The organism is Paenibacillus sp. JCM 10914 (genome assembly GCF_001315105.1).
Lineage (GTDB): Bacteria > Bacillota > Bacilli > Paenibacillales > Paenibacillaceae > Paenibacillus_AQ.
Window position 1 is genome coordinate 115,344 of the sequence record NZ_BAZR01000005.1, and the last position, 115,343, is coordinate 230,686.

96 protein-coding genes and 11 pseudogenes (2 of these 107 cut by a window edge) are annotated in these 115,343 nt (G+C 50.3%); 71 read left to right on the forward strand and 36 right to left on the reverse strand.

The features are described 5' to 3' along the window. From JCM10914_RS09045 to JCM10914_RS09055, 3 genes and pseudogenes are all read right to left on the reverse strand, one after another. On the reverse strand, positions 1-884 hold the 5' portion of the coding sequence (locus JCM10914_RS09045) for an ABC transporter ATP-binding protein (RefSeq protein WP_023959846.1). 127 nt of this gene lie to the left of the window's left edge; 884 of the gene's 1,011 nt are visible here — the first part of the coding sequence; its start codon is at positions 882-884; its stop codon lies beyond the left edge, outside the window. Between the two features lie 51 nt (positions 885-935). Then, complete coding sequence (locus JCM10914_RS09050; RefSeq protein ID WP_023959848.1) at positions 936-1,859, reverse strand: ABC transporter permease; 924 nt, start codon at positions 1,857-1,859, stop codon at positions 936-938. 19 nt (positions 1,860-1,878) lie between these two features. Next, positions 1,879-2,756, reverse strand: a pseudogene (locus JCM10914_RS09055) (ABC transporter permease). 183 nt (positions 2,757-2,939) lie between these two features. Between JCM10914_RS09055 and JCM10914_RS09060 the strand changes: the two are divergent. From JCM10914_RS09060 to JCM10914_RS09095, 8 genes are all read left to right on the forward strand, one after another. Then, a complete protein-coding gene (locus JCM10914_RS09060) occupies positions 2,940-4,589 on the forward strand; it encodes a glutathione ABC transporter substrate-binding protein (RefSeq protein WP_023959854.1) in 1,650 nt (549 codons plus the stop codon). Positions 4,590-4,752: 163 nt separating this feature from the next. Beyond that, complete coding sequence (locus JCM10914_RS09065) at positions 4,753-5,712, forward strand: LacI family DNA-binding transcriptional regulator (RefSeq protein WP_023959856.1); 960 nt, start codon at positions 4,753-4,755, stop codon at positions 5,710-5,712. A gap of 159 nt (positions 5,713-5,871) precedes the next feature. Then, positions 5,872-7,134: an ABC transporter substrate-binding protein gene (locus tag JCM10914_RS09070; protein WP_023959859.1), complete on the forward strand. Its 1,263-nt coding sequence runs from the start codon at positions 5,872-5,874 to the stop codon at positions 7,132-7,134. A gap of 149 nt (positions 7,135-7,283) precedes the next feature. Next, the gene (locus JCM10914_RS09075; RefSeq protein WP_036717572.1) at positions 7,284-8,159 is read left to right on the forward strand and encodes a carbohydrate ABC transporter permease; all 876 of its coding nucleotides are present in this window, start codon (positions 7,284-7,286) and stop codon (positions 8,157-8,159) included. Continuing rightward, positions 8,159-8,995: a carbohydrate ABC transporter permease gene (locus JCM10914_RS09080; RefSeq protein WP_023959862.1), complete on the forward strand. Its 837-nt coding sequence runs from the start codon at positions 8,159-8,161 to the stop codon at positions 8,993-8,995. The genes JCM10914_RS09075 and JCM10914_RS09080 overlap by 1 nt, the downstream gene beginning before the upstream one ends. After that, the gene (locus JCM10914_RS09085) at positions 8,992-9,753 is read left to right on the forward strand and encodes a ChbG/HpnK family deacetylase (RefSeq protein ID WP_023959864.1); all 762 of its coding nucleotides are present in this window, start codon (positions 8,992-8,994) and stop codon (positions 9,751-9,753) included. Before JCM10914_RS09080 ends, JCM10914_RS09085 begins: the two co-directional genes overlap by 4 nt. A 48-nt stretch (positions 9,754-9,801) precedes the next feature. Further along, entirely contained in the window at positions 9,802-11,238 is a 1,437-nt protein-coding gene (locus tag JCM10914_RS09090) for a serine hydrolase (RefSeq protein ID WP_036717490.1), read from the forward strand. Between the two features lie 196 nt (positions 11,239-11,434). After that, entirely contained in the window at positions 11,435-12,355 is a 921-nt protein-coding gene (locus JCM10914_RS09095; protein WP_023959868.1) for a proline dehydrogenase family protein, read from the forward strand. A gap of 118 nt (positions 12,356-12,473) precedes the next feature. Here the strand turns inward: JCM10914_RS09095 and udk are convergent, their stop codons facing one another. Next, on the reverse strand, positions 12,474-13,109 hold the full coding sequence (gene udk / locus JCM10914_RS09100; protein ID WP_023959870.1) for a uridine kinase: 636 nt from the start codon (positions 13,107-13,109) through the stop codon (positions 12,474-12,476). Positions 13,110-13,273: 164 nt separating this feature from the next. On the opposite strand from udk, the gene JCM10914_RS09105 reads away from it, so the two are divergent. After that, the gene (locus JCM10914_RS09105; protein WP_023959872.1) at positions 13,274-13,999 is read left to right on the forward strand and encodes a carbohydrate-binding family 9-like protein; all 726 of its coding nucleotides are present in this window, start codon (positions 13,274-13,276) and stop codon (positions 13,997-13,999) included. Between the two features lie 26 nt (positions 14,000-14,025). Here the strand turns inward: JCM10914_RS09105 and JCM10914_RS09110 are convergent, their stop codons facing one another. The 4 genes and pseudogenes from JCM10914_RS09110 to fabF form a co-directional block, all read right to left on the reverse strand. Continuing rightward, entirely contained in the window at positions 14,026-14,832 is an 807-nt protein-coding gene (locus tag JCM10914_RS09110; protein ID WP_023959874.1) for an anti-sigma-V factor rsiV, read from the reverse strand. Between the two features lie 63 nt (positions 14,833-14,895). Next, the gene (locus JCM10914_RS09115) at positions 14,896-15,414 is read right to left on the reverse strand and encodes a sigma-70 family RNA polymerase sigma factor (protein ID WP_023959876.1); all 519 of its coding nucleotides are present in this window, start codon (positions 15,412-15,414) and stop codon (positions 14,896-14,898) included. A 224-nt stretch (positions 15,415-15,638) separates the two neighbouring features. Beyond that, complete coding sequence (locus JCM10914_RS09120) at positions 15,639-15,827, reverse strand: hypothetical protein (protein ID WP_023959878.1); 189 nt, start codon at positions 15,825-15,827, stop codon at positions 15,639-15,641. Between the two features lie 21 nt (positions 15,828-15,848). Then, a pseudogene (gene fabF, locus JCM10914_RS09125) lies at positions 15,849-17,098 on the reverse strand (beta-ketoacyl-ACP synthase II). Between the two features lie 144 nt (positions 17,099-17,242). Between fabF and JCM10914_RS09130 the strand changes: the two are divergent. Beyond that, positions 17,243-18,100 carry a helix-turn-helix transcriptional regulator gene (locus JCM10914_RS09130; RefSeq protein WP_023959884.1) on the forward strand — a complete coding sequence of 286 codons (858 nt, stop codon included), beginning with the start codon at positions 17,243-17,245 and terminating at the stop codon, positions 18,098-18,100. On the opposite strand, the gene JCM10914_RS09135 is transcribed toward JCM10914_RS09130, so the two are convergent. After that, positions 18,093-18,935: a phosphatidate cytidylyltransferase gene (locus JCM10914_RS09135; protein ID WP_370570229.1), complete on the reverse strand. Its 843-nt coding sequence runs from the start codon at positions 18,933-18,935 to the stop codon at positions 18,093-18,095. The genes JCM10914_RS09130 and JCM10914_RS09135 overlap by 8 nt on opposite strands. Positions 18,936-19,103: 168 nt before the next feature. On the opposite strand from JCM10914_RS09135, the gene JCM10914_RS09140 reads away from it, so the two are divergent. Further along, the gene (locus JCM10914_RS09140; RefSeq protein ID WP_023959888.1) at positions 19,104-19,646 is read left to right on the forward strand and encodes a hypothetical protein; all 543 of its coding nucleotides are present in this window, start codon (positions 19,104-19,106) and stop codon (positions 19,644-19,646) included. A gap of 29 nt (positions 19,647-19,675) precedes the next feature. Here the strand turns inward: JCM10914_RS09140 and JCM10914_RS09145 are convergent. The 7 genes and pseudogenes from JCM10914_RS09145 to JCM10914_RS09160 form a co-directional block, all read right to left on the reverse strand. Continuing rightward, a pseudogene (locus JCM10914_RS09145) lies at positions 19,676-22,640 on the reverse strand (DEAD/DEAH box helicase). Then, on the reverse strand, positions 22,637-23,179 hold the full coding sequence (locus JCM10914_RS29945) for a hypothetical protein (RefSeq protein ID WP_023959896.1): 543 nt from the start codon (positions 23,177-23,179) through the stop codon (positions 22,637-22,639). The pseudogene JCM10914_RS09145 and the gene JCM10914_RS29945 overlap by 4 nt, the downstream one beginning before the upstream one ends. Then, positions 23,089-23,418, reverse strand: coding sequence for a hypothetical protein (locus JCM10914_RS29950; protein WP_231638590.1), 330 nt, complete (start codon positions 23,416-23,418; stop codon positions 23,089-23,091). The genes JCM10914_RS29945 and JCM10914_RS29950 overlap by 91 nt, the downstream gene beginning before the upstream one ends. Beyond that, positions 23,409-24,278, reverse strand: coding sequence for an SWIM zinc finger domain-containing protein (locus tag JCM10914_RS29955; RefSeq protein ID WP_023959898.1), 870 nt, complete (start codon positions 24,276-24,278; stop codon positions 23,409-23,411). The genes JCM10914_RS29950 and JCM10914_RS29955 overlap by 10 nt, the downstream gene beginning before the upstream one ends. A 177-nt stretch (positions 24,279-24,455) precedes the next feature. Then, positions 24,456-24,626 (reverse strand): hypothetical protein, encoded by a 171-nt coding sequence (locus JCM10914_RS29225; RefSeq protein WP_023959900.1) that lies wholly within the window; start codon positions 24,624-24,626, stop codon positions 24,456-24,458. Positions 24,627-24,652: 26 nt separating this feature from the next. Beyond that, on the reverse strand, positions 24,653-24,937 hold the full coding sequence (locus JCM10914_RS09155; protein ID WP_036717494.1) for a hypothetical protein: 285 nt from the start codon (positions 24,935-24,937) through the stop codon (positions 24,653-24,655). A 158-nt stretch (positions 24,938-25,095) separates the two neighbouring features. Further along, positions 25,096-25,506 (reverse strand): hypothetical protein, encoded by a 411-nt coding sequence (locus JCM10914_RS09160; protein ID WP_023959902.1) that lies wholly within the window; start codon positions 25,504-25,506, stop codon positions 25,096-25,098. Between the two features lie 553 nt (positions 25,507-26,059). Here JCM10914_RS09160 and JCM10914_RS29960 point away from each other — a divergent pair. From JCM10914_RS29960 to JCM10914_RS09220, 13 genes and pseudogenes are all read left to right on the forward strand, one after another. Then, the gene (locus tag JCM10914_RS29960) at positions 26,060-26,749 is read left to right on the forward strand and encodes a hypothetical protein (protein ID WP_023959904.1); all 690 of its coding nucleotides are present in this window, start codon (positions 26,060-26,062) and stop codon (positions 26,747-26,749) included. Further along, positions 26,686-27,897 carry a histidine kinase gene (locus JCM10914_RS09165; RefSeq protein WP_231638591.1) on the forward strand — a complete coding sequence of 404 codons (1,212 nt, stop codon included), beginning with the start codon at positions 26,686-26,688 and terminating at the stop codon, positions 27,895-27,897. The genes JCM10914_RS29960 and JCM10914_RS09165 overlap by 64 nt, the downstream gene beginning before the upstream one ends. Continuing rightward, complete coding sequence (locus JCM10914_RS09170) at positions 27,875-29,446, forward strand: response regulator (RefSeq protein WP_036717496.1); 1,572 nt, start codon at positions 27,875-27,877, stop codon at positions 29,444-29,446. Before JCM10914_RS09165 ends, JCM10914_RS09170 begins: the two co-directional genes overlap by 23 nt. Positions 29,447-29,543: 97 nt before the next feature. Then, on the forward strand, positions 29,544-30,869 hold the full coding sequence (locus tag JCM10914_RS09175; RefSeq protein ID WP_023959910.1) for an extracellular solute-binding protein: 1,326 nt from the start codon (positions 29,544-29,546) through the stop codon (positions 30,867-30,869). Between the two features lie 49 nt (positions 30,870-30,918). Further along, positions 30,919-31,794 (forward strand): carbohydrate ABC transporter permease, encoded by an 876-nt coding sequence (locus JCM10914_RS09180; protein ID WP_023959913.1) that lies wholly within the window; start codon positions 30,919-30,921, stop codon positions 31,792-31,794. 18 nt (positions 31,795-31,812) lie between these two features. After that, positions 31,813-32,682 (forward strand): carbohydrate ABC transporter permease, encoded by an 870-nt coding sequence (locus JCM10914_RS09185; protein ID WP_023959915.1) that lies wholly within the window; start codon positions 31,813-31,815, stop codon positions 32,680-32,682. Positions 32,683-32,916: 234 nt separating this feature from the next. Then, positions 32,917-33,981, forward strand: coding sequence for a bifunctional transcriptional activator/DNA repair enzyme AdaA (locus JCM10914_RS09190; protein ID WP_023959917.1), 1,065 nt, complete (start codon positions 32,917-32,919; stop codon positions 33,979-33,981). A gap of 142 nt (positions 33,982-34,123) precedes the next feature. Further along, positions 34,124-34,993, forward strand: a complete 870-nt coding sequence (locus tag JCM10914_RS09195) for an arylamine N-acetyltransferase (RefSeq protein ID WP_023959918.1) — start codon at positions 34,124-34,126, stop codon at positions 34,991-34,993. 169 nt (positions 34,994-35,162) lie between these two features. After that, positions 35,163-35,864: a response regulator transcription factor gene (locus JCM10914_RS09200; protein WP_023959920.1), complete on the forward strand. Its 702-nt coding sequence runs from the start codon at positions 35,163-35,165 to the stop codon at positions 35,862-35,864. After that, entirely contained in the window at positions 35,861-37,123 is a 1,263-nt protein-coding gene (locus tag JCM10914_RS09205) for a HAMP domain-containing sensor histidine kinase (protein ID WP_036717499.1), read from the forward strand. The genes JCM10914_RS09200 and JCM10914_RS09205 overlap by 4 nt, the downstream gene beginning before the upstream one ends. Before the next feature lie 282 nt (positions 37,124-37,405). Then, positions 37,406-38,167 carry an ABC transporter ATP-binding protein gene (locus JCM10914_RS09210; RefSeq protein ID WP_023959924.1) on the forward strand — a complete coding sequence of 254 codons (762 nt, stop codon included), beginning with the start codon at positions 37,406-37,408 and terminating at the stop codon, positions 38,165-38,167. 2 nt (positions 38,168-38,169) lie between these two features. Then, positions 38,170-40,518 (forward strand): ABC transporter permease, encoded by a 2,349-nt coding sequence (locus JCM10914_RS09215; RefSeq protein ID WP_023959926.1) that lies wholly within the window; start codon positions 38,170-38,172, stop codon positions 40,516-40,518. A 110-nt stretch (positions 40,519-40,628) separates the two neighbouring features. Beyond that, a pseudogene (locus tag JCM10914_RS09220) lies at positions 40,629-41,644 on the forward strand (S66 peptidase family protein). Positions 41,645-41,695: 51 nt separating this feature from the next. Here JCM10914_RS09220 and JCM10914_RS09225 read toward each other — a convergent pair. Continuing rightward, positions 41,696-42,519 (reverse strand): annotated as a pseudogene (locus JCM10914_RS09225) (helix-turn-helix domain-containing protein). Between the two features lie 136 nt (positions 42,520-42,655). Between JCM10914_RS09225 and JCM10914_RS09230 the strand changes: the two are divergent. Together JCM10914_RS09230 and JCM10914_RS09235 are read left to right on the forward strand one after the other, a co-directional pair. Continuing rightward, on the forward strand, positions 42,656-43,429 hold the full coding sequence (locus tag JCM10914_RS09230; protein ID WP_023959936.1) for a sugar phosphate isomerase/epimerase: 774 nt from the start codon (positions 42,656-42,658) through the stop codon (positions 43,427-43,429). A 24-nt stretch (positions 43,430-43,453) separates the two neighbouring features. Continuing rightward, on the forward strand, positions 43,454-44,473 hold the full coding sequence (locus JCM10914_RS09235; protein WP_023959938.1) for a Gfo/Idh/MocA family protein: 1,020 nt from the start codon (positions 43,454-43,456) through the stop codon (positions 44,471-44,473). Positions 44,474-44,536: 63 nt separating this feature from the next. Here the strand turns inward: JCM10914_RS09235 and JCM10914_RS09240 are convergent. From JCM10914_RS09240 to JCM10914_RS09275, 11 genes and pseudogenes are all read right to left on the reverse strand, one after another. Continuing rightward, positions 44,537-45,421, reverse strand: a pseudogene (locus tag JCM10914_RS09240) (glycoside hydrolase family 43 protein). A gap of 23 nt (positions 45,422-45,444) precedes the next feature. Continuing rightward, positions 45,445-47,097: a glycoside hydrolase family 37 gene (locus JCM10914_RS09245; protein ID WP_023959942.1), complete on the reverse strand. Its 1,653-nt coding sequence runs from the start codon at positions 47,095-47,097 to the stop codon at positions 45,445-45,447. A 44-nt stretch (positions 47,098-47,141) separates the two neighbouring features. Next, positions 47,142-48,461, reverse strand: coding sequence for an ABC transporter substrate-binding protein (locus tag JCM10914_RS09250; RefSeq protein WP_023959944.1), 1,320 nt, complete (start codon positions 48,459-48,461; stop codon positions 47,142-47,144). 65 nt (positions 48,462-48,526) lie between these two features. Further along, complete coding sequence (locus tag JCM10914_RS09255; RefSeq protein WP_023959946.1) at positions 48,527-49,372, reverse strand: carbohydrate ABC transporter permease; 846 nt, start codon at positions 49,370-49,372, stop codon at positions 48,527-48,529. Positions 49,373-49,377: 5 nt separating this feature from the next. Continuing rightward, positions 49,378-50,292 (reverse strand): carbohydrate ABC transporter permease, encoded by a 915-nt coding sequence (locus tag JCM10914_RS09260; RefSeq protein ID WP_023959948.1) that lies wholly within the window; start codon positions 50,290-50,292, stop codon positions 49,378-49,380. A 125-nt stretch (positions 50,293-50,417) separates the two neighbouring features. Continuing rightward, positions 50,418-50,879, reverse strand: coding sequence for a helix-turn-helix transcriptional regulator (locus tag JCM10914_RS29965; RefSeq protein WP_023959950.1), 462 nt, complete (start codon positions 50,877-50,879; stop codon positions 50,418-50,420). Further along, the gene (locus JCM10914_RS29970; RefSeq protein WP_231638592.1) at positions 50,855-51,898 is read right to left on the reverse strand and encodes a response regulator; all 1,044 of its coding nucleotides are present in this window, start codon (positions 51,896-51,898) and stop codon (positions 50,855-50,857) included. Before JCM10914_RS29970 ends, JCM10914_RS29965 begins: the two co-directional genes overlap by 25 nt. Further along, positions 51,859-52,026 carry a response regulator gene (locus JCM10914_RS29975; protein ID WP_023959954.1) on the reverse strand — a complete coding sequence of 56 codons (168 nt, stop codon included), beginning with the start codon at positions 52,024-52,026 and terminating at the stop codon, positions 51,859-51,861. Before JCM10914_RS29975 ends, JCM10914_RS29970 begins: the two co-directional genes overlap by 40 nt. Next, positions 52,004-53,020 (reverse strand): sensor histidine kinase, encoded by a 1,017-nt coding sequence (locus JCM10914_RS29980; protein WP_023959956.1) that lies wholly within the window; start codon positions 53,018-53,020, stop codon positions 52,004-52,006. The genes JCM10914_RS29975 and JCM10914_RS29980 overlap by 23 nt, the downstream gene beginning before the upstream one ends. A gap of 50 nt (positions 53,021-53,070) precedes the next feature. After that, complete coding sequence (locus JCM10914_RS29985) at positions 53,071-53,817, reverse strand: cache domain-containing protein (protein ID WP_023959958.1); 747 nt, start codon at positions 53,815-53,817, stop codon at positions 53,071-53,073. Between the two features lie 114 nt (positions 53,818-53,931). Further along, positions 53,932-55,220: pseudogene (locus JCM10914_RS09275) on the reverse strand (Gfo/Idh/MocA family oxidoreductase). Between the two features lie 132 nt (positions 55,221-55,352). Between JCM10914_RS09275 and JCM10914_RS09280 the strand changes: the two are divergent. Next, the gene (locus JCM10914_RS09280) at positions 55,353-55,925 is read left to right on the forward strand and encodes an AraC family ligand binding domain-containing protein (protein ID WP_023959964.1); all 573 of its coding nucleotides are present in this window, start codon (positions 55,353-55,355) and stop codon (positions 55,923-55,925) included. Then, positions 55,922-56,212, forward strand: a complete 291-nt coding sequence (locus tag JCM10914_RS29990; protein WP_023959966.1) for a helix-turn-helix domain-containing protein — start codon at positions 55,922-55,924, stop codon at positions 56,210-56,212. The genes JCM10914_RS09280 and JCM10914_RS29990 overlap by 4 nt, the downstream gene beginning before the upstream one ends. 3 nt (positions 56,213-56,215) lie before the next feature. Here JCM10914_RS29990 and JCM10914_RS29995 read toward each other — a convergent pair whose 3' ends face one another. The 4 genes from JCM10914_RS29995 to JCM10914_RS09300 form a co-directional block, all read right to left on the reverse strand. Then, on the reverse strand, positions 56,216-56,539 hold the full coding sequence (locus JCM10914_RS29995) for a hypothetical protein (protein ID WP_023959968.1): 324 nt from the start codon (positions 56,537-56,539) through the stop codon (positions 56,216-56,218). A gap of 181 nt (positions 56,540-56,720) precedes the next feature. Beyond that, positions 56,721-57,677 (reverse strand): phosphotransferase enzyme family protein, encoded by a 957-nt coding sequence (locus tag JCM10914_RS09290; protein WP_023959970.1) that lies wholly within the window; start codon positions 57,675-57,677, stop codon positions 56,721-56,723. A 604-nt stretch (positions 57,678-58,281) separates the two neighbouring features. Continuing rightward, a complete protein-coding gene (gene pgmB, locus JCM10914_RS09295; RefSeq protein ID WP_036717503.1) occupies positions 58,282-58,959 on the reverse strand; it encodes a beta-phosphoglucomutase in 678 nt (225 codons plus the stop codon). A 55-nt stretch (positions 58,960-59,014) separates the two neighbouring features. Continuing rightward, positions 59,015-61,315 carry a glycoside hydrolase family 65 protein gene (locus JCM10914_RS09300; RefSeq protein ID WP_023959974.1) on the reverse strand — a complete coding sequence of 767 codons (2,301 nt, stop codon included), beginning with the start codon at positions 61,313-61,315 and terminating at the stop codon, positions 59,015-59,017. Between the two features lie 111 nt (positions 61,316-61,426). On the opposite strand from JCM10914_RS09300, the gene JCM10914_RS09305 reads away from it, so the two are divergent. The 22 genes and pseudogenes from JCM10914_RS09305 to JCM10914_RS09395 all read left to right on the forward strand — a co-directional run bounded on the left by JCM10914_RS09305 (position 61,427) and on the right by JCM10914_RS09395 (position 88,454). Beyond that, complete coding sequence (locus JCM10914_RS09305; protein WP_023959976.1) at positions 61,427-62,173, forward strand: AraC family transcriptional regulator; 747 nt, start codon at positions 61,427-61,429, stop codon at positions 62,171-62,173. Between the two features lie 21 nt (positions 62,174-62,194). After that, positions 62,195-63,997 carry a sensor histidine kinase gene (locus JCM10914_RS09310; protein WP_023959978.1) on the forward strand — a complete coding sequence of 601 codons (1,803 nt, stop codon included), beginning with the start codon at positions 62,195-62,197 and terminating at the stop codon, positions 63,995-63,997. Between the two features lie 22 nt (positions 63,998-64,019). Next, the gene (locus JCM10914_RS09315; RefSeq protein ID WP_023959980.1) at positions 64,020-65,570 is read left to right on the forward strand and encodes a response regulator; all 1,551 of its coding nucleotides are present in this window, start codon (positions 64,020-64,022) and stop codon (positions 65,568-65,570) included. A gap of 174 nt (positions 65,571-65,744) precedes the next feature. Beyond that, complete coding sequence (locus JCM10914_RS09320) at positions 65,745-66,992, forward strand: ABC transporter substrate-binding protein (RefSeq protein WP_023959982.1); 1,248 nt, start codon at positions 65,745-65,747, stop codon at positions 66,990-66,992. 103 nt (positions 66,993-67,095) lie between these two features. Next, on the forward strand, positions 67,096-68,031 hold the full coding sequence (locus JCM10914_RS09325) for a carbohydrate ABC transporter permease (protein WP_023959983.1): 936 nt from the start codon (positions 67,096-67,098) through the stop codon (positions 68,029-68,031). Between the two features lie 5 nt (positions 68,032-68,036). Next, a complete protein-coding gene (locus tag JCM10914_RS09330) occupies positions 68,037-68,708 on the forward strand; it encodes a carbohydrate ABC transporter permease (protein WP_023959985.1) in 672 nt (223 codons plus the stop codon). Further along, positions 68,693-68,860, forward strand: coding sequence for a hypothetical protein (locus JCM10914_RS30000; RefSeq protein ID WP_023959987.1), 168 nt, complete (start codon positions 68,693-68,695; stop codon positions 68,858-68,860). The genes JCM10914_RS09330 and JCM10914_RS30000 overlap by 16 nt, the downstream gene beginning before the upstream one ends. A 26-nt stretch (positions 68,861-68,886) precedes the next feature. Continuing rightward, the gene (locus JCM10914_RS31310; protein WP_023959989.1) at positions 68,887-69,405 is read left to right on the forward strand and encodes a glycoside hydrolase family 3 N-terminal domain-containing protein; all 519 of its coding nucleotides are present in this window, start codon (positions 68,887-68,889) and stop codon (positions 69,403-69,405) included. Positions 69,406-69,487: 82 nt separating this feature from the next. Further along, entirely contained in the window at positions 69,488-71,014 is a 1,527-nt protein-coding gene (locus JCM10914_RS31315; RefSeq protein ID WP_023959991.1) for a glycoside hydrolase family 3 C-terminal domain-containing protein, read from the forward strand. A gap of 25 nt (positions 71,015-71,039) precedes the next feature. Further along, positions 71,040-73,121, forward strand: a complete 2,082-nt coding sequence (locus tag JCM10914_RS09340) for an amylo-alpha-1,6-glucosidase (RefSeq protein ID WP_023959992.1) — start codon at positions 71,040-71,042, stop codon at positions 73,119-73,121. 140 nt (positions 73,122-73,261) lie between these two features. Continuing rightward, positions 73,262-73,732: a DinB family protein gene (locus JCM10914_RS09345; RefSeq protein WP_023959994.1), complete on the forward strand. Its 471-nt coding sequence runs from the start codon at positions 73,262-73,264 to the stop codon at positions 73,730-73,732. A 400-nt stretch (positions 73,733-74,132) separates the two neighbouring features. Further along, positions 74,133-74,534 carry a discoidin domain-containing protein gene (locus JCM10914_RS31750; RefSeq protein ID WP_023959996.1) on the forward strand — a complete coding sequence of 134 codons (402 nt, stop codon included), beginning with the start codon at positions 74,133-74,135 and terminating at the stop codon, positions 74,532-74,534. Next, positions 74,531-77,872, forward strand: coding sequence for a CARDB domain-containing protein (locus tag JCM10914_RS09350; RefSeq protein ID WP_023959998.1), 3,342 nt, complete (start codon positions 74,531-74,533; stop codon positions 77,870-77,872). The genes JCM10914_RS31750 and JCM10914_RS09350 overlap by 4 nt, the downstream gene beginning before the upstream one ends. 435 nt (positions 77,873-78,307) lie before the next feature. Then, positions 78,308-79,291, forward strand: coding sequence for a sigma-70 family RNA polymerase sigma factor (locus tag JCM10914_RS09355; protein ID WP_023959999.1), 984 nt, complete (start codon positions 78,308-78,310; stop codon positions 79,289-79,291). 21 nt (positions 79,292-79,312) lie between these two features. Next, positions 79,313-80,860 carry an MFS transporter gene (locus JCM10914_RS09360; protein WP_023960001.1) on the forward strand — a complete coding sequence of 516 codons (1,548 nt, stop codon included), beginning with the start codon at positions 79,313-79,315 and terminating at the stop codon, positions 80,858-80,860. Between the two features lie 100 nt (positions 80,861-80,960). Then, entirely contained in the window at positions 80,961-81,251 is a 291-nt protein-coding gene (locus JCM10914_RS09365; protein WP_023960002.1) for a putative quinol monooxygenase, read from the forward strand. Between the two features lie 986 nt (positions 81,252-82,237). Then, positions 82,238-83,596 carry an ABC transporter substrate-binding protein gene (locus JCM10914_RS09370; RefSeq protein WP_023960003.1) on the forward strand — a complete coding sequence of 453 codons (1,359 nt, stop codon included), beginning with the start codon at positions 82,238-82,240 and terminating at the stop codon, positions 83,594-83,596. Further along, the gene (locus JCM10914_RS09375) at positions 83,583-84,533 is read left to right on the forward strand and encodes a carbohydrate ABC transporter permease (protein WP_023960004.1); all 951 of its coding nucleotides are present in this window, start codon (positions 83,583-83,585) and stop codon (positions 84,531-84,533) included. Before JCM10914_RS09370 ends, JCM10914_RS09375 begins: the two co-directional genes overlap by 14 nt. Before the next feature lie 286 nt (positions 84,534-84,819). Beyond that, positions 84,820-85,385: pseudogene (locus JCM10914_RS09380) on the forward strand (carbohydrate ABC transporter permease). 56 nt (positions 85,386-85,441) lie between these two features. Further along, on the forward strand, positions 85,442-86,095 hold the full coding sequence (locus JCM10914_RS09385; RefSeq protein ID WP_023960007.1) for a glycerophosphodiester phosphodiesterase family protein: 654 nt from the start codon (positions 85,442-85,444) through the stop codon (positions 86,093-86,095). 268 nt (positions 86,096-86,363) lie between these two features. Further along, positions 86,364-87,812: an MDR family MFS transporter gene (locus JCM10914_RS09390; RefSeq protein ID WP_370570230.1), complete on the forward strand. Its 1,449-nt coding sequence runs from the start codon at positions 86,364-86,366 to the stop codon at positions 87,810-87,812. A gap of 36 nt (positions 87,813-87,848) precedes the next feature. Beyond that, entirely contained in the window at positions 87,849-88,454 is a 606-nt protein-coding gene (locus tag JCM10914_RS09395; RefSeq protein ID WP_023960010.1) for a TetR/AcrR family transcriptional regulator, read from the forward strand. Positions 88,455-88,551: 97 nt separating this feature from the next. On the opposite strand, the gene JCM10914_RS09400 is transcribed toward JCM10914_RS09395, so the two are convergent. After that, on the reverse strand, positions 88,552-89,268 hold the full coding sequence (locus JCM10914_RS09400; protein WP_023960011.1) for a DUF421 domain-containing protein: 717 nt from the start codon (positions 89,266-89,268) through the stop codon (positions 88,552-88,554). Positions 89,269-89,431: 163 nt separating this feature from the next. Between JCM10914_RS09400 and JCM10914_RS09405 the strand changes: the two genes are divergently transcribed. Both JCM10914_RS09405 and JCM10914_RS09410 read left to right on the forward strand, forming a co-directional pair. Beyond that, positions 89,432-90,754, forward strand: a complete 1,323-nt coding sequence (locus tag JCM10914_RS09405; protein WP_023960012.1) for an MFS transporter — start codon at positions 89,432-89,434, stop codon at positions 90,752-90,754. Next, entirely contained in the window at positions 90,726-91,643 is a 918-nt protein-coding gene (locus tag JCM10914_RS09410; protein WP_052019695.1) for a polysaccharide deacetylase family protein, read from the forward strand. The genes JCM10914_RS09405 and JCM10914_RS09410 overlap by 29 nt, the downstream gene beginning before the upstream one ends. Positions 91,644-91,741: 98 nt before the next feature. On the opposite strand, the gene JCM10914_RS09415 is transcribed toward JCM10914_RS09410, so the two are convergent. Then, a complete protein-coding gene (locus tag JCM10914_RS09415) occupies positions 91,742-92,479 on the reverse strand; it encodes a hypothetical protein (protein WP_023960014.1) in 738 nt (245 codons plus the stop codon). Between the two features lie 159 nt (positions 92,480-92,638). Here JCM10914_RS09415 and JCM10914_RS09420 point away from each other — a divergent pair, with 159 nt between their 5' ends. The 19 genes and pseudogenes from JCM10914_RS09420 (at position 92,639) to JCM10914_RS09500 (ending at position 114,707) form a co-directional block, all read left to right on the forward strand. Then, complete coding sequence (locus tag JCM10914_RS09420) at positions 92,639-93,349, forward strand: response regulator transcription factor (RefSeq protein WP_023960015.1); 711 nt, start codon at positions 92,639-92,641, stop codon at positions 93,347-93,349. Positions 93,350-93,355: 6 nt separating this feature from the next. Next, entirely contained in the window at positions 93,356-94,732 is a 1,377-nt protein-coding gene (locus JCM10914_RS09425; RefSeq protein ID WP_023960017.1) for a cell wall metabolism sensor histidine kinase WalK, read from the forward strand. 147 nt (positions 94,733-94,879) lie between these two features. Beyond that, positions 94,880-96,309 (forward strand): annotated as a pseudogene (aspA, locus tag JCM10914_RS09430) (aspartate ammonia-lyase). A 203-nt stretch (positions 96,310-96,512) separates the two neighbouring features. After that, a complete protein-coding gene (locus JCM10914_RS09435; protein ID WP_023960023.1) occupies positions 96,513-98,135 on the forward strand; it encodes a Na/Pi cotransporter family protein in 1,623 nt (540 codons plus the stop codon). Positions 98,136-98,351: 216 nt separating this feature from the next. After that, positions 98,352-99,685, forward strand: a pseudogene (locus JCM10914_RS09440) (hypothetical protein). 170 nt (positions 99,686-99,855) lie between these two features. Next, a pseudogene (locus tag JCM10914_RS09445) lies at positions 99,856-100,871 on the forward strand (NAD-dependent epimerase/dehydratase family protein). Further along, entirely contained in the window at positions 100,871-101,953 is a 1,083-nt protein-coding gene (locus tag JCM10914_RS09450; protein WP_023960031.1) for a dihydrodipicolinate synthase family protein, read from the forward strand. Before JCM10914_RS09445 ends, JCM10914_RS09450 begins: the two are co-directional and overlap by 1 nt. Positions 101,954-101,992: 39 nt before the next feature. Beyond that, a complete protein-coding gene (gene sdaAB, locus JCM10914_RS09455; protein WP_036717507.1) occupies positions 101,993-102,676 on the forward strand; it encodes an L-serine ammonia-lyase, iron-sulfur-dependent subunit beta in 684 nt (227 codons plus the stop codon). Further along, the gene (sdaAA, locus tag JCM10914_RS09460) at positions 102,673-103,602 is read left to right on the forward strand and encodes an L-serine ammonia-lyase, iron-sulfur-dependent, subunit alpha (protein WP_023960035.1); all 930 of its coding nucleotides are present in this window, start codon (positions 102,673-102,675) and stop codon (positions 103,600-103,602) included. The genes sdaAB and sdaAA overlap by 4 nt, the downstream gene beginning before the upstream one ends. 251 nt (positions 103,603-103,853) lie before the next feature. After that, positions 103,854-104,054, forward strand: coding sequence for a hypothetical protein (locus JCM10914_RS09465; protein ID WP_023960037.1), 201 nt, complete (start codon positions 103,854-103,856; stop codon positions 104,052-104,054). Positions 104,055-104,212: 158 nt separating this feature from the next. Then, the gene (locus tag JCM10914_RS09470) at positions 104,213-105,817 is read left to right on the forward strand and encodes an extracellular solute-binding protein (protein ID WP_023960039.1); all 1,605 of its coding nucleotides are present in this window, start codon (positions 104,213-104,215) and stop codon (positions 105,815-105,817) included. Positions 105,818-105,892: 75 nt separating this feature from the next. Next, on the forward strand, positions 105,893-106,858 hold the full coding sequence (locus tag JCM10914_RS09475) for a sugar ABC transporter permease (RefSeq protein ID WP_023960040.1): 966 nt from the start codon (positions 105,893-105,895) through the stop codon (positions 106,856-106,858). Then, the gene (locus JCM10914_RS09480) at positions 106,852-107,730 is read left to right on the forward strand and encodes a carbohydrate ABC transporter permease (protein ID WP_023960041.1); all 879 of its coding nucleotides are present in this window, start codon (positions 106,852-106,854) and stop codon (positions 107,728-107,730) included. Before JCM10914_RS09475 ends, JCM10914_RS09480 begins: the two co-directional genes overlap by 7 nt. 66 nt (positions 107,731-107,796) lie before the next feature. Beyond that, positions 107,797-110,043: an AraC family transcriptional regulator gene (locus JCM10914_RS09485; RefSeq protein ID WP_023960042.1), complete on the forward strand. Its 2,247-nt coding sequence runs from the start codon at positions 107,797-107,799 to the stop codon at positions 110,041-110,043. A gap of 21 nt (positions 110,044-110,064) precedes the next feature. Beyond that, entirely contained in the window at positions 110,065-111,063 is a 999-nt protein-coding gene (locus JCM10914_RS09490; protein WP_023960043.1) for a zinc-binding alcohol dehydrogenase, read from the forward strand. Positions 111,064-111,314: 251 nt separating this feature from the next. Next, the gene (locus tag JCM10914_RS09495) at positions 111,315-112,538 is read left to right on the forward strand and encodes a glycosyl hydrolase family 8 (RefSeq protein WP_023960044.1); all 1,224 of its coding nucleotides are present in this window, start codon (positions 111,315-111,317) and stop codon (positions 112,536-112,538) included. 469 nt (positions 112,539-113,007) lie between these two features. Next, a complete protein-coding gene (locus JCM10914_RS28300) occupies positions 113,008-113,148 on the forward strand; it encodes a hypothetical protein (protein WP_197286835.1) in 141 nt (46 codons plus the stop codon). Between the two features lie 264 nt (positions 113,149-113,412). Then, on the forward strand, positions 113,413-113,577 hold the full coding sequence (locus JCM10914_RS28825; protein ID WP_023960045.1) for a hypothetical protein: 165 nt from the start codon (positions 113,413-113,415) through the stop codon (positions 113,575-113,577). Between the two features lie 2 nt (positions 113,578-113,579). Next, entirely contained in the window at positions 113,580-114,707 is a 1,128-nt protein-coding gene (locus JCM10914_RS09500; RefSeq protein WP_023960047.1) for a hypothetical protein, read from the forward strand. On the opposite strand, the gene JCM10914_RS09505 is transcribed toward JCM10914_RS09500, so the two are convergent. Beyond that, complete coding sequence (locus tag JCM10914_RS09505) at positions 114,639-115,070, reverse strand: DUF6376 family protein (protein WP_036717510.1); 432 nt, start codon at positions 115,068-115,070, stop codon at positions 114,639-114,641. The genes JCM10914_RS09500 and JCM10914_RS09505 overlap by 69 nt on opposite strands. Positions 115,071-115,211: 141 nt before the next feature. Then, positions 115,212-115,343, reverse strand: partial view of a hypothetical protein gene (locus tag JCM10914_RS09510; RefSeq protein WP_023960049.1) — the final stretch only. 402 nt of this gene lie beyond the right edge of the window; only the last 132 of its 534 coding nucleotides appear in the window; its start codon lies off the right edge, out of view — the gene reads right to left on this strand; it ends in the stop codon at positions 115,212-115,214.

Below are 115,343 nucleotides of genomic sequence, written 5' to 3' on the forward strand. Positions count from 1 at the left end.
GGACAACGTGGTGCGAAGGAACATCCCATAAGCGTATCGAACGGGCTTGGGACAGAACCTTGTATCGGTTCCAGCACTTCTTTGTCCAGATCATGACGCGGCAGCGAGTTCAATAGGCCGATGGTATAGGGGTGCTTCGGATGCTTGAACAAAGTTCGGACATCGGTATATTCTACAAGCTTCCCATAGTACATAACGGCTACATCATCACAGGTCTCTGCCACGATACCCAGATCATGCGTGATGAAGATAATCGACATTTGCAGCTTCTGCTGCAATTCCTTCATCAGCTCCAGAATTTGCGCCTGGATCGTGACATCGAGGGCGGTGGTGGGCTCATCCGCGATCAGTAGATCGGGATTGCAGGCGAGCGCCATGGCGATCATCACCCGCTGCCGCATTCCTCCGGACAACTGGAACGGGTATTGCCGGATTCGTTTCTCCGGGGAAGGGATACCAACCAGCTTCAGCATCTGCACTGCTTTGTTCAAAGCTTCTTTTCTGCCGACCTGCTCATGAATTTGGTAGGCTTCCGCGATTTGATCGCCAACAGTGAAGACCGGATTGAGCGAGGTCATGGGCTCTTGGAAGATCATCGAGATATGATTACCGCGTAGCTTGCGCATCTGTCCATCGGATTTATCGAGTAGATTCTCACCGTTATAAAGGATCTTGCCACGCTTGATCCGTCCGGGTTTCTGTATGAGTCGAAGAATGGAGAGCGACAGTATGCTTTTGCCGGAACCGGATTCGCCTACGATGCCAAGCGTCCTTCCTTTGTGTACGGTTAAACTGATCCCGTCTACTGCCTTGATTTCTCCTTGCGCCGTAAAAAATGAAGTGTGCAAATCCTGAATCTCCAGCACGGTGGACACGTGATCCATCTTAGCTTTCACACCCTTTCTATGTGTAATCGATCTGCCTGGCCTGATTCGTCAATCGAAGTCGATACGCTTATTAAAATAGCGGTAGGAAATGTCGACGAGCAGGTTCACGAGCACGAACATGATCGAGAGTACAAGCACCGTAGCCTGCACGACCGGGAAGTCCCTGGCTCGAATCGAGTCGATGACATAGCGGCCCATCCCGTTCACGGCGAATACGGACTCGGTCAGCACCGCCCCTCCAAGCAAACCGCCGAATTCAAGGCCGATGACGGTCATGACCGGAATCATGGCATTCTTAAGCGCATGCCGGTAGATGATCACCCGTTCGCGTACGCCTTTGGCGTGTGCGGTACGGATATAATCCTGGCTGATAACCTCGAGCATGCTGGAGCGGGTCATGCGCGCAATAATGGCAGCACCACCTGTGCCGAGTGTAAGCACAGGCAGGACGGTCTGTGACCATGTGCCCCAGCCTGATGGTCGGAACCATCCCAAATCGACGGCGAAATACTGGATGAGCATGAGGCCAAGCCAGAAGTTGGGCATCGATAGGCCGAACAAGGCCACGAACATGACACCTATATCGGCGGGTGAATGCTGCTTCACGGCTGAGATGATGCCCGCCAGAATGCCGAGGAAGACGGCGAGGATCGTGCTGTAAATCGCCAGTTCCAGGGTAATCCAGAAGCGGCTTGTGAAGATTTCTTCCGCAATCGGTCGATTGCTGCGGATGGAATCACCCAGATCGCCCTGGAGCAAGCCGCTGACGTAATTCCAATATTGCAGCAGCAGCGGATCGTTTAAACCGAGGCTCTCGCGGATCATCTCGACCTGCTCGATCGGTGCTCCTTCTCCGATGATGATCTGGGCTGCGTCGCCTGGAATCAGATGCATCAACAGAAACACAACAACGGTCACGCCGATGATAACGGGGATCGTGTGAATCAGTCTTCGGACGGCATAGATGAACATGTTCGAAGCAGCTCCCTTCCTATTTTTTCAGTTTCGGGTCAAGGATGTCCCGCAGACCATCACCGAGCAGGTTGAACGCAATGACAACCACAACAATGGACAAGCCGGGGAACAAGGCGACGTGGGGAAACTCCATGATGTAATTGCGTCCATCGTTGAGCATTGCGCCCCATTCCGGAGTGGGGGGCTGAGCACCAAGACCAAGGAAGGAAAGGCCGCTGGCTGTCAGTATAGCTACGGCAATCCGCATCGTGGCTTGGACGATAATCGGAGACGTAATATTCGGCAGGATATGCTGGAATATAATTCGTGCGTCGCTTGCGCCGAGTGATCGCATGGCATCGACGTATTCGAGCTTGCGAACCGCGAGCGTGGAACCGCGCACTACCCTGGCAAAGGTAGGGATACAGAAGATACTGACGGCGATGATGACATTGAACAGGTTTTTTCCGAGGACGCTTACGATTGCCAGTGCCAGCAGGATACCCGGGAAAGCAAGCATAATATCGGTGATTCTCATAATAATGGCATCCCATTTGCTCCGTAATAGCCGGATATGACCCCGAGTAAGATGCCGAACGTAGCCCCGATCATGACCGATATAAATCCGACGGAGAGTGTTAACCGCATGCCATGAATAATTCTTGTAAATATATCTCTACCGTTGTGATCCGTTCCAAACCAGTGAGCAGCCGAGGGCTGCAGCAGTTTCATAGAATAATCCACCTTGGTGGGATCGTACTGGGTGAGGAGGGGGCCGATAATAGCGACAAGGATCATAAATAGTAGGAAATAGCCTCCGAACAGGGCGGTTTTATGTTTCCTTAGACGGAGATAAAAAGATTTCCAACGAACCAGGTGAGTGCCATTTTGGGTATGGGAAGCCGGGGTATCCAAGCAAGATCATCCTCTCTTAAGTTTAATATATGTCATGTTTTATATATGTAAATGTTAGGTTATCTCAGAAAATAGTGAGGATATATGTGTTTTTAGCTGGTATAAATATCAGATAGTAAAATATATGTTAACTGTGTAAGAAATATTTTCCTATTTTAAGTGAGAAGGGGGAGTTTGTATCACATGTCAGGTAATAGGCGAGTGAAGTTACTTATTGGCATCTTGGTTATAATGACTTTACTGGTGTCGGCGTGTAGCGGTGGTAAGAGCAACAACTCTGATCCTGCGCCTAACAATGGAAAGACACCTGCGAACGAAACGGGGCAAAAAGAAGCGGGAGGGGAGAAAGCAGCGGAGACTGCGCCGAATGAGCTTGTCATTGCCTGGCTTTCTGATCCGCCGTCCATGGACCCTCATATGTCCACGGATCAGCAAACGAGTATAGTGACAACGCATCTCTATGACACGCTTGTGATTCATGATAAAGACCTCAGTATCCAGCCAGGGCTTGCGGAAAGCTGGACCCCAATCGATGATTTGACGTGGGAGTTCAAGCTGAGACAAGGCGTGAAGTATACCGATGGTTCCGCATTTAACGCCGAGGTAGTGAAGGCCAATCTCGATCGTATGCAGGATCCGAAGACGAGCTCGCCACGTGCTTCACTGGTAGGGATGATTAAAGAAATCAAAGTCGTAGATGAGTACACCGTGCAGCTCGTGACCGAATATGCATTCTCCCCGCTGCTGGCGCATCTTGCTCATCCAGCGGTAGGGATGATCAGCGCGGAGGCAATCAAACTCGACTATGAGAAGATCGATGCGGGAGAGAAGGCAGGGGCTTATCTGTCACAGAATCCTGTAGGTACGGGCACGTTCAAATTGGAGAGCTGGAATCCGGGACAGGAAGTGAAATTGGCGGCCAATCCGGATTATTGGGGCAACCCGGCCAAGGTGGATAAAGTGACGTTCAAGGTCGTCAGCGAGGAAGGCACACGGCTGGCAGAGTTGGAAACCGGGTATGCGCATATCATCGATCCGGTTTCTCCAAGCAGTATCAATCGGGCGGAAAGCACAGAGGGAGTATCTTTAAACCGTCAGGCATCGCTCAGTCTGTCTTATATCGGGTTTAATACGGAGAAGAAGCCGTTTGACGATGTTCGTGTGCGCCAGGCCTTATCGATGGCAATCAACAAAGACGAGATTATTCAAGGTATCTATGAAGGGACGGGAATACCTGCCGTTGGACCATTGGCCCCTGACGTGTTCGGGTTTGACGAGACGGTAAAGCCAATTGAACATAATATAGAGAATGCAAAGGCATTGTTGAAGGAAGCAGGTCTTGAAGGGGGATTCTCAACAACCCTTTGGACCAATGATAATCCGGAGCGAGTCAAAATTGCGGAGTATGCACAATCGAAGCTGAAGGAAATCGGAGTCGATGTAAAGATTGAAGTTGTAGAGTGGGGAGCGTACCTCGCCCAAACCGCAGAGGGCAAGCACGACATGTTCATTCTGGGATGGTCTACGGTCACGGCTGATGCGGATTATGGATTATACGAGCTGTTCCACTCTAAGAACGTGGGGCTGCCGGGCAATCGGACGTTTACCAAGAACCCTGACCTCGACAAGCTGCTGGAAGCCGGTCGTCAAGAGAATGACCCGGACCAGCGGAAAGCCATCTACAAAGAAGCACAAGAGAAGTTGGTCGATATTGCACCCATGCTCTATATTCACCATCAGGAGTATTTAAACGGGGTAAGCGATAAGGTGGAGGGCTTCTGGAGACATCCGAACGGTATTATGCAGTTGAAGGAAGTGTCCATTAAACCGTAAGGATAGAACGGTATTAGCCTATCGTTTGCATTATATGTGAATTATGATAAAAGAGGCTGCCTTGGGCAGCTTCTTTTTTTGCACAAGTACATAAGTAAATTTTATTAAAAATAAATAAGTGTTATACTAAATTTACTAACGCCTTAGAAAGGGGATTGGATGAATGAGTAATCTAAAGGAGATCGCTAAACTTGCGGGAGTCTCGGTATCCACCGTGTCCAATGTTCTGAACGGGCGCAAAAATGTCGGCCAAGAGACAAGAGAGCGAGTACTGCGCATTAGCTCCGAGCACGGATATTATCCACATAAATCAACGAAGTCGGATAAGAGCAATACAATCATTTTTGTGTTCAGCGACTTTGACCGCGATTATTATTTAAAGATTATCAAGGGCATTAGCCACTGTCTGAATGAGAACGGTTACGACCTGATCATCTGTACGAATAAATCGAGCATTAATTTTATGCGCAGCAAATTTGCAAGCGGTACCATTAGCTTGGATCGGAATATGACGGATGAATATCTGATATCTGTGGCGACACCGCAATTTCCGGTCGTGCTGATGGATCGGATAATTGATAACGAATACGCTTATACTAAGAGCGTGATCATTGACAATTACCCCGTGATGTGTGAAATGGTACAGACTTTGGTTAATAAGAACTACAAGAGCTACGGATTTATCGGAGGGCTGGAGTTCACGCTGGATCACAAAGAGCGGTATGCGGGTTTTACCGACACGCTCGAGAAGAATGGCATCGCATTTGACCGGCGTCACTACTTCCACGGGGACTATAGCGAAGAAAGCGGCTATCAAGCAGCGAAAATCATGATACTAAGCAACTCACTGCCGGAGGTGCTGGTGTGCGCGAACGATAATATGGCGCTTGGCGCAATCAAGGCTTTCGAGGAGGGGGGGCTCAGTATTCCGGAAGATATCTCAGTTACCGGGTTCGATAATACCGAAGCAGCAGCGATGGCCGGCCTCACCACAATCGCGATTCCTCGCTATGAGAGCGGTTATTTAGCGGCTAAAGAGCTGCTTGAGATGATCAATGGCACGACGGGAAAAGAACCCTTCAAACTTAATGCTACGATTCAATGGCGCAAAACAGTAAAATAGGACGAGTTGTATTAGTAAAACAATTAATATTTTACTTAATTTTTTACTGAGTACTTTATGAAAACGCGTACAAATTTTATTGACATTCGCTGTGAATCACCATATGATGGGTTTGTAAACGTTTTACTTTAAAGAGTCCTTAAAGGGGAGGCATGCAACATGGGTAAAGTAAAAAAAGTGTTAAGTATACTAACGGCAACCACTTTGGTTGCGGCACTGGCTGCATGTGGTGGTACATCGAATAATAATGCCGGAGCAGGGTCTGGCGAGGAGCAGCTCAAGAAAATTACGCTGTTCCAGTCAAAGGTAGAAATCACGGAACCTCTGGAAGCATTGGTTAAGACGTATAAAGAAGAGACCGGCAACGAGGTTGAAATCTGGGGCGCAGCCGGCGATGCTTACAGTCAACAGCTAGTCTCCAAGTTGGGGAGCAATCAAGGCCCTACCATCTTTAGCGTTGCTCAAGGACCCGAATCGGAAAGATTGAAGTCCTATTTCGCGGATCTGAGTAATGAAGAGTATGTTAAGAATATCGCGCCGGACATGGACTTGAAGGTTGACGATAAAGTTGTCGGCGTTCCATACGGGGTTGAGGGCTTTGGCTTGGTGTACAACAAGGAGTTGGTTGACCCTGCGAATGTGAAGGACCTCAATTCCTTCACCAGCACAATGGAGCAATTAAAGGCGGACGGTATTAATGGTCTAAGCCTGTCCCAGGAAGCCTATTTCCTGATTGGTCATATCATCAATACACCGTTTGCCCTTCAGGAGGATCCGCTTGCTTACATTGAGCAGTTGAACAAAGGCGAAGTGAAGATGGCAGACACGAAGGCGTTCCAGGAATGGGCGAAGTTCATGGAAGTCATCAGAGCTAATGCCAAGAACCCGATGGAAGTGAAGTACGATACTCAGATGGGTGACTTTGCAACAGGCAAAACCGCGATGGTGCATCAAGGGAACTGGAGCTATTCCATGCTTGAGGATTTCGGGGATTTTGCTTCCAACGTTGGCATGATGCCATTCCCGCTCGAAGGTAATGACAAGATTGCCGTCGGGGTTGCAAGTTATTGGGTCGTTAACAACCAGGCTGACGAAGCGGAAGTTAAGGCAGCGAACGCATTCTTGAACTGGTTGTTTACAAGCGACACCGGTAAAAAAGCCATCGTGGACGATTTCAAATTCATCCCTGCGATGACGAATATTGAAGCAGGCGACCTGGATCCATTGTCGCAGGCCGTCCATGAAGCAACCGTGAACGGAGAGACGATCACATGGCCGCTCAACTTCTTCCCGTCCGGCATTATCACGAATGACCTGGCACCTGCAGCTCAGGAGTTCTTCATGAATGCAGGCATGACGGGTGAGCAATTCCTGCAGAAGCTGGATGAAGTGTGGGCGAAAGCTCGAAGTAAGTGGTTCTAAGCTTACCAATGGGTACAAATAATTTATGATGCAAAAGCCTAGCCTCTGACGCTAAATTTCATGAGCGTTAGGCTTTTGTTTTTTCAAATCAGAGGCGTTGATCTTGTTTCATGGCTGTAGGATCACCCGGACGGAAAGAAGGTATGGATGTGAGCAGAAGAAAGGACAAAGCCTGGTTTGCTTTATTTACGGGGCCGCTGCTATTCATTTTTACAACGGTTGTCATCATCCCGTTCATTATCGGCATCGTGTACTCCTTCGTAAAATGGGATGGCATTCCTGCTAACGAGAAAGTGTTTGTCGGATTCGACAATTACGTTGCGTTATTCCAGGACGACCGATTTATGTCATCTGCGTGGCATACGGTACAATTTACGCTGCTAGCCCTCGTATGTGTCAACATACTTGGACTTGCGTTTGCCCTGCTTGTGACGACGAAACTCCGTTCGCGCAATGCGGCGCGCACCATGTTCTTTATGCCGAATCTGATCGGCGGTTTGATCCTCGGTTATATCTGGCAGTTTATTTTTACGGATGCTTTTAGTTTTATCGGCGAGAAGACGGGCTTCGATAGCGTGTTCTTCAATTGGCTGCTGCATCCTCAGTTTGCATTGTATGCGATTGTCGCGGTATTTACCTGGCAGCTTGCCGGTTACACGATGATTATCTATATCGCGGGAATTCAAGGAATACCCGACGATCTGATGGAGGCGGCGAAGGTGGATGGAGCGAATATGTGGCAGCGTCTGCGGCGTATCGTGTTCCCGCTGCTAATGCCTTCCTTTACGATCTGTTTGTTCCTGACCCTGTCAGGTGCTTTCAAAATATACGACGTGAACCTCTCCTTGACGAAGGGCGGCCCGAGCAATGCAACGGAAATGTTCGCTATGAATATTTTCAATGAAATCTTTGCATACGGAAATTACGGATTAGGTCAAGCGAAAGCGATCATTTTCTTTATCATTGTAGCGGGATTGACCTTGACTCAAGTCATCATTACGAAGAGAAGAGAGGTGCAGATGTAATGAAGAAAACAGGGAAGTGGCTGCTCGACATCCTGCTGTTCCTCTTTGCGCTTGTCTTCTTGTCCCCTGTGTTTATCATGCTGATCAACTCGTTCAAGAATCGGGCGGAGCTGTACGAGAATGCACTCGCGCTGCCTTCCTCATTCAGCTTCGAGTACTACAAATCAGCGATGGAGAAGATGAATTACTTCACGGCACTAGGCAACTCACTGTATGTTACCATTCTGTCCGTGCTCTTCGTGATTGTGCTGGCTTCCATGACGGCATGGATGCTGGTCCGGACGGATAACAAGCTGAGTAAATTTATCTTCTTGTTATTCGTGGCGACGATGCTTATTCCATTCCAGACGCTGATGATGCCGTTGATGCAGGTGATGGATTGGATTCGCAGCAATCTGCACATCCCGATGCTGAATACGCATGAGGGCCTAATCTACATGAATATCGGCTTTACGTCGAGTATGGCGGTATTCCTGTACCATGGATTCATCAAATCGGTACCGATTGCGCTGGAAGAAGCGGCGACACTGGATGGCTGCTCGAAGATGGGCGTGTTCTGGCGAATCGTCTTCCCACTCCTGACGAATATTACCGTGACGATCGCCATTCTGAATGTGATGGCCCTGTGGAATGACTACCTTCTCCCGTCCCTTGCCTTATCGGACAAAGGGCTGCGTACGATTCCACTCTCGACCTTCTATTTCTTCGGTGAGTTTACGATTGTGTGGAACCAGGCGATGGCGGGTCTCACGCTGACCATTATTCCGGTCGTTATCTTCTACATCTTTGCACAGAAATACATCATCAAGGGCATTGCGGCAGGCGCGGTTAAATGAGAAGTATCATTACGCGGGCTGATGATCTGGCCTCGAGCCGCTCGGCCAACGAAGCGATTGCGAAGGTGGTAGATGCCGGCTTTATCCGAAATGTCTCGATCATGGCGCCCGGGCCATATCTGGAAGAGGCCGCGAAGCTGTTATCGCACCGGGAGGATATCTGTTTCGGATTCCACATGACGCTGAATGCCGAATGGGATCAAATGCGCTGGGGACCTGTAACCGCGAAGGAGCAGGTCCCTTCGCTTATCGATCGGGAAGGTTTTTTCCATCAGGATCCTAGCTGGTTCGTTCAGCATCCACCTTCGGTGGATGAGATTATTAAAGAATGCGAAGCGCAGTTGAATCGACTGATGAGGGTTGGATTCACGATAACGTATGCCGATTCTCACATGCTGCCGGAACGATTCATGCCGGGGCTCCAAGCGGAATTGGATCGCTGGATAGTCGCGAAGGGGCTGATCAACCATCGGTATTTTTATAAGATGTTCCCTGGGGACATGCCGGAAGATCATGAGCAATTCGAGCGCGTGCTAGCTAAACTGCAAGACGGTCAGTATTTCCTCTTGTCCCATCCATCACTGTATTCCGCCGAGATGAGGCTATGCGGCAACGCTCAGGTGGACGGTGAGGAATTGGCGCGTGGCCGTGCCAAGGAAACCGCGTTTCTGGCGCAAGAAGGTCTGATCCGGATAAGTGAACATTATGACTGCCGTGTGATACGATACGATGAAGCGGTTCCATTAAATGGTGTATAATGGAGGCGTAATGATCATCTTCTATTCCGGAGGGAGCGGGTGTCGCACATGAATATGAACACGATTCAATCATTGCCAAGAAGTACCCCCGAACAACAAGGAATTTCATCAGAAGCCATTGAGCATTTCATTCGGGCTATACAGGACAAGGAAATGGAATTGCACAGTTTTATGCTGCTTCGTCATGGTCAGGTTGTGGCAGAAGCATGGTGGGATCCATACCAGGCGGCTCGACCTCATATGTTGTTCTCGCTAAGCAAGAGCTTCACCTCGACCGCCATCGGCCAGTTGGCAGAGGAAGGCCGAATTTCCGTTGACGATCATGTCATCGCTTTCTTTCCGGAAGAGGCGCCGCAGGAGCCGTGTGTGAATCTGGCCGCCATGACCATCCGGGATCTGCTTATGATGGGAACCGGGCATGCGGTAGAGCCGCCGCTGCAGACGGAGAATTGGGTGTCCGATTTCCTGAATCACCCTGTGGAGCATGAGCCTGGAACGCATTTTGTATACAACAGTGCAGCTACATATATGTTATCCGCTATTTTGCAGAAAGTAACGGGCGAGACCCTGCTGGATTATTTGCAGCCCCGCTTGTTAGAGCCGCTTGGTATTGACGGAGCAACCTGGGAAAGTTGTCCGAAGGGGATTCATGCCGGAGGCTGGGGACTCAGCATACGTACCGAAGATATCGCCAAATTCGGCCAGTTATACTTGCAATTGGGAGAGTGGGGTGGCCGCCAGCTTGTACCGGCTGCCTGGATCAAGGAAGCAACCTCCATTCAGATAGCCAACGGACCGGCGGATTCGACTTCGGACTGGACCGAGGGCTACGGTTACCAGTTCTGGATGTGCCGTCACGGTGCTTATCGTGGAGACGGGGCGTTCGGCCAGTATTGCATCGTTCATCCTGAGCTTGATGCCGTGATTGCGATCACTTCGGGTCTTGGAGATATGCAGGAACCGCTGAATCAGGTGTGGCGGCATCTATTGCCCGCGATGGGTCCGGAAGAACGGCCGGCGAATGACGAAGCGCAAGCGTCGCTTGCAAGGCTGCTCGAGGGTCTTCAGCTTACCCCGCCGCAGCATAGCCTTAGCTCGCCGCTCGAATCCGAGGTCGCTGGTATTATCTACGATCTGGAAGAGAACGAGGATGGACTGCACACGTTCTCGGTTCGATTCACGGAAGAAGGGGCGGTGCTGAATGTTAGCGGCAAGCATACCAACTTCGACGATGTATCGATGGGCCGGAATGAATGGGTCCACGGAGCGGTAAGGTTTGATACGCCGGAAGATAATGCGGCCTGCTCCTCCATGACCTGGCGAGATGAGCAGACGTTGATATTGACGATCCGGTTAATTGAAACACCGTTCTATCAGACAGCGGAGTGCACTTTCGGTGAGAATAGCGTTCATCTGTCGGTCTGGATGAACGAATCCTTTCAGGGCAGGGTCACGAAGGAAATTCAAGGTAAAGCCAGAGTGTAAATAGCATAAGACGTAAATTAGAAGACGTAAGCCCCTCCAAGCTCCTACAGGAGGGGCTTTTTGGCATGTGCTATTTTAGATTCAGTTTCGTAATCGCTTTACGAGAAAGGTTTGTCTCCCAGCATGCCGATCCAATTTTTGCATATGAGTTAAGGTAGGGGTTTATTCCGTATATCATTCGGAAGGGGGCGCACGCATGGACGGAACCGAGCTTTACCGTAAAGTGATCCTGACGGTGTCGGGCAATATATTCGTGAAATGGCTGTCGATCAAGTATGGAAAGAAGCTGGCAAGCCGATTTATCGCCGGCGATACGTTGGATGAAGCGCTTGATGAGATCGAGAGGCTGAACGCCAAAGGCATTCTCGTGACGTTGGATCATCTGGGCGAGGGTATTCGCTCGCTGGATGAAGCGGCAGGGTATCGGGAGGAATACTTACGGCTTGTAGAGGGAATCGCGAACCGAGGCGTGCAATCGAACATATCGCTTAAGCCGACGCAGATGGGCATGGCACTCGATGCGGACACGGCGTACCAGAACATTAAATCGGTTGTGCGAAAGGCACAGGAGCACGGGAACTTTGTGCGGCTGGATATGGAGGATTCGCCGTATACGCAGGCGACGATCGACATGACGCTTCGGCTTCATAAGGAGGGTTTCACCAATGTTGGAACCGTGATGCAGGCATATCTATTCCGTACCGAGGCCGACGTGCAAGATCTGATGGGCGCGGGCGTGAATCTGCGGCTCGTCAAGGGAGCATACAAGGAGGCGGGGACGATCGCCTACCAGAAGAAAGAGGACGTGATTGATAACTATAAGAGGATCATTAAGCTGCATTTCGATCAAGGCGCGTATACGGCGGTGGCCTCTCACGATGATCGTATTATCGACTGGGTCAAGGTATTTGCTGAGCAAGCACGAATCGATAAACAAGGCTTCGAATTCCAGATGCTGTACGGATTGCGGATGAATGATCAAGCAGCGCTTGCGAAGGATGGTTATCGTATTCGTTGCTATATGCCCTATGGAACGATGTGGTATCCGTACTTTACGCGACGGCTGGCGGAGAAGCCGGCAAACTTGATGATGGTGCTGAAAAATATGTTCAAGTGAGTAATAGCAAGGCTGGCAAGACCGCTTCCACTAAAGCGATATGCCTGAATAACGGCATAACGAACAACAAACCCGCCGACCTGTGCCCAGGACTGCGGGTTTGTACGCACTTAACGATTTATGAATCGAATGATGAAGGGTCGCCGCTCAAGTATTTCTCGGTTAACACCGAGAGCAACTGAATCCCGACTTCATTCTGCCCGCCTTCGGGTATAATGAGGTCGGCGTATTTCTTGGAAGGCTCAATGAAGGCTTCGTGCATCGGTTTCACCGTGGTCAGATACTGGTGATGGATCGACTGGATGGTGCGGCCCCGGTCCTCGATGTCGCGAATGACCCTGCGCAGAACGCGCACATCCGGGTCCGTGTCCACAAATACTTTGATGTTAAGCAGCTTGCGCAAGTTCTCATCCGACAGTACGTGCAGTCCTTCGATAATGACAATGCTGCTCGGCTTCAGCTCCACTGTCTGGTCGGAATATCGGGCGTGCTTCGTAAAGTCGTACACGGGGGCGTACGCGGTTTGCCCCGCCTTCAGTAGGCCAAGATGCTCGACCAACAACTCATTGTCAAAGGCAAAGGGGTGATCGTAGTTGATCTTCTCGCGTTCTGCGAAACTGCGATCCTTATGATCCTTGTAATAATTATCTTGCGAAATGAAAGTTACTTTATCTGAACCCAGACGATCAATGACAGAGCGGGCAACCGTGGTTTTACCCGATCCGGTGCCGCCGGCGATACCTATAATGAGCATGCGAATCCATAATCCTCCCTAGCGTTGGCAATTTTATTATTGTAACACAGCGTGTTTGATATTTCATTATGCGACCATTTCCATTCTATTCAAGTGTACCATGACAAACATATAGCTAACACCTTCTTCATGCATTAAGATGAGGGGTATAGAAAGTTATAAGCATGGGGGTGATTACGATTCAACCTGGACAAGCTGTTCCCGTATATGAATGTAGGCCGGTCGTGTTCAGAACGCCTGCGGAAATGGGAGAAGGTGACATACGACATATCGACTGGGAGCGCTATGAAGCGGCTGCGCTTACGGATACGGTCACCGGACTTACTGTGAGAGAAGCAACGGAAGTACGGGCATGCTGGAGCTCCGAGTGGGTCTACGTGCTGTTTACATGCCGGGACGCCCATGTTGTATCAAACTTTCAACACCGGGACGATCCTTTGTATGAGCAGGATGTCGTCGAATTATTCATTGATGAGGTGAAGGCGGGCACCGAGTATATTGAACTTGAGGTCAGCCCGCACAATGTGGTGTTTGACGCGCGGATCTGGAATGACGGCCATAGATCCATTACGGCCAGTGATGTGTCATGGGATATGGAAGGACTCGAGACTGCTGTGAAGCATGATGCCGACGGGGGTTGGACATGTGAAATTCGCATTCCCACTCATCATTTCCTGGCGTTGCCTTGTTCGGGGCGCAGTTGGAACGTGAACTTCTACCGGATCGATGAGGACCCGCAAGGTCCCGTGAATTCCAGGCATGGAGTCCGACGGGAGAGGTCAATTACCACATTCCGTCCCGATTCGGCAAACTGGTGTTCGTCGATTAGCTGTGGACGGGCCGGCGGCGACAACACCCCGATCCAGTACGGATCGGGGTGTTGTTTTTGATTCAGCTAAGAAGACGATGACGCGAACTATTTAATGTATTCATGGCTAACCAATAGATCGGCAATAGCCTCGGTTGGAATGGTGAATTCCACCACGCCCATATAACCAGGTGCTACGTCATATTCGTTGAAGCTGATGACCAGCTTGCCTTCGGGATTAATGTAGAAGCTCTGCTCCATGGTGATGGACTTGAATTGATCTTCCGGCATTTCCGGCTGAGCGTCGGGCTGCTCTACCCAGTAGATTTTGTCCGGATTGGCGGACATCTGCTCGCGCATTTGTTGTTTGATATGATCGCTGATGGCGCTAATATAGCTCTCGTCCTTAAACAAGCTCGGTAGCGTGATCACGATATGATTTACTTTATCGATCGTATCATACTGCCGGGACTCAGCCGAGCCGCCTGCGAATTCAACCACGTAGCGCCGAAGGGTTAGCAGTTGTTCGTTATCCGTCACCACTTCATAGCCGCTATCGAGTCCCAGGTGACCGCCGCCTTCCTTCAACGCGGCCACCTCATCCTTGAAAGTTTCATACAGCTGCTTGTTCTCAGTCAGATACTTACTGTTTAATGCCTGCTCCAGCTCTTCATCGCCCAGATTCACAATTCCCGGCGTTTCCATATGAATCTCGGTCTGTTCATCGCGCTCAGCGTAATCGCGGACGGTCACGACTTTGAATAGATTACCGAGAACGGGTACATCGGACATGGCCTGCGCGAAGGCAGGACTTGTATTTACGCCGGCAATTAGCAGAATGCAGGCGGCTGTGACACTTGCCAGCCATGACAGGGACTTATTTTTCCGCCGTCTGGCCGCAATCGTCTTATTCACGACCGAGCTTAGCTCGTCAGGGATGGGGGGTGTTCGTATTCGTCCTTGAATTTCTTCAATTTGTCATCCAAGTTGGTGCTCCTCCTCTTGTTCATGTTCGCCTAGATTCACTCGTAACCGCTGTAGCCCCTGATATAACCTCGTCTTCACCGTACTGAGATTTTCCTGCAGAACATCCGCGATTTCTTCTATTTTCATATCCTCAAAATAACGGAGAATGATCACGACCCGGTATTTCTCCGGCAGTTCCTCAAGGGAACGGGCCAGGTCCAGGTTCGGATACCGATCTTGACTGCTGGGCAGCACAAGCTCCAAATGCTCGTCGTCCATAACATGGACTCTCCTCTGCTTTCGAAGGTAATCCAGGGAAGTGGTCACCACAATTCGGAAAAACCAGCTGCGCAGCGAACCCGTCTGCTTCAGCTTCTCCATCGAGAGGAACGCCTTGTGGATGGCATCCTGCACGATATCGAGTGCATCCTCTTTGTTGCGGACATAACTGTAGGCCAGCCGGTAGGCGTTCTCTTGGTTATCGGTTATGCATTGAATCAGAAGCTTCTCCAGCCTCTTTGTACCTCTCATTTGAATAGGACACTCCTTATGGACCGCGCGGGTAACCCTCAATTGCAATTGCCTTTCAGATGCAGGACGTGCGAGCCTGCCAAAAAGTTTGAACGAACGTAAAAAGTATTAGCTTGCGTATATTCTCATAATCCGCGCCACACTACCATTTGGCAACAAGTAAAAGACCCCAGCCGTAACGGCGGGGTTCCTTAGATCTAAATCGGATGTAGTTGTAATCGCCCTTAGTGTCCCGGCTTAGGGGTTACGCTGTCCATGTATTCCATCGCACTGAAGGCGATCAGGAACAGCGTCATGATAATTAAAGCGATCCCGATCCAGAGCAGGAATCGATCGGTGGGACCAGTTCTTCTGGATCTCCCGACGAATAGGATGCCGAGGAGCAGGAATACAATAGAAAATACAATGATCATCGGTGGTGGGTCCTTTCATCTTCAAACAGAATGAGTGTTGATATATTTCTGGATGATGATGGCTGAATTATGACCGCCGAAGCCGAATGAATTGGACATGCCAATGTTAAGCGTTGCGGTTCTGGCCACGTTCGGTACATAATCCAGATCACATCCAGGATCAGGTTGATCCAAGTTTATGGTAGGCGGAATGACGCCATTTTGCAAGGCCTTCACAAGCGCAATCGCCTGCACGCCGCCGGAGGCGCCCAGCATATGACCTGTCATGGACTTGTTGGCCGTAACCGGAATGCGGTAGGCGGTATCGCCGAACACCTGTTTAATCGCCGTTGTCTCCGAGCGGTCGCCGATGACGGTGCTCGTCGCATGCGCGCTGATCACGTCGATATCGGACGGGGAGAGATCTGCCTCCTGCAGGGCGAGTCTCATCGCCCGCGCTGCGCCATTGCCGTCCTCTGGCGTAGCAACCATATGATAGGCGTCCGAGCTGGCGCCATACCCGATCACTTCAGCCAGGATGGTGGCACCTCGGCTTTGGGCATGGGAGAGCGATTCCAGTATCAGGATGCCGGCTCCTTCAGCCATGACAAAGCGTCGCGCGCCGAATCGAACGGACGGCTGGCCCGGGTCGGTTCCTCGTTGCGGGTAGAGAGCGCGGTCGCGTTAGCGAAGCTGGCCAGTGAGATGTCGGTCAGGGCTGCTTCCGCTCCCCCGGCGATGATAATATCCGAGCGACCCGCCTGAATATGATAGAACGCCTCGCCAATCGCGGTGTTGCCGATGGAGCATGCCGTAACCGGAGCGAGAGTGGGACCGAGCGCTCCGTAATGGATACTGATCATGGCGGCCGCCATATTCGGAATCATCATCGGTACCAGCGTTGGGCTTATGCGTTCCGGACCGCGGGAAGCGAGCGTCTCGCTCTGATTCATCAACGTTTGGATTCCCCCGATGCCGGAGCCGACGTATACCCCCATACGTTCCCGGTTGATCTGTGCCAGGTCAAGCCCGGAACTGGTCATGGCTTGTTCTGCAGCGGCCAGCGCGAACTGACAGAAGCGATCCATTCGGCGCGCCTCTTTGGCACCGAACAGGGCAGACGAATCGAATTCCTTGACGCTGCCCGCAATTCTCACCTTTTGCCTGGATGTATCAAAAGCATCTATAAAGGTAATACCGGATTCGCCTCGGTGAAGTCTTGTCCAGAATGTATCTACATCATGGCCCAGCGGCGAAATGACGCCCATACCTGTGATAACGACTCGTTCCATGGGAATTAGCCTCCTCTAGACTTTATAATTTGTTGATCTTATGGTTATAATGTCACTTATTATATCCTATTACAAGATATCGTTTATCCTAGTATAATTACTGCTATTCTAAATTTAGATCAACGAAAGAGGGGGAGCTCCGAGGTGAATTCTCAAGTCAGGCTACAGGCATTGTCAGCATTTCTGAAGGGGCAACGTGCGAAGATCTCGCCAGAGTCCGTGGGCTTGCCTGCCGGGACCAGGCGCAGAACACCCGGCCTGCGCCGGGAAGAAGTAGCCCAGCTTGCCGGCGTTAGCACGACCTGGTATACGTGGCTGGAGCAAGGGCGAGACATTCAAGTATCGCCATCCGTGCTGGATTGCGTCGCTACTGCGCTGCAACTCAACGCGGATGAGCGCAGATACTTGTTCTCCCTAGCGTCGGAGAGCAGTATGGAGTCTTATCCGGTTAGGCAGGAGACGGTGCAGATCAGCCCCTCCTTACAGAAGATCATCACCGAGCTTAAGCATTGCCCGGTGATGATCTCAGACCGTATGTGCAACATTGTAGGCTGGAACCGAGCAGCGGCTTGCGTCTTTCTGGATTTTGACCGGATTCCACCAGAAGAGCGCAATATGATCCGGCTGCTGTTCACGCGCAGGGAATTCCAGCGGCTGGCGGTCAATTGGGAGCAGTTCGCCAGCTCATTCCTGTCCATGTTCCGAAGCTATTACGGCCAGTACGTCGAAGATGAATGGTATGATCATTTTCTGGAGGAGATGAAGCAGGGGCATCCAGACTTCAACCGAATGTGGGAGCAGAGCCAGGTCAGCTATGCTCCGGAGGTGCATTTGGAGTTCAGGCATGCGAAGGCGGGCAAGATGGTGTATGAGCTTACCTCGCTCAAGGCATATGGCGCGGATGATTTGCGTTTAAGCATCTATACGCCTGCACCTGACACGAATACGGAGGCCAAGTTACGGCAGCTGATGGAAGACAAACAGACGGGTAGCCCTACATGAAATCGTAGAAATATCGAATGAAGTGGAAGAAGACAGGTGAGGTATAGGTCAAGCTGTCCACGATGCTGATATAGCCTTTCTTCATCGCACGAGACTTGTCCCCGTCACCGATCAGCAGATCCCTTTTCAAAACCGAGATGGTCAAGCTGCCAAAGAAACCGCTCAAGCTGATGAGCATCCCGGAATATAATCCGAATGCTGGGTCAAGCGGGGTTAGATACGGATAGATCATATACGATACGGCTGTCGTCATGAGAAAGGCACAGACGAACCCTTCCCAGGTCAGGTACGGATTGGCCGTCGGTACGATTTTGCGTTTCCCGAAATAACGGGAGGTTACGTGGTGAATCATATCTCCAAGCGTAGTCAAGATCACTAGGTAGAGGACAATACCGGCGCCGTAAGCAGGGGTTGCAAATTGGAAAAAGGCGAGGTGACTAAGTCCGAACACCATGAGCATGAGCCCCCACTGGGTTGAGCTGACGCTTCTGAGAAAACCGTTGGTCCCTTTATTGATCAGTCGCGGAAGCGGCAGGAAGAGGAACACGTAGACGGGAATGAACACGATGAACATTCCGTACCATTCGATAAAGATCCAGTAGAACTGAACGGGAATCGATAAATACGCCCACAGATACAGTCTGCGGTCATGCTTGCGCGATTTGATCATGGAGAAGTATTCCTTCAAGGCGAAGAAGGCGAGTACCATGATCGAGAGCAGGGCCACGACCTTGTTGAACAAGGTAGCCATACTCACAATGAAGAACATGCCCCACCAGGCACGGATTCGCGCCTGCGTCATGCCGTCGCCTTGATCCGGGCGGTTGCGCTTCATCCAGCGGTAGGTAAAGTGAATCATCGATAGGAAGAGACATATCAAGATCAAAGTTATGATTGTGCTGTTCATGGCATCACCAACTTATCGTGAGGGTAGGATTCGGTAAAAAGCATCATATGATATTATGAAGGAAGAGTCTAAATATGATAAGGGGAAATTTCGTGGATGGCAGAGAAGCAATCGGTGTATATCCTGCTTACGAATACGGGAACGCTGTTTACCAAGATGATTCAGACCTATACCAGGGCACCTTACAACCATGCCTCGATCTCATTTAAGCGCGACTTATCCGAGATGTACAGCTTCGGGAGGAAGAATCCGAACAATCCGCTGAACGGCGGGTTTGTGCGTGAAGATATACAGACCGGCACTTTCAGCAAGTACCCGGATACGACCTGCGTCATTTACGAGCTTCAAGTTACCCCTCGCGAGGCGGAGAAGATGAAGCGGGTATTGCAGATCTTTATCCAGCGGCGCAACAAGTATCTTTATAATATTTTGGGCGTCATCGGAGTTGCGATCAAGGAACCGGTCGAATTCAGCAACTCCTACTTCTGCTCTCAATTTGTAGCGGAGATTCTGGAGAGATCAGGCATCAAGCTTTGGAACAAGCTGCCGGCACTGGTAACACCTGATGATTTCCGGCAAAGTGATCAGCTGGAGCTGATCTATGAAGGGAAATTAAATGAATATAAGCCCGGCCCCTAAGGGGCTCGGGCTTATACTTTTATGTCTCGCTATCCCCAGTCTCGACGCAGCGTGAAGAGATCCTTCAGCTCATCGGTGGACATCTCGGTAATCCAGCCTTCGCTGCTGGAAATCACCTGATCGCTAAGCTGCTGCTTGTTCTCCAGCATCTCATCGATCCGCTCCTCCAGCGTTCCCAAAGAGATGAATTTGTACACTTGTACATCTTTCGTCTGGCCCATCCGGTAAGCCCGGTCGGTGGCTTGGTTCTCGACGGCGGGATTCCACCAGCGGTCATAGTGGAAGACATGATTCGCCGCTGTCAGATTAAGTCCGACTCCGCCGGCCTTAATGGATAAGATCATCACATTCGGTTGTTCCTCCGGCGGCAGCGTCTGGGATTGGAACTGCTCAATCATCCGGTCACGGGTCTTCTTCGGCGTACTGCCGTTCAAGTAGAGCACCGGCTCCTTCAACTCTTGGTGCAGCACCCGCTGCATCATCTCGCCCATCCCGATATATTGCGTGAAGATCAGACAGCGTTCCCCTTCATCCCGCAACTCCTTCACCATGGAGAGGAGGCGTTCAAGCTTGGCAGAGCGGTTAACAATGAGCTCCGTATCGAGCAGATCAGCGGATTCCATGGAAGCAGGCAGGGCTTCCTTCGTCAGCAGGGCAGGATGATCGCATAGCTGTTTGAACTGGGTAAGGGCAGCCAGAATAGCGCCTTTGCGTTCGATGCCCTCCAGTTTTTTCATCCGCTCCAGAAGTTGATTGACGGTCTGATCATAAAGCGCCCCTTGCTCGGCTGTAAGGTGGATATAGGTCTTCATTTCGTTCTTCTCCGGCAGATCGAGTTGGATCGCGGGATCCTTCTTCTTGCGCCGGAGCATGAACGGTTTGATCAGCTTTTGCAGGTCGGCGGTGCGCTGTTCGTTTCGATCCTTCTCGATCGCTTGAATAAATCGTACGTTAAAAGCTCGCAAGCTGCCGAGGTAACCCGGGTTTATGAAATCATAGATCGACCACAGCTCGGAGAGCCGATTCTCGATCGGCGTACCGGTCAGTGCGACGCGGTGCTTGGCGGGGAAGCTGCGTACTGCAGCCGATTGCTTCGTATCCGCGTTCTTGATGTTCTGTGCTTCGTCGATCCCGATGGATTCCCACTTCATATCCCGCAGCAAGTCTTGGTCCAGCGTAGCTGTTGCATAGGACGTCAGGACAATATCGGCTTGAGCGGCTTCTTGTGCAAATTGTTCGCTGCTGCTGCGCTTGCCTCCATAATGGAGCATGACATCAAGCGATGGTGCAAAGCGCGCAAGCTCCTTCTGCCAATTACCCAGCACGGAGGTGGGGCAGATCAGGAGGGAGGGACGTCTGGATTCCCGACGTTCCATATTCTCTTCCTTCATATGGAGCAAGTACGCAATGAATTGCACGGTCTTCCCGAGACCCATGTCGTCGGCAAGGCACGCACCAAGGCCGTATCGTCTGAGGAAGGAGAGCCAGGCGAATCCATCCTGTTGATACGTCCGCAGTTCGGCCTTCAGCCACGTGGTACGGGAAGGCTTGGCCATTCGCTGTGACTTCCGAGTTGCCGGATGAGCTTCATGAAATGCTCGTTCAACTCAACTTCCAGTTGCACCCGTTCAGGATCATCCGACGGCGGTTCAGAATCTGAGCGTTGTGCTTGCTCTGATTCATCGCCACCCGCAAGCAGGTGCAAATGAAGGATGTCCTGAAAGGATAACCCTTCCTCCCGGTCGATGCCGGCCATCATCTGCCGAATTTGGGCGACGAGTCCGGGGTCGAGCGGAATCCATTGGCCACGGAAGCGGACCAGCCGCTCGTTCCGGGCGATCAGCTCAGCGAATTCGGCCTCGGTCAAGGTCGTGTCTCCGATGCTATACGCCAATCGAAGTTAATGAGTGCGTCCAGTCCGAACAGGGACCCGCCGCTACTGCGCTCCCGGTTATCTCCTTCGCCGGCGTGCACCTTGGCCCGCAGCTTGGGTTTCTTCCGACTTGCGGCTTCCCACCAGGCCGGGAGCAATACGAGCCAGCCTGAATCAAGCAGACGCTGGCTGTCCATCGTCAAGAATTGCCATGCCGCTTCGTCGGATAGCGGCTTGTTGAGCACTTGTTCACCCGTGTCATACAAATATCGATCTGGCAGAATGGCCCGCAGACTTTGGAGCCATCCCGGTGACCGTTCCAGAATGTGAGGAGTCCATGCTTCTTGCCAAGTTCCCAAAGCTTCCCCGTCCGCGCTAAGGCGTACGGCCGCAAGATCAGCAGCATCTTCTTTGTTCTGCAGCACGAGCCTAAGGCGCCAGTCTTCAGCTTCATCATCAGGTTCCAGCAGTTGAAGCAGCGGACGGAAGGGCGCGGTATCTGCTCGCCAACCGATAGCAATTAACCAGGAACGGGCATCCATGCCCTCGACGCCCGTTCGGTTTCCTGAGAAGAGCAGTGGGAATTCCCGGCGCAGATCGGCAGCAGCTTCCTCACTTCCGTAACAAGAGTTGTGTACTGCCGCGGAGTAGGTTGCGTGCAAGCCTTCATGCCAGATTTCATCGGAGCAGAGAGCGTCGAGCAGTACTTGTTCTTCAGAATGGAAGCATTGCGTATCCCATTCCCACTGAAGCTTGCCGGCTCGAAAAGCGCTGAAGCTCGGCATGAATTGCTTGTCTTTGATTGATGCTGCCAATGAGGGGGCGATCTGAATGAAAGGAAGGCAATCGGCATCCCAGACCCATTCGATATGCTCCAATAAACGGCCTTCTGCGAAGAAGCCAAGCACTTGCTCAGCCGGCAGGATGATGACCTCCATGTCGGAGACGGTCTGGACCGTTAGTTCGGTTCCGAAGAACGATTCTTCATGCCAGGCGAACAAACGGTGTTTGAGATATTGTCCGGACACATAGCCGTTCATGACGGTCGAGCCGTAGATGACGGCATCACCGTATTCACTTAATGCCATGTGCACGGTAATGGTTGTGGTATGTCTGCTCATGTTATCAGCTTTCCTCTCCGGAGCTCTTCCTGTAATGCGCGCAGGCGGCTGTTACGTACCGATAACGACAGGATGAACCCTTCCCAGCGCTCCTGCTGCTTCAGCTTCTTGTACAGCTTGGCGAGGCGTTTGAGCAGCTTCACGGCTGCTTTGTAGCCAGCCCGATTCTTATGCAGAATGTAGCGTTCCACCGCCTGATGATAGAAGGGGAGCAGCAGCTCCGGCGCATGCTTCTCGATCGGAGCCAGCTCACTAACCCGTAGTTCTAACGGCTCCACGCCAGTGCTAAGCTGATAATCCATCCATTCCCGCCATTTGCCGTGATCGATTAAAGCTTCCTGATAGATATCCTTGGATGATGGGAGCATCGTAACCAAGCTGTCCCACATCATATCCGCTGCTTCCGGCAGATGGTTCACGACCTCGTTCCAGTAGTGCTGGTAACCGGCTAGCGCCGCGTTTCGTTGATTGCCAAGCAGCGGGCTGATCTCCGATAACCATCTGGCGAGCCGATTCCATTGGTTCGCGTCATACAGCATTTGAAACCAATTGATGAGAAAGCCTGCGGGAGCGGGGCGGATTGTTCGGCTTGCCGCAGTAAATCCAAAGCTTCCCGGTCCTCTTCTAAAAAGAGATGCATCATGCTCCGGGCAATCATCAAGCTCGATGGGGAAAGGGACTGAGCCAGCTCCGCTTCTGCCGATTCCAATTGATTTAACTCTGTCTGGAAGGCATGGCGCTCATGTTGAACATTCGGATAGATCCAGTTCATCCACATCCCAGCGTACACTTGGTATAGAATTTGCGGTTTTTCTGTTCAAGCAGCATGTTACGTCTCACATATTCGATCGTTTCAGCGAGTAGCTGTCCCCACGAAGGGTCAGCCGACTCATATTTGATCGCTTCCTTGAACAACTCCTCCAGCTTGGCCACCACGTGATCGGCTGCAATCTGCGTATGGTAACCGATATATGACCCGGATGAATTCCATACATTGCCCGGAGGCTTTACCAGCTTGCCGAGCACAAAGAGCAGCGCATGGAAGTCGAACAAGGTATCCAAGTTGGCTGTTAATGGCGGCTTGATATGATGGAGGGAGGCGAGTGCATTTTTGGCATAAAAAGAATTCTGGGTGTTGCTTCCAAGTGACGCCGTGCAGATCTCAAACAGATCGTGCCACTCTGAAACAGGCATCTCAGGCAACCTGTCCGCTTTTTCTTTCCACTTCATCGCACCGGCTGGCAGCGGCTTATCTTCAGTCTGGCTTAGCCCATCCCTTGAGTAGGACGTGGCAGTGTATAGAGTAGAATGTGCGTTGACCAGAGCGTGAATGGATCGACCTTGCCGGTTGGCATAATCGAGCAATACCGCCACCATATGCTTGCAGCCGCTTTGAACCGGGCAACTGCAATGACTATCGTCCAAGGCATGAACATAAAGCTCAACCCGGTACGTTTCAGATCCATCTACGGTCGCATTAACAATTCCGTCAGCCGTGTGGTCTATCTCGCTCTCGGCGATACGGCCCTGTTTGTAGTATTGAAAGCCCCGTTTGATTGTAACGTCACTGAACGTGGCCGCCGTCTGTTGAATCAGAGTTTGCCATTGTATATCGTCTAGGATTGTATTTGAATTCATAATTGAACCAGTCTCCTAAGAGAGAATGAAATTAGTATCCATTAAATCTATCACATTCCTATAGATGAAGAAACCAGCTGACACGAGCTCGCGTGGAAAAGCCCGAATAGGTACGCGGGCTTTGCGCTTGGACTAGATAATAAAAATGGTAGTTGTAAATCCCACTGCGAGCAAATTTTACAAACGACGATTTTTCTTCTCGTCAATATAAAGCTCTACGGCTGTGATTGCTCGAATGAGCAGTTTAATTAGCAGGTAGAGGGCATATAACCCAAGCAGCATAAACAGTCCGTTGATAATGAAGTAAAATGCAGACCAGATCGTCATCATCGAAGATGTTGAACTCATTTCGTGTTCCCCCCTTTTGTCATAAGTTACTCTTCTCTAATGTCGAACATGCGGGTCACCTCATCCCTAAGCTCAAGGGATAACATCAGTTCCCGCAACAGTACTGAGAGAGGAGAGGGGTGGTATCGGTCGAGAACGTACCAATAGTTGGCGTCGCGTATAAAGGCCAGCTTGGCGTCCATGTTGCCAACAGTATCAAGATAGTTGCGCATGCGGTTGAGTTCGTCGTCATCTTCGGAGCGGCGTGGATCGAATGCGTATGGCTCATGTGCAGTGGCTACCCCGTAAACCCCTAACCCATCGAAGGTCATTAGATTCGGTACCGTCTCATGCTCTCTCAATAGTTCGTTTATATAGGGAAGGACGGGCTTGGGATTAGCCCCGAAATCATGGCGCAGTCGCGCGAAAATTTCATTTCGAGTGCGAAGGAACTCGAATGACAGATCTGCATCGTAAGCCTCCTCTTCTCTTAGCTTGTACTCCTCTTGGTCACGGTCACATGACCACCAGGATTCAAGATGCTCCACATGCGGAACCGAGATGGATAAACCAGAAACTCGACCAAATTACGGGCAATTAGTCGAATAGGGGGATCGTTCGTTGGTGTTACACATACGATGGGGGCGTTCTCCAGATTCGGCACCTTACCGAAATTTGTCAAGAACCCGAAATGAATCCCGTCTCCGCCGGTGTCGGCAAAGGGGATTAGATCAGGAGGCGTAATGGAATAGGGAGTATAGGAATCCAACATTCGAAAACCGATTGTGCTCATGTCAAAACCTTGATCCGTGTAGTAGCGATGGAGTTGGTGCAGACGATGAATAACATCAGGAATGGCATACTTGCCATAAGCGGATTTTAAGGAAGGTTTGATACTCATTATAAAACAACCCCCAGTTGGAAAATAATGAACATCATTTAATGTAACATACGGTCTGGAGGAATTGTATAGTTCTCCCAGAATTTTTGGTTCATTAGATAAATGCCCTTGTTGCAAACCTCTTGGAACAGCAGAACAGTAAAAATGCGAATGAATATAGTTCTTAATACCTATTCATTTAATGTATTTCGATTCATATGGTTTGAATCTCGTATAAGGAATAAGCACGCGTGCATAAGTCGCTTAACTTCGTTTATGCGCGGGTTATATTCAATAACTCAACCGGCCTAAGGCTACCTTCTCGTAGGCACATACAGTATGGATTGGACAGAAATACGCTGTCATCGTCGGAATTCTCTCTTCCGCGATGGTCGTCACCTCGCGCGATATGTAGGTCTTTATTACCATTTACTTGAGTCTTTGGATTCCTCTAAGATAGTTAATAAACCTTACACCCGATAAACATTTGAGCATTTGATTTTTCAAGTAAACGCATTCAATGTTAAGTTACTTAACAAGCCCATTCCATATGGTCTTTAAATGAGGTGTTATCATGCAGCAATGGCTTGGGAAATCGTTAAAGCATAAATTATCTTTGCTTATTATCATTGCCACGTTGGTGCCGCTCTTGTTCCTTGGATTCTTCGCCTTCAACATGGCCGAGAGTCTGACGGAGGAGAAGGCAAAGATCACCGGTATGAATACCCTGCGTCAATTGGAAGCATATCTGGACACGATGGTGAAGGATGTTGAGAATATCTCGCTTTTTCTAATTGGACATACAGGAGTGCAGTCCTATCTCAAAACTTCGGAGAGTAATTACATTCAGCAGACCACGATTATCAACTTTCTCACCAACCTGGCATTCTCCAAGGATTATATTGCCAACATTATCGTGGAGCCGCTCGGGAGCAAGGATCCGATCTCGCATAAGTCGCTTGTCCGGTCGGAGTTTCGTAATATCACAGAAGACAATCCGAATTACTACGAGGAGCATGCGAAGTGGTGGTCTTACGTGCACAGGCAATGGACCTTTGAAGGCGTGAGAAAAGTGATCACGTTAGCCCGGCCGATTCGAAGCACGGATAAGTACAGGCCTATTGGCAATCTGCAGATTAATTTGGATCAGGCATTATCGCCAATCAGATCAGACAAGCCGTGCTGGAGAAGAGTGGGTACGTGCTATTGCTGGATGAGAATAACCGTATTATTGCCGGACCGCCTGACATGGAGACGAATCTAACCTTATCGGACTATTATCCGTCTATCGGTGAGTTTGAAGGACTGAGCGGTAACCTGGATTACGGCGAGGGAAGCAACAAAAAGACGATTCTATATAAAAATATGTCCAGCGTGAATTGGAAGCTTGTCGGTATCATTCCTTCACAGGAATACCGCTCGCAGAACCAATATTTTCTCAAGCTGACGGCTGTCGCGGTGACGGTCGCCATTCTGCTTGTTATTATCCTTGTTCTGTTCCTCATCCAGAAGATTACGAATCCGTTATCGATCCTGACCCGTTTCCTTAAGAACTCGAGTCCGGAGGAGCCGCTGCCCGCGCTTCCTGTCAAGTCGATCGACGAAGTCGGACAACTGATCATCAGTTATAACAAGCTTAGCTCACGGATCGTCAAATTGACCGATGAAGTGAAGCTTAATGAGTCACTGAAGAAGGAAGCGGACATGCATGCGCTTCAGGTGCAGATCAACCCGCATTTTCTCTATAATACGCTCTCGTCCATTCACTGGCTGGCTCTCATGAACCAGGACGTCAAGATTGCCGAAATGGTGGGCTCGCTCAGCGATTTCTTGCGGTTCAGCCTTAACAATGGTCAAGAATATTGTTCCGTGCAGCAAGAGATTATGCATGTTCAGCATTATGTTAATATCCAGGCGATTCGCTATCCGGATAAATTCTTGTTCGAGGTTCAATTGGAAGAAGGACTACAGCATCATATGATGTTGAAGCTGCTGCTGCAGCCGCTGGTCGAGAACTCGATGCAGCATGGTATCTTGAACAGGGATGGCAAGGGCAATATTACCATTCACGGATATCAGGATCAGCAAGGAATCCATTTTATCGTGGAGGACAACGGAATCGGGATGACGCCAGAGCGTCTGGCCTGGCTCCAGGATCAATTGTTAGATCATATGACGCAGTATGGTGGTGAATCGACGGAGAAGGGTAGTTACGGCCTGCGGAACGTTCACAAGCGGTTGCTGCTTCATTACGGTAAGGATGCGGGATTGCATGTAGATAGTACAGAAGGACTCGGGACGCAAGTAATGTTTACCATACCTGTGATCGAGCCGGTGGCAGAGCAGCAATCGGACAAAAACCACTTGACTAAGGAAGGGGATGAGAACAATGAAGGTCATGATCGTAGATGATGAGGTGATTATACGTAATGGTTTGAGCACAGTAATCAATTGGACGGATAACGGCTTTACGATGCTCGCGCCTGCAGCGTCTGGAGAAGAGGCTCTTCAGCGTATTCCCCTTGAATTGCCGGAAATCGTCTTTACGGATATTCGAATGACCGGAATTAGCGGACTGGAGATGGCACGTCGTGTGAAGGAGCAGTTTGCCGAGATTGAGATCATCGTTATATCGGGTTTCGATGAGTTTGCCTATGCCCAGCAAGCGATGCGGGAGGGGGTAAGCGATTATCTGCTTAAGACGAGTCGGCCCGGGGAGATCATCGAAGCTGCCGTACAGGCGAGAGAGCGACTGCTGCAGCGCAGACAGAATCAGGCCAAGGGCAAAGCACAGGAAATGGTGGTTAACCGCGGATTTCTAAGAAGACTGCTGGTCTCCGGCTCTCCACTGGATGGACAAGCGGAAGCAGAACTATGGGAACGGTTCCCCGAACTGAGCCTGAATGAGCAGCATTCCTGTCTCCAGATCTGGATACTCTTCATCTACACCCAGAATCCGACGGACTCGGAGCAAACGGTGTCCACAGAAAGACACAGCACTATGGGGGCTGAACTTGCGGAAGAATTGCAGGGGGCATGGCTGGAGTGGAACGGTTCACTTCTGTTGCTGATTCGCACACATCAGGATAGCGGATGGGGGAGAATCGATTCGGTTCTCCGCAGGTTGGAGGAGCAGTATGAATGTCGAATCTTCGCGGCCGGTGGCCATCCAGTTAGGAATGCCCGTGAGTTGAACCTGGCATTGAATACGGCGGTGGAAGCAAGTTCTTATGAGTGGCTGTTAGGCCAGGAGTTACGTATTCGATACGAGGATATCGAGGGCCGCAAAGGGATTCGGACCGTCTGTTCCATGGAGGAAGAGGCAGAGCTATCCTCACTATTGCGTGCTGGACATACGGACCATTTGAAGTCCTGGATCCAGGAACTGCTGGGCCGCATTCGGCTTCAGGATCAAGCCACACCAGGAAGCGTGCAGGCTTACTTGCACTCCCTGCTCGTCTCCGCGCAGCGCTGGCTGGAAAGAGCAGCGATTTCCATCGGCTATTCGGTCCCCGTGAACGTAGAGGAGACCTATGATATTCGTCAGTTGACCAAGACGCCGGCCAAGGTACTCTATGATTCCCTTGAGCTGATCATGAAGCAGTACAGCGATATGGTATCCACAACAAGTCCTGCTCAAAGAGCTATTACTTATATCCATGAGCATCTTGGCCAAAGTCTATCACTACAGCAAGTGGCTAAGCATGTCCACATGAATCCCAATTATTTCAGCGAAATGTTCAAGAAGGAAACCGGCCAGAACTACATTGAATTTGTTACGCATGCTAAGCTGCGTAAATCCATGACGCTGTTGAAGGAGACACCCGCCAAGATCAGCGAGATTGCCAATGAGATCGGTTACGAGGATATCAAGTATTTCAACCGCTTGTTCAAGAAATTTACGGGTTTGACCCCATCCGAGTATCGGGCAAATCCTGAATTTTGTCCCTCTACGGACTGAATTATATCCCCTATGTAAGCGTTACATCCTCTTTTATACTTGGACTAATCATCTGAAGATGCTTCAACACGACTGTATTTCTAAAGGGGGATTGACCATGAGACCAAAACGTAAAATAGGTCTTGTACTGCTAATGATGACACTGATTCTTGCCGCTTGCGGTGGAGGGCAAAGCAGTGAACAAGGTGGAGGTAACGAAGGTAAGCAGGACAAGGTTAAATTGACGATCTGGCATAACTTTGCCGGGGACGATCTGCGTGCGAAGTCTGTAAGAAGCTTTATCGATCAATTTGCTCAGGACCATCCGGAAGTAACGCTGGATGCACAAGCGATCCCACCAGATGGTTATCGCCAACGTTTGAGCACCGTAGCTGCTGCGAACGAAATGCCGGATGTATTCTTCGTATATGCAGGCAGCCAGTCGGCCGAACTGCATCAGGCTAATTTGCTTCAACCTATTACAGAAGTTCTGGATAAGAATTCGGAGTGGAGAGACAATTTCTTGCCGGGAGCATTCGATCCGTATGAGTTCGAAGACGGTCAAATCTATTCAGCTCCGCTCGGCATGTCGGCAACCTCCATTTTTTTCTATAACAAAGCATTGTTTGAACAGCATAACGTCAAAGTTCCAACAACATGGGATGAAATGATGACCGCTGTAAATACGTTTAACGATAATGGCATTACGCCAATCGCCCTGGGCAACAAAGCACCATGGGTTGCGCAATCCACCATCATCGGTTCGATCGCGGATCGCGTGACTGGAACAGACTGGTTTATGAATGCGGCAGCACAAGACGGTGCTAAGTTCACGGATCCTGAATTTATCGACGCACTCGGATACTTCAAAGAGCTCGTAGACAATAAGGCATTCCAAGAGGGTGCGAACAGTATCGATAACACCCAAGCAGAGCAATATTTCATCCAAGGTAATGCGGCGATGATGATTAGCGGAGCTTGGACACTGACTAACCTTGCAGCATCTTCCACTGAGGAGCAGATGCAGGATATTGAAGTAGGCGTTCTGCCCGAAATTCCAGGCGGCAAGGGTGAAGGTAACACCATTACCGGCGGCGCAGGCGGCGGATTGGCACTGAGCAGCAGAACCGAAGGGAAAGCTAAGGAATTGGCGCTGGAATTAATCTATGCGGTTAGCGGACCTGAGGCACAGAAAGCGATCGCGGAGAGCAACTCCATGGTAATGTACAATACGGATATTGATGAAGCAAAAGTAACACCGTTGTATTACAAAGCCTTTAATCTGGTAAAAGAAACACCAGTTACACCTGTATACGACGCCTATCTGTCCGCAGAAGCGGCAGAAGTGATCAACAATGGTCTGCAAGAAATCATGATGGGCGGTGCGGTTGAAGGCGTGGCTCAGAAGCTGCAGGACGCGCAAGCCAGATCCAAAACTCCATAAAGACATATAACTTCAAGGTAATAGGATTAGGAGGGAGGAGGAGGCTGCCATGCCTACAGCAATGCGAAGCAAAGGATTTATAGCCATAGCGCTTCTTCCTGCGCTGCTGCTGTTTCTAATATTCGTCATCATTCCGGTCTTCTGGTCGGCATACTATGGATTTTTCAGCTGGAAGGGCTTCGGGGATGCCACCTTTATCGGATTTAATAACTATGTTGAAATGTTCAAGGACCCGATCTTCTGGCGGGCGCTAAGGAACAACCTGATTCTGGTCGTCTCATCCATTATCGGTCAGGTTCCCATTGCACTGATCCTGGCGATCGTGCTGTTCAAAAATTCATTCTTCTCCCGGTTCATCAGATCTGCGGTGTTCATGCCGATGGTACTGTCGACGGTCGTCGTAGGTCTGATCTGGGGCTATATCTATCATCCACAGTTCGGAATAGCCAACTATGTGCTGGAGATGCTGGGCCTCGAATCCTGGACTCGGGCTTGGTTGTCCGATCCGAAGGTGAACATGCTGGCGATTTCCATCCCGATTAACTGGGCGAATATTGGTCCGTATCTCGTCATCTTTATTGCGGCGTTGCAAAATATTTCGCCGGAAATTCATGATGCGGCCAAGATCGACGGTTCTACCGGGTGGAACAAACTCAAGAACATCACATTACCGATGGTATGGAATACGGTTGTGGTTACGATCGTGCTGTGTATCTCCGGAAGCTTGAAGGCGTTCGACCATGTCATCGTCATGACAGGCGGCGGTCCGGCGCAATCGACAGAGCTGCTTGCCACGTACATGTATAACAGCACGTTCAGCGTGTATCGATACGGATACGGCTCCGCCGTCTCCACGATGATTATGGTGGTCAGTGCCATTCTTATCGCCATCAATTATTTCGCAACGCGCAGAAAGTCAAGTTAACATGAAGGAGGGAGCGATGTGAACTCACAGACGACCGGAACCGCCAACGCATCAAACAAGAGAGTAATACAGAAGGGTTTGACCGGGCTCGTAAAATTGCTGCTGATCGTGTATGCGATTGTTACGCTCTATCCCTTGTACTGGCTGTTTACAAGCGCGTTTAAATCGAATCAGGACTTCTTCAACAACCCTTACGGATTGCCGACCGAATGGATGACAGAGAATTTATTCCGGGCATGGGAACTCGGGAATATGGGTAGAGCGATGCTGAACTCAACCGTTGTTACGATTACGGCTGTCATTCTGACCATTCTGCTCAGTGTTCTTGCCGCGTATGTACTGTCCCGGTTCCAGTTCCGGTTCAAGAAGGTTGTCGTGGTGATGTTTACGATGGGACTGTTGATTCCGATCCACAGCACACTGGTTCCATTGTTCATCATGATGAAGAATATTGGATTGCTTGATACGTACGGTGCGCTTATCCTGCCGTATACGGCGTTTGAACTGCCGATCGCAATCTTCCTGGCCATGGCTTACATGTCATCGATACCGAGAGAAATCGAAGAGGCAGCGATGATTGACGGCAGCGGTTATTGGGGAATATTCGGCCGAATGATTCTGCCGCTCTGCACACCAATTATTGCGACGATCTCCATTCTCGCGTTCCTGCGATTCTGGAATGACTTCTCCTTTGCCCTCGTATTTATCAATACACAGGCATTGAAGACATTGCCGCTGAGTTTGTCCTTGTTCTCGGATGGCTTCGGTACAGATTACGCACTAACGATGGGAGCCATGGCGATCGCGGTTATCCCTACCATCGTAGCGTATCTGATCTTGCAGGAGCAGATAATGAAGGGCATGGTAGCAGGGTCCATTAAAGGTTAAACGTAAAGGAATAGACTTGGAACAATATTTGTTTATGACCCCCCCGTCCGATTCATCGGACGGGGGGGTTTTGCTCGCTGACAACACCCAATGTCGGTGAATTCAATGTTTTCTTTGATTGGAAAAATTCGTGCACGATTTTCGGCTACGTCATGTGTGACAAAGCAATATAATAAGTATACAAAAGACAAGGTACATGTTCTTAATAAAAACGAAACGGGAAGGAGTGCAAATATGATATCAGCCGTGAATCAAGAGGAATATTACCAGGCGCTGCTGGATAAAAAAACCGAATACGAAGGCGTTTTTTACGTAGGTGTGAAGACAACCGGCGTATTCTGCCGCCCGACTTGCCCGGCGAGGAAGCCCAAGATCGAGAACTGCGAATTTTATGAGACGGCAGAAGAAGCGCTGCTTGCTTCCTTCCGCCCCTGTAAACGATGCCGTCCGCTTTCGCATCCCAATCAGGTGTCCGATCTGGTCCGATTGCTTGTAGATGCGGTAGAGGAGAATCCGGAGAAGAGATGGACCAACCAGGACTTTCAGAAGCTGTCCGTGGATGCTTCAACGGCAAGACGCCAATTTAAAAAACGGTTCGGGATGACCTTTGTAGAGTATGCACGAGCCCGGAGGATGGGACTTGCCTTGAAGCAAATCCGAGAGGGGCATGCTGTCATCGATGCGCAGCTGTCGACAGGATACGAATCCAGCAGCGGCTTCAGGGACGCTTTTTCGCGGATTATGGGCGCAGCGCCCACCCGATCCGGGCATCACCATGTGCTAAGAGCAACCTGGCTTGATACGCGTCTGGGACCGATGATTGCCATCGCAGATGAAGAAGCGCTGCATTTGCTGGAATTCGTAGACCGAAGGGGCTTGGAGCGTGAGGTTGAACGTCTTAGGCTGAGAACCAAGTCGGCGATCATTCCGGGCTACACGGCCCCTATTCGCTCGATTGAGCGTGAATTGGCTGAGTATTTTGACGGGAAATTGACGGAATTTAAGACCCCCTTGTTTCTGTTAGGATCGCCATTTCAAAAAGAGGTCTGGGCCCACTTGCTACGAATTTCACCCGGTCAAACGTCTTCATATGGCAAGATTGCAGCAGCGATGGGGAAACCTACTGCTTATCGTGCCGTTGCCCAAGCGAATGGTGCCAATCAACTGGCGATTGTCATTCCATGTCATCGTGTGATCAATACGAGTGGCGAGTTAGGCGGTTACGGAGGAGGACTGTCTCGCAAACAATGGCTCTTAAATCACGAGAAATCAGTGGATGCCGCAAGAAGCAATGCATAGTAGACTTTAGTCGTAGAAGATCTACCCAGGAGTAAGACCATTTGTGTATTCATTATGTAGTCTTACGTATGACGCGTTCATTTGAAATTATCTTTAGAATAAAAGGCATACCATGCAATATCGCAGAAGGAGTGTGAACATAATGACGGATCAAGAACAATTACCTCAATGGGCCAGCGATTACCTGCAATACATTCAAATTACGTTAAAGGAACCATCGTATGCGTATTTGACCGAAATATGCACCGCACATCATAATCGGATTCCCTTTGAGAACATTAGTACGCTGCTTCAATTTCATGAGTATCATCAAAGGGGGAGTCTTAGGCAAGATGAGAAGAGGTTTGTAGATCAGCTATTGCGGTTTAACATGGGAGGAACATGTTATATGATCAACAGCAGTCTCCATCAGTTGTTGAACCAGCTGGGGTTCCAAACCCGTTATACGTTTCTGGGCGGAGGGCATGTTGGATTGCTTGTTCGTCTGCCGAGCGAAAGCGAGGAGGTTTACGTGGATTGCGGGAACGCTGCGCCTTTTTTCGAACCCGTTTGCTTGGAGACCGATCCGAATCAAGTGTCGGAGTATGCAGGTATTCAGGTAAGATTGCGTCCAGCCGATGAGCCTGGAACCTATACGTACTATCGTTATGTAGATGGCGAATTGCTGACAGATTTGATCTGGTCCTTCGACACAAGGGAAGAATACAGCTTTGACGATTTCCAACCTGCGATCCGGCAATATTTCAAGCCCAATGATTTGTTCACTTCGGGTTTGCGTTGCCAGTTGTGGCAGTTGGATCAGAAGCGCTCTTTGTCACTGGTCAATAATGTATTAAGTATCCGCCATATTGATGGAACGGTCGAAAAGCGCGTGTTGTCGGATCTTGCGGAGATTCGCGAGGTCATCGATCATGAGTTTAAACTCCCTAAGCTACCAGTCGAAGAGGCGGTTAGCGTTCTCGGCGAGATGGGCATTGATATTTGGAAGGACAGCAAGAATGCAATCTCATGAACATGAATAGCATAAGCGGCGCGTTGAGAAGCCTCCTCCTGTTGTAGACTAGGAGGGGGCTTTATATATACCGCATAATTATTGCAAAGAAATCCTCCGACTTTCCTTCCTTTCTATTGTAGAATATAGGAAATGGAAGCGAATGCCGTGGAATGGAGTTAGCGAACACATGAAGTATGATTGTCTTATTATTGATGATGAGCTGGAACTGGCCGAAACCACAAGTGAATATTTCAATATGTTTGATGTTAGATCAGCTTATGTTACTAACGCGGAGGCGTGTTTGACTTTTCTAGAAGAGCATGAAGTTTCATTGATTTTATTGGATATTAATCTGGGGACGGACTCAGGCTTTGCGCTGTGCAAGCAGCTGCGGATAACGACGCAGGTGCCGATTCTGTTCATCAGTGCGCGTTCAAGTGATGACGACATTCTCATTGCCCTGAACATTGGCGGCGATGATTACATACATAAGCCATATACGTTAAGTGTGCTGCTGGCCAAGGTAAAGGCTGTGCTGAGAAGGTATGAAACCCATTCGGTAACGGAGGGGACGTCAGGGCAGGCACCACTGCAACCAGAGACCTTTATCATCGATCAAGATTTGTGCCGCGTGCGCGTCCACGGGGAGGAGATCCGATTAAAGCCACTTGAATTCAAGCTGCTCTCTTATTTGCTAGAGCACAAGAATCGGGTCGTAACCAAGGAAGAGTTGTTCCGGAAAGTATGGGGCGATGTCATTACCGGTGACGGCACGCTGAATGTACATATCCGTCATTTGCGGGAGAAGATTGAGGATAATCCCAACCATCCGCAATATATCAAAACCGTTTGGGGTATCGGTTATGTGTTTGAGGACCGAGATCTATGAGAATAAAGCTTATGGTAGTGATCATGATGGTGATCCTTGCTGGCGGGGGATTATTGTCCTGGTGGTTCATGGAACGCACGGAATGGGACACAGGGGTCGATATGATTGCCGTTAACGAAATCGTGAAGGAAGCCGAGCTGCACTGGGGCAGTCTGGATCGAGCTGATTTCAGCGGTCGTACACTGGACTTTACCGTGCTCAGCTTGGATGAACAAACATTATTTAGCACCCGAGAGGGCCTGACTTCATCCGTGCACGAGGCCATCCGCCACCGGGACACCGTGGTTGATGTGATGCAGGGCGATACGCCGATCGGCAAGGTCATCATCCCGAATAATAGTGGACATGCAGCAGAGGAAGCAGCGAAGCAGCTATTCACAACGGCCATGATCATTTACTTGCTGCTTGCCGCACTCTGTGTTCTATATCTTATCTATATTAATCGTACGGTGGTCCGTCCGTTCCGGAAGCTGCAGCATTTTGCGCACCAGGTAGCAAAGGGTCAACTGGAAGTTCCGCTGGAGATGGATCGTAACAATTGGTTCGGCGCATTTAGCGAAAGCTTTGACCTGATGCGGGAGGAGCTTGCCGCTGCACGGCAGAGTGAATATGAAGCGAACCGCAGTAAGAAGGAGCTCGTGGCGAGCCTTAGCCATGACATCAAGACGCCGTTGTCTTCCATTAAAGCGGTGAGTGAGCTGATGCTTGTATTAGCGGAGGATGGCAAACAGCAGAAGCAGCTGAGGACCATACATAACAAGGCTGAACAGATCGACCTGCTCGTGACCGACATGTTCCATGCCACCTTGGAAGAACTTGAGGAGCTGAGTGTGACACTATCCGAGGAATACAGCGCTGTCATTACCGACATGGTGGAGAACGTGAATTATTACGATAAAATCACCTGCAGCTCCATTCCGGATGTCATGATCTTAACCGACACGAGAAGATTGCAGCAGGTCTTCGATAATGTCATTAGCAACTCCTATAAATATGCGGGCACGCCGGTGCGCATCGATTGTCAATTGAAGGACGGCTATTTGGACGTCGAGATTCTGGATGACGGTCCGGGTGTACATAAGGAAGAGATTCCGCTCCTGTTCAATAAGTTCAAGAGGGGAAGCAATGCGGACGGACAAGCGGGTTCCGGGCTAGGACTTTATATAGCCCAGCATCTTATGAATCAGATGCAGGGTGACATCTCCTGTCATAACCGTGAGGATGGTTTTACCGTTACCCTCAAGATCCGGTTGGCTTAAGGTGCGATTTTGATCGCTATTCAGTGCTTCAACGGAGCAGGCGGAATTGTTCCGGAAAAGCGAAGCGGTCTCCTTTGACCTCTAATTTCAGCCTTGCTAAATTTCATTCAAGAAATTAGAGGTCAACAGAGATTGCAGGAATAATCCGCATGCGGAGTGATGAATAAAAGACAAATTAAGAAACCGTTAAGAAACAGACAAAGCTCCATTAAGAACTGTTTTTGTATGATAAGGCTGTAATTATTCGTTACAGTCTTATTTCACGTATAGGAGTGGGTCCTTATGTCAGAGATCATCATATCAACGCAAAAGCTATGTAAAACATTTTCCCGGGGAGGGCACCAGCAGCATGTACTGAAAAACCTTGATCTACAGATCATAGAAGGGGATTTCACCGTTATTATGGGCAGCTCCGGATCGGGAAAATCCACCTTATTATACGCGCTATCCGGCATGGATAAGCCCACGCTCGGGGAGATCCATTTCGAGAAGCGTAATATATCGAAGCTGAGCAACGATCAACTGGCGGTGTTCCGCCGGGACCACTGCGGTTTCGTGTTTCAGCATATTTATCTGCTGGACAATATGAGTGTGCTGGATAATGTGCTGGCGAGTGGCATGCTGCTTAATCGTAACAAGAAATCCGTCATCGAAAAAGCCCAGCAACTGCTTAACCGCGTCGGCTTGGACGAAGGCGCGTGGGGGAAATTTCCTTCCCAGCTGTCCGGTGGTGAGGCGCAGCGTGCAGGTATTGTGCGGGCATTGATTAACGATCCAAGAATCGTATTTGCGGATGAACCGACTGGTGCCTTAAACTCCGCTTCCAGCAGCAGCGTCTTGGATATCTTGACGGAAGTGAACAGCAGCGGGCAGAGCATCGTTATGGTGACCCATGATATCAAAACAGCCATGCGGGGCAGCCGCGTCCTGTATTTGCGTGACGGCGTCGTATGCGGCGAATTGAGACTCGCTGCGTATGGCACGGATGATGAGACGGAGAGACAGGTACAACTGAATGCGTTCCTGTCTGGGATGGGGTGGTGAGCATGAACATTCTGAATCTGGCTGCTGCCAATATCCGTAAGGGCAAAGGATCTGCTATATCCCTCGTTGTGCTGATCCTGCTGGCAACGATGCTGCTTAACGTAGGACTTGGCATATTTATGAAAGTAAAACCGTTCTTCTTGGATAAGGTTGAAGAAATGCAGGGCCCGCATGCGGTTGTGATTATGCAGAGCGAGAAATATAAACCGGCGTATGCGGAATTTATCAAGAATGAAGCTGGCGTGCTGGACGTCGAAGCGGAAAGCATGATTTACATGGGGCAGGCCAACTTCCAGATGGGCAAGGGTGAATTTGGACTGGGTGCCGCTGTTCTCAATATGGATCAATCGCGGGGTATTGCGCCACTGGCGTTGGTAGAGTCATGGCCGACTCCTTCCGAGCGGTCGATCTATATCCCTCTTCCCTTGAAGGAAGGGGGATATGCGCTCGGTGATACCTTGACGATTCGCTATATGAATATGGAGCACAGCTATGTGGTTTCCGGGTATTTTGAATCTACGGTATATGGGATGGTGAACGCCGGTACGTTGAAATTTTTCTTGCCCGGCGCTGCTTACGGAGAGCTTGAGGAGCAGATTGGTACCGTTGCAGGCAGTACGATGCTATCGGTAAGAATGGAGGAGCCTGAGCAATCCTCGCAGCTGCTGCGTGATTTTGAAAATCAGACGGATGTGGAGCTGTCTGGCGGGAATGCCATCTTTCATACGAACGTGACGGATTATGCCGGAATGTCGATGACAAGCACGATGATGATCAGCATCTTCGCGATGCTGCTTGGCGCTTTTGCCTGGATTATCGTGATCGTGGCGCTCATTGTCATCCGATTCCGCGTTGTGAACAGTATAGAGGACCAGATGGTGAACATCGGGGCTCTGGGAGCACTCGGCTATACGAGCAGGCAGATTACCGCCTCGATGCAGGTTCAATTTATGATGATCGGTGTTGTGGGCGCCCTGCTCGGAACGGGATTTTCTTATGCGGTCTCCCCTTTGATCAACAGCCTCTTGTCGAGTTTGGCAGGCCTTGGTTGGAAGAGAGGATTCCAGCCTGGCCTCGATATCGTCAGCCTGCTGCTGGTATTGGCCTTGGTGCTGCTCGTGACTTGGCTTGCAAGCCGCGGGATCAAGAACTTGCCTCCGGTTGTTGCGCTGCGGGGCGGAATCCGTACCCATAGTTTTCGCAAGAACCATGTCCCGCTCGACAAGTCGAGGGGAGGATTGCAGGTCCTGCTTGCCCTCAAGTCGCTTGCTTCCAATATGAAGCAAAACGTGATTGTGGCTGTGATTATGGCAGGCGTTACTTTTGCCTCTGTGTTCTCGGTCATTATGTACTACAACCTGTCCGTGGATAAAAATGCACTGTACAACATGTTCGGCAGCGAGATGTCCGATGTGATCGTGCATGCACATCCGGATACGGATACGGAAGCCTTGTTTGCGGATTTAGCCCTTCTGCCGGATGTCCAAAAGACGAACAAATTGGATATTGCCGTCCTTAATCTGGAGGGGGAGGAGATGGCGGTCTTTTTTTCAGATGACTATCGTGCGATGGAGAACCTGGCTGCGTATAAGGGAAGAATGCCGCAGTATGAGAATGAGGTGGTCATTACGGGCGTGATGTCTGACCTGTTAAATCGAGGGATTGGGGATACGGTAGAGGTTAAGATGGCAGGGAAATCGGGAAAATACCTGGTAACCGGTCTGACGCAGACGATGAACAACGGCGGGCGTGTGGCCTTTACGACATTGGCTGGCATGCAGCAATTGAGTCCTGATTACGAGATTGGGAGTCTCCATTTGTATTTGGACGGAAGCGTTGCGGTGGATGACTTCATTGCGCAGTTGCGTCGGGATTTTGCAGGGAGAATCTCGTTGCTGGAGAATTACCGGGAGCTCGGCGATGCCCAAATGTCGACTTACAGCTCGGCCATCACATCGCTGATGACGGTCGTTCTGCTGGTGACGATGATTGTGGTGAGTCTTATCCTGTACCTCGTTATACAGACGGTGATCCTCAAGCGGAAGCGTGACTTTGGAATTTATAAAGCGATGGGCTATACGTCGTTTCAGTTGATGACGCAGATTGCGTTAAGCTTTGTGCCTGTTGTTGCCCTTGGCGTCTTTCTGGGTGGTGTACTCGGAAGTTTCGGAACGAATCCGCTTCTGTCGATGCTGCTCTATAATGTGGGAGTTTCGAATGCAATCTTTAAAGTTCATATTCCCTCGATGATGCTGTTGTGCGTGGCGATTGTACTATTTGCCTATGTGATCTCGATATTCGCTGCACGACGGATCCGGAAGATTTCGGCGTATGGCTTGATTGTGGAATAGGAGTTGTAATCATAGCAGAAGTTGATCACGACATGTATGTTGGATCTGCTTCTGATCCTCATGATGGTATAATCATGTCATTACCATAATAGGCGAGGAGGAGTGAATGGATGAGATACCCGGTATTGCAAGCAGGAGCCACCATTGGCATAACTGCCCCTTCGTCAGGGGTACAGACGGAATTGCATGATCTGCTTGAACGTTCGATCGAACGTATGAAGCTGGAAGGATTCAACGTCATCTGCGGAGAGACGATTTGGACGCAAGACAAAGCCAAGTCTGCACCTGCAAGGGTCCGTGCTGCCGAATTGAACGACATGATGAGAGATGCTGAGATTAGCCTAGTTATCCCGCCTTGGGGCGGTGAGCTTCTGATCGAGATTTTGGAACATCTGGATTTCGAATATTTTCAGAGCAAGTGGCTTCTGGGTTACTCCGATCTGAGCGTGCTGCTGTTGGCGTTCACCTTAAAGACTGGTATTGCCACGGCTCATGGCACCAATCTCATCGAGTTAAGGGGAGAGTCTTCCGACGCGACGTCAGCGAAGTGGCACGCCGTCTTATCGACCGGAGCAGGCGAATCCATCATCCAATATTCATCGCCCGAGTATCAGAAGGCTTGGGATCACGATAATCCGTCGCCCTACGTATATCACCTGACAGAGCCGACCTATTGGCGGACGGTTCAAGACACGCGCGTCGAACTTCAGGGGCGCTTGCTTGGCGGTTGCATCGATGTGATCCGGCATCTCATCGGCACGCCGTTCGGCGATGTACAACAATTCCAGCAGCATCATATCCATAACGAACCGATTCTGTGGTACTTAGAGAATTGCGAGCTATCAACCACGGATTTACGCAGATCGCTTCGCTGGTGCAGATGAAGCTGGCGGGTTGGTTTGATCATTGTACGGGCGTGCTATTCGGAAGAAGCGGTGCCAACCAACCGATAAACGATTATACTGCGGAGGACATATATCGTGAATTATATGAAGAATTGCAGGTTCCGATTGTCTACGATATGGATTGTGGTCATGTTCCGCCGCAGATCACCTTTGTTAACGGTGCGTACGCGGAAATTGAGGTTGAAGACGGCAAGGGCGTCGTCAAACAAATCTTCAAATAACAACGGTTGCTTCAAGAGGGGGTATGATAGCAGAGCCCCTCTTGATTATGTTTAGTCAAACGTGCGTTCTCCCGGGTTAGCTGGGACGGTAGCCTTTTCCCGGAATTTAACGGGGGACATCCCGTAATTGGCACGGAATACTCGGTGAAAATACGAATAGCTCGCAAAGCCGCAGGTCTCTGCGATTTCCTCCAGCGTCATGGTGCTATACTTGATTCGCTCGACGGCTGCATTCAGCCTGATTTCCAGCGCATACTGGATCATCGTCTTGCCGTAATACTCCTTGAATAGCTTTACCGCTCGGGACAAGCTGAGTCCAACATGTGAGGCCGCTTCCTCCAGTTTGAATGTCAAGGTGGCATGTTCCTCCACGAAGCGCTTGAGGCGCAGGGCGGTGAAGGCGAGTCGATCCGTCGGCTTGATCTCACTGATCGCACGATCCAGATAAAGGCAGAGGCTTCGCAGCAGGTAGTCGGTCAACTCCCCGTGCTTTTCTTCCAGGCTGCGGCGTTTCTCCAGCAGCATCTGTCGCCATAATCCGAGCAGTTGGTCGTCGACCCCGGTATGGCTGACTACGGGACGAGCCTGGCGTGTCCACCATTCATCAATCCAGGCGCCGTCGCAAAATATGTAGTAATCTCCACTGGACACGCGCCCATCCTGGCCTTCATCCTTTACGCGCAGTTCGTATTCGTCACCGGGCTTGAGCAGAAGCAGATCGCCTGTCTGCACGAGATGTTCGACACCGTTGCAGTAAACTTCGCAGGAGCCTTCCGTCTGCAAACGGAAAAGATAGGTTGTTAATCCCCCGCGGTGCTGGTGCTGAATTGTTGAAAGTGATAGGAGTAATCGCAGATCAGCAGTCTAGCGTCCATATTGGTGATAACCTCCAGTAAAAATATAAGCAGATAGTTCATGTTGCAGCCATATTGTTTATGTTCATTTTAGCCCATTTCCATGTATGATAGTAGCAGATTGAGCAATCATTTTTTGAATAGAGGTGCGCTAACAATGAGAAGAATGAATATCGGTTTGCAGTTGTATACCCTGCGTGATGAGACGGCACAGGATTTCCGCGGAACGCTCCGCAAAGTCGCTGAACTTGGGTATGAAGGCGTTGAGTTTGCGGGTTATGGCGACATTCCGGCTGAAGAAATGAAAACGCTTCTAGATGAGCTCGGTTTGAAGGCTATCGGCAGTCATGTTGGATTGCATCTTCTTCGCGAAGATTTACAGAAGGAAATCGATTATCTGAAGACGATTGGCGCTAAATATATGATGTGTCCTTATGTTGCTGAAGAGGACCGCAAGGATGCCGAGGATTGGAAGAACCTGTTCTCCTTCCTGGCGGAAGTTGGTGCGGAGGCACGCAAGCAAGGTCTGGTCTTCGGTTACCACAATCATGATTTCGAGTTTACAGCCTCGGTTGACGGTGAATTCGTGTTTGACGCGATGTACAACGCGACCAAGCCTGAAGACGTTCAAGTCGAGATGGACGTGTGTTGGGTTCAGTTCGCGGGACAGGATCCGCTGAAGTACATTCCGAAGTACGCTGGACGTTTGCCGCTGCTTCATCTGAAGGATTTCAGCAAGGATGCCGAAGGCAACATGAAGACGCTGGAACTTAGCCAAGGTTCCGTAGATCTGAAGGGCGTTATTCAAGCCGCATCCGATGCTGGCACGGAATGGCTGATCGTCGAGCAGGACGTATGTCAGAATCCACCGCTGCAAAGCGTAGAGAACAGCATAAACTGGGTCAAACAAAACTATCTAAACCAATTCTAATTTATTGATAAAAGGAGACTTTCCATGAGCAAAATTAGAGTAGCTGTCTTCGGCTGCGGCGCGATCGCCCAGCGTAGACATATCCCGGAGTACGCAAATAATGAGAATGTGGAACTGGTAGCTTTCGCCGATCCGGTTAAGGAACGCGCTGAAGAAATGGCCGCGCAATATGGCGGGAATGCTTATACCGACTATCAAGAGCTTCTGAAGAACGAGAAGCTTGACGCCGTTAGCGTATGTACGCCTAACTACCTGCACGCACCCATGAGTATTGCCGCAGCCAACGCAGGACTGCATGTATTGGTTGAGAAGCCAATGGCAGCATCGACTGAAGAAGGAGAGCGTATGATTGAGGCTGCCCGTAAGAACGGGGTATACCTGATGGTGGGTCACAATCAGCGTCTGATGCCTCCACATGTGAAGGCGAAGGAGATTTTGGATTCCGGCAAGCTTGGTAAAGTTCTGACTTTCCGCACGTCTTTCGGACATGGTGGTCCAGAAGGCTGGAGTCTCGATGGACGTGACAGCTGGTTCTTCCGTAAAGAAGAAGCGGTTATGGGTGCTATGGGTGATCTCGGCGTGCACAAATCCGATTTCATCCGCTATTTGCTGAATGATGAAATCGTGGAGGTTGCCGGTTTCATCGGAACGGTTCATAAAGAAGGAACGGATGTGGACGACAACGCAACGTGTATCGTTCGCATGAAGAGCGGTGCGGTTGGCACGTTGATGGCGAGCTGGACTCACTACAGAGCCGGTGACAACGGTACAGTCTTGTGGTGTGAGAAGGGTGCTTTGAAGATCGGTACAGATAACGGTGACGAGGTTATAGTGGAATTGACCGACGGTACGGTGGAAACTTACAAGGTGGGCGCGATGGCCACCAACGAGAAGCAAGTACCGAGCGGCGTGATCGACGCGTTTGTGGAATCGATTCTGACAAACACGCCTCCTAGCATTTCTGGTGAGGAAGGACTGCGTTCCCTGAATGTAATCTTGGGTGCGTTCGAATCGCAAGATACAGGTAAAATTGTGAAGCTGTAATTTGAAGATATGAGAGGGGCTGGACCGACGATTATTGTCGGACCAGCCCCTCTGTTTGTTTATTCACTTGATGTTCACCTGAACGCTATCACCCGTCTCTTCAACTTCGATAAAGATCGGACGTTCATCCGGCGTCTGGTTAGGAGTATGCACGGTTAGGACAAGCTGCCCATCCCATTTCCTGAACAACATACCGTGCCCTCCGTCGCTCGAATAGAGCGGTTCAGCATCCTGCTCCCACGGCCCCTCGATGTCGCCGGATTGTGATTGGGCAATGCTAGAGCGTAACTACCGTTCACGAAGCTCGCCCACAGCAATAAGAGCGTGCCTGCCGAAGTCCGGTGCAGGAAAGGGCCGTCGGTCACATAATTCCCCGATCCGGGAAAGCGGGGGGAATGGAATGGCGTCGTCCATGGCGCTTCCGATGCCCGGAACAGCGTGACCGGCTCGGATACGGCTTCCTTCAAGTCCTGACTGAGTCGCATCGCACAAATCTCGCCGTCGCCGACCTGCTGCCATTCGTGGCAGAAGACCATCCAGGGCTGGCGCTGATCGTCGATATACAGCGTGCCGTCCAGCGAACTCCACTCCTTCGGTGTCAAAGGACCGTCACTGTGAAGCGTAAACGGACCCGTTGGCTGCGCTGCTGTTAAAACCGCGGTTCCGAGCAGATCATTGTCTTTTCTGCGGAAAGTGGCAAACATCATGTAGCGGCCATCATATGCGTAGACCTCGGGCGCCCAGAAGTTGACGTCGGAGAAGAATCCCTCCGGTTTACGGAATACGTTGATCGGACCTTCCCAATCCACGAGATCCCGGCTCGTATAAACGTTAAAGCCATTGCCTTCCTTCCAGATATTCTTGTCCGTGCTGCCGTACATATAGTATGTCTGCTGCTCGGGAATCGGAAGAATGTAGATCCCGAAGCTGAATGTCTTGCGTTTTCATAAGAGCGGATACCTCCTGCGTGATTAGCGGTAGGCGGGATAGATGATGCCGATATCCCGTTCGGTCGTCAGTTGTCCGTCCGTGTATCGCTGCATCTCGTTGCCTTTGATACGGAACGGAATAGCATTCCCTTGATAGTGGAGTTCGCCTTCGACATCCCGGACACTCATACCGATCAGTCCGGTCAGATGGCCCGCCATGTCGGTAACGATTCGAATGCCGGCCGGTCCTTGAAGATAGAGCTCGCCGTCACGATAGATGGAGACAAGATCCGGGGTATTGACCAGTTCGAACGTAACGCCTGCAACGGTTCTGCTGTAGGCTGTATTGTGAGCGACCTCTTCGCCGTGATCCATGTCGATGGGAAGCAAACCGGTGAACCATAACGCTTCTCCGTCTACCGGCATAATGCCGCATAAGCGTTCCACGTAGTCCAGCAGGCAGAGAATGGATGGTGAATACGTCTCCGTGAAGCCTTCTTCGCCCGTCCACGGACTGATTGCTTGAGAGAAACGCTCTGCCTTCGAAAGTGAAGAGAGGATCGAGTACAGCACCCACGTCAATTCCACATAGCGATGATGGTGTTCGAATGCATGCGGCGCCCTGATCAAGCTCAAGAAGTTGGAGGCTCCGCCCCAGCTGTTATACGTCGAGAACGGATCGAATCTCGGGTCGTCCATGGATAGCGACGTGAACGGGAATCTGGCAAAAAATTTGCTCGTATTCAGCAAATACTTGCGCAGCATCTGATCGAACAGCTCCCGGTCACCGACCTCGCAAGCCAGCACGCGCAGTAGGACATCGGATTGTACCCGTACGAATTCATCGTTTCGGTCGCGGTCATAGAAGAACATGTCCTCTTCATCGTAACAGTATTGAAGCAGGCTATTCAGGCTGTCTGCGGCTTTATCTTCCCATGCCTTAGCGGAAGCGGAGTCGTCGAGTTCTTCAGCCATACGTGCCAGATAAGTTCGTTGACAGTAGATGTTGGCGGTCAGATCCGGGGCCAGAAACGGCAGAATCGGAGAGTCCGGATGGTAAGCCGAAGAATCACCCATATAAGGGGTGTCTGGAACGTGCCAGAATCTTGGTGACAGATCATGCCCCGTATCAAACGTGCTGAATGCCTCCACACAGCCTGTACCGCGCGTATTGCGATTTGCAGCGATCCATTCATCATATTGCGTCATGGCGTCATACATCGTCTTCAGGAACTCGGTGTCTTTGCCATGAAGCTGATAATGATGCCATACGCTTCGCGCAAGCGGCGTAACGAGCTGAATCTGTCGGTAGGAAGGACCGTTTGCCGTCAGTTTATAGGGCAGCAGCCCGTCTTCTCTCTGATGCTTCGCGAAGGCCAGATACGTCGTTTGGGAGACGGAGGGAATGAAGCGTGATAACAGCTCCGCGTTGATGGTGCCCGTACTCTCTAACCAGCAGCCAAGATAAATACCGCCCTCTTGAAGAATAGGAGCGCTGCCGTTCATAGGAACGATGCAGCGCATCAGCTTTTCAATTGCGTGATAATAGGTGTCCTGGAGTCGTCCACCGGAAGCGGCAAAACGAATGTCAGCTCGCTGCCATTCGCTTAGCAAGTTATGGTCTTCCGGTTTCACCGGCTGCACCCGATGTCCGGCAGGCATCTGGCGCAGCTGGTTCAACAAGGAATCGTTCATGGGATCCTCCTTCATGGACGAGGATGATGATTCATGTCGCCCTGTTATTGTTGATTGGTCTCAAAGATACGAATCGTGCCATTATAGAAGTCGTTAACGGCTTGCTCAACATTCTTGCGGCCGAAGCCGATTTCTTGCGTGGTTGTCTGCGCCAGCTTGGAGAATTCCGCGAATCCTGGCGGGTTGTAACTTACATCGAAAGGCTCGGTCTTGGTCGCCTCAGATACGAGACTTGTGTAATTGTACACAATCTCCTCAACTGGACTTGCATCTTCCTGCAGGATCGTGCGGTTGGCTTCGGTAACCGGAACCCCGCGATCATTGCCCAGAATCCGGGCAGCATCCGGGTCATTGATCCAGAAGTCCATCAGAATGGCAGCTTCTTTCGGATGCTTGGTATTGGCATAAGCGGACAAGCCTTGACTGGATTCAAACACGACGCCGGTGCCCTTAGGTCCGCGAGGTACAGGATGCAGAATCAACGGATCTTCCGTCAGGCTCTGGAATGCAGCCAGTTGATTGGAAGGAAGCAGGCTCATAGCCGCCTTGCCCGTGATCAGAAGAGATTTGCTTGTATCGTCATGTGGTGCGGATACCTGCAGCTCAGGCGTAACGACTCCACCTGTTTCGGTAGCCTCTTCCCAGTATTCGAACCATTCCAGGATGTCGGCTTGCTCGAATCCAAGCGTACCGTTCTCCATGTCATAGAGCTGCTTGCCACGCTGTTTCAGATAGATGTCCATGCCGTCAACCGTGAAGTTATACGTACCGAACATTCCACTGCCGAGCTTATCGGACAGCTCTTTGCTGACGGCGGCGAATTCATCCCAATCCCAGTCTTGTTCAGGCAACGGGACGCCGGCTTGCTCGAATAGTGCCGTATTAATAACGATGCCTCTAGCGTTGGCACCAGCAGAGATATGCTGCATCTTTCCGTCGATCCGGCCGTAATCCACCATGGTTGTATCCATATCGTCCAGGTTTAGCTCAGTGCCGACATAAGGCTCCAAGTCCAGCAATACGTTCTTCTTGGCGTAATCGACGACGTTACCGCCGAGGAAAAAGACATCCGCTGCCGTGCCGGAAGCAAGCTGCGTATTCAGTTTGTCGAAATATCCCGAGGAAGGCGAGAATTCGCCAACGATTTTAATATTCGGATGCTTCTCTTGAAATACCTGTATAGCTTCATTCGTAATATCTGCGCGTTTTTGGTCACCCCACCACATCATGCGCAACTCGACTTGGCCGCCAGCATCGGTTCCTTGCTCTGCATCTCCGGTAGCGCCGGTATGATCTGTTCCAGAACAGGCTGTAACGAACAACATGAGTGTAGCGAGCGTTCCAACCATCAATCGTTTTAACATGTTAAGATTCCCCCCGGTTCTAAGAATGTATTGTATTCATGTTTTTCTATCCATTAATGCTTGCCCTATTTCAAGCCTGTGGTTGCAATACCTTCAAGGAAGTACCGCTGGAACACGAGGAAGATGATAGTGACAGGCAGCAATGACAAGGTAGACATCGCGAGCAGTGCACCCCAATCCGATTGACCTGAAGGGTCGAACAAGGAGCGAATGCCGAGTTGAACGGTAAATAGATCAATGTTGCTCAGGTAGATCATCTGGCTGAAGAAGTCATCCCAGCTCCAGATGAAGGTGAAGATCGCCGTTGTGATCAGCGCAGGTACCAAGAGCGGCACCACGATCCGAAAAAAGATTTGCCGCTGACCGCAGCCGTCGATGGTGGCACTCTCATCCAGCTCCCGCGGAATCCCGCGGATGAACTGTACCATCAGTAGAATGAAGAAAGAGTCTTGAGCCAGCCACTTAGGCAGAATGAGCGGAAAATACGTATTGATCCACTGCAGTTCGTTATAGAGAATGTACTGAGGTACCAAGGTCACGTGGTACGGCAGCATGATCGTGACCAGCATGATGCTGAACAGAATACCTTTAAATTTGAACTTAAGCCTGGAGAAGGCATAAGCCGCAAGGGAACATGAGATCACGTTTCCGATTACGCTAAGCACGGAGATCAGCAACGAGTTGCTGAAGAATCGGCCGAACGATATACCTTGCAGCCCTTTCCAGCCGTTCACATAATGATCAAGCGTGAAGGCTGTCGGAATCAGACTTGTATTGGTAAAGATGAGATGATTCGGTTTAAATGAGCTGACAACCAGCCATAGGACCGGATAGAGCATCAACAACCCGAGGAGGATAATGGCTGCGTGTCTGCCGGCTTGAACCAGTCGTCGCTTGAGTGGTGTGTCCATTATCTCTACCTCCCTTCCTGGTTATCCCCGTAGAATACCCAGTATTTCGATGTGATGAAGACGATGGCCGTAAATACGCCAAGGATAAGCAGCATAATCCATGCCAGGGCTGAAGCGTAACCCATATCGAAGAATGAGAATCCTTTCAGGTATAAATACAGCGTATAGAACATCGTGGCATCGAGCGGTCCGCCGCGGCCATCCCCGATGACGTAGGCTGGGGTAAAGGCTTGGAAAGAGTTAATCATGCTCATGATCAGGTTGAAGAAGATGACAGGCGAGAGCATGGGCAGCGTAATGCTGAAGAACTGCTTCACCTTGCCAGCTCCATCCACGCCCGAAGCCTCGTACAAGTCCGCAGGAATCTGCTTGAGACCCGCGAGGAATATGACCATTGCGGAGCCGAACTGCCAGATGGACAATGTGATAATGGTGTAGACAACGTAATCCGGATGGGCGATCCAGGAAGGACCTACAATGCCGAACCAATTCAGGAATTGGTTAACTAATCCGTCTCCGTCAAAAATTTGACGCCATACGATCGCAATCGCTACACTTCCGCCTAGCAGGGATGGAATATAGTACACGGTCCGGTAAATGCCGAGTCCGCGGATGCCCCGATTAAGTGCCATGGCGACGAGCAGGGCGAACGCAAGCCGGAGCGGAACAGACAGGAACACATAATAGAATGTAAGCCATAACGATCTGCGGAACGTATCGTCTTCCGTAAAGATCGTGACGTAATTGCTAAGTCCCGTCCAAGTTGGCGATGACAGCAGATTGAATTTGGTCATGGATAAGTATAGCGACGCAATCATCGGCCCGAGCGTCAGACAGAATAAGCCGATCAGCCAAGGTAAGAGAAATAGATAGGCCGTCTTATTCTGCTGTCCGTACAAGGGCTTGGACAACTTCTTCATAGTGTGCCTCCCTCCAAAATGATGACAGAGGACATATCCACCACTAGCGCTATTGTAGCCGCTTACAATTGTGGGTTATCGTCCCGGTAAATTCATCATACCGGGACGGGGAGGAAGGAGGAATCTCATTTCTTCGGATCATGACCATCAATTTCTTCGGATTGCTTGCTGCGGTAGTCGGTTGGACTCATATGGAACATCTTTTTGAATTTGGAGCTGAAGTAGCTGGGTGATGAGAACCCGGCCAGTTCGGCGATATCCCACACGGTTAATTGGGTCTCCGTAAGCAGACGAACCGCCTGCTTCATGCGGACTTCGGTTACATATTGGATAAAGGACACACCCGCCTCCTCTTTGAACATTTCCGAGAAATAGGTCGGGTGGTAGTTATACTGCTCTGCGAGTGAGGTCAGTGTTAACTCCTGCATGTAATTCTCCTCGATGTAGCGCTTGGCCGCATCAATCCGGGTTATTTCAGGATGGGATGGGGCCTGCTGCCGGGATACGAGGTCCGCGGCCATCTGCATAAGAAATCCTTCGGCTTGATCGGGGGTTTCCAGTATCAGTGCCATTCGGGAGATGACCATATAGGCGCTCGCTCCGGTGTATAACCAATGAATTCGGCAGCCGCCGTTTCCATCAACAGCGAGATTTGAAAGATGCTTCGCACTAAGCGCGAAGGCGATATTCGGGCTGCCTCGCGAAGTTCTTGCCGGATCATCAGCCGGAACGTCACCAGATCGCCCTTACTTAGGCATTTCTGTAATATGCGGCTTGTCTCCTCCGGTAATAGCGGGCTACGGTCTGCCACGGCAGTGCGGCCGCCGACTGCTCCCGGACCGCTATGGCGTATCTCCACATTCCAGGCCAGTAAGGCGTACATATAACCTTCCTTCCAGGCGGAAAATCCCTTGACTGGTTGACCGATGCTGATCTGAACATCGATATTTAGATAGGAGTTGGCCTGTTGCTTAAGTCTCTCCGCAAACACGCGTTGTGTACCGCCTATGGCGACGAAGTGCATGAAGCCCGGATATGCGGGATCGTGAAAAATCTGAATCGTCTGGTGATAGGTCTGCGCAATTTCGTGGCAGACCATCTGGAACGGCAGGCGCAGCTGAACGGGTGTGCGCCCTAACTCGCTTGGTTCTTGCTTGGCATCTTGCATGCCAGCCGTAACGAAGCAGACCTCTTGCTCCTGCCAGGCATCCAGATCGAACAGTCGCACACGTTCCGGGATGGAGGAGATGGGAAGCTGTTTGCCTTTGACCAGGTCAAGCAGGAATCGCTCTTTCATCTCCTTGTAATATTGAGACAATTGCCACTGCATCGTCTCGGATTCATCTCGGACCACACGCTCCTTATCCAGTGCATGCTTAATCTTGATCAGCGCCGATTTCAGATCGTCCCTCGTGACCGGCTTTAGCAGATAATCCATTGCCTGATTGCGGACACCGGCTCTTGCGTATTGAAAATCTTCATAACCCGTGATGATGATAACTTGAAGGGACGGGCTGTTATGGCGGCAGATATCCAGCAGACCGACACCATCCATGACAGGCATGTTCATATCCGTAACGAGCAGATCATACCGCCGTGAAGCCAATAGACTCTTGCTTCGAGACCGTTGCTCGCCTCGCCCGTAATCCGAAATCCGATCTCTTCCCAATCTACCTTGAGTTTCAGTCCTTCACGAACTTCTATTTCGTCATCAGCAATCAATACGTTGTACATGACTCTCCTCCTGTACCGGTAGGATCAGTTCCATGCAGGTTCCTCCTGCCTCGCTCGTCCGGATTTGAACGGTGAACAAATCGCCGTAGTGCAGCCTGCAGCGTGCAATGACATTTCCGAGTCCGATATGCCAGCTGCGATTGTTCAGAATGGGATCGAGTTGAGAAGGGGACTCGGGATTCTGTACGCGCTCGATTACATCCGGCGGCATGCCCGGACCGTTGTCCGACACGAGAAGACGCAGCTGTCCGCCATTTCTCACGACGCGAACATCGACCCAAGCCGCAGGCTGATGGCGGAAACTGTATTTGACAGCATTCTCAATCAGCGGCTGAAGAATGAATTTGATCATCACCAGCGAATCAAGCTTACCCTCTTCCGAGACGGCTATCTCCAGCTTTTGTCCAAAACGGGTTTGTAATATAGCAATGTAATGGCGGACAAAGGCAAGTTCTTCACTTACCGCCACGCGGTCATCGTTGGTGTTCATGGAGAAGCGCATCATTTTGCCCAGATCCTCGACCACCTGCACGGTGTCATCGGTCCGGCGCTGCATGGCCAGACTGCTGACGAGTTCCAGCGTATTGAACATGAAATGCGGGTTGATCTGCATGAGCAGCGCTTTGTACTCGGCTTGCTGGCGCAGCAGCTTGAGTTCGAATTCGTTCTGAATATGCTGTCTTAGTCGATCAATCATATAGCGGAAGGTCGAGATGACGTAACTGATCTCACTCTTCACGTTCTTGTCGGGCGGTAGCAGGGTTTCAGCCTGATCGAAGCCGCCGCGCTGAACCTGCCTCATGGCAAGCACGAGTTGGGTCAACGGCTTCGTAACTCCGTAAGATAACCAGGCGGCTGCTAATAGTGCCAGCGCAATCAGCACGATGGTGACGATGATGATCGTGCTTTGCAGTCGATGCAGAGAAGAATACAGTTCCTTCTCGGGAGCCAGCCCGGCCAGCATCCAGCCGGTGCGACCCAGTTTTTTGTACACCAGGATATCCCGTTCGCCCGAATCATTCGTCAGATAGGATACACCCGATTTCAGCGGCTGATGCGAATGCGGTCGATTTCTTCGGTCGCTCCTGATCCAAGCTCCTGGGTCTGCTGGGAGAGGATAGGGTCTCCTTGCTCATTGAACAGGAAGATCGTGCTGCTCTTGGCCAAGTGAATACGGCTTAGCGGTTCAAGGAAGTAAGATTCACTCACGTTGATCTTCATGACACTCCGAGCGGTGGCATGATGGAAGGTCCCGATGGGCATCAGCATGCTGACCACCGGATTCCCGTGGTCCCGTACCCGTTCGTGCTGATCCATGTGAGCGGCCAGCCAGCGTTCACCGGAGGTGAAGAAGTTCTGATACCAGGACTCTTCCAGAAAGGCCGGTTCATATTCGACCTGATTCTCGCCACCCACCCGCAGCCCGTCCCTACGGTAGATGGATACGTCGGATATACTGGTATAACTGTTGGTGGCTTGCGTCAGAAATCGGCTCATGGTCAAGTTGGAGAGCATTTTCTCTCCATCGGGCAGGAGGGGATCCTGAATATGGCTTTCCCAGTTCTTCGTCATATCACTATTGAATACAAGCGAGGCTACATCATAGATTTGCATCTGTACCATATCTACATACGCGCCGTATTCCTCCATCTTCTCCAGGGCAGAGGATTCGATGTACGATCGAATAACCGCCCGCGCTTCGCTATAGAGCAAGTAGGAGAGCGTTCCGAAAGAGAGGATGAACAGGACGACGATCAGGGCAATGAGCCGGCTTTTTAATGAGAAAAACATAGATTCCCTCCTTCACCTTGAGCTGGATTCTGGGTGGTAAGAGCAGAAAAAGGCTGCGTGAAATCACGCAGCCTTTTTCTGCAATGCTACATTATAACCCTGCCTGTACGGTGATCAGAACCGAACCAGATTTTGAATTTGTACAGGCAGACCGGTTGCGATGGCACGGTTGGCTGCAATTCCTGTTAGTATGGATCTCGCACCGTCGATATGATTAGCGGCACGGGCGTACGGATCTTCGGCTGGTTCGCCGAACAGATCGTTCAAGAGGACCGGATCGCCTCCGCCATGACCGCCTGCTTGCTCTTCAACTTCAACCTCGTAAGGCTCATCGAACATCGGAAGTACGCGCAGCGTCTTGCCGACGAGCGCACCTTCAAGCTTCTTGTCGCCTAGTGAATTTACATAAGATTGTTCTACGATGGACATCTCGATTCGGCCCTTGGTACCGTTAATCGCGATCCGGTAGCCTTCCCAAGGCTGGTAAGCGACGAGGGAATACGTCAGAATCGCTTTGTTCCGATAACGGACCAGAACACCCATCGTGTCCTCGATGTTGATGCCGTCCCCGAATACGCTTTGGTCGCGCTGGTAACCATCCTCTTGCTCCGCATCCAGATACATCGCTTTAAGATGGGCGTCTGAGTCCAGATGAAGCGCGAATGGATCGTCTTTAGCCAATTCATTGCCGGTGGCACGATTGTAGAACTGGGTTACGCCGCGTTCTTCGGCGTTCTCCTTACCATAATACATCAGATCGCCAAATGCGAAAACGGTTTCAGGTTGGGATCCGATCCAAAAATTAACAAGATCGAAGTGATGGGTGGACTTATGGACAAGCAGTCCGCCGCTGTTTCGCTTGTCCCGATGCCAACGACGGAAGTAATCGGCGCCATGGCGTGTGTTCAGCAGCCACTCGAAATGGACGGATGTTACTTGTCCAATCGTATCATTCATGATCAGCTCGCGCACCTTCGTATGATGCGGGGCATACCGGTAGTTGAAGGTCACCCGGATATTGCGTCCGGTACGCTTGGCGGCATCCAGGATATGTTGGCATTTCTCTTCATCAATCGTCATCGGCTTCTCGGTGAGACATCGCAGCCGAGCTCCATCGCGCGGATAATGTATTTATGATGGGTGCGGTCGATGCTGGTTACAATGACGAAGTCGGGTTTATGGGTTTCAATCATCTCGTCGAACCGGTCGGATGTATAGGTAGGCACTTCGGGATACTGGTATTTGTCCCGCAGCAGCTGATTGGCGTAATTCATGCGTGTCTGGTTGATATCGCAAAATGCGGTCAGCTCGGACTTATCCCGGAAATTCTCGGCTAACGCGCCATAGAAAAATTCGGCCCGGCCACCGGTACCGACTAGCACATAGCGTTTCTTGTCAGTCATTGATATCGCCTCCTTGAATATAGCTCTAGACTATAACAGGAGCGCATTGTTTTCTCCGCATTTTATGCGTAATCGCTTTCAAAAGCCGCTTATTTTGCTATAATTCAGGAAAAGGGGAAGGGGGCTGAGAGGATGGCGAAGCCGTTCAAGGCGGAATATCATGATGCGGCCGGGTATTTGGATATTGAATATGACCGCCGATTGGGCTATTTCTCGATGACGACTGATCATCTTCACGATCATTACGAGCTGTACTACCTCATGTCAGGCGAACGGATCTATTTCATTAATGACCGTTCCTACCGAGTGAGAGCCGGAGACCTGGTCTTTGTCGACCGGAATGCGGTGCATAAGACGCTGGATAGCGGCAGGCCGGATCATGATCGGATGGTATTTTACATGGGAACGCAACTATTGCGTGAATTGGCCGTCCCGCCAGCGCTCGAATCAGAGTTAATGCGTCCGTTTCGCTGGGAGCTTCCGATCTTAAGGCTTCCTTCGTCCGAGAGCGAGACGGTAGCACGAATTATGGAGCAACTGATCGAAGAGATGATGAATCCGCAAGAGGGGAGCGAGCTGCTACTCCGTCATCGAACGTTCGAGCTGCTGCTGCATGCGAAGCGGCATCATCACAAAGGATGGTACGCTCAGCGGATACGGAGCCGGTCCTTCACCCGAAGACGCAGGCGATCGTACGGTATTTGAACGAGCATTATGCGCGGGCACTGCCCTTGACCGAGGTCGCGGCGACTTTTCGGATCAGCCCCCATTACCTGAGCAGGCTGTTTAAGCAGACGACCGGTTTCGCCTATAGCGATTACCTGAACTTGCTGCGGATCAAGGAAGCGCAGCGGCTGCTGCGGGAGAGCGATCATTCCATTACCGAGATTGCGCTGCAATCGGGCTTCGGGAACTTCTCGCACTTCGGCAAGGTGTTCAAGCGGACGGTGAATATGTCGCCGAGACAGTATCGTCAGCGGTACAGAGGGTAACGTTTATTGAAAAAATCGGCCCATTGGCAGCTCGCGCTTAAAAGTGAAACCGAAGTAGCGATACTCCAATTCAATCCGGCGTATCGGGACCTCGCTCAAGATCCGGACACCATAATTAAGCGGCGTGAGGGCTGTATCTTGGAGTGCGGAACGCTTCTGATCGGCTGTTAACCCAGGTTGTATCGGCATGGCTTGCATATCCATGAACTGAATGTCCGAATTTCCGTCCAGTTCGGTACCGCCGACCAGATGAAGCGAATAACTGACGCCTAGTTCTGCCTTGGCAGGCTGCTCGCCGCCATTGATCCGAACATCTATCAATTCCACATCGTGAACGCCACGGTTGATCGCTTCGAATATAAGGGTATGCTCACCCTCGAATGAGGTGAATCCCCCAACCTGGATGGGTGTCGGTCGGAGGAGGAGCAGGTAAATAAGGGGTACAGCAAGAATAACTCCTATCGTTAGGAAACCCAGCACTCTGTATGGTTTAGCCATTGTCTTCATATCAGATGGATAGCTGGACAACCGATTTCCCGGTCTCGATATCCGCCTTCATCTTGGATAGATAAGTTCGTGTGCGTTCATCCATGTCAGACCAATCGACGAACTTGCTGAAGTAAACGAAAGAATACAGATGGCGATAATTGATGAAAAAAGGGATTTCCTGAATCCATTGCTCGCTCAGCTCGTTTTCCTTTAAGTAACCGGTCATGAACGAGTTGAAGAATCTGGCCGTAAATTCGGCGCGGCGTTGTTCAGGAACGGTCTGAACCGAATGATAGATCGAGATGGCAATATCATAGGCGAACCAGTGGTAGCACGTATCGCCAAAGTCAAAGTAGATTCGTTCATCGTTATGTACGTGAAAATTGTGATGGTGCAGGTCATGGTGAACGATACCGTACCCATCCTCGTCTTGTGGCAGTTCGTCGAGCTTGTCCATATATTGCTTCCATTTCGTCAATACGGCTTCACCCGCAGCGCTTGGGAATTCGTCTGTAACAATCACATGCTGATTCCACTGCGGGAAAGCCATGCGATGAATGAGTTCCGCCGAATCTTGCTTGCCCAGCTTATGCATTCTGCCCAAATCACGCCCCCATTGCTCGACCACGGCATAATTCGATTCCAGATTTGTAAGCGGCGCGCCTGGAGCTTTGGCGAAGGCGATGGCATAATACGTCTTTCCTTCATGGGCAATCTCTTCGATCAGCAGCCCCTCCAGAGAACGAATAGAGGCGGTTACATTCACACCGTGTTCAGCCAGATATGCCATCCAGGTGAGCTCTCGAATGATAGAAGCTTTACGGTATTTGGTCGCATCCAGAAATTTAAGGATGAAGCTGTGGCCGTCCTCTTGCCTGCATTCGTACACATTCTGATCAAATCCTCCGAGTAACTTCATCGTCACAGCTCCATGCGTGAATCTCTGAGCGCCTACATCCAGCACCGTTTGTTCCATCGTGAACTCCCCTTTGTTATGTATTGTTCGTGCGTATGTGTTGCATGACTTTAGTTCATTACAAGTAACTACAGTTACAAGTCTACCCAAGTTACGGACGGGTTGCAAAAAAGGGAGGGGCCGAGTTACTCGCCGCCCGTGGAGCACATAAGTCCCCGAGAGGGACTTGCAGCGACGAAAACGCCGCTCGCAGAGCACACAAGTCCCTGAGAGGGACTTGCAGCAGCGAAAACGCCGCCTGCAGAGCGCACAAGTCCCCGAGAGGGACTTGCAGCAGCGAAAACGCCGCTCGCGGAGCGCACAAGTCCCCGAGAGGGACTTGCAGCGACGAAAACGCCGCTCGCGGAGAGCACAGTCCCGAGAGGGACTTGTGGCGACGAAAACGCCGCTCGCGGAGCACACAAGTCCCTGAGAGGGACATGCGTCCGCGAAAACGCCGCTCGCGGAGCGCATAAGTCCCCGAGAGGGACTAGCAGCGTCAAAATCGCCGCTCGCGGAGCGCACAAGTCCCTGAGAGGGACTTGCAGCTCAGCGTACGAACTCGGAGCTCCACGAGCCTCTAAACAAAAAAGGAGTGCTCCATAAATGGAACACTCCACAAACGTTACTTCTCTGCGAACCGCTGCGCGAGTTCACGGAAATCCAGCTCCGCTGTGCTGGGCAGCACGATGTCCGCATGCGGGAAGTGCACGGCATCGCCCACGGCGACGGCATACATGCCGGCTGCCTTGATGGCGTCCACACCGGATGCCGCATCTTCCACCCCGATGCATTCGCTTGGCTCTGCGCCAAGCTGCTCGGCCGCGGTCAGGAAGATTTCCGGATCCGGTTTGTTGTTCGTCAGCTTCGTCACGTCGACGATGATGTCGAACTGGTCCATGACATCCAGTCGCGTCAAGACGGCAATCGCATTCTTGCTGGCCGATGCAATGCCGGTCGCAAGACCTGCGGCCCGAATGTCGGCCACGAAAGTCATTACGCCGGGCAGCAGATCTGCTGGTGTAATCGTCTCGATCAGCTCGACGTACAGCTTGTTCTTACGGTCAGCGAGCTGTTCCAATTCCGCTGTGGAATAGTCCAGCGGCGTCGCCGCTTGGCTTAGCAGCAGCTTCAAGGAGTCCATGCGAGATACGCCCTTGAGATGCTCGTTGAATTCGCGGGTGAAGGGAATGCCAAGCTCGATGGCAATCGCGTTCCATGCCCGGTAGTGATACTCGGCGGTATCCGTAATGACGCCGTCCAAGTCGAAGATCACGGCCTTCAGTGTTTTTGCTTCACTCATGTTCATTGCAGCTCCTTTATGAAGAAGGGAGGGCTATAATAGCCCGTCCCTATTATTAATTGGCAGGTGAAAGGGAATGTTTCACCGGTTGATCGGCTTCCACGCGAACGATCTCGTTATACAGCTTAATCTCAACGGCCTCACCTTCGACAAGCTCTAACGTAACGCTGTCTTTGTCGATGGATACGCCGATCAGGCGGCCACGGAAATTCAGGCGGAAAGCGTACTGCTCCCAATCCTTCGGAATGGCCGGCGAGAGGGAGAGGCCGCTTTCCTTGATCCGCATCCCGGCAAAACCGTATACGATGGACATCCAGGTGCCGCCCATGTTCGCCATGTGCAGGCCGTCCTTGGTGTTCCCGTGCGTGTTGTCGAGATCCAAGCGTGCGGTCTCGATGAAATATTCGTAAGCTTTGTCCGTGTTTCCGATCTTCGATGCCATGATGCTGAAGATACAGGAAGACAGGGAAGAGTCGTGTGTTGTGATGCCTTCATAGTAGTCATACGAACGCTGAATGGTTTCGAAACTCTGCTCATCCTCCAGCAGGAAGTGTGCCAGTACCGTATCCGCTTGCTTGCACACCTGGTAGCGGTAGATGGTAAGCGGATGGTAATGCAGCAACAGCGGATATTTGTCCTCCGGCGTATTGTCGAAATCCCATACGGCTTTGCGCAAGAAGGTGTCGTCCTGCGGGTTGATGCCGAGCGCTTCATCGTATGGTAGCAGCATCGCATCCGCCGCTTTCGCCCAAGCGGCAACCTCCTCTTCTGATACGCCCAGACGCTTGCAGAGTGCTTCGTAACCGGCAGCATCATAAGATTTCAGGATGGAACAGCTCTTGGCAGCCCACTTCAAGTTATGCTTGGCCATCGCGTTCGTGTAATAGTTATTGTTCACACAGCAGGTATATTCATCTGGCCCGGTTACTTCGTCAATATGGAAGGCACCGTTATAATAATGGCCGATGTCCGCCCATAAGCGGGCAGTCTCGATTAATACCTCCGCACCGTAAGACAGGAGGAAATCCTTATCCTGCTCAGCAAGATAATATTGAATATAGCTGTAGGCAATGTCCGCACTGATGTGGTATTGTGCCGTTCCGGACGGGAAGAAGGAGGAACACTCCGTACCCGAAATCGTACGCCATGGATATAGCGCTCCTTGCCGATGTCCCATCTCGCGTGCCCGCTCTCGGGCCTGTTCCAGCGCAGCATACCGATACAGCAGCAGCTGGCGAGCCAGCTTCGGATCGGTCATCAGGAATACCGGGAACATGTAAATCTCCGTGTCCCAGAAATAATGGCCTTCATAACCTTCTCCACTAAGTCCCTTGGCGGAAATATTGCTGTGCTCATCGCGTCCAGCCGATTGCAACAGTTGGAACAGATTGAACCGAATGCCTTCTTGAAGCTGATCATCGTTCTGGATGGTCACGTCGGCGGATTTCCAGTAGTTGCTCATATACCGGGCCTGCTCTTCGAGCAAATCCTCGAATGTCCATCCGCTCAGTTCCTCTTGCAGTTTCAAGCCGTGCTCTACCAGATCAGCTCCGTGCCGCAAACTGTCGGTATACACGCTAAGCTTCGTAATCGAGATCGACTGCGCTAATGATACCGTTGCAGAATACGTTATTTCTGTTTCGCCCGGCTCGATCTTGGCTGCAGTATCATTCTCGCTTCCGTTGAAGCGATGACGGGTCACGCAACCGGCCCGCAATTTGGAAGCCGTCGTCTCGTCCACGACGTAACCGTCGCTACCCCGCACGCCGATATCAACCACCGACATTCGCTCGGCATGTCCCGCTGCAACCCGGGGATCATTGGCATTCGTATAGTTCTTCACTTTACCGTTAAGAGTTGAGACGATTCGAACATCGCCATGATAGTTCACGGGTTCGATGCGTACGTCGATGGCAAACAATTCGCGGTGGATGAAGGACACCAAACGACGGAACGTCAGGCGAACCTCTTTGCCCTCGGGCGACTTCCAGTGCACGATCCGCTCCGAATACCCCTTGTCCATGTGCAGGTGGCGTTCATGAGAGATAATCGTACCGTGATCCAGCCGGAAAGGTTCCGCTTCTTCGCCGAAATAGATTTGAATCGTTTGGGCATCAATATTGTTAACGAGTTTCTGCTGTGTATCGGGAAAGGCGAACAGTTTCTCGCCATACGGGATATCGATGACATCGTGAAAGGCATTCAGGTAGGTGCCTCGGATGGAGTTCGTCTTCTCGCCGTAACCTTCTTCAAAGTTGCCGCGCACCCCCAGGTAACCGTTTCCGAGAGCAAAAATACTTTCCATATTAAGCAGCGCTTGCTGTGATAATTCAGGATTTGATATCATCCAAGTCATGGTCTACACGTCCTCCCTAGCATGGTTATGCTTGAATTTTAGAGCCAAATCGGGTTATGTTATACTAAAATATTAAGGTTTTTATCAATATTTTTAGGTGGTGTGGAAATAATGACGAAGCCTTCCCGGATTGGGAATCAACCCTATTATTTGTCGTCGCGCATGGATTATTTGCGCGAGAATTTCATACATCCTCCTTTCGATTATGAGCATGAGCTCCTGGAGGCGATCCGTTTGGGCGATGAGCATCGAGCGATGGCGATGTTGCGCACAATTAATGAACTGGAAGCAGCGGTACTTGCCTCCTATCCGCTCCGTTCCAAGAAGAATGCACTGATTGCGTCTTGTACCTTATTTACCCGCGCCATCATCAAAGGCGGTGTGGATGCCGAAATCGCTTTTCATCTGAGCGATACGTTAATCCTGGAAATCGAGAAGATGACGGAAGTGGAACGATTGATTCATTTCGAATACGAGATGCTGGTGCAGTTCGTATCGATGATCCGTTCCGAGAAGGAAGAACTGACGTACTCGCATATTGTGAACTTGTCCATCTACTACATTCGGGAGCATATCTTTGAGGCGCTGAGTTTACAATCCGTTGCGGACTATTTGAAGGTCCACCCGAGCTATTTGTCCGATCGATTCAAGAAGGAAACGGGCTTGCCCTTAACCACCTTCATCAATCAGCGCAAGATTGAGGAATCCAAGCATTTGCTGACGAATACGAACCAAAGCATTTCCGAGATTGCTTTCACGTTCAAGTTCTGCAGCCAGAGTTATTATACGCAAATATTCAAAAACTTTACGGGAATGACACCGAGAAAATTCCGCATGAGCGGCGCGGGACAGTCCTGATAGGAAAAGAGACGAAAAACCATGAGTAGCTGGAAGAATCGTTTACGGCAAAAAATATACGGGTGGAGCCTTGAGCGCAAGCTGATTGCGGCCTTCTCCTGCTTCATCATTGTGCCGCTGATTCTAATCGGGGGCGTTGTATCCTGGGTATACGTGGAGAACAACAGGACCACGATGATTGATGCGGCTGTAGAGAACAACAAGCAGATTATCCGCAACATCGACACCTCCTTGCAGCCGCTGCTGAGATTGTCGATGTTTCCGATTCAAGATGCCACCCTCTACCCCATCATGCGAAAGGATTATAACAAGGCGACGTATCCTCTGCTGGAGCGGGGTCAGGATTTCGACAGAGTGAACGGCTTGATTCAGAGCGGAATCATGTTGTATTCCGATTTGATTGATTCGGTTGTCATCTATCATGAGAACAGTCAGTCGATTATCGGACGAAGCAATCGAGAATATATGAACCTCGCGTACTTCAAGGAAACATTTACGCAAGAGCCCTTTATCCAGAAGATCCGAGAAGCAAGGGGCGGCTTTGTTCCCATCGGCATTCATGAGGAACGTCTGCTATCTGCTAGAGGGATTCCGGTTGTATCCATTGGCCGAGCCATTACCGACCCTTATACGAAGGAAGATCTCGGGTTTATTCTGTTTAATGTTTCGGTGGATAAGCTGAAGACTTTGTGGAGTGATACGGCTTTTTCGGAGAATACGACCTTTTATTTGATTGATGAATCCGATCGTATCGTGCACAGTTTAATCCCCGAAGAGATTGGTCAGCCGGTATCGGCCGTGTTGGGAGAAGATATACAATATAGCTTGGATGGTGGTATCAACACCCAGATCAACCGGGATACGTACATGATATCTTCCTCATCGACCCTAACGGATTGGAAAGCCGTGACCGTAATACCTAAGAAGGATCTGTTCTCCATTGTGTACCTTATGATGGGCGTATTGGTAGGGACGCTAATTCTGTTGTTGGTGTTGTCGATCCTGATATCGGTGCGTATTGCAACCACGATTATGAAGCCGTTGTCGGTGCTCAATAGCCAGATGAAGCTGGTCTCGCAAGGACAGCTTCATATAAGTTTTGATACGCAGCAGCAGGGCGAGATCGGGGTCATCAACCGAACCGTGGATCAGATGCTGCAAGAAATCAGGGGATTAATTGAACGGATTTATGTGGAGGAAGAAGAGAAGCGGGAGCTGGAGCTGAACGCGTTGCAATCGCAGATTCGTCCGCATTTTATCTATAATACGCTGAACGTCATTAAGTGGATGGCCAAGATGCAGGGTGCAGCTGGTATTGAGGAGGCACTTCAGGCGTTCTCCTCCGTCATGAAGTTTACGGTCAAGAAGGAGGGGCATGATGTGACCATAGCCGAGGAAGTTGAGTTCATGGAGAACTATACTAAGATCCTCGATTTCCGTTATTTCAATAAATTCGATGTTACCTATAACATTGATCCTGCGGTACTGGATTACAGAACACTGAAATTTCTGCTCCAGCCACTGGTCGAGAATGCCGTGTTCCACGGGTTCGAGGGTATCGATTATCGTGGAAGCCTTGTGATATCCATCTATGAAGAGCAGGGGTCCTTAATTATGAAAGTCGAGGATAATGGGCGCGGATTTCCGGAGGATCGGCAAGCGAAGAAGGAACAGGACGGTCCACAAGACGGATTCAATTCGATCGGACTTGAAAATATACGAAACCGGATATCGCTGCATTTCGGCCCGGAATATGGCCTATGGATTCAGCGGCGTGAACAAGGCGGGACGATCGCCCTGATCCGGGTTCCGATCATCACGTAAAGAAAGTGCAGGGTGATAGCAAGTGCGAATTCTTATAGTAGACGACGAACCGCTCGTTCGGATCGGCATTAAATCAGCCATAGACTGGAAAGCGCAGGGAGTAGACATTGTCGGTGAGGCGGGCGATGGGCAAGAAGCGCTGCAGATGATCGCTGAATTGGCCCCCGATGTAGTGCTGCTGGATATCAAAATGCCGAAGATGGACGGGATCGAGGTGTTGCGCATCATTCGGGATCGGGGAATACCGGTTCACACCGTGGTGCTTAGCAGCTTTGATGATATGCAATATGTGAAGGAAGCGTTGAAGCTCGGGGCGTTCGATTATTTCCACAAGCCGGATATTAACGAAAGCGAACTGACGGCGATGCTGCAAAATATACGGGAGCAATTCGAGTTAGGCTCAAGCTCCTCGACTACGATGCACAAGAACCCGGTTCATCAAAAGGCGCAATGGCTGCATGATGCGTTGCATGGACAAGTTTCAAATTTGAAGCAGACCCGGCTGCGGGATGGAAACATGTACGTCTTGTTGTTCATGATCAAGGATTATCATACCGTTCTGAAACGTTACACCCAGGAGACCGCATCCATCTTGCCAAGCACGGTGAATAACGTCGTCGGAGAGATCATAAAGGCCGAACGCGAAGTAGAGTATCTTCAATTGGATGATCAGCGCGGTGTCGTGTTCGTCAGCAACAGTGAGCATAAGAGTCTGCTGGCGTCCTTGAATCGTGTGAATCAATTGACTCAGATGATCAGTTCAGCGCTTAAGCGGTTTGTAAACATCGAGATTGTGTTCGGCATTAGTGATTGGTTCGCGGATTACGAAGGGATTCCTGCGGCCTACGGCCAGGCGGCCAACGCATTGAGCCAGCAATTCTATCAGCCTGAACAGGCCGTATTTTACTATCAGCATATGAGATTCAAGCAGCATGACGGCAAAGAACAGGCTGATGAGTATGTAACCCAGATGAAGGCCGCGCTAAGAGAGGGGCGCGCCGATTATTTCCTCGAGCTGCTGTCGAGGTGGGAAACACGCTTGGAGCAAGAAGCAAGCCTGGAGGAGAAAGAGGTTCGCAAGATCTATGAGGGCCTGCTGTTTATGATGGATAACGGCGATTACGCAGCGAGTGATAGTCCTTCCGAGGGGCAGGAACTGGAGCGTCTTACGAGCTTCGCCGAGTTGTCCGCTCATTACCGCGATTGGTTCGAAGAACGGCTGCTGAGCCGTCAGCGTACGGAGCATAGGGGATATAGCCAGCTTACGCGGAACATTATCGAGTATACGGAGGAACATTATGCGCAGAGCTTGTCCTTGAAGCTGTTTGGGGATCTTTTTCATGTCAGCCCGAACTATGTTAGCCGTCTGTTCAAGCAGGAGGTGGGACAAGGGCTGTTCGATTACATTAATGAGCTGCGAATTGAGAAGTCCAAAGCGCTGCTTAAGGACTATCGTTATAAAATATACGATGTTGCCGAGATGGTAGGATTCAGCAATCAAGCCCATTTTGCCATCGTGTTTCAGAAGTATACAGGCGTATCTCCCAAACAATACAGAAAAGAAGAAGTGTGATTATAGAGAAGAAAGTGCGATAACTCATAAAAAAAGATACGTGGACGCACCCTAACCATAAAAAAATAGACAATATCAGAAAATTAATCATCATTTGATTAATTTTTTTTGTTGCCCGGATTCCTTATCATGAGTATGTAAGGTAAGACGAAAAGAAATGTAGGGGGTAGCATCATGGGTAAAGTAAACAAGAAGTTTTCTGCGATGCTGGTATTGTGCCTGGCTCTTATTGTAGGTTTAACCGCTTGTGGCGGCAATTCCGGTAATGGCGGTACAGATAACGATGCGGGCGGCGCCGGCGAGAAGGTAACGGTTAACTTCGGTTTCTGGGGTACGGCGCAGGATTTGGAGATTTATCAGCAGGCAGCCGATACCATCTCGGAACAATATCCGGAAATCGAGCTGAAAATCAAACAGTATCCAAGCAGTGAGCAGTTCTGGAATACGCTGCCTGGTGAGATTGCGGCAGGTGTAGCACCTGACTTCATCAAGATGTCCAACGAAGGGGCATATGAGTATATCAACAAAGGTTTGTTTACGCCTATCGATGAGCTCGTGAGTACAACAGGTGTGGACATGGACCGTTTCCCGGATGCCTCGAAAGATATCTGGAATGTAGACGGACAGCAGTATGGCATTCCGAACAGTGATATGCCTGCGATGTTCTTCATCAACGAACAGATGTGGCAAGATGCCGGGCTTGGCGACTACCCTACCACTTGGGATGAAGTGATCGAAGCGGCGAAAGTATTGAATCAAGGCAATGTGAAAGGAATTATCGTGAATCTGGATGCCTTCCATATTACCAACTATGTAAAAAGCTTTGGCGGCGGCTGGGGTAACGGCGAGACCATCAATTCCCCTGAGAACGTAGCTGCACTGGAAATGATTATTGATATGTACGATGAAGGTCTGGCAGTAACGCCGAAATCGCTCGGCTTTGGCTGGGACGGCGAAGTATTCAGTAACGAGCAAGGCGCTATGAGCACAGGCGGTTACTGGTACAAAGGCTATCTGAAAGACGCTAATCCAGATCTGAAGATGGTTGCGATTCCGGTTCCTAAAGGAACCACGAACGGCAGCACCATGAGCTCGGATGCTTACATGGTCCTGAAAGATGCGAAGAACAAAGAAGCAGCCCTTAAGGCCGCTTACAATATGACGAACGATACAACGCAAACGGCTTTCATGGAACTGGGATTCAATCCGGCCGTAGCTGAATTGTCCGAGCAGTATTTCGAGAAAAACCCAGAGTTTAAGGAACTGCAGCCTGCGCTGGAATACAGCACAGACTATGGCTATCCGACGGATACGAAGCGTTTCACCGATGAGCTTGTCAAAGAATTGGAAGGTTTGATTCTTGGCGGTTCCGGCAAAACGGCTCAGCAAATCCTGGACGATATTCAGAGCCAATTCCAATAAACACTAGGCTATAACCGCTCCCGCTCCTTGTTATCAGGGGAGCGGGAGCCTTTATTATGACGATCCATCCAAATATTGAAGTAGAGGAGTGGGGGAATAACTTATGTCCGATTACAGCAGTAAGCATACTGGCAACAAGATCAAGCCGTCTTGGTTTCGTACGTTAGCTGATTCCGACAAGACGCTGGGCTGGTTGTTTTCGCTGCCTTTTTTGATTTTGTGGGCGTGGTGGTTTTTATATCCATTTATCCAATCTTTCGTGCGCAGCTTTCAGGATGCGAATTTTGCGGCACTGGATCAAGCCAGCTTCATTGGGCTTGAGAATTATGTAACGATTTTGCAAGATAAAGAATTTTTCCGGGCGCTGCTCCATTCACTGCAAATTGTGGTGATCTCAATCCCGATCCAGGCTTTGCTTGGCTTGCTCTTGGCTATTCTGGTCAATCAGAAGCTCAAGGGGAAAGGGATCTTCCGCACGGTATTCTTTATTCCGTATATCACATCGCAAATCGCGATTACGACCGTGTTCATGATGCTCTTTAAGCAGGGGACGTTCCTGACGGAATTCTTCGGCATGCTCGGTTTCGGGAATGTGACATGGTTTGCGGATACGAATTATGCGCTTCTGTTCGTCTGTATTCTGTTCATTTTCCAACAGGCCGGGTTCACGATGATCGTGTACTTGTCGGCACTGCAGGAAATTCCGAAGGATCTGTACGAAGCAGGCGAGATTGACGGAGCTAACAAATGGAATAAGTTCCGCTATATCACCGTGCCGTATCTGAAGCCGATTACGTTCTTCATCGTATCGGTGTCCACGATTGCGGGCTTTCAGATCTATGACCAGATCGCGGCAATCTCCCGTTACGGGGCACTCGGTTCACCGGCTGGTGCAACCAGTACGGTCGTGACGTATTTCTACCAGCACGGGATTCGTTATATGAACATCGGATACGGAAGTGCGGCGGTTGTGCTGTTCTTCATGATTATCATGCTGATCACGTATCTGCAGAAAAAATTCTTGGATGAGAAGGAGTGAGAGCAATGAAGACCCGTACGAATAACGGTCGGCCGCTGTTATATATCGGCACGATTATCCTGGGGCTCTTATTCGCCCTTCCTTTTCTCTATACGATCTATACGTCCCTCATCCCGATGCGACATGTGAATACACTCACTTCACCGGCGAACTGGACGTTTGAGAACTTCAAAATCTTCTTCACCAACGATGCGTATAACGTACCGAGATGGTTCCTGAATACCGTCATTATGACGGGGGTCGTGGTGATTGGTAACCTCATCATTAACCCGATGGCCGGATTTGCGCTGGCCAAGCTGAATTTCAAGGGTAAGGGGATAGTCTACTGGATCGTGGTGGCCACGATGATGGTACCGTATCACATGATCCTGATTCCGGTATACGTGAACGTGGCTCAGCTCGGATGGCTCAACACCTTCTGGGGCTTAACGGTTCCATTCTTATACCAAGGGCTATATATCTTTATGCTCCGTCAATTTTTTGTCTCGGTACCTAATGAGTTTCTAGAGGCGGCACGTATTGACGGTCTAACCAAGATGGGGGCTTTTTGGCGGATCGTGTACCCGCTGGCTCGCTCATCTCTGATTACGATGTCCATTCTTGCTTTTGCCGGGACCTGGAACAGTTACCTGATTCCGAGTACGCTGCGAATACGCCGGAAATGTATGTACTGGTAGTCGGTCTGAACAGTGTGAAGGATATGTTCTTCGAGAATACCCCAATGATCATGGCGGGCGTTGTGTTATCAACACTGCCGATCATTATCTTCTTCTTCCTGTTCCAGCGCCAATACATTGAGGGCATCTCGAATGCAGGTGTGAAAGGTTAAACAAGAGCTTCCGGGAGGGATATCACATGGATAACGTGGAACAGCGTGCGAGGGACCTGCTCGCGCAGATGACCTTGAGCGAGAAAGTTGGCCAGACGGTGCAATACGGCAAGTGCGAGGAGCGGGAGCTGAAGCTTGTGGCGGAAGGCAAGGTTGGTTCTTTGCTAAATGTACATGGTCCGAAGAAGATCAATGAGCTGCAGCGGCTGGCGGTGGAGGAATCCCGGCTCGGGATTCCTCTGCTGATCGGGGATGACGTCATTCACGGCTTCCGCACCATCTTCCCGATCCCGCTTGGCGAAGCCGCCAGTTGGGATATCGAAGGGATGGAGAAGAATGCCCGTATTGCGGCGACAGAGGCCGCAGCACAAGGCATCCGCTGGACCTTTGCCCCCATGGTTGATATTACCCGTGACCCTCGTTGGGGGCGTATCGCAGAGAGCACGGGTGAGGACGTCTACCTGTCCTCTTTGGCTGCTGCTGCGAAGGTGAGAGGCTTTCAAAGCGCGAATGGGGACGGCTATCCGACGGTGCTGCATGCGTGAAGCATTTTGCCGGGTATGGTTGGATTGAAGGCGGTCGAGACTATGATACAACGGATATGTCAGAACGTAGCTGCGCGAAACCGTGCTGCCGCCGTTCGATCATGGAATCCAGGCCGGAGCCATGTCGGTTATGAGCGCCTTTAGCGAATTAAACGGCGTTCCGGCTTCCGGAAGCCGTTACCTGCTGCGGGATATATTGAAGCAGGAATGGGGCTTTGAGGGCATGGTCGTCAGCGATTGGGAGTCGATCGAAGAGCTGATCTACCATGGCTATGCGGAGGACCGGAAGGATTCTGCACTCAAGGGATTGAATGCAGGAGTCGACATGGACATGCACGCCGGAGTCTATCTGGAACATCTGGAAACGCTGGTCCAGGAAGATCCTGAGCTATTGAAGCTGCTGGATGATGCGGTGCTGCGTATCCTGAAGGTGAAGATTCGCCTCGGCTTATTCGAGCGTCCGTATGTGAGCGAAGAGGCTGAAGAGGACGAGGATGCGCCAAATGGGCAGGCCATTCCTGCGGCTCATTTGGAACAAGCCAGGGACAGCGCCCGCAAGTCGATCGTGCTGCTGCAGAATAACAGCGGGATTCTGCCGCTGGATACCGGCAAGCACAAGAAGCTGGCTCTGATCGGCCCGCTAGCGGATGACCGTCATAATTCGATGGGATGCTGGGCCTGGAAGGGCCGCGAGAGGGATGTTGTAACGGTCTGGGATGCTTTCCAATCGGAAATCGCTCCGATGGCCGAAGTGTTCTACGAACCGGGCAGCAGAATTCTGGAGGAGATGGATGGTGGAGTCGAGCGGGCTGTGGAGCTTGCCAAGCAGTGTGATGTCGCGGTTGTCGTTGTGGGAGAATCCGAAGCGATGACCGGTGAGCATTACAATGTGACATCGATTACCCTGCCATCTTGCCAGGAGCGTCTGATCCAGGAGCTCAAATCTCAGACCGATACGCCGATCGTGGTCGTCTTGATGAATGGGCGCCCGCTTGCTACCCCTTGGCTGCATGAGCATGCCGATGCGGTAGTTGAAGCATGGCATCCGGGGACCACGACGGGTTATGCACTTGTGGATGTACTGACTGGTGCTCATAACCCAAGCGGTCGCCTGCCGGTAACCGTTCCCCGTGCTACGGGTCAAATTCCGATGTATTACAACCGGAAGAATACCGGACGTCCTCATTTGTACGAAGATTATATCGATTGTGATGATTCCCCGCTGTATCCATTCGGATATGGCATGAGTTATACAACGTTCAAATATACCGATTTGCAGCTGGATCGGAACCAGATTGGCCGTGATGAAACCGTACAAGTATCCGTGATCGTAACGAATACCGGACAAAGAGCTGGCGAGGAAACCGCGCAGCTGTATATCCGTGATTTGGTTGCAAGCACTACCCGGCCGGTCAAAGAGTTGAAGGGATTCCGCAAGCTGCAGCTGCAGCCTGGAGAAAGCCAGACGGTACATTTTAGGCTTGGACGTGAAGAACTTGGGCTGCTTGATGAAAGGCTTGAGTTTACGGTAGAGCCCGGGAAGTTTCATGTCTGGGTCGGACCACATTCTGAAGATGGATTACAGGCTGAGCTCGTGGTTGTTAAATAAACCGGAATAGAAGGGGGATTCATACATGGACTATCGTGTTATCAAGGAAGGAGATTTGTTCTTCCTGACCGGGCTTAATGGCGATATCGTATCTGGAGATGATCAAGGTCATGGTTTGTATACGAAAGATACACGTTTCTTGAGTCGGATGGAGGTGCACATCGATGGCGAGAAGCCGTCGCTATTATCCTCTACAGGAGACAAGAGTTATGTTGCTTCATTCCGCCTGATGAAGGAAGCCAAGGATGAGGGCGTCATTGAATTGCATCGGGAGCGTTTCATCTATAATGGCATCTTGTACGAGCGTTGTACGCTGACCAATTATTTTATAACGGATTCGAATATCGAGTTCGCGGTTTCCTTTGATGCTGATTTTCAAGATATGTTCTTGGTTCGTAAATACCGTACCGGGGAAGTTGGCAAGATGGAGGGTATTCTAACAGGGGATCAGGATATAACACTGGCCTATGTCGGAGCGGATCACTTGAGAAGACAGACCCGTATTTCCTGGGATGCGGACGGCGGTCAAGCCGATGAGAGCGGAACGGTCTCGTTCCCGTTGTCACTGAAGCCTCAAGAGCAGAAGATCATTACATTCTTCATCATGCCGATAACAGAGCAGCATCCCGTTACGGAGCCGCTGACCTATGAGGAGGGGCTGAATGAACTAGAAGTCTCCTATGAAGAGTGGTACGGAAACAGTTCACGGGTTCAGTCGGATTCTACGCTATTTAGCGGCTTATATCAGAGAGGGCTTCAAGATCTGCGCATGCTGACCACCGATGTGGGCTTCGGCGATACAACGGTAGCAGGACTGCCGTGGTTCGCGGTTCCATTCGGCAGGGACAGCTTGATCACGGCCCTGTTCATGCTTCCGGTGAACCCGCAACATGCCAAAGGAACCTTGAGAACACTGGCAGCTTATCAAGGTGAGAAGACGGATCCTTGGCGGGACGAGCAGCCGGGCAAAATTATGCACGAGATTCGATTCGGAGAGCTTGTCACGACGAATCAATCTCCATTCTCGCCTTACTACGGTACCATCGATTCCACGCCGTTATTCCTGGCGCTGATCGGCGAGTATTACCGTTGGACTGGCGATATTTCCTTGGCAGAGGAGCTGAAGCCGAACATGCTGCGTGCATTGGATTATATTGATGCTGCACTTGAAGCAGGTTCTGGCTTCATGGCATACAAGCAAGAGGCCGAGAAAGGCTTCCCGAACCAGGGTTGGAAAGATTCCGCTAATTCCATCATTCATGAGAATAGGGAATATGCACGGTCGCCTATTGCTTTGTCTGAAGTTCAGGGGTATGTGTACCAAGCGAAGACATCCCTGGCTCCCGTGTTCGTGGAGTTGGGCGAGCATGATCTGGCCCACAAGCTGGAGACAGAAGCCGAAGAGCTTCGTGTCCGATTCGAATCAGCCTTCTGGATGGAGGATGAACAGTGTTATGCGATTGCGCTTGATAGCGATTTGCGTCAAGTCCGCAGCGTTACCTCGAATCCCGGACACGTGCTCATGAGTGGATTGCCGGAAGCTAGCCGTGCCAAAGCCCAATCTGAGCGGATGCTACAGGATGACATGTTCAATGGATATGGTATTCGTACGATGAGCACAGGCTCCGCCGGATACTATCCGATAAGCTATCACAACGGCAGCGTGTGGCCGCATGACAATGGAATGATCCTGCTGGGACTTGGCAAGCAGGGATTCAAGGACGAAGCAGGCAAGGTCATTTCCGGCCTGCTGCAAGCTTCTGTGCATTTTGAATACCAACGTCTGCCGGAACTGTTCTGCGGGCATGATGGGGAATTAGGCCATCCGGTTCCATACCCGACGACCTGCTCGCCGCAGGCTTGGGCGGCAGGTACTTCGATTGTCTTCCTGCAAGCGATGCTCGGATTGTATCCGAACGCGGCGAAGCGCGAAATCGCACTGTCTCCGTTTCTGCCGGAAGGAATGAACGAGCTGAAGGCCGAGCGGATTGCGATTGGAAGCGGCCATTTGTCCGTAAGTGTTGTGCGTGATGCTGACGGCAGCACGTTCAACGTGGAAGTGCTTGAGAATACCACCGGATATCAGCTGGTGGGTGACATCGGATAGTCACGTAGTTGTGAAGCAACCCGACTCTTAGCTATTGAGGGTCGGGTTGCTTTTTTGATTGAATAAATAGGAACATATGTTCTATAATATTGAAGTGAATCGAATCGATCACTGGATCTAAATCGGATTGGAGAGAACATATGAATTCCTATTGTACATATGCATTACATCAGATTGAGGTGGCTGTCGTTTCGATGGTTGCAATCATCGATAGGCTCGATGAAGGGGATTTGCTCATGAAGCCGACGGAGGGTAAACATTCTGTCGGAGAGCTGCTCCAGCATATCGCAGTCGTCTGCCGGGCTGATTTTCTCATTTCGGGCGGAGCTAATCAGACAGAGATGAGCGCTTATTACGCGGGTTTGTCGTTCAATAACCTGAAGGACATACAAACTGAATTACTAAGCAGTTATTCGTATCTGGAGCAGGCATTCCGAGAGATGACAGAAGAGGAGCTCCATCAGGAGATGAAGTCCTACTGGGGAGTCACCTATTCGAGGTATGAATGGCTGCTCGAAATCGTGGGGCATCTGTATCACCATCGAGGGCAACTGCATGCGATGCTGGTCCACTGTAATGGGAAAGACCCGCAGGTTCCCCTATTTGAATAGAAGATAGCGTTGTCCATCACGCAGTGCTCCTGTTGATGGACAGATCCGCTGGGAGGAACGCTTGTGGATAAAGCGTCTCCCAGCGCCCCCATAGAAACCCACACAATAAACATACAATCACGCATATCCAATTCATTTGGAAATCCTTTATAGTAATGACACAGCATGGAATGTTGGCATGGAACTGACATGTAGGACAATAATCACATCACCGAGGAGGTGGTAAGCTTCCAAGCAAGAGTAATCATGTAAGCGGATACACCTGCTTGTACGCCCTTGTGATCAGAGTGCAAACACGGCGTATACCAGTGATGTCAGCTATCGGAACGTCATCCGAATTTCAGGAGGTTGAATTAATGAAATCCAGAAGGTTTATAAAGGATTTGAGACCTGCAGCAGTGTGTTTCCTTATCCTGATGCTCGTCTGGTCCCAGTTGGTGATCATCCGAATGCCGGCTTGGCGGAACGTGCTTTCGCTGAATCATCGGGGGCTGTCCAGTTCGACAACATCCGGATACAAGACGAAGACGTGGCACCAGGATCGGACGAGGTGAACGCTCAACCGGATGAAGCAGCGTCGGCACCCCTTAATGAGGCTGGGCCAGCACCCGCCGCATCAGATGCCGTGATTGCGGCAGAACCGGGCAATTTGGCTGCCGGCAAGAATATGACAGCCAGCTCTTATACTCAGACCTATGTAGCTTCTAACGCGAGTGATTCGAATCAAGCCACGTACTGGGAGAGTAACAACAACGCCTTCCCGCAATGGCTGCAAGTTGATCTTGCAGCGCCGCCAATGTGAATAAAGTCATCCTGAAGCTGCCGGCCAGCGGATGGGAGACACGCACGCAGACGTTGACGGTTCAAGGCAGCAGCAATGGCACCAACTTTACCAATCTGAACGCATCGGCCGCCTATACGTTCAATCCGGCAGACGGCAACAAGGTGACGATCAATTTCACCGCGCAATCTGCGCGTTATGTACGATTGCTCTTTACGGCCAATAGCGCTTGGCCAGCCGGACAAATCTCCGAATTCGAGGTGTACGGTCAGACGGCGGGCGACACGCAGGCACCAACGGCGCCCGGCAATCTTGCCTACACGCAGCCCGCATCCGGCCAGATTCGGCTGACTTGGTCGGCTTCGACAGATAATGTTGGGGTGACCGGATACGATATCTATGCCAATAATACGCTCCGAGCAAGTGTAGCCGGCAATGTGCTGACTTACACCGATAACCAGCCGACAACGGCTACGGTCAGTTACTACGTGACAGCCAAGGACGCCGCTGGCAATGTCTCTGCTGCCAGCAACACGGTAACCCGCGCGGGAAGCGGCAGCGGCACTGGGACGAACCTGGCGCTGAACAAGCCGATCACGGCATCATCGAATGAGTATATTTTTACAGCTTCTAACGCGAACGACGGTAGTTTGACCACATACTGGGAGGGGGCCGGGGGGACTTACCCGAATACGCTGACCGTGGATCTTGGATCAAACGCGGATATCTCTTCGGTTGTGTTGAAGTTGAATCCGGATTCGCAGTGGAGTACGCGCACCCAGAATATCCAGATCCTTGGGCGCGATCAGGGCGCGACTTCCTTTACGAACCTTGTATCTGCAGCGAACTATACCTTTAATCCCGCGTCAGCCAATACCGTGACTATTCCGGTGACAGCCAAGGTTAGTGCTGTGCAGCTCAGAATCACCTCCAATACCGGTTCATCGGGCGGTCAGATTGCGGAGTTTCAAGTAATCGGTACACCAGCCGCTAACCCCGATCTGACGATTACAGGGATGTCTTGGTCACCGGCGAACCCGATAGAAACCGATAGCATCGTCCTAACGGCTGTTGTCAAGAATATCGGCACGCTGCCTTCCGGGGCGACGACGGTCAATTTCTATCACGGCAATACGAAGCTCGGTACATCGAATGTGGCTGGCTTGGCAGCCGGCGCTTCAGCGAATGTGACGCTAAATCTTGGCGCGAAAGAAGCGGGAAGCTATTCGTTGTCGGCCAAGGTGGATGAGAACAATACAGTGATTGAGCAGAACGAAGCCAATAATAGTTACACACATCCGACTTCCATGGTCGTCACTCCTGTTCAAAGCTCCGATCTTGTGGCATCCACCAGTTGGTCACCGGGCAATCCGGCTGCAGGAAACAGCGTGAGTTTCACGGTAACCGTGAAGAACCAAGGAACGGCCGCCTCCGCTGGAGGAGCGCATAATATTACCGTGTCCCTGATCGATGCGAACAATAATAATGTTATCCGAACCTTTACCGGCGCTGTGAATGGTGTTATCGCTAGCGGCGCTTCCGCACAACCGGTCAATCTAGGCAACTGGACGGCCGTGAACGGTAAGTATACCGTGAAGACGGAGGTCGCTGTAGATGCCAATGAGCTGCCGGTCAAACGGGATAATAACATCTCTACGAGCTCGCTCTTCATCGGTCGTGGTGCCAATATGCCTTATGACATGTATGAAGCGGAAGATGCCGTAGTAGGTGGAGGGGCTACTGTCGTCGGACCGAACCGCATTATCGGAGACATTGCCGGCGAAGCATCCGGCCGTAAAGCAGTGACGCTGAACTCCACCGGCAGTTATGTGGAATTTACAACGAAAGCCAACACGAATACGCTGGTTACGCGCTTCTCCATCCCGGATGCGCCGGGCGGGGGAGGAATCGATGCGACTCTGAACGTCTATGTCAACGGCGTCTTTACCAAAACGTTGAATTTGACATCCAAATACGCGTGGCTCTATGGAGATGAAGCAAATCCAAGCAACAACCCGTCCGCAGGAGCGCCGCGCCATATTTATGACGAAGCCAACCTAATGTTCGATACAACGATTCCGGCAGGCAGCAAGATCCGTTTGCAAAAGGATGCCGCCAACACAAGTCAATATGCCATAGACTTCATTAATCTGGAGCAGGTGGCGGTTGTGCCGAATCCGGACCCGGCGAAATACGTCGTTCCGAATGGGTTCACCCATCAGGACGTGCAGAATGCGCTTGACCGATTCCGGATGGATACGACGGGCAATCTGGTGGGCGTCTATCTTCCTGCCGGAACCTATCAGACCTCCAACAAGTTTCAGGTTTATGGCAAACCGGTGAAGATCATAGGAGCTGGCCCGTGGTATACGAGGTTTACTGCACCAGCTTCGCAGAACAACACGGACATCGGATTTACCATAAACTCCACCGCAAACGGATCGACCTTTGCGAATTTCGCCTACTTCGGCAACTATACTTCGCGTATCGACGGTCCGGGCAAGGTGTTCGATTTCTCGAACGTTGCCAACATCACCATCGATAACATCTGGACCGAGCATCAGGTATGCATGTATTGGGGAGCCAACACGGACAACATGAAGATCACCAATTCCCGAATCCGCAACGTGTTTGCCGACGGCATCAACATGACCAATGGCAGCTCGAATAACCTCGTCAGCAATATCGAAGCTCGCTCGACGGGGGATGACAGCTTTGCGCTGTTCTCGGCCATTGATTCGGGAGGATCGGATCAGACGGGCAACGTATACGAGAACCTGACGTCCCTGTTAACCTGGCGGGCAGCCGGACTTGCGGTGTACGGCGGATATGGAAATACGTTCCGCAACATTTATATCGCTGATACGCTGTGTTACTCGGGCGTGACGATCAGCTCGCTGGATTTCGGTTACCCTATGAACGGCTTTGGCGCTTCGCCTCAAACCCGTTTCGAGAATATCTCCATCGTTCGGGCAGGCGGACATTTCTGGGGCCAGCAGACCTTCCCGGCGATGTGGCTGTTCTCGGCCTCCAAGGTGTTCCAGGGCATTCGCGTAACGGACGTAGATATTATCGATCCAACGTACCACGGCATCATGTTCCAGACGAACTATGTAGGAGGACAGCCGCAATTCCCGGTAACGGATACGATCTTCACGAATATCACCATCTCCGGGGCGAAAAAGAGCGGTGACGCATTTGACGCCAAATCCGGCGTAGGGATCTGGGTTAACGAAATGGCGGAGCCGGGTCAGGGTCCAGCGGTTGGCAGCGTGACCTTCAATAACTTGAAGATCACCGACACCGTTACGCCAATCAAGAATAATACATCGACGTTTACGATTCATGTAAATCCTTAGTATGTTACCGCCCGTCTATCCGCTTTAAAGCGATATGACGGGCGGTATTTTTTTAGCCTCAACGGATAATGAGTTCAGGATAATTTCTTCCATATAAGTTCAACGCGGTTTACCTCCCACAAATACAATATTGTTGTCAAGGTTTTTTGCCCAGAATCGATAAGGTTTATGTGTATTCTGCCTTTGCTGTAAAATGGTAGGCTAAGTTAAGCCAGCCACGACGGAGGATAGCAATCAATAAGAAATCATAACTGTCGTTGTTTGGTATACTTGCAGATCTACCAGTAGGTGGACTTGTAGAAAATCATGAATTTAGTTTTAAGAATAAACCGAGGGATTTATCTTTCTGTAAATAGACCGTATGAATTCGAATACTATACACGTCATTATATATAGCAACACCAATTCATTTTAAAAGCGAGGTGAGTTTAACAAGTGGATCTGCATGATATGGGAAGGGAAGCAAAAAAATTATACGCTTCCTTTATTCAGTCGATTGATGAGTACAGACCCGCTTTATGGAGGTATTGCTTGCATCTGACTTCCAATGTGTGGGATGCGGAAGATCTGATGCAGGAAACGTTAATGAAGGCATTCGCTTCATTAGGACAAATCAGGTATTCCTTTATGCCTAAATCCTACTTGTTTCGCATTGCCTCCAATCTATGGATCGATCAACGCAGGAAAATGCAGCCGATTGAAACCAGTCCATTGCAGGAGAACAGTGAATCTATGGCTGCACAGCAGGATAATAGCCTCCATGTACTTGAAGAAATCGAAATACTGGTAAGCACCTTACCATCACGACAGATTGTAGTGGTTCTGCTAATGGAAGTGTTTGATTTTACTGGTAGGGAGGTAGCCGAAATGCTGCAAACTACTGAAGGAGCTGTTCATGCGTTGCTTGCAAGAGCAAGAGGGAGCCTCAAGTCCATTCACCAAGGTAATCAACCTGATAAGAGAAGGATTTCGGCTGCGAAAGATCAGCCACTTATTGCTAGTTATGTACAAGCCTTTCATCATAAAGATATGGAGAGGTTGGTAGATTTGTATGCAGAGCATGCGGAAATTCACCTGCTCAACACAGGAATCGTCAGAGGCAAAGATTCTATTAAATCTACTATGAATTGGGCATCCTTTCCGGAATCCTTTCACACTGATTGGAGATGGATATGGGGAAAGCCCGTTATTGTCCATATTGCGGATAGAAGAAATAGCCAGACCTTGTGGCGAGCGCAAATTCTTGAATACGAAGAAGAAAAAGTAGTGATGGATAAAAACTACTTTTTCTGTAAGGAAGTCATGCTGGCAATAGCGGATCAACTACAACTGCCTGTTGATCCAGATACACAATCGCATTATGAACAGCCTTGGAAATATTCAAGTTCATGCCCGATTGGGCAAAGTACGAATGAATAAATTAAAGAGGTGGATAAGCGTTTGATAGAACAATCTCAAAAAGAAGAAATATTGGATTCATCCAGAGAAGCAGTACGTCAAGCTGGGAAACGGGAATGGTTAGGACTGGCAGTTTTGGCTCTGCCTACACTTTTGTTATCCATAGATTTAAGCGTTCTTCATTTAGCCCTTCCGCATCTAAGCGCAGATCTTGGAGCGAATAGCACTCAGTTGCTGTGGATCACAGACATTTATGGTTTTATGATCGCGGGTTTATTGATTACGATGGGTACTTTAGGAGATAGGATCGGACGGAGGAAGCTGCTGATGATTGGTGCCGCAGCTTTTGGAGTGGCTTCGGTATTTGCTGCGTATTCCACAAGTCCTGAAATGCTGATTGTTACCCGGGCATTAATGGGAGTGGCCGGGGCGACGTTGATGCCATCGACCTTGTCTTTGATAAGTAGTATGTTTGGGGACCCCAAACAGCGGGGAATGGCTATCGCCGTATGGATGAGCTGTTTTATGGGAGGAATGGCATTCGGTCCAGTCGTAGGAGGTGTATTTATAGAGTGGTTCTGGTGGGGAGCGGTCTTTCTGCTTGGTGTCCCTGTGATGTTGCTTCTACTGGCAGTCGCACCATTCCTGCTGCCAGAATATCGAAATGCTGACGCTGGCAAGCTCGACTTAATTAGCGTAGCTTTGCTGCTTGCTACGATCTTACCTATCATTTATGGCTTGAAAGAGCTAGCGAGACATGGTCTACAGATAGATACGGCAGTAGTTGCTGTAATTGGTGTGCTTTGCGGAATCCTTTTCTGCTTCCGTCAACTCCGGCTCACTCATCCGCTTATGGATTTGCGCCTATTCGAAAACCGTACCTTTAGTGCTGCTTTATTTATTTCACTAGTTGTCGGAGCCGTTCAGGGTGGGATCTTGTTTCTTGTTAATCTTTATCTTCAATTAGTAGAAGGACTCTCGCCATTAAGAGCAGGGCTATGGCTGATTCCCTCTTCGCTTGCGATGATTGTTGCTACGATGCTTGCACCGCTACTTGTGAAGCGAGTTCGCCCGGCCTTTGTCATTGCGGCTGGATTGACTATATCGTCCGCAGGCTATCTCATTCTAAGTCAGTTGGAAACAAGCAGTGGAATAGCGGTTGCTATTATCGGTGTGATTTTGGTTATGATGGGGGTAGGTCCAATGGGTGCTCTAGCGACAGATCTAATTGTCGGATCGGCTCCGCCTGATAAAGCGGGATCTGCAGCGGCAATATCAGAGAGTGGTGCGGAATTTGGTGTTTCTTTAGGAGTGGCCGTTTTGGGGAGTGTGGGGGCAGCTTTCTATCGTCGGGAAGTTCTAATCCCAGGAGGAATTTCGATGGAATCGGCGGAAAGGGCCACTGAAAACATCATCGGCGCAGTGTCCGTTGCTGAACAACTACCGGATCCACTCAGTTCTGAATTGCTTGTCTCTTCCGGAGAAGCTTTTATTTCTGGCTTGAATGTAACAGCTCTTTTCAGCACTGTTATTTTTATTTCACTTGCCTTGGTCTCGATTGTCTTGCTTAGGCAGGTGCGCCCCAGCTAGAATATTCTTAAAATGAGTAGATACTTAGTGCCAACAGATCCATTGGATTAACCCTTTACCGGAATCCATAACCCTAATAAAATAAGGAGGCTCTTAGAAAATGATTATAATAGCTGGAAAATTATACGTGGCCCCGGAGCACCGGGAAAAATATTTGGCTAGCTTGGAGGACTTGATCCTAACTTCACGATCCAGGGAAGGCTGCTTGGACTTTATCATTGCAGCAGATCCGATGGAGTCAGGTCGGATAAATCTGTTTGAACAATGGGAGTCGGAAGAGCATTTGAGGCGGCATCAAGCTGTGGCAAACCCGCCTAAACCCGTTGCCGATATTATAAGCGACACGGTTAAGAAATATGAAATCAGCAGCTGCGGACCGGTATTTCCATAACAGGGAAAAAGGACTCGAGCTGTTAGCCGCTACTGGTATGAAGAGGCCACCTGTTTATATTTCAGGTGGCCTTCTACGCGAATCGGATCAGCACACGAGTGCTCATCAGATGGCTTTTGTCGAATCATGAGAGATCGGGGCGATTATTTGCTGCTGGCAGCAGATAAATGCATCTAACAACACAATATGAACACATAGTAACCAGACCACTCGTACCGTTGGGGTGATACCAGTGTGCTCTAAGAAATGGTGCTTTATCATAGGATAGGCAAATAATGCTGTGAAAAAACAGGGCTATCGACATGAAATTCCTAATCATTCGACAAAATGATACAAAATTCGCTATAGACTCGACGACGTCAATTCCACTATGATAAATATTAAATAGTTTCGCACAAACTATTCTGAAAGCGCTATCTGAGAACTTCGCCGAATTGAAATCTTTAAGTTTAGGAGGGAATCCACCAAACCAGGCGTATAGCGAATCTGTTTATTAACAGAGTAGTAAGCGTGTTCATGATGCATTGTGCTTGAAGTGACAGTCGTTTAACATACATTTTACATTTCGTTAATATTTCCATGATCTAACGGTAGTATCATAGAGTTTGTCGGGAGCGGCGAACGGGCGTCATGGAACTTAAGGATAACGTAAATCGACTACACTCCTCAGGCAATTAGGAATTTGTTGATCTGGGAAATGGCAAGGGCGTTTGTCCGGTTCGTTTGTAACTAGGATGGAACAAATCCTATATTTTCAATGGTTCATTACAATTGAATAATTTGCTAGGGGTGGAGACGATGAGATAACCCAAAGTAGCAACTACTTTAGCTTTTATAGGAGGTGGTGGCTCTTAGGTTGCGCTCTTTTGACGTCTCTTTTTTTGTGCGCTTTTTAAGGGGTAGGTCGAACTAACATGGATTCAAGAGAACAGAAATGATGGGAAATGGTAACACCAGTTAGATTTGAAAGGGGACAGAGACTAGCAATGAAAAAGAAAACGTGGTTGTTGACACTATTGACCATATTCATGGTTATCAGCACGGCATGCGGAGGCAGCGGTGGCGGCAGTGGAGCTGCAGGCGGAGAAGTTAACCTGGACGACGTCGAAGCGGCTTCCAGTGATCTGAAGGATGATACCACTCCGATTAAGATCCAGTATTGGCATGCTCACGGCGATGCGCAGTTGGAAGGCCTGAACTACATGATCGCGGAATTCCAGAAGAAATATCCTCATATTACGGTAGAACCGGTATTCCAGGGTGGTTATCCGGATCTGCACAAGAAATTGTCGGCGGCAGTAGCCGCGAACGATGTGCCAGCGGTAACGAACGTCGAAGTTGCATCTTTGGCTAACTTTGCGGATAGCGGCGTCTTCGCTGACCTCGGACCTTGGATTAAGCGCGACGAAGTGAAGATGGACGACTTCTCGCAGGGTATGATCAACGCTTATGCCTACAACGGTCAGCAGTTCGGCTTCCCGCTAATCGTAAGTACGAGTGTGTTCGTATACAACAAGACGATGCTGGACGAGCTCGGCGTAGAGCCGCCGCAGACTTGGGATGAAATCGAAGACTTCAATGCCAAGGTAGCGAAGCAGGAAGGCGGCAAAACGACGCGTTATGCCTTCTCCGTGCCAGGTTGGGATACTTGGTATTACGATCCTTGGAACATTAACGGTGGCGGTGCAATCCTGACGGAAGACCTGAGTGCTTCTGCGGTCGAGAACGAGGATTCCCTGCGTTACATCCAGAACTTCTACAAATGGCTGAACGATGGAAGCATTCATATGGGTTTTGGTAAAGGTGCCTCCGACAACATGCGTCAAATGTTCCTGAGCGGCGAGATCGCTATGGTTCAGCACTCCTCCGCTCTGCTCAAGATGTATTTGGAGAATGCAGACTTTGAAGTCGGCGTATCCTTCATTCCTGGTGACAAAATGCGTACCTCCAATATCGGCGGTGCCGGTATCGTGATGATGAACGGTGCAGAGGATCTCGAGAAGGAAGCGGCTTGGAAGTTTATTGAGTTTATGACCTCGGCTGAAGAGAATATCAAGTGGGCGGAATCGGTCGGATATCTGCCAACACGCAAATCAGCCATTGAGTCCGAAGAAGGCAAGCAGTATTTCGAAAGATGGCCGCAATACAGCGCAGTGTTCGAGCACTTCGACGAAGTGACTCCTCGCATGCAGCACCCTGCATACCCAGAGTTCAGCGAAGTGTACAAGGAAGTCATCGGAGAGATGATTCTTAACCAAAAAGATCCCGCACCACTCATGCAGGAAGCAGCCAAGAAGATCAATGATATCCTGCTGACTATGAGTGATGCCGATGGAGACGAATAAAAAAACAACCAAAGCGGCGCCCGATCGGGCGACCGCTTCGGTCTCTAAAGGGATATCGCATACGTTAATCGAGAAGTGGAAAGACTTCTCGTTTGCCGTCCCGGCTCTGCTGTTTATGGGCGTCTTTTTGTATTACCCGTTGATTTATTCGATTTATATCAGTTTCACCAACTGGAATATGACCCGGCCAACGAAAAAGTTTGTGGGCGTGGATAACTATACTCGCTTATTGACGAATGAGGATTTCTATCAATCTTTGCAAGTTACGTTTCTCTACACGCTGATGGATGTCGTGTTCACGCTGGCGATCGGTTTGGCTCTAGCCTTGCTGCTCAACGTGTCGTCCTCTCGTTTGTTCGGATTCATGCGCGGCGTCATCTTTATGCCGTATTACGTATCGATGGTCGTTGCAGCCATGGTGTTTACCTGGATCTACAATGGCCAATACGGGCTGCTTAACCAGGTTGTATCCTGGTTCGGAATGAGTCCGGTGGAATGGTTGAACAATCCTTCAACGGCGTTGCCGGCACTTGTGGCGGTATCGGTCTGGAAGGGCATTGGCTTCGCGATGATTCTCTTTATCGCGGGTATGCGCGGCATTCCGGCCGAGTATTACGAGGCAGCATCGATTGACGGTGCCAGCCGCTTCCGACAGTTCCGCAACATCACACTGCCGTTGCTGTCGCCAATGACGTTATTCCTGGTCATTACGAGTTTCATCTCGTCCATGCAGGTGTTCCAGTCGATTGACGTTATGACGAATGGTGGTCCGCTCAAAGCGACCAACGCGATCGTGTACTGGATCTATACGATGGCATTCTCCGAGTTTAAGACGGGCAGGGCGTCTGCGCTGGTTATGATCCTGTTCGTGATTATATTGCTGTTAACATTGGTTCAATGGGTAGTCAGCAGGAAGAAGGTGCATTATGAGGGCTAATAGTCAGATGGCGGGTTCATCCCGGAATCGCAACATGTGGATGGCTATTCGCATCATCGCTGCGGTCGTTGTGACGCTGGTTATGTTCTTCCCGGTTTATTGGCTGGTTATCAGTGCATTCAAGACCCAAGCGGAAATGCGGATGGCGGTACCAACGTTCTGGCCGGAATCTTTTATGTTCGATAACTTCGTTCAGGCCTTTCAGGTCATTCCGTATGCTCGTTTCTTCAGCAACACGCTGATCATGGCTGTAGGAACGATCATTCTTCAGTTGAACGTGGCTCTCATGGCGGCCTATGCTTTTGCCAAGGGGCAATTCTGGGGACGGGATGCATTGTTCTTCCTCGTGCTGGCCGCACTGATCGTGCCGGAGCAGGTTATCTTCGTTCCGGTATACGTGATGATGTCTAAGCTGGATTGGTTGAACACGTTCTGGGCACTCATTGTACCGCACGGTGCGTCAGCCTATGCGATCTTCTTGCTCCGGCAAGCGTTCAAGTCGATTAACAATGATGTGCTGGAGGCAGCACGAGTGGATGGGGCCGGTCGCTTTTCCATTCTGTACAAGCTGCTCTTCCCCATGCGATGCCAACGATTGTTACGATGGGCGTTTTAATCTTTATCTCATCGTGGAACTCTTATTTCTGGCCGCTTATCATGACTAATAATAATGATATGCGTGTCTTAACGGTAGGAATTGCGATGCTGCGGGATTCAATTGCGGGTAATGAAGCAATGTTCTTCAATGTCATCATGGCATCCAGTGTGATGGCAATCATCCCGATCGTCATCGTGTTTACCGTAATGCAGAAGCATATCGTAGCCGCGATGGCGAACTCGACATTTAAATAACACCACGAATTCAGTGCTCGAAAGTTCATTAAGCATAAGAGATGGAGGATTCAATCATGGAAGTACGGGGATTGGCACATCGAGGTTATCCGCTGAAATATCCGGAGAATACGATGCTTGGTTTTCAGAAGGCGTTAGAGTTGGGCTTCTCACACATAGAACTGGATGTACAGCTCACGAAGGACGGTGTGCCGGTTGTCATTCACGACGCGACGGTAGATCGTACCACGAATGGAACAGGAGCGATACAATCATTTGCGTTCGAGGAGATCCGCCAATTGGATGCAGGTTCCGGTGAGAAGATACCGACTTTAGAAGAAGTCCTGCTCTTCGCGAAGGATCGGATGCAGGTTGATATCGAATTGAAGCAAACAGGAGATACGTATCCTGGTCTGGAGCAGAAGGTTATTGATGTAATTAAGCAGACGGGGATGGAGAAGCAGGTATTCCTGACCTCCTTCGATCATTATTCCATTCAGAAAGCGCGCAGCATCGATCCTGATATCGAGCTTGGACTCGTGATCTACGGGGCAACGCCATCGATTTTCCCGTTTATGGAGGAGATCGGCGCGCGTTATATTTCGGTGAAATATGTATACGTTACACCTCACTTTATCGAGGAGGTACGCAAACGTGGTTATCAGCTCGTGCTGTGGACACCTGATGATGAGCCGTGCTGGAATCACTGGCTGAGTACTCCGATGTACTGATCGTGACGAATAATCTGGAGGGATGGGCGAAAGTCTACAAGGAGAAGAATGTCCTGAGTAAACAAGCCGGCAATATGTAGTTCATATTACGGATCTGCCTGCACTCGTTGCGGGCAGATCTTTTTTAGTGACATGCATGGTGTGATAACCGGAAAGAATAGTATAAATTGTTTTTTCGATTGACCTGCGGATTGTCCGATAGAATAGAATTCGCATTAGCGACAATTGTCCGTATATATAGAGATACAAGGAGGATACGGTTTTGGATATGGGAGTGGGGCCAAGTACGGCCAAGATTGATTTAAGCAAGATAAAGAGAGGGCCGATTGTTGCCGCACTGATTATTGGCGCGTTCGTTTCCATCTTGAATGAGACGCTGCTGAACATAGCTTTTCCAAGCTTGATGCTGCAATTCGGGATTGGAGAATCCACCGTTCAGTGGTTAGCTACTTCTTACATGCTGGTTGTCGGTATTCTGGTGCCGATAACAGCGATGCTTCAACTTTGGTTTACAACAAGGCAGATGTTTATCGGTGCCATGTCATTATTCTTAATAGGTACTATTATATGCGGGTTCGCGCCGGTATTTGGCGTGCTGCTGCTTGGTCGAGTGTTGCAAGCGATCGGTACCGGCTTGATGCTGCCGGTATTGATGAATACCATACTTAGCATTTATCCTCCGCAGAATCGTGGAGCCGCGATGGGGATGATCGGGCTCGTCATTATGACAGCTCCAGCGATTGGGCCGACATTGTCCGGGCTGATCGTGGATGCGCTGAGCTGGCGCTGGTTGTTCTACTTGGTAATCCCTTTGGCTGCATTCTCCATCTTGTTTGCAGCGATCTTCCTGAAGAACGTAACCGAGTTGACGAAGCCGAAAGTGGATTTTGTATCCATTATTCTGTCAACCGTAGGTTTCGGTGGAATTGTATATGGCTTCAGCAGTGCTGGAGAGAGAGGGTCATGGTCTGATCCTGTCGTTGTGTGGTGCATCGTAGCCGGCGTAATCAGCTTACTGTTGTTCGTTCGTCGACAATTGACGGTGAAGGAACCGATGCTGGATCTGCGCACCTTCAAGTTTCCGATGTTCTCACTCGTTACTGTGCTCATGCTCGTCTTGATGATGAGTATGTTCTCTACGATGATCATGCTGCCATTGTTCCTGCAGAATGCCCTAGGTTTGACGGCGCTAGCCGCAGGTTTGGTTATGATGCCGGGTGGAATCATCAACGGGATTATGGCGCCTATTACAGGTAAACTGTTTGACAAGTTCGGACCGAAAGTGTTGATTAGACCGGGCTTGCTGCTGCTCTGCCTTGCAATCTTCCTGTTCTCACGGATCGATTCGTCCTGGAGCGGTGGTTATGTGATCTTCCTGCATGTTATGATGATGATAGGGATTTCGATGGTGATGATGCCAGCGCAGACGACCGCTCTGAATCAGTTGCCCCGGAAGTTGTATCCACACGGTACAGCGATCATGAACACATTGCAACAGGTGGCGGGAGCTGTCGGGATGGCACTCTTTATTAGTATCATGTCTGCAGGCTCTAAAAAATATATTGAAACAACCGGGGATCAGAATTTAGTAGAAGCCATGGTTGCAGGCCTTCATAATTCCTTTGTAACCGGGCTGGTATTGGCTATTATTGCCTTGGTGTTGGGCTTCTTCATCAGACGTACAACATCACCGGAAGAAGAAAAGTCCGCCGTATAAGGTTCCCGTGTGTTCAATTAAGAAAGGAATGCATGCATGCCGAAAGAGAATGACGAGTTAGGTCAGAAAATTCTGGATACGGCTCAAGCTTTATTTGACCAATATGGGGTCGAGAATGTGTCCATGCATCAAGTCGCCAAGACAGCGTGTATCGGGCAAGCGACCCTGTATCGGCGTTATCAGAGCAAGAGTAAAATTTGCTTTACACTGATGGAAGCCAAGATCGATGACTTCATAGAAGAGCTGGATCGTTATCTTTGTGACAGCGGCGAAGAACCGACTGCACATCGTTTGCGGACCGTAATGACCAGGGTCATCCTTCATTTCAATAAAGATTTGGAGTGGCTGAGGGTGATGCTTACATCTGATCGGCTGGAGGATACGAAGAATAATCTGTGTGAGAATCCACCTTTCCGATATTTGCGCATCCAGATCAAGTGTCTGTTGGAAGATGCGGCGGAGCGGGGCGAACTATCACCGCTTGATCCGCACTTCACTTCCGTTATGTTGGCATCGCTGCCGCGGGCGGACATTATCCTCTACTTGCGTGACATGGGCTACGATGCCCAGCAGATCGCGGAGGAATATTGCAGAAGCTTCGTGGATCCGTTGTTTGTGGAGCGCTCATCCTCAGCTTCTTAGCAAATATGGAACATCATCATAATCGAAAAATAAGAACGCGTACAATGGATGTAGCATCCGTCGTACGCGTTTTTGTTGTCCGTGCCCCATCGCTTCCTTAGTGATACAACGGGGGAATCGGAATTTCCTTGTCATAGATCGTAATGTTCAGCTTCATCTGATCATTGAGGGAAGCGAAGAACACCTGATCCAGCGGAACTCCGTGCTGCACAAGCTGTTTCTCCAGCCATTGTTGGGACAGGTTCAGCTTCTCGAGAGTAATGGTCTGCATCCGGCCTTCCTTAATGATCGCGTAGGAGAGACCCGAGTCCTGGCGTTTCAACTTCAGATCCTCCAGGGTTACGGTGGTTTTCTCCAGCTTTTTCATGACCGATAATGTTCCGTTGGGCTCTAATACCGCCATGTCGACGCCTGAAATATCAAAAATCTGTTCCTCGCGCAGCATCTGCAGGATATTATCGATCGAGTAGCGGGCTTTCTTCAGATTCGTATGTATGAACTGACCGCTCTTTACGACGATGATCGGCTCGAATGTGATCCATTTGCCGAAACGCCGGTTTTTGATGAGCAGGTAGGAGACGGTTTTTTGCAGGACACCGATGGCAACAATCGCAAAAGCAGTAGGTAGATGGTGGATTGAGGGGTCTGCGATATCCGCACCGATGACCGAACCCAGGGAGAGAATAATAATATAGTCAAAGACGGGTAACTCCCCTACGGAACGCCGTCCCATAAAGAGCGTGACACCTAGCAAGAGTGGATAGATGGTGGCTATGCGGCCGAGGACGATCAACATATCTTTTAACATCTCCATGGGGTTCATCCTTTCCGCCTATGTCAAGCTACTTATGAGGGTTCGCCGATCGTTAGTAAAATATGTATCGTAACCGCGTCTTCCCTCGTAACAGGCAGGTATAATCCGGCACGGAGGCGAATAGTGTACAACAAAATCGTCCGAAACGGATGGAGGGAAGCGCATGAAGCGCAGCTTGATCAATTCGCCGTATACATTCTCACTCGGGATGTTTGCCATGATGGTGCCCAGTCAGGCGTTCAGTTCCTTTTACATCTTTTTTTACGTGGATACATTAGGTCTTGGGATCGGATTGGCTTCGCTGGCACGTACGATATTTCTGATCTGGGATGCAGTTAACAACCCGTTGATGGGCTTTTGGTCAGATCGAACGAAGACCAGATTCGGGCGTCGCAGGCCGTGGGTATTCGGTGCCATTCCGTTGTTCATGTTAACCTTCGTCCTCGTATTCTCGCCGCCGGCCGGACTATCGCAGAACGGGCTGTTTATGTGGTTTGTGATCGCACTGATCTTGTATGAAGCGGTAGCAACGGTACTATGGGTGAACTATGGAGCACTGTTCCCGGAGCTGTTCCGGGGAGATCGGCTGCGTGCGAAAGCTTCGGCCATCCAGCAGGGATACCAAGTGGTTGCGCTTCTGATCGGAACAGCATTGACGCCTATAATCTATGATGCGCTCGGCTTTTCGAATATGTCGATCATTTATGCAGTGCTCTTCGGGGTGTTCATGTTTCTCTGCATGCTTCATGTGCAGGAGCAAGAGGAGAATTCGGCAGGGAACCAGCTCGGACTGGTGGAAGCGTTCCGGCACACACTCAGCAATAAGAAATTTTGGGTGTTTAATATCTCGAATTCCTTTGCCCAGACCGTGAACGGCCTTATTAGCTCAACCATTCCCTTTTATGCCAAGTACGTGCTGAAGATTCCGGGTGATCAGGTATCCATTCTGCTCGCCTCCGTCTTCGTATCGGTTATCCCGCTCGTGTTCGTATGGTACTGGATGATTCGCCGCATGGACGGAGTCAAGGCATGGCGATTGTCACTGGCTGTATACGCTGTTTCGGTTATCCCGCTCTGGTTCGGCTTTAATCTGATCAGCGGTATTCTGGCGGGAATCGGGGTAGGGTTCGGATTGGCAGGATTCTTGGTAACACCGGCGATTGTAGGCGGCCGAATCATCGATGAAGATGCCCAGCGGACCGGTCAGCGTAGGGAAGGGATCTACACAGCCGTTAGCGGTTTTATAACCCGTTCGAGTGGACTGATCTCCGCCGTGGCGTTTCTGATCGTTAGTCTCGTATTTGGATATGAGAGCGGGGATAATCCCGGGAGCGACCCGGAAGCAACCTTCCGGTATTTAATCAGCGTTATTCCGTTTGGTCTCTTGCTGCTCTCGTTCCTGTTATCTTTTCTGACGAGGATCGAATTCTCAACAACGACTGGAGGTAAGCATGACCATGACGCGACGATTGATCATCAATTGTGACGATTTCGGACAAAGCCAGGCAATGAATCAGGCGATCATGCATCTGCTGGATGAGAACAAAGCTTCTTCGGCGACGATTATGACCGTGGCCCCGGGTTTTGAAGAAGCAGCCGCCTGGGCAGCGCGCCGGAAGCAGCGAAATATTGGACTGCACCTGACGCTGACCAGCGAGTTCGAAGCTTTGCGCTGGAGCAGCCTGACCGGTCATTCCTCGCTGCACGATGATAGCGATCACCAATATCAGACGGTGAAGGCGTTTGAGGAGGGGGCAGAGACGGGCGCGGTGCTAAAGGAGCTTGAGGCACAGTACCAACGTGCACGGCAAGCGGGCATCCAGATCAGCCATATCGATAACCACATGGGGAGTTTGTATGGCATGGAAACCGGAAGAAGCCTGATCCCGCAAATGTTATGGAAGACCGCGCGCTGGGGACTGCCTGCACGGCTATTCCGCTATATCTATCCTGGCGATCCATTACTAAGTTCGTTGCAGAACCTTGAGCGCCCTGTAGCTCTGGCATCTGGTCTAGCGGATACATTCGGCGTGGCCATTCCGGATTACTTGCTCTCGCATCCCTTTCCGTTAGTGGAGGGAGAGACCTACGATAGTTTCAAGAAGTCGATTATTGCGAAGTTGTATGTGCTGCCTGAAGGGGTGAGCGAAACCTACGTTCATCCAGGTGCTGAAGACGCGTGGATGCGGGCCCATATTCCGAATTGGGAGAAGCGCGTATGGGAGTATCGCCTGCTGCTTGATGAGGACTTTGCTTACGGTTTGCGGGACGCCGACGTTATCCTGACGGATTACCGATATGTCGAGGAGCATTGCAAGCGGCCGCGGTTGCAATCGGCGATCAAGCTCATGAAAGTTATAGCGGCTAAGCCATGATTAATCTAAATAGCGCAACAGACTGCGGCGGCACCGGCAGGGTCTGTTGCGCTATTTAAGTACATTGAGCTTGCTCCGCCATATGTTAACTTACAGTATTACTCCCCAGATTCAGTTTCCAACTGAACGATCTGCTTCTTGTATTCGTCCAGAAGGTTCGCTAGCGCCTCTTTAATGGCGTCCGAATCTTTCGATTCAACCGCTTTGAACAGGTCCATTCTTGCATGAATGAACGAGCGGCTCTCATCGCTGATGGCTACAGCCGACAAGCTAACCTCCTTGCCCTCAAGCAGTTCGTATTGAACGCTGTCGGCACTCGCTTTAACTGGCTGTACGGCCGTGAAGGCTCCGTCTTTCGCAGATGCCACGGCATCATTGATCTTGGCCACGCTGAAGAACGTGTCTCCCTTAATCGCCTTAACGCCATTCAGGTTCTTAGTTTCTTTCCAGTCCTTAAAGTCTTTGACATCTGCCGCTGAGATTTCAAGGGTTATGGATTCGGCAAACTCGCCTTCAGGCAGCGCTACCCCTGCAAGATCATGGATCCTGACCACCGGCTGGGTTTCCGCAAAATGTAACCCGTCCTCAGTTCCAGCCAACTCGTCATATTTCTTCAGCGCCTCTTTCCAATCCTTCACCGTATCCGGCGCGTATTTCTCGGCTAATTCGAGCGGACTTTGGAAATGGCCGATGGTTGTCGATATTGCCTGGACCCCCTCAATATTTAGGGACGGTGCAGTGCTCACCGCATCGTTGCCAGCAGCATGCACCGGAACGGCAGCCACGGAGAGCAGCGCAGCAGACAGCGCGAGTTTACCAAAAAGCTTGTGTTTCATTGTACAACACTCCTTATCAGGTTTGGTTTGTCTTACAGTACCCAGTGTACGGGCCAGTATTGGCAGAACATTGGTGTATTTGTGGAAAAACAATGGCATTCCCCCAATCGCTGTCCTGCGCTTGGTATACTTGGAGGAGATTAAGCATGGAGGTACAGGATGAATCATAACTACCTCATCGCCGTTGTGGACGATGATCAACATATTCGCAATCTAGTCGAAGCTTATCTTCGCAAGGAGGATTACCGCACCGTAGGACTCGAAACAGCGGAGGAAGCGTGGGAGATGTGGAGACAAAGCCCTCCGGATATGTGGGTGCTGGACATCATGCTGCCCGGCATGGATGGATTCGAATTATGCCGGCGAATCCGTGCGGAGGCCGAAGTCCCCATTATCATGATCTCGGCAAAGGATAGCGAAGTAGATAAGATACTGGGGCTTGAACTGGGCAGCGATGATTACATGGTCAAGCCCTTCAGTCCGCGCGAGTTGGTAGCCCGGGTTAAGCGGCAATTGAACCGCTGGTATAAATTCAACCGTGCGGAAGGAACAACCAGCGTGCTTGGCACTTCGATACCCTTATCCAATGGGAGACTTCAACTCTTGCTGGATGAAAGACGCGTGTTTTGGAATGGCGAGGAAGTGGACATGACGAATAAGGAGTTTGAAATGCTGAAAGTGTTCACCGAGAACCCGAATCGTGCGTTTACGCGCGATGAGTTATTGACCGCCGTGTGGGGTGATGACTATTTCGGGAGTGATCGGGCGGTAGACCATCTGATCAAGCGAATCCGCAAAAAAATGGAGCATTTGCCGGTAGAAGCGATCTGGGGACACGGCTATCGGATGCGAACCGATGGGGAGGAGTAATTCGATATGAAGCTGCTGCATCAAATCAATCTTGCGTTTGCGTTGATGCTTATTATGGTGCTTTCGGTGACGGCGGTAGTTATTCATTTTGTACTGCTGGATCACTTCATTGGCACGCAGAGGAAGGATATGCAGACCATGGGGGCTGAGCTTACCGCGAAATTAGAGTCGGCTGCCGCACAGAGCATTCCGTTTGAAATGACGCAGCTGCCTGTGAGCGGGGTCATAGCTACCCCCATGGCCGAAGTTGAGGCGATCATTCGCGACCCACAAGGCAACTTGGTTGCTTCAACGCCGATTAGCTCTACGTCAGCGGTACAGTTCAATTCTGTTACAACGGCACAGCCGTTAAATATGAACCATTCGGAGGCAACAGGCGAGTTTCTGAGAAACGATATGTTTCTCACGGAGGTCAGCGTTGTTCCGCAGGGTACACTTACCCTCATCACGCCAATCGCCAAGATCAAAGCGATCGAGCAGGCGCTGCTCGGCCGGCTGCTGCTAATCTTCGGTGCTGGCGCCATGATGATGTTGATACTCAGCCTGTTCATTACCAAGAAATTCATAAAGCCGCTTATGCTGCTGCAGGAGGAACTGAAGAAGGCGAAGCAGCGGCAGTTCTCAAGCGTTCAGCGAGTTGCGGCAAGTGGAGAGCTTGGAAGCGTGGCCGATTCGGTCTATGAGATGGCAGGAGAGCTTGATCGCTATAACCATGCGCAGAAGCAGTTTTTCCAGAACGCTTCCCATGAATTGAAATCTCCCTTGATGTCGATCTCCGGTTATGCGGAGGGGATTCGGGATGGGGTGTTTGAAGGGGACGACGTTCGCAAGGGGCTGGATATCATCATGAGCGAGAGCAGCAGAATGAAGAATATCGTCACCGAGATGACGCTGCTGGCGAAGCTGGACAGTGAAGATGATATATTCAAAGCGACGGCGGTTAACCTGAAAGAGCTCGTGGAAGAAGCTATCGAAAGAATGAACCCTGTGCTCGTAAAAAAAGGTCTGTTCGTTCATCCAACCTATATGCAGCATGATGCCTTAATCGTTTATGCTGACCGTGACAAACTGCTGCAAGCTCTGCTGAACATCGTATCGAACGGGGCCAGACATGCCAGTAAGCATATTTACATCCAGGCCGGAATTGAACAGGGGCGCGTCGTATTGAACGTTGCCGATGACGGGGAAGGAATTGCCGAGGATTTGCTGCCGAATTTGTTTCATCGCTTCGTGAAGGGAAAGAATGGCGAGTCAGGGCTTGGGTTGGCGATTTCCAGAGCTATCGTAGAGCGATGCGGAGGTCTTATTACAGCAGCCAATCGCGAAGAAGGAGGGGCCGTCATTTCACTGGGATTCCCTCCGTATCGAGGAAGGCTTATATAGATAAGCTTTTTTCCTTACAAAAGACGTAAGCTATTGCGAACAGAATAAAGGATTTCGACATTGCAGGCAGAATTTTGTATATATCCGGGCATGCTGGATGATAACAGGATGAGCATGGATATATAAAAAATTCAAAAGGCGATGGTGATGTTGTCCATGGATATGCAGTATCGGGTAGAACGGGATTTTCTAGGGGAGAAGCAGCTTCCGGCAGCAGCTTATTATGGCATTAATACCGTGAGGGCCGTGGAGAATTTTCCAATCAGCGGGGTGCCGATCCACCCGGAATTGATCTCTGCGTTGGGTGAAGTCAAGAAAGCGACAGCACTCGCGAACATGGAGCTGGGATGCTTCCCAAGAATATAGGGGTTGCCATTACGGAGGCGGCGGATGAGGTTATTACCGGGTTCCTCCGTTCGGAATTCATTGTCGATTCCATTCAGGGCGGGGCAGGTACTTCGATTAACATGAATATGAATGAGGTCCTGGCTAATCGGGCTTTAGAAATTATGGGTAAGAAGAAGGCGGAATATTTCTATTGCAATCCTAACAATCATGTCAATATGTCGCAATCTACGAATGACGCCATTCCTACTGCTATTCGGATTGCCTCATTCCGATTGACTCAGGATTTGCTGATCGTATTTCGCACCTTGGTGGACGGGATTCGGGAGAAAGCGAGAGCGTTTGATGATGTGATTAAGATGGGTCGCACCCATCTTCAGGATGCGGTGCCGATCCGGCTCGGTCAGGAATTCGGTGCTTATGCCAATGTGCTAAGCCGTGATATTAAACGGATCGAGCGTGCGGCCGAAGGATTGCTTACCGTTAATATGGGCGCAACGGCGGTAGGAACGGGGCTGAATGCCACGCCGGAATATATGCAGAGCGTGGTGCAGCACTTGCACGAGCAGACAGGTTTTGCACTCGTGCAAGCAGAGGACCTGGTAGATGCCACACAGAATACGGATGCATATATGGAATTGTCTGCTGCACTGAAGGTCTGCGCGGTGAACATTTCGAAGATGTGCAATGATATTCGATTAATGGCATCCGGCCCAAGAGCGGGGTTGAATGAGCTGAATGTCCCTCCAAGACAGCCGGGTTCCTCGATTATGCCGGGTAAGGTTAATCCGGTTATGGCAGAGGTCATGAACCAGATCGCTTTCCAGGTGATCGGCAATGACCATACGATCAGCCTTGCTTGTGAGGCGGGACAGTTCGAGCTTAACGTCATGGTACCGGTAGCTGCCAACAATTTGATGCATTCCTTGAAGATCTTGAAGAACGGAATGGATGTATTCTATAAAAATCTGATGGTTGATCTCACGGCAAATAAAGAACGCTGCAAACACTTCGTGGATACAAGCTTCGGAATTATTACGGCGCTTAACCCTCATCTGGGCTACGATGTAGCGTCCAGACTGGTGAAGGAGGCGCAGAAGACGGGGCGAAGCATCCGCGAGATTATATTGGAACAAGGGCTGCTCACAGAAGAACAGATCTTGGTTATACTAGATCCATATAACATGACTTCGCCGGGTATTGCGGGCGAGGAGTTCCTGTTGAATCAGTAGCTTTTGCGTCGCAACCACCGGTCAAGGTCCGAGCCTTGGCCGGTTTTTTTGATGGAAACAAGTAGACGAGGGCAGGGGGGTTGGCGGTGGCTTCATATGTACAAACTTAAATAGGTGTATATTGAGTTGAATTTGTGCTAAATTATTATAGGTATTTTTAATGCTTGGACTACTAGATCAGCATCTAAAGGGAGGATTTATTCTTGGATTGGCAAGACATCCTATTTAAATTTGTAGGCGGTTTGGGGATTTTCCTGTTCGGTATCAAGTATATGTCAGACGGATTGCAGAAATCGGCGGGAGATAGAATGCGAGGTCTGCTTGAGAAATACACCTCGAACCCACTGCTCGGTATTCTGGTCGGTATCGGCGTTACGATTCTTATACAGTCTTCAACGGGAACAACGGTGATGGCTATCGGCCTGGTTAATGCAGGGCTGATGAAGTTAAGGCAGGCGATTGGTGTCGTACTGGGAGCTAATATTGGCACGACGATGACCGCGTTCATTGTCGGGATCAAGATTGAAGAGTATGCACTGCCTGTTATTGCGCTCGGTGTCATCATGATGCTGTTTATAAGCAAGAAGAAATTTCAGTATGCAGGGCAGATTGTGTTCGGCTTCGGGATGCTCTTCCTCGGCCTGTCTACGATGGGCGGCGGCGTGAAGCCGCTCAGGGAATTACCCGCCTTCATCGATATGATGACAACGTTATCCGAGTGGCCGATTCTTGGACTTGTCGTAGGTACTGTCTTTACGATGATCGTCCAGAGCTCTACCGCTACGATCGGTATTCTTCAGACGATTGCCGACGAAGGAATGGTCGATCTGTACGGGGCATTGCCGATCTTGTTCGGTGACAACCTGGGTACGACCATCACGGCAATGATGGCTGCAATCGGAACATCTGTGGCTGCCAAGCGAACGGCATTGGTCCATGTGACGTTTAATCTGGTAGGTGTAACGGTCTTCATGATCCTCTTAACCCCTGTTCATCATATTATTGAATGGTTGGGTCAAGGTGTGAATATCCGGATGCAGATTGCATACGCTCATGGGTTCTTTAACGTTATCAACACGCTCTACTTCATTCCGCTTATTCCGGCATTGGCTTGGTTTGTTACAAAGGCAATTCCGGGCAAAATGCAAGAGATTGAGTTTAAGGCCATCTATCTGGATGAACGCCTGCTAGCTACGCCAGCGATGGCATTCGGACAAGCCAAGCACGAGATTGTCCGCATGGGTCAGTTCGCCAAGGAAGCTCTGACCGACGCTTCGGAATACTTCTACAATCGGGATACCAAGGTGTCATTGCTAGCTTTGCAGAAGGAACAGCTCGTGAATGAGCTGAATCGCAAGATTACCGATTACATGGTCAAGATTCAGCAGCAGAACGGGCTAGCGGCTAACGAATCAGAGAAGGCTTCCGGATGGTTCCAGACGATTAGCGATATTGAGCGCATCGGGGATCATGCGGAGAATGTCGTGGAACTGACGGAGTTCAGTATTAATAACAAGGTCGAGTTCTCCGAGGATGCTAAGAAGGAACTGAAAGAGATGCTGACGATAGCCGATCAGGCGGTTGAGCGTGCGCTGTATGCCTTGGAGCATCATGACGTTGCGGCCGCCGAAGAGGTGCTTGTACTGGAGGGCCAGCTTGACGAGTTGGAAGTTCAATTCCGCAAGAGTCATATCCAGCGCCTGAATCAGAATCTATGTACAGGCAGCTCGGGCGCCGTGTATCTTGATCTTCTGAGTAACCTTGAACGTGTTGGAGACCATAGTAAGAATATTGCTCAATTCGTCATGCACGAACAGGAAATTTAATAAACTTTCATAGCAGCGCTGATGATGTGGATTCCTTACGACAGGAACGACAATCAGCGCTGCTTTTTTATCCTGCTGAACTAGGACCGGAAGCCTGTTCAGGACCCATGACACTTGCCAAATTCTCGGTAGCGGGTATGATTTAAATATCCGTAACGACCCGTTATAGGTTGCCATGGGCTCTGCGCGGAAATGGGAACGACGGGAGTGAAGGTCATGACGCGAAGCAGCCAGGCTGCTGCCATTCAGCAGATTCGAATCGGTATTATCGGAACGCAGACGATTGTTGACAAAATCATGAAAATCATCGAGACCTTCCCTTCCTTTGACCCTGTACCCCTGGTGTTCCAGGAAGAGGATGAAGCGCCCGCGCTGGCAGAACAAATCGGTCGTGAAGTTGAGGTGTTATTCCTCTCCGACCCTTCGTCGCAGCGTAAGGTGAAGGAATTGAACCGTATCATCATCCGGTACATTATGTGCCTGTCACGGATGCGGGCTTGTACAAAGCGTTATTTATTGCTCAGCAGAAGGGGATCATGGCTGGCGGCATATCAGTGGATACGTTGACGGAGACGATGGTGTACCGGACGTTGAAGGACTTGAATCTCCCATCGGTACAGGCCATTACATATGATGGACCGGTATATGCTCCCAAGGAATCGCTGATTGCATTCCATAAAGCCTATTACGAATCCGGGCAATGCTCCATCGCTTTGACGGGCTCCCAAGCGGTTGCACAGGCGTTAACGGCTCTGGGCATTCCGAACGAGTGGCTGCTCCCGTCGGATCAGGATATTGTCGTCTCGCTGGAGCGGGCGCTGCTCTCCACGTCATCGCGCCGGAGCAGGGAAGGTCAGATCGTGGTAGGCATGATTAATATAGATGATTTTGGAGCACAGGCGCTGCGGCGCAATAATGAGCATGAGGTGCAGAAGTTGAAGCTGGATATTCACCGGATGGTGCTGGATTATGTGGAGTCGCTGGATGGCTATTTCACGCATCTGGGCGGGGATGAATATTTATTCTTTACGACACGCGGCATATTCGAGCGCGAAACGGGCGGCTACAAGACGATTCCCTTAGCCAAGGACGTGAATAAGACGCATGGCATTTCGCTTAGCATCGGCATGGGCTTCGGTCCGTCGGCCAGCATGGCCGGTACGAATGCACGGATCGCGATGCGCAAATCGAAGGAAGTCGGAGGCAACGCCTGCTTCATCGTTAGAGAGGACGGGACGTTGATCGGTCCGCTAGAGATGGCGGACCCGGTACAAGAAGTGCTGTCCTTTACCGATGCGGAGTTGATTAAACGGGCAGAGGACGCGGGGATGACCAGTGCGTATTTGAGTAAACTGCTGAACCAGCGCGCCCGTTCAGGCAAATATGAATATAAAGTCCATGAGCTGGCGCATCTGCTGGATATTACGGTACGCAGCGCGCACCGTCTGCTGCAGACATGGTTGGATAACGACCTGGTCGAGATTTCGGGCATCGAGAAGGTACCGAGGGGAAGGCCGCGGCAGATATTCAGGTTCAGTTTTTTGGAATAGATGAGTGCTAAGTCTTCGCAAGATTAAGTCAACCAGTTCAACATACTGGTTGACTTTTTTCGTTCTTAATACGTTATGTACGATAATTTAAAGACAATTTAAAGATTTGTCTCTATATCAACTCGGCCTTTATGATGGAAAGGAATCAAAATCAAAGGAGGAGACGAACGATGTTAACCGTTGCACAATTGGAAGGAAGGCTGGCGGAGCCGTCGGAACAGCTTGTGGCGGATCTAGCTTCCTTGAAGGGGATATTCTCGTGCTGGGCGTAGGCGGCAAGATGGGACCGAGTCTGGCGAGGCTTGCTGCGAACGCAGTTCGCGAAGCTGGCGGGGGTAAGAAGATTATCGGGGTGTCCCGTTTCACGAACCAGGAGGCAAGGCGGGAACTGGAGGAAGCCGGTGTGTCGACGATCTCCTGCGACCTGTTGAATGATGCGGAGCTTCAGCAACTGCCGGACGCAGCGAACGTCATTTATATGGCTGGCAATAAGTTCGGAACGACCGGGCGGGAACATTTCACGTGGGCTATGAATTCTTATTTGCCCGGTCGTGTCGCCGAGAAGTACAAACAATCGCGGCTGGTGGTGTTCTCTTCAGGTAACGTTTATCCTTTCTCGCCGATCGGCAGCGGGGGCGTCAATGAGTCCGTGGCTCCGGAGCCGCTTGGGGAATACGCGCAGTCCTGTCTGGGCAGAGAGCGCGTATTTGAGTACTTCTCCCATCAGAACGGAACGCCCATGGCGATCTATCGCCTGAACTATGCGATCGATATGCGGTATGGCGTTCTGCATGAGCTGGCCAAGTCGATTCAGGAGGAGCGTCCTATTCACCTTGCGATGGGTCACGCGAATATAATATGGCAAGGGGACGCTAATGAGATGGCGCTGCGCTCGCTGAAGCATTGCAGCACACCGCCGGAGATTATCAATATCACCGGACCGGAAACGATGTCGATCCGCTGGGCTGCACAGGAGCTTGCCATACGCCTGGGCAAGGAAGTTGCGTTTACAGGCGTGGAATCCGAGACGGCGCTGCTGAATAATGCTTCGAAATCCCATCAACTGTTCGGATACCCGAAGGTTTCGCTGCTGCAGATGATCGATTGGACGGCCGAATGGGTGCAGTCCGGCGGCGAAAGTTGGAATAAACCGACGCACTTCCAAGAGAGAAAGGGGAAATTCTGATGGGCAGACAGGTTACAAGTACTGCTACATTAACCCCTGAGCAGCGGAAGGCGCTCCAGGAAGGTCTGGTTATCCCGGCACATCCCCTGGCTTTGGATGCGAACCGCAAGCTGGACGAGCGGCGTCAGCGGGCGTTGACGCGGTATTATGCGGCTTCCGGTGCAGGCGGCATTGCCGTCGGTGTTCACTCAACCCAGTTCGAGATTCGGGATAAGGGGGTCGATCTGTATGAACCCGTGCTGCGCCTGGCCATCGAGGAGGTTCGCCAAGCGGAGCTGACGCGTCCGTTCATTATGGTAGCCGGCGTTTGCGGCCCAACCGAACAGGCGCTAGAGGAGACCGCACTCGCCAAGAAGCTGGGCTATGATGCGGTACTGCTCAGCATGGGCGGTCTGGATGGCTGGAGCGAGCAAGAAATCTTAAAGCGTACGAAACAGATCGCACAGGCCATGCCTGTCATCGGGTTCTATCTCCAGCCATCGGTCGGCGGCAAGATCTTTTCCTTCGATTTCTGGCGTGCCTTTGCTGAAATCCCGAATATCGTGGCGATCAAGATGGCGCCGTTCAACCGTTATCAGACGATCGATGTCGTTCGTGCCGTCTGTTATTCCAGTCGGAGAGATGAGATCGCGTTATATACGGGCAATGACGATAATATCGTGAACGACTTGCTGACCACCTATCAGTTCCAGGTAGACGGAGTAACTGTAACCAAACCGATCGTGGGGGGGCTGCTGGGGCACTGGGCAGTCTGGACGCGAACAGCAGTGAAACTTCTGGAAGAGGTTAAGGCAGCCCGCCAAGACGATCGGATCGCCAAGGAGTGGCTGACGCGGAGCATTGAGGTAACGGATTCCAATGCTGCCTTCTTCGATCCGGCCCATCAGTTTGCGGGCTGCATCCCGGGCATCCATGAAGTGCTTCGCCGCCAGGGGTTGCTGGAAGGCATATGGTGCCTGAACCCGCATGAGACGCTGTCGCCAGGTCAAGCGGAGGAGATTAATCGGGTATATCGGGACTATCCGCATCTTCATGATGATGATTTTATACAAGAGCACTTGGAAGAATGGCTTTCGGACTGATACAATGAGTGCAGAATAGTCGAAAGTGGGGAATCGCGCATGCGGTTTAAAGATGTTTTCTCAATAATAGGGCCCAGTATGGTGGGGCCGTCTAGCTCCCATACCGCAGGCGCTGTGCGGATCGGAAGAGCTGCGCGGCGCATATTTGGAGCGTTCCCCGATCAGGCGGAAATCGTGTTCTACGGTTCCTTTGCCGAAACCTACCGCGGACACGGCACGGACCTGGCTGTTGTCGGGGGCTTGCTTGATTTTGCTACCGATGACATGAGGATTCGTCATTCGGTAGAGCTGGCGGAAGAGGCGGGGATAAGGCTCACGTTCAAAACGGCGCAGAACGTTGCCTTTCACCCGAACACCGTTTTGCTGAAGCTGAAAAACCAGGATCATGAAGATATCATCGCCGGCGCCTCTATAGGCGGTGGCAGCGTGGAGATGCTGCGGGTCAATGGTTTTGACGTCAAGTTTACGATGAACTATCCGGTTCTGCTCGTATTTCATGACGATACGCCTGGCATGGTCGCTCATATTACCAGGTTGCTGGAGAGCGGTGGGGTTAACATCGCTTATATGGACGTGGATCGCAAAGGTCGCGGCGGAGACGCGTTGACCGTGGTCGAGGCCGATGAGGCGGTCCCTGCCGAGCTGATGAAGCATATTGAAAGTCTGTCCAGCGTCAAACGTGTGGTGTTTGCGGATTTGACGGCAGAGGAGGCACAGTCATGAAGTTCTCAACATTAGATCAGATTATCGCTTGCTGTCGTGAAGATCAGATTACGATCGGTGAGTTAATGATAAGGGAGCAGGTTAAGGAGACGGGCAAGAGCAGAGAAGAGACGTTCAAGCAAATGTCCGATTACTACAACATCATGAAGGAAGCGGTTCATCGCGGGATCCATGAGCCCGTTCCATCGAAGAGCGGCCTGACCGGCGGAGACGCGGTTAGGGTCAGCGAATATATGAGCAGCGGCGTTCCGGCACTGGGGACCGAGGCGTGCACAGCGCTTGCGTATGCTTTATCCGTGTCCGAAGTGAACGCGTCCATGGGTCGCATCGTAGCAACGCCGACGGCAGGCTCCTGCGGGATTATCCCGGGCGTCTTTGTCAGCGCGCAGGAGCGTTTCGACTGGGACGATGAGCAGCTTGTGATGGGTCTGTTCAGCGCTGGCGCCATTGGCTACGTTATTGCCAACAATTCCTTCATCTCAGGCGCTGAAGGCGGCTGTCAGGCCGAGGTAGGGTCGGCGATTGGCATGGCGGCAGGTGCGCTGACTGAGCTCAGAGGAGGCACGCCGGAACAGGCTGTGCATGCAGTGGGGCTGGCGTTGAAGAATTCGCTTGGGCTTATCTGCGATCCCGTTGGCGGGCTCGTCGAAATTCCTTGCATCGTGCGCAACGGATTCGGCGCTGTTACCGCACTGGCCGCATCGGATATGGCCATGGCCGGTGTGCGCAGCGTGATCCCGTCGGATGAAGTCATCGACGTTATGCTGGAAGTAGGGACGGCTATGCCTTCCAAGCACCGAGAGACTGCGAAGGGTGGGCTTGCTCAGACACCGACAGGGAAGAAGATATTGAAAGACTTGTATGGCAAGGAAGGCAAGAAGCTTCGCGAAAAGGGCGCTAAGGGCAAAGGCCAGTCAAATAATTAAGCTGTGTCTGGGAAGCTCGGAAGTCAAGGTTTTTGACCCGGTATGTACATGAATCGAATTAGACTACGATCTACATACCGAGGTCATCCTCTTGGACAATTAAGTGAAAATATTCACAAAAAAGAATTTTACTCAAAGCAGAAGTGGGTGGGGAACCGGCCCGCGAAAGGCATCGGCCAAGCAGCCCAATTCGGTAGAAAATACCGCTGACACGCTGTGACAGCTCTGATGACGAAGAGTGAAAAATTAACATGCCCGGTGAGGATTTCAGTCTGAAATCCCTCGCTTTTTTTATCTATTTCTACCACTTTAGATATTTCCACATCACCGGAAAGCCTGATATGGTGCAGGTCCGCGGCTTTGCTGCAAACAAAAAGCAGAAAATCGGCACATGGGAAGAAATACGCTTCTTTACGAATGGATGGAAGCGTTTTTATGATGTGGATGGGTAGAAAATACGCATGTTGTCACGGCTTACCATCTCCTGGTCTCGAGTTGAGGATCATCCTACAGGAGATGCAGAGCACGAGCAGACGGGGGTAGGGTAACGATCATACAGTTTCAGTCAGGTAGCAGACATTCGTAGGATTCATGATGAGGAGGAACGCAAATGACAAGCAAATGGCTTCGTATGACACTCGTATTAACGATTATTCTCTCCATGCTGGCGGCATGCAGTGGTGGAGGTGACTCGGGCGAGCAAGGCGGTAATACGACACCTCCTGCCGCAGTAGATCCCGAACAATATGGAGATACGGGCGGGCTGGTCTTGCCGCTGGTGGATAAACCGACCACGATTACCTGGATGGTTGCTAGCGAGAAGACGGATCTCAACGATTCCCTGATCGTTAAAGAGATTGAGAAGCGTACCGGAATCAAAGTTAACTTTCAGGCATATTCACCAGCCACCTTTCAAGATAAATTGCGCGTGACCGTGGCTTCCGGCAAGCTCCCGGATATATTTCATGGCTTGACGCCGTCGGAACTCAAGAAGATTGGTCAACAGAATGCGGTTGCGGCCATTAATGAATACGTGGATATGCTCCCGAACTTCAAGAAGCTGTACGTGGACGAGAATCCATGGGTCATTCCTTCTTTTGGGGACCAAGAGGGCAATATCTATACATGGCCGATCGCAAACATCAATCGTGATGTTAACCATGGCTTTTTATATCGCAAAGAAATATTCGATGAGGTCGGCATTGAGGAGTGGACGAATACAGAAGAGTTCTACGCAGCTCTGAAGAAGCTCAAGGAAGCTTACCCGGATTCCTATCCGTACGCGTCCAAAACCAAGGAATATATTTTCCGTGACTGGGCCTACGGCTGGGGACTTGGCGGCAAGGACTATCCCACATACTACGATGAGGATTCCAATCAATGGAAGTATGCATCCATTCAGCCTGAGCATAAAGACATGCTTGATTTCATGAAAAAGCTCTATAACGAAGGGTTAATCGATCCTGAATTCTTGACGGATACCGACGAGTCGTGGACATCGAAAATGACGGCCGGTAAGAAATCCTTCGTAACGTGGGATTGGATCGGCCGACTGGACTTGTTCTACAACCAGATAAAGGATCAGAATCCGGATTACGATCTCCGTTATGGAACGCCTGTAGGACCGACCGGCAATGGAGCGACGCTGCCGATGATTGATAACAGCTTTAGTATCGCGGTCGCTAACGGGAACAACAAAGAAGCGGCATTGAAACTTCTGGATTATCTGACAAGCCCGTCTGGCGCAACCTTGGTTACCATGGGGGTCGAAGGAGAGACATTCAAGATCGAGGGAGACAACATCGTTTATCCGGAGCTGACCGACGTGCCATTGGTGGACATCAAAGTTCTCGAAGACCGTTATGGTCTCTGGCTCCAAGGGATGTACGTTAACTCGGACAAACGCAGCGTGTATTACAACTTCACGGAGAAGGAACAGCAAGCGCAGGATAAGCGACTTAGCGCCAACAGCTTCGAGCCATATGATCCGATCCTGAACTTCACGGACGAAGAAACGTCGAGGATCGCGGAGCTGCACACCGCACTCATGAAGTCGGCCAACGAGTTTAATTCCAGATACATTCTGAACAAGAGCTTTGGCGATGCACAGTGGCAGCAGTGGCAGAGCACGGCGGAGAAGCAGGGTGTGAAAGAACTGGTCGAGATCTTTAATCATGCACAGAAACGCTTTGAAGAAGCGGCTGCATCCAACTAGAACACAGCACATCGCTTGGTGGCAGCACTCGAAGCAAGTATCGGGGGCTGCCCTAAGGCGTAAGGAGGTAAATTCATGGCCAGTGCAGGCACGAAATGGAATGATCCCCATACTCGTGAAGGGCTCAACGCGAGAACGACTTCGGTCTTTCGACATATTAAGCGTGATCGACAGCTCTTGATTTTGTTAATCCCATGTCTGATCTTCTATCTGATTTTCCGATACGGGCCGCTGTACGGCATGATTATCGCATTCAAAGATTACAGCGTATTCACAGGCATCGTGGAGAGTCCATGGGTGGGCTTTAGGCACTTTGAGAGGTTTTTTAGCAGCGCGGATTTCTGGCTGTTGTTTAAGAACACGCTGCTTCTGGGCGTCTACAACTTGATCTTCGGCTTTCCGTTTCCGATTATACTGGCGATCTTGCTCAATGAGGTCCGATTGAAGTGGTTCAAGAAGTCGGTACAGACGCTTAGTTATCTTCCGTCCTTCTTGTCGGTTGTTATTATCAGCAGCATGATTATTGACTTTCTGTCACCGAATCAAGGAATTCTAAATCAATTAATTGCAGCTTTGGGGTTTGAGAAAAAGTATTTCCTCATCGATCCGAACTGGTTCCGTACGATTTATGTAGCCTCGGATATTTGGGCTAATGTCGGTTATGAGGCCATTATATATATGGCCGCGATTGCGGGCATCAGTCCTTCCCTGTACGAAGCAGCCAAAGTGGATGGGGCCAAGCGGCGCCATATGATCTTCAAGATCACGATTCCGGCGATCATGCCGACGATTATTATCATGTTCATTCTCAAGACTGGCTCGATGCTGCGGATCGGTTATGAGAAAGTACTCTTGCTCTATAATCCGATGACCTATGAGGTGGCAGATGTCTTCTCAACCTATGTTTATCGTAAGGGGTTGCTTGAGGCTAACTATAGTTACGCAACAGCAGTGGGGCTATTTGAAGCGCTCGTGGCCATGATATTACTCTTGTCGTCCAACTTCATCAGCAAGAGACTGGGGGGAAGCGGACTATGGTAGGACCTAGGTTCAACCTAAGAAATATCTCATGGTTCCAGATCATCAATACGTTGATTCTGCTCAGTTTGGCGGTCATCACCGTGTATCCGGTTGTTTATATTACGGCTGTGTCGCTCAGTGAGACCTCAGAGGTTATTCAAGGCAACGTCACCTTGTTCCCCAAGGGCTTCAACCTGGACGCCTACGCCCAGGTATTGACTGACAACCGAGTTCCCCGCGCTTACATGAATACGATCTTCTACACGGCGCTTGGAACGGCAATTAATTTGCTATTAACGTCCGTGGCGGCTTACCCGCTGGCGCGCAAGAACATGTTCGGCCGCAAGTTCTTCTTGCTGGCGATCATCATGACCATGTTCCTGAACCCTGGAATCATTCCTAACTATCTGGTGGTATCGGAGCTTGGCCTTCTGGATAGCGTGTGGGCACTTGTGCTGCCGAATGCGATCTGGACCTTCGAACTGCTTATTCTGAAAAGCTTCTATGAAAATATGTCGGAATCGCTTCGTGAAGCTGCAGTCGTGGACGGTGCTTCCGAATACCGGATTCTGTTCCGAATCATGATTCCGTTGTCGAAGCCGGCGCTTGCGTCCATCGGTTTGTTCTACTTCATGGGGCATTGGAACAGCTTCTTCATTCCGATGATCTATCTGAATGATGCCAATATGTATCCGCTACAGGTCGTCTTAAGGGATATGCTGATCTTTAGCGACGGTGGGAACAATGCCAGCCTGGTGGATTCGTCCGCATTGGCGCCTCAAGCGATGAAGAACGCTACGATTGTCCTATCGATGATTCCGGTGCTGCTCATCTATCCGTTTGCCCAGAAGTACTTTGCCAAAGGGGTTATGCTCGGATCGGAAAAGGGCTGATATAGAGGGACCGGCGGTATTCGTGTTGAATATGACAAGGATGACATCAAGAGAGGTGATTCGACAATGAATCGATTGATCGCGAGCAGGGGGCTGCTCCAGATTTTCTTCGCATTGCAGTTGGTCATCGGCATCATGTTCATATTCAATTACATCGTGTACAAAAATTCCATCAACGGAATTTACGACAAGGTGAGCGAAAACAACCGGATGGTGATCAAAAATATCATTCAATCGTTCGACACCAACTTCACATCCATCCATAACCTGATCTTCAATATTCATGGGTTGCCTTCCGAGCGAATGCGCAACGACGACGGGTCATACGACATGGAGAAGGTGATGTCCCTTCAAGACAGCCTGTCGACTTTCATGACCAATATGGACATCGTCGAGGACATTATCATCTCCTTTAACGATCATGACCTGGCCATCACAACACGGGGTACAAGCAATCTGGACTCGTTATTCGACAGGCGATACAAGTCGCAGCGCTACAATTCGATGTTCTGGAAGAACTATACGCGCTCGGAGCATGAGTTTACGATGTTCCCTGCGGAGACGTACGTGGATCAGAGCAACAACTATGGTCGCAATCTCATGATTGCCGTGGACAGCAACAAATTCCGAATGTCCAACAAAAATCTGATGATCCTCATTAGCGTCAATGAGCTGCTCAAAGGCATTGATCTCAATTCCATGATCCCCGGCGCTTCATTGATCGTGCTCGATCATAACCGCAACGTGATCCTGAGCACGGAGAAGGACCTGGATCTGGTGAACATTCTCAATGACGTCTATTTCAATCCGTCGCAGGAAGCCTCGCTTACCCAAGGCGACTATGAATATAACTTCTATAAATCCGACTATAACGGGTTCATTTATATTAATAAAATGCCGTACAAGTTTCAGAATATCAATTCCGTGACGAATGCCAACCAGTGGATTATGTATGGGGCGATTGTGCTCGCGGCGATTCTCTCGCTGCTGCTTAGTATTTATCTATATCGACCGGTAAAGAACATCGTGCAGTTGCTGGGCGGAAATACCGCGAAAGGGAATGATTTTGTCAAAATCCAAAGTGGCATTATCAAGGTCCAACGTGAGAATGAGTCCCTTCTCAAACAGATGGATCTGGTGGACGAAGAAATACGCCGCGGCGTATTTTTGCAGACACTGGATGGACATAACCACTCCCGGGAGCAGGAGATGCAGATGCAGAAATATTACACGCACTTTTTCCAGTGCAGGCACTTCATGATGGCATCCATTCATCTCCAAGTGAAAGGCAAGGCGGAAGCCGGGAACGACCTCGTGCTGGAGGAATTAACGGAACAGATTCGCCAGGATTTGCGGGAATGTTATCAGCATGCGGTACTCTATCATGTTGAGCAGCTGACCTTCCTTGCATTGATCGGTCTGGATCACCCGTCCGAGCGCAAGCAGCTGGTTCAATCGTTCGAGGGTTACATTCGTCAATCGCAGGAGAATTCACTGCGGGCATTTACAGTCTGGGGCTGTGTCAGCCGAACGTATGAATCCAAAATCAGTAACTGTGTGGAAGCGTATCGGAATATCAAGGAAGGGCAATTGTACCGTAACGTGGATGCTGAGACGGATCTCGTGGATATCGAGGAGATCCGCTACATACCGGATCTTTATTTTCCATTGGAGCGAATCGAGAAGCTCAGCAATTGTATGATCAGTGGCAAGGTGGATGAAGGGCTGCAGATTGTGAATGAGATTATGACCAAGAACGTATCACTTCAGATCCATCACCATCAACTGGTGCATATTGCGAAGAGCATGTTCTTCTTCGTCGTGAAGCAGGTGGATGCGTCACTGACAGAACGGGATACCTTGTTCCGGCTGGAGAGCGATTTCATGCGTAAGGTGGATCAGGCGTTTACGTATAAAGAGATTCAGGATGCCTTAGTTGAAGTCATTCGCGTAACGGCGAACATGCGGAGCCATGACCCGCGAAGCAAGTTGAATCCTGCATTCATCTCCCAGTATATTGAGCTTCATTACATGGAAAATTTGTATTTGGATCATATGGCAGAGGTACTCGATACGAGCTCGAAGTATTTCTCGAACTATTTCAAGAAGACGTTTGGCGTAAATTATGTGGAATATCTGAATAAAGTGAGGTTATCGCATGCCCGTGAATATTTACGCCATACGGATCTAAGTATTGCCGAGATTGGTGAGAAGACCGGGTATTCGAACGCATCGACATTCACGACGACATTCAAGAAGTACAGCGGCGTCTCGCCGAGTGAATATCGGAAAGCACAGGACAATAAATCATGAGATTCGATAAGGAGGTTTACAATGAAGGCGGTTGCTACCATTCACGGACAAGTCATAGTTGATCAAGTGGATCAACCGGAGGTTACGCCATCCGGTCATGTACGCATTCGGACCGAGTATTCGGCGGTTAGCCCGGGAACGGAAATGATATTCATACGTCAGGCTTCCGGGCGGAAGGTCGTCATGGGCTATAGTGCGGTCGGCATCGTAGAACAGGTCGGCGAACACGTACAGGGAATAGCAGTCGGTCAACGAGTAGCCTGCTACGGTGCACCTTATGTGCGACACGCGGAGTTTCTGAACGTGCCATCGAATCTGACGGCTGTCGTTCCGGATCATGTAGATCCGCAGGAAGCGGCGTTTGCAGGCCTCGGTGCCATCGCCATTCATGCTCTGCGGGTCGCGGATTTAAGGTTTGGAGAGTCGGCTGTGGTGGTTGGCCTTGGTATACTCGGTCAATTGATCGCGCAGATTGCCAATGCGGCGGCGTATCCGGTGGCGGGTTACGATCTGAATGCGGTACGAGCAGCAGGAATGAGAGGTTATATCGCGCATGCATATCATAATCAAGAACAACTGGAGGAGCACATTCAATTAATGACCAGGGGACATGGCGTCGATAGCGTCATCTTGTGCGCAAGCGGACCGGGCGAGGAGCTAATCAACGCCTCCATGCGCTGGATCCGGGATCGGGGAAAGATCGTCATCGTTGGCGATTTGGCCACAACCTATTCCAGGAATGCGATGTTTGGCAAAGAAGCGCAGGTGTTGATCTCACGTGCCGGAGGGCCGGGTCGTTACGATACGAGTTACGAATTGGAGAATACCGATTATCCGATCGGATTCGTCCGGTGGACGGAGGGGCGCAATATGGCCGAGTATATTCGCTTGCTTGCGGAAGGTAGGATAGCGGTAAAATCGCTGATCTCACACGTTGTCCCGGTGGATCAGGCGAGCACGGCCTATGCGCGTTACGGCCCAGGGTCATCAACGCTGGGCACCGTCTTTAAGTATGCATGAGTCCATAATGGTCTTTCCCGGCGGTAGTAGCGGGAAAGACCATTTTTTTTCTATGAAAATAGCACGTGAGGCTTATCATGGATTTACAATAATATACAAATATAATATAATTGTACTGCATATGAATATTTATCTTATTATATGTAAGCGTTATCATATGGAAGGTGGTGGTGCTGTTTAAGTGCCGGAATGATGTCGGCTGCTGTCGAGAGATGAAGATGACAACATTAATCATTAGAGGAGAGATGTTAATGAACGTATTTCGAAAATCCGTAATTCGCAAAACAGCGATGTGGGTGTGTGCCCTTCTGCTCGTTTTGCCTGCCGGACTTTCCATGGCCGCCAACAAACCATTCCCGCAGCATACGACATACACCAGCGGCTCGATTAAACCTAATAATGTAACACAATCGGCGATGGACAATGCGGTAACGAGTAAATGGAATAGTTGGAAAGGCTCTTTCCTCAAACCAGCCGCAACGGGGCAATATTATGTGAAATATAATTCCGCTGGAGAGACCGTATCGGAAGCTCACGGCTATGGTATGATCTTTACGGTGCTGATGGCGGGTTATGACAGTAATGCTCGGACCTATTTTGACGGGCTTTATCGATACTACCAAGCGCATCCAAGCAATAATAATCCGTATTTGATGGCTTGGAAACAGAATAGCAGCTTCCAGAATATCGAAGGTGCCAATTCGGCAACCGATGGTGATATGGACATAGCTTATGCACTCCTGCTTGCGGACAGGCAGTGGGGAAGCAGTGGATCGATCAATTATTTGCAAGCGGCCAAGAATATCATTAATGCGATTATGAGCAATGACGTCAATCAATCCCAATGGACGCTTCGGCTCGGGGACTGGGCTACCAGCGGCAACTACAATACCGCGACACGGCCATCGGATTTCATGATGAATCATCTGAAAGCGTTCAAAGCCGCTACAGGCGACACACGCTGGGATAATGTTATCAACAAGACGTACACAATCATTAATTCGATTTATAACGGCTACAGTTCGAACACTGGATTTCTGCCAGACTTCGTGGTGCTATCGGGCAGCAATTACCAGCCTGCGGGACCAGGGTTCCTGGAAGGGGCTTATGACGGGCAGTATTACTATAATTCCTCTCGGACACCGTGGCGGATTGGAACAGACTATCTCTTGACCGGTGATAACCGTGCACTGAATCAATTGAACAAGATGAATACCTTCATCAAGTCGGCCACAAGCAGCAATCCGGCTAATGTGAAGGCGGGTTATAACTTGAACGGTACGGCGCTGGTGACATACAACAGCGGTGCGTTCTATGCCCCATTCGGCGTAAGTGCTATGACGTCGTCCAGCCATCAGAGCTGGCTCAATTCCGTGTGGACATACACGGTGAATGCATCGGCGGAAGGTTATTACGAGGAGAGCATCAAGCTGTTCTCGCTGATCGTAATGTCGGGTAACTGGTGGACTTATTAATTTCTATCTGATGGCTCTTCGAATCAGATCGTGTGTCAAATAAAGCCACAGCGGTGCTCAGGATGTTATTCCTGCGCCGTTATGGCTTTTTTTCGTTAGCCGCTTTCTTGAGCAAATTATGATAAGGTGTTGCAGCATGGTGCGAAAGAATCGAAGCTTGGCTAAGGGGGGAGGATCGGGGTTATGACACCTTAACAAATTTCAACGATGGATAAGCTTATTCATAAAGCGTGGTCAATCGACTTATTGGCCGCGTTGGAAACCTGAGAGGAGAAGAAGACGATGTATTATTATGGTTATCGATTTTCTGATAAGAACGTGCTTACGTTAGAAAGTATAAAAATGGTGCAGATGATAGCGATTTGAATTAATTGTTATTAAGATTAAAGGTAGTATTGTAGAATAAGGGTCGGAAAAATTTGAAACCGAACGACTTTTATTGCGTATTCCTCAGATTGGCGATGGAGCCATGATTAATGAGGCAATAAAAGATTCTTATGAATTTTTGGATAAGTGGATTCACCCAATTCCAAAAACCGAAGAGACTGAAGCCAATGCTCGTAAGCTTCGATCGAATTTCTTTTTGCGTGAAGCATTAACTTTTAAATAGGCCGTTTATAAGAACTCTAGCAGTCGGTCGATTATAGATTATAAAACTAGCAGATTAATTTAACTTTTAGATTCATTACAAAGGCTTTCTTCCATGAAGTGTAGAACTTATTATGGGAGGAAGCTTTTTTGTGTGTGACTTGCTTCATAGCATATTTTTTCTTGCTCCAATAATAAACATTCCCTACCGGAATGTCGATGATGAGTATATATAGAATACGTTCTAGTCGTTGTTTGTTGTGGTCTATATTTGGGGGTGAACAAATTGGGCGATCGGGGGCTGGATTACAGGCGGATTGGCCTGGTCATGGTGCTGTGTGTAGGGTTATTGATGTTGACGGCAGCTTGTACGGTGGCGGAGTTGCCGGCGGAGGACGCGCGCCAATCGGTGTCCAACAAGACTCGGGGGAGTCAAAATCAGGGTCTGTGATCATGGCGAATGATGCTGTGCAAAAAGCAGGCGAGGAGAGGAACGAGAGCAACACCCAGAACTTGGAGAGAGAGATCTTCGAAGTGGACTTAAGCAAAATCGAGCGTACGGCGATTGAAACGGTGATCCTCATGTACGAAGCTCTCCAGGCCAAGGACAAGGAGAGCTACTTCCAGCATGCTGACATTCCGAGTATGCGGATATCTCCGGCTAAATTGGAGGTTATGATGATCGAAGCGGGCCGGCGAGAACTTCGGCCGGAACGGTTCATGCTATTGGATCGATCGGTACTGGATCCGGAGAAGCTGTCATTGTTGGCTTTGACTTATGGCAGCCAAGCAGAAGTCGTATTGGAGGAGCTAAGCCATGGCGATCGGCATCTATGGTTCGTTAATGAATTTCCGGACGGACCGAGGGTTGTCGATCAGAATACGATCTATCCGGGTGCCTATGAGCTCGGTAGGGACGCGGGTCTCGAAGAGTTGATCAATGTCGGGATTGAGCAAGCGGCAGAGAATCGCCGGTTCCTGGCGGTTAAGTCGAAGAAACCGATCATGACTCCAATGCAGACGGTCTCCATGCTGTATCAGGCGGCACAAGATGGCGATGAATCGACTTTCTATCAGCTCTCCGGTGGGGATGAGGGGTATTTCGCTGGCAGGTACGCACAGGATATGGTGGAATTCTCGGAGTGGATGAAGGCATTCGAAAGCGTGCAGCGCTTCCCGATGGAAGACATACCGCGCGCCAAGCTCGCAGGCGCCTATCGGGCAGATTACAATGAGCGTTTCGGTTCCGAGTGGCAAGTGGTGGTAGCCTGGGACCCGCGCGAAGAGAGCGGGTACATGGGAACATCCTGGATTATGGCGCCAGGCATGGACGGTATCCGTTATGTGGTGAAGCAGGCATTGACAGCCGATCTGAAGTCGTTCCTCAGCGATGAATACATACGTGTTCCGCAGATGATAACAACGAGTAGCAGCACAGGCACCAGTTCAGCGATAACAAAAGCGCGCATCCGGAATAAATTCCTGCTGCGTGCTTTTGTTATTGCGGAGCCCTTACGGCTGCAGATTCTTGATGGTATCCAGCGTTTCGTTGATCTTGTCCACGGTCTGGACGATGTTTGAATTCTGGATGTCGGTCACTCCGTTCTGAATCTGATCCATGTAACCGTTAATGTCCGTTAACAACGTATCGTTTAACCCGACCAACTGCTCATGGATGGAGTCGGCGAAAGCGGGGGCATCGATCCCGTTAAAGTCGGCGATCCGCTGCTTCATCTCTTCCAGCTCCTTATTCAGCGCCTCTGTGGCTTCGGCGCTTTTAGCTGCCTGCTTCGCCAGTTCAGGTATGGAGCTCGCGAATTGCGAGGTTTCATTAATGAAGGTTCCGGCTTCTTGTGTATAGTCAAGGGACTGGTTGACGCTATCCAATAGGGAACATCCGGAGAGCGTAATCAGCATCATTGGGATCACTAGCCATTTTTTCATGGGGGTCATCCTCCTGTTCAGCATTCGTTTGTCCTTTTCCTACGCATGAGCGAGAAAAAGGTTTTGTTTTTTTGCGGGGAGTCGTTGGAAAAGGAGAGCTCGACGAAAACGAGCAGGCAGGGGAGCGCGCGTTCCGCTACTTTAATAATGGCTGCCTTGGATCAAGCGGATAAGGTGAATGAAGCCTTCCACCATGCGCGCAAACATGCTTTTTCCGCCAGTGGTTCCCGTTTCTCCTTGTTCGGTCTCCTCCCCGGTGCTCCCCGGCTTCGC

Coding starts and splice junctions, on each gene's coding strand:
- JCM10914_RS09050 (WP_023959848.1), bottom strand. CDS start 1,859: ATGTTCATCTATGCCGTCCGAAGACTGATTCACACGATCCCCGTTATC.
- JCM10914_RS09060 (WP_023959854.1), top strand. CDS start 2,940: ATGTCAGGTAATAGGCGAGTGAAGTTACTTATTGGCATCTTGGTTATA.
- JCM10914_RS09065 (WP_023959856.1), top strand. CDS start 4,753: ATGAGTAATCTAAAGGAGATCGCTAAACTTGCGGGAGTCTCGGTATCC.
- JCM10914_RS09070 (WP_023959859.1), top strand. CDS start 5,872: ATGGGTAAAGTAAAAAAAGTGTTAAGTATACTAACGGCAACCACTTTG.
- JCM10914_RS09080 (WP_023959862.1), top strand. CDS start 8,159: ATGAAGAAAACAGGGAAGTGGCTGCTCGACATCCTGCTGTTCCTCTTT.
- JCM10914_RS09085 (WP_023959864.1), top strand. CDS start 8,992: ATGAGAAGTATCATTACGCGGGCTGATGATCTGGCCTCGAGCCGCTCG.
- JCM10914_RS09090 (WP_036717490.1), top strand. CDS start 9,802: ATGAATATGAACACGATTCAATCATTGCCAAGAAGTACCCCCGAACAA.
- JCM10914_RS09095 (WP_023959868.1), top strand. CDS start 11,435: ATGGACGGAACCGAGCTTTACCGTAAAGTGATCCTGACGGTGTCGGGC.
- udk (WP_023959870.1), bottom strand. CDS start 13,109: ATGCTCATTATAGGTATCGCCGGCGGCACCGGATCGGGTAAAACCACG.
- JCM10914_RS09105 (WP_023959872.1), top strand. CDS start 13,274: ATGGGGGTGATTACGATTCAACCTGGACAAGCTGTTCCCGTATATGAA.
- JCM10914_RS09115 (WP_023959876.1), bottom strand. CDS start 15,414: ATGAGAGGTACAAAGAGGCTGGAGAAGCTTCTGATTCAATGCATAACC.
- JCM10914_RS09120 (WP_023959878.1), bottom strand. CDS start 15,827: ATGATCATTGTATTTTCTATTGTATTCCTGCTCCTCGGCATCCTATTC.
- JCM10914_RS09135 (WP_370570229.1), bottom strand. CDS start 18,935: ATGAAGCGCAACCGCCCGGATCAAGGCGACGGCATGACGCAGGCGCGA.
- JCM10914_RS09140 (WP_023959888.1), top strand. CDS start 19,104: ATGGCAGAGAAGCAATCGGTGTATATCCTGCTTACGAATACGGGAACG.
- JCM10914_RS29945 (WP_023959896.1), bottom strand. CDS start 23,179: ATGCTGTATGACGCGAACCAATGGAATCGGCTCGCCAGATGGTTATCG.
- JCM10914_RS29950 (WP_231638590.1), bottom strand. CDS start 23,418: ATGTGGATGAACTGGATCTATCCGAATGTTCAACATGAGCGCCATGCC.
- JCM10914_RS29955 (WP_023959898.1), bottom strand. CDS start 24,278: ATGAATTCAAATACAATCCTAGACGATATACAATGGCAAACTCTGATT.
- JCM10914_RS29225 (WP_023959900.1), bottom strand. CDS start 24,626: ATGAGTTCAACATCTTCGATGATGACGATCTGGTCTGCATTTTACTTC.
- JCM10914_RS09155 (WP_036717494.1), bottom strand. CDS start 24,937: ATGACCTTCGATGGGTTAGGGGTTTACGGGGTAGCCACTGCACATGAG.
- JCM10914_RS09160 (WP_023959902.1), bottom strand. CDS start 25,506: ATGAGTATCAAACCTTCCTTAAAATCCGCTTATGGCAAGTATGCCATT.
- JCM10914_RS29960 (WP_023959904.1), top strand. CDS start 26,060: ATGCAGCAATGGCTTGGGAAATCGTTAAAGCATAAATTATCTTTGCTT.
- JCM10914_RS09170 (WP_036717496.1), top strand. CDS start 27,875: ATGAAGGTCATGATCGTAGATGATGAGGTGATTATACGTAATGGTTTG.
- JCM10914_RS09175 (WP_023959910.1), top strand. CDS start 29,544: ATGAGACCAAAACGTAAAATAGGTCTTGTACTGCTAATGATGACACTG.
- JCM10914_RS09180 (WP_023959913.1), top strand. CDS start 30,919: ATGCCTACAGCAATGCGAAGCAAAGGATTTATAGCCATAGCGCTTCTT.
- JCM10914_RS09190 (WP_023959917.1), top strand. CDS start 32,917: ATGATATCAGCCGTGAATCAAGAGGAATATTACCAGGCGCTGCTGGAT.
- JCM10914_RS09195 (WP_023959918.1), top strand. CDS start 34,124: ATGACGGATCAAGAACAATTACCTCAATGGGCCAGCGATTACCTGCAA.
- JCM10914_RS09200 (WP_023959920.1), top strand. CDS start 35,163: ATGAAGTATGATTGTCTTATTATTGATGATGAGCTGGAACTGGCCGAA.
- JCM10914_RS09205 (WP_036717499.1), top strand. CDS start 35,861: ATGAGAATAAAGCTTATGGTAGTGATCATGATGGTGATCCTTGCTGGC.
- JCM10914_RS09210 (WP_023959924.1), top strand. CDS start 37,406: ATGTCAGAGATCATCATATCAACGCAAAAGCTATGTAAAACATTTTCC.
- JCM10914_RS09215 (WP_023959926.1), top strand. CDS start 38,170: ATGAACATTCTGAATCTGGCTGCTGCCAATATCCGTAAGGGCAAAGGA.
- JCM10914_RS09230 (WP_023959936.1), top strand. CDS start 42,656: ATGAGAAGAATGAATATCGGTTTGCAGTTGTATACCCTGCGTGATGAG.
- JCM10914_RS09235 (WP_023959938.1), top strand. CDS start 43,454: ATGAGCAAAATTAGAGTAGCTGTCTTCGGCTGCGGCGCGATCGCCCAG.
- JCM10914_RS09245 (WP_023959942.1), bottom strand. CDS start 47,097: ATGAACGATTCCTTGTTGAACCAGCTGCGCCAGATGCCTGCCGGACAT.
- JCM10914_RS09250 (WP_023959944.1), bottom strand. CDS start 48,461: ATGTTAAAACGATTGATGGTTGGAACGCTCGCTACACTCATGTTGTTC.
- JCM10914_RS09255 (WP_023959946.1), bottom strand. CDS start 49,372: ATGGACACACCACTCAAGCGACGACTGGTTCAAGCCGGCAGACACGCA.
- JCM10914_RS09260 (WP_023959948.1), bottom strand. CDS start 50,292: ATGAAGAAGTTGTCCAAGCCCTTGTACGGACAGCAGAATAAGACGGCC.
- JCM10914_RS29965 (WP_023959950.1), bottom strand. CDS start 50,879: ATGGTCATCTCCCGAATGGCACTGATACTGGAAACCCCCGATCAAGCC.
- JCM10914_RS29975 (WP_023959954.1), bottom strand. CDS start 52,026: ATGTACAACGTATTGATTGCTGATGACGAAATAGAAGTTCGTGAAGGA.
- JCM10914_RS29985 (WP_023959958.1), bottom strand. CDS start 53,817: ATGTTTTTCTCATTAAAAAGCCGGCTCATTGCCCTGATCGTCGTCCTG.
- JCM10914_RS09280 (WP_023959964.1), top strand. CDS start 55,353: ATGGCGAAGCCGTTCAAGGCGGAATATCATGATGCGGCCGGGTATTTG.
- JCM10914_RS09290 (WP_023959970.1), bottom strand. CDS start 57,677: ATGGAACAAACGGTGCTGGATGTAGGCGCTCAGAGATTCACGCATGGA.
- pgmB (WP_036717503.1), bottom strand. CDS start 58,959: ATGAGTGAAGCAAAAACACTGAAGGCCGTGATCTTCGACTTGGACGGC.
- JCM10914_RS09300 (WP_023959974.1), bottom strand. CDS start 61,315: ATGACTTGGATGATATCAAATCCTGAATTATCACAGCAAGCGCTGCTT.
- JCM10914_RS09305 (WP_023959976.1), top strand. CDS start 61,427: ATGACGAAGCCTTCCCGGATTGGGAATCAACCCTATTATTTGTCGTCG.
- JCM10914_RS09310 (WP_023959978.1), top strand. CDS start 62,195: ATGAGTAGCTGGAAGAATCGTTTACGGCAAAAAATATACGGGTGGAGC.
- JCM10914_RS09320 (WP_023959982.1), top strand. CDS start 65,745: ATGGGTAAAGTAAACAAGAAGTTTTCTGCGATGCTGGTATTGTGCCTG.
- JCM10914_RS09325 (WP_023959983.1), top strand. CDS start 67,096: ATGTCCGATTACAGCAGTAAGCATACTGGCAACAAGATCAAGCCGTCT.
- JCM10914_RS09330 (WP_023959985.1), top strand. CDS start 68,037: ATGAAGACCCGTACGAATAACGGTCGGCCGCTGTTATATATCGGCACG.
- JCM10914_RS30000 (WP_023959987.1), top strand. CDS start 68,693: ATGTATGTACTGGTAGTCGGTCTGAACAGTGTGAAGGATATGTTCTTC.
- JCM10914_RS31310 (WP_023959989.1), top strand. CDS start 68,887: ATGGATAACGTGGAACAGCGTGCGAGGGACCTGCTCGCGCAGATGACC.
- JCM10914_RS09340 (WP_023959992.1), top strand. CDS start 71,040: ATGGACTATCGTGTTATCAAGGAAGGAGATTTGTTCTTCCTGACCGGG.
- JCM10914_RS09345 (WP_023959994.1), top strand. CDS start 73,262: ATGAATTCCTATTGTACATATGCATTACATCAGATTGAGGTGGCTGTC.
- JCM10914_RS09365 (WP_023960002.1), top strand. CDS start 80,961: ATGATTATAATAGCTGGAAAATTATACGTGGCCCCGGAGCACCGGGAA.
- JCM10914_RS09370 (WP_023960003.1), top strand. CDS start 82,238: ATGAAAAAGAAAACGTGGTTGTTGACACTATTGACCATATTCATGGTT.
- JCM10914_RS09375 (WP_023960004.1), top strand. CDS start 83,583: ATGGAGACGAATAAAAAAACAACCAAAGCGGCGCCCGATCGGGCGACC.
- JCM10914_RS09385 (WP_023960007.1), top strand. CDS start 85,442: ATGGAAGTACGGGGATTGGCACATCGAGGTTATCCGCTGAAATATCCG.
- JCM10914_RS09390 (WP_370570230.1), top strand. CDS start 86,364: ATGGGAGTGGGGCCAAGTACGGCCAAGATTGATTTAAGCAAGATAAAG.
- JCM10914_RS09395 (WP_023960010.1), top strand. CDS start 87,849: ATGCCGAAAGAGAATGACGAGTTAGGTCAGAAAATTCTGGATACGGCT.
- JCM10914_RS09400 (WP_023960011.1), bottom strand. CDS start 89,268: ATGGAGATGTTAAAAGATATGTTGATCGTCCTCGGCCGCATAGCCACC.
- JCM10914_RS09405 (WP_023960012.1), top strand. CDS start 89,432: ATGAAGCGCAGCTTGATCAATTCGCCGTATACATTCTCACTCGGGATG.
- JCM10914_RS09410 (WP_052019695.1), top strand. CDS start 90,726: ATGACGCGACGATTGATCATCAATTGTGACGATTTCGGACAAAGCCAG.
- JCM10914_RS09415 (WP_023960014.1), bottom strand. CDS start 92,479: ATGAAACACAAGCTTTTTGGTAAACTCGCGCTGTCTGCTGCGCTGCTC.
- JCM10914_RS09420 (WP_023960015.1), top strand. CDS start 92,639: ATGAATCATAACTACCTCATCGCCGTTGTGGACGATGATCAACATATT.
- JCM10914_RS09425 (WP_023960017.1), top strand. CDS start 93,356: ATGAAGCTGCTGCATCAAATCAATCTTGCGTTTGCGTTGATGCTTATT.
- JCM10914_RS09450 (WP_023960031.1), top strand. CDS start 100,871: ATGGGCAGACAGGTTACAAGTACTGCTACATTAACCCCTGAGCAGCGG.
- sdaAB (WP_036717507.1), top strand. CDS start 101,993: ATGCGGTTTAAAGATGTTTTCTCAATAATAGGGCCCAGTATGGTGGGG.
- sdaAA (WP_023960035.1), top strand. CDS start 102,673: ATGAAGTTCTCAACATTAGATCAGATTATCGCTTGCTGTCGTGAAGAT.
- JCM10914_RS09465 (WP_023960037.1), top strand. CDS start 103,854: ATGCCCGGTGAGGATTTCAGTCTGAAATCCCTCGCTTTTTTTATCTAT.
- JCM10914_RS09470 (WP_023960039.1), top strand. CDS start 104,213: ATGACAAGCAAATGGCTTCGTATGACACTCGTATTAACGATTATTCTC.
- JCM10914_RS09475 (WP_023960040.1), top strand. CDS start 105,893: ATGGCCAGTGCAGGCACGAAATGGAATGATCCCCATACTCGTGAAGGG.
- JCM10914_RS09480 (WP_023960041.1), top strand. CDS start 106,852: ATGGTAGGACCTAGGTTCAACCTAAGAAATATCTCATGGTTCCAGATC.
- JCM10914_RS09485 (WP_023960042.1), top strand. CDS start 107,797: ATGAATCGATTGATCGCGAGCAGGGGGCTGCTCCAGATTTTCTTCGCA.
- JCM10914_RS09490 (WP_023960043.1), top strand. CDS start 110,065: ATGAAGGCGGTTGCTACCATTCACGGACAAGTCATAGTTGATCAAGTG.
- JCM10914_RS09495 (WP_023960044.1), top strand. CDS start 111,315: ATGAACGTATTTCGAAAATCCGTAATTCGCAAAACAGCGATGTGGGTG.
- JCM10914_RS28300 (WP_197286835.1), top strand. CDS start 113,008: ATGATTAATGAGGCAATAAAAGATTCTTATGAATTTTTGGATAAGTGG.
- JCM10914_RS09500 (WP_023960047.1), top strand. CDS start 113,580: ATGGCGAATGATGCTGTGCAAAAAGCAGGCGAGGAGAGGAACGAGAGC.
- JCM10914_RS09505 (WP_036717510.1), bottom strand. CDS start 115,070: ATGAAAAAATGGCTAGTGATCCCAATGATGCTGATTACGCTCTCCGGA.